The organism is Methanothrix sp., assembly GCF_016706325.1.
Taxonomy (GTDB): domain Archaea; phylum Halobacteriota; class Methanosarcinia; order Methanotrichales; family Methanotrichaceae; genus Methanothrix.
The window spans coordinates 461,374-574,637 of the sequence record NZ_JADJJX010000001.1 but is presented as its reverse complement, the minus strand read 5'-3'; the positions used below and the strand labels follow the sequence as shown (position 1 = coordinate 574,637).

114 protein-coding genes, 2 tRNA genes and 4 pseudogenes (1 of these 120 running past the window's edge) are annotated in these 113,264 nt (G+C 55.2%); 73 read left to right on the top strand and 47 right to left on the bottom strand.

The genetic code is table 11. The annotated features are described in order from the left end of the window. From IPI63_RS02960 to IPI63_RS02945, 4 genes are all read left to right on the top strand, one after another. Positions 1-1,068, top strand: the 3' portion of a protein-coding gene (locus tag IPI63_RS02960) for a DUF1156 domain-containing protein (RefSeq protein WP_292476536.1). Its footprint begins 1,713 nt before the window's first position; only the last 1,068 of its 2,781 coding nucleotides appear in the window; its start codon lies beyond the left edge, outside the window; its stop codon occupies positions 1,066-1,068. 78 nt (positions 1,069-1,146) lie between these two features. Next, on the top strand, positions 1,147-2,292 hold the full coding sequence (locus tag IPI63_RS02955; RefSeq protein WP_292476534.1) for an AAA family ATPase: 1,146 nt from the start codon (positions 1,147-1,149) through the stop codon (positions 2,290-2,292). Between the two features lie 7 nt (positions 2,293-2,299). Next, a complete protein-coding gene (locus IPI63_RS02950; RefSeq protein ID WP_342673262.1) occupies positions 2,300-2,938 on the top strand; it encodes a hypothetical protein in 639 nt (212 codons plus the stop codon). Positions 2,939-2,973: 35 nt separating this feature from the next. Beyond that, the gene (locus tag IPI63_RS02945) at positions 2,974-6,333 is read left to right on the top strand and encodes a DUF499 domain-containing protein (protein WP_292476532.1); all 3,360 of its coding nucleotides are present in this window, start codon (positions 2,974-2,976) and stop codon (positions 6,331-6,333) included. A gap of 120 nt (positions 6,334-6,453) precedes the next feature. Here the strand turns inward: IPI63_RS02945 and trmY are convergent, their stop codons facing one another. Both trmY and IPI63_RS02935 read right to left on the bottom strand, forming a co-directional pair. Beyond that, positions 6,454-7,068 carry a tRNA (pseudouridine(54)-N(1))-methyltransferase TrmY gene (trmY, locus tag IPI63_RS02940; protein WP_214064357.1) on the bottom strand — a complete coding sequence of 205 codons (615 nt, stop codon included), beginning with the start codon at positions 7,066-7,068 and terminating at the stop codon, positions 6,454-6,456. A 44-nt stretch (positions 7,069-7,112) separates the two neighbouring features. Further along, complete coding sequence (locus IPI63_RS02935) at positions 7,113-8,369, bottom strand: hypothetical protein (protein ID WP_292476531.1); 1,257 nt, start codon at positions 8,367-8,369, stop codon at positions 7,113-7,115. 255 nt (positions 8,370-8,624) lie between these two features. On the opposite strand from IPI63_RS02935, the gene IPI63_RS02930 reads away from it, so the two are divergent. Next, positions 8,625-9,263 carry an HAD family hydrolase gene (locus IPI63_RS02930; RefSeq protein ID WP_292476530.1) on the top strand — a complete coding sequence of 213 codons (639 nt, stop codon included), beginning with the start codon at positions 8,625-8,627 and terminating at the stop codon, positions 9,261-9,263. Between the two features lie 65 nt (positions 9,264-9,328). Here IPI63_RS02930 and IPI63_RS02925 read toward each other — a convergent pair whose 3' ends face one another. Next, positions 9,329-9,628, bottom strand: a complete 300-nt coding sequence (locus IPI63_RS02925) for a hypothetical protein (protein WP_214064360.1) — start codon at positions 9,626-9,628, stop codon at positions 9,329-9,331. A 557-nt stretch (positions 9,629-10,185) separates the two neighbouring features. On the opposite strand from IPI63_RS02925, the pseudogene hdrA2 reads away from it, so the two are divergent. The 7 genes and pseudogenes from hdrA2 to IPI63_RS02890 all read left to right on the top strand — a co-directional run. After that, positions 10,186-12,546: pseudogene (gene hdrA2 / locus IPI63_RS02920) on the top strand (CoB-CoM heterodisulfide reductase HdrA2); the annotation flags it as partial. A 136-nt stretch (positions 12,547-12,682) separates the two neighbouring features. After that, a complete protein-coding gene (locus IPI63_RS02915) occupies positions 12,683-13,024 on the top strand; it encodes a 4Fe-4S dicluster domain-containing protein (RefSeq protein WP_214079971.1) in 342 nt (113 codons plus the stop codon). Then, positions 13,021-14,127: a 4Fe-4S binding protein gene (locus IPI63_RS02910; protein WP_292476525.1), complete on the top strand. Its 1,107-nt coding sequence runs from the start codon at positions 13,021-13,023 to the stop codon at positions 14,125-14,127. The genes IPI63_RS02915 and IPI63_RS02910 overlap by 4 nt, the downstream gene beginning before the upstream one ends. After that, positions 14,127-14,657, top strand: a complete 531-nt coding sequence (locus IPI63_RS02905; RefSeq protein WP_214065234.1) for a 4Fe-4S dicluster domain-containing protein — start codon at positions 14,127-14,129, stop codon at positions 14,655-14,657. The genes IPI63_RS02910 and IPI63_RS02905 overlap by 1 nt, the downstream gene beginning before the upstream one ends. Continuing rightward, a complete protein-coding gene (locus IPI63_RS02900; RefSeq protein WP_292476523.1) occupies positions 14,654-15,499 on the top strand; it encodes a CoB--CoM heterodisulfide reductase iron-sulfur subunit B family protein in 846 nt (281 codons plus the stop codon). Before IPI63_RS02905 ends, IPI63_RS02900 begins: the two co-directional genes overlap by 4 nt. A 131-nt stretch (positions 15,500-15,630) precedes the next feature. Beyond that, positions 15,631-15,999, top strand: coding sequence for a hypothetical protein (locus IPI63_RS02895; protein WP_214065232.1), 369 nt, complete (start codon positions 15,631-15,633; stop codon positions 15,997-15,999). Then, a complete protein-coding gene (locus IPI63_RS02890) occupies positions 15,996-16,724 on the top strand; it encodes a thermonuclease family protein (RefSeq protein ID WP_292476522.1) in 729 nt (242 codons plus the stop codon). Before IPI63_RS02895 ends, IPI63_RS02890 begins: the two co-directional genes overlap by 4 nt. Before the next feature lie 55 nt (positions 16,725-16,779). Here the strand turns inward: IPI63_RS02890 and IPI63_RS02885 are convergent, their stop codons facing one another. The 5 genes from IPI63_RS02885 to IPI63_RS02865 form a co-directional block, all read right to left on the bottom strand. Beyond that, the gene (locus IPI63_RS02885) at positions 16,780-18,096 is read right to left on the bottom strand and encodes a TldD/PmbA family protein (RefSeq protein WP_292476521.1); all 1,317 of its coding nucleotides are present in this window, start codon (positions 18,094-18,096) and stop codon (positions 16,780-16,782) included. Positions 18,097-18,103: 7 nt separating this feature from the next. Continuing rightward, positions 18,104-20,071 carry an ATP-dependent protease LonB gene (lonB, locus tag IPI63_RS02880; RefSeq protein ID WP_394357578.1) on the bottom strand — a complete coding sequence of 656 codons (1,968 nt, stop codon included), beginning with the start codon at positions 20,069-20,071 and terminating at the stop codon, positions 18,104-18,106. A gap of 28 nt (positions 20,072-20,099) precedes the next feature. Further along, positions 20,100-22,277: a CDC48 family AAA ATPase gene (locus IPI63_RS02875; protein ID WP_292478186.1), complete on the bottom strand. Its 2,178-nt coding sequence runs from the start codon at positions 22,275-22,277 to the stop codon at positions 20,100-20,102. A gap of 125 nt (positions 22,278-22,402) precedes the next feature. Further along, positions 22,403-23,035, bottom strand: coding sequence for an ArsR family transcriptional regulator (locus tag IPI63_RS02870; RefSeq protein ID WP_292476518.1), 633 nt, complete (start codon positions 23,033-23,035; stop codon positions 22,403-22,405). Positions 23,036-23,156: 121 nt separating this feature from the next. After that, positions 23,157-23,468, bottom strand: coding sequence for a hypothetical protein (locus tag IPI63_RS02865; protein ID WP_214065229.1), 312 nt, complete (start codon positions 23,466-23,468; stop codon positions 23,157-23,159). A 453-nt stretch (positions 23,469-23,921) separates the two neighbouring features. On the opposite strand from IPI63_RS02865, the gene IPI63_RS02860 reads away from it, so the two are divergent. Further along, positions 23,922-25,784: a glycosyltransferase family 2 protein gene (locus IPI63_RS02860; RefSeq protein ID WP_292476517.1), complete on the top strand. Its 1,863-nt coding sequence runs from the start codon at positions 23,922-23,924 to the stop codon at positions 25,782-25,784. Positions 25,785-25,828: 44 nt separating this feature from the next. Here IPI63_RS02860 and IPI63_RS02855 read toward each other — a convergent pair whose 3' ends face one another. Further along, positions 25,829-26,722, bottom strand: a complete 894-nt coding sequence (locus IPI63_RS02855) for a hypothetical protein (protein WP_292476515.1) — start codon at positions 26,720-26,722, stop codon at positions 25,829-25,831. 298 nt (positions 26,723-27,020) lie between these two features. After that, complete coding sequence (locus IPI63_RS02850; RefSeq protein WP_292476513.1) at positions 27,021-28,286, bottom strand: endonuclease Q family protein; 1,266 nt, start codon at positions 28,284-28,286, stop codon at positions 27,021-27,023. 77 nt (positions 28,287-28,363) lie between these two features. Between IPI63_RS02850 and larB the strand changes: the two genes are divergently transcribed. After that, entirely contained in the window at positions 28,364-29,140 is a 777-nt protein-coding gene (gene larB / locus IPI63_RS02845; protein ID WP_292476512.1) for a nickel pincer cofactor biosynthesis protein LarB, read from the top strand. Positions 29,141-29,384: 244 nt separating this feature from the next. On the opposite strand, the gene IPI63_RS02840 is transcribed toward larB, so the two are convergent. From IPI63_RS02840 to IPI63_RS02825, 4 genes are read right to left on the bottom strand one after another with little or no spacing between them, the layout of a single operon-like run. After that, the gene (locus IPI63_RS02840) at positions 29,385-30,620 is read right to left on the bottom strand and encodes an energy-coupling factor ABC transporter ATP-binding protein (protein WP_292476510.1); all 1,236 of its coding nucleotides are present in this window, start codon (positions 30,618-30,620) and stop codon (positions 29,385-29,387) included. A gap of 25 nt (positions 30,621-30,645) precedes the next feature. Then, a complete protein-coding gene (gene cbiQ, locus IPI63_RS02835) occupies positions 30,646-31,428 on the bottom strand; it encodes a cobalt ECF transporter T component CbiQ (protein WP_292476509.1) in 783 nt (260 codons plus the stop codon). Then, positions 31,421-31,744 carry an energy-coupling factor ABC transporter substrate-binding protein gene (locus tag IPI63_RS02830; protein WP_214064555.1) on the bottom strand — a complete coding sequence of 108 codons (324 nt, stop codon included), beginning with the start codon at positions 31,742-31,744 and terminating at the stop codon, positions 31,421-31,423. The genes cbiQ and IPI63_RS02830 overlap by 8 nt, the downstream gene beginning before the upstream one ends. Then, positions 31,741-32,436 (bottom strand): energy-coupling factor ABC transporter permease, encoded by a 696-nt coding sequence (locus IPI63_RS02825; protein WP_292476507.1) that lies wholly within the window; start codon positions 32,434-32,436, stop codon positions 31,741-31,743. The genes IPI63_RS02830 and IPI63_RS02825 overlap by 4 nt, the downstream gene beginning before the upstream one ends. A 118-nt stretch (positions 32,437-32,554) precedes the next feature. Here IPI63_RS02825 and xseA (IPI63_RS02820) point away from each other — a divergent pair, with 118 nt between their 5' ends. From xseA (IPI63_RS02820) to IPI63_RS02790, 7 genes are all read left to right on the top strand, one after another. Then, complete coding sequence (gene xseA / locus IPI63_RS02820; RefSeq protein WP_292476506.1) at positions 32,555-33,079, top strand: exodeoxyribonuclease VII large subunit; 525 nt, start codon at positions 32,555-32,557, stop codon at positions 33,077-33,079. Next, positions 33,069-33,761, top strand: coding sequence for an exodeoxyribonuclease VII large subunit (gene xseA, locus IPI63_RS02815; protein WP_292476505.1), 693 nt, complete (start codon positions 33,069-33,071; stop codon positions 33,759-33,761). The genes xseA (IPI63_RS02820) and xseA (IPI63_RS02815) overlap by 11 nt, the downstream gene beginning before the upstream one ends. A gap of 16 nt (positions 33,762-33,777) precedes the next feature. Next, complete coding sequence (gene xseB / locus IPI63_RS02810) at positions 33,778-33,987, top strand: exodeoxyribonuclease VII small subunit (protein ID WP_214064558.1); 210 nt, start codon at positions 33,778-33,780, stop codon at positions 33,985-33,987. A 172-nt stretch (positions 33,988-34,159) separates the two neighbouring features. Then, positions 34,160-35,341: a tryptophan synthase subunit beta gene (gene trpB, locus IPI63_RS02805; protein WP_366850852.1), complete on the top strand. Its 1,182-nt coding sequence runs from the start codon at positions 34,160-34,162 to the stop codon at positions 35,339-35,341. Next, positions 35,328-36,104 (top strand): tryptophan synthase subunit alpha, encoded by a 777-nt coding sequence (trpA, locus tag IPI63_RS02800; protein WP_292476502.1) that lies wholly within the window; start codon positions 35,328-35,330, stop codon positions 36,102-36,104. Before trpB ends, trpA begins: the two co-directional genes overlap by 14 nt. Further along, positions 36,101-36,748: an SGNH/GDSL hydrolase family protein gene (locus IPI63_RS02795; RefSeq protein ID WP_214064560.1), complete on the top strand. Its 648-nt coding sequence runs from the start codon at positions 36,101-36,103 to the stop codon at positions 36,746-36,748. The genes trpA and IPI63_RS02795 overlap by 4 nt, the downstream gene beginning before the upstream one ends. A 214-nt stretch (positions 36,749-36,962) precedes the next feature. Next, a complete protein-coding gene (locus IPI63_RS02790) occupies positions 36,963-37,580 on the top strand; it encodes an SET domain-containing protein-lysine N-methyltransferase (RefSeq protein WP_292476501.1) in 618 nt (205 codons plus the stop codon). Between the two features lie 67 nt (positions 37,581-37,647). On the opposite strand, the gene IPI63_RS02785 is transcribed toward IPI63_RS02790, so the two are convergent. Genes IPI63_RS02785 through IPI63_RS02775 form a run of 3 tightly spaced genes read right to left on the bottom strand, consistent with a single transcriptional unit; the run spans position 37,648 to position 40,970 of the window. Beyond that, positions 37,648-38,745: a hypothetical protein gene (locus IPI63_RS02785; protein ID WP_214064562.1), complete on the bottom strand. Its 1,098-nt coding sequence runs from the start codon at positions 38,743-38,745 to the stop codon at positions 37,648-37,650. A 12-nt stretch (positions 38,746-38,757) separates the two neighbouring features. Then, positions 38,758-40,518 (bottom strand): ribosome biogenesis/translation initiation ATPase RLI, encoded by a 1,761-nt coding sequence (locus IPI63_RS02780; protein ID WP_292476499.1) that lies wholly within the window; start codon positions 40,516-40,518, stop codon positions 38,758-38,760. Positions 40,519-40,526: 8 nt separating this feature from the next. Next, a complete protein-coding gene (locus IPI63_RS02775; protein WP_292476498.1) occupies positions 40,527-40,970 on the bottom strand; it encodes a hypothetical protein in 444 nt (147 codons plus the stop codon). An 87-nt stretch (positions 40,971-41,057) separates the two neighbouring features. Here IPI63_RS02775 and IPI63_RS02770 point away from each other — a divergent pair, with 87 nt between their 5' ends. The 5 genes from IPI63_RS02770 to IPI63_RS12850 all read left to right on the top strand — a co-directional run bounded on the left by IPI63_RS02770 (position 41,058) and on the right by IPI63_RS12850 (position 45,523). After that, positions 41,058-41,510, top strand: coding sequence for an NOB1 family endonuclease (locus IPI63_RS02770; RefSeq protein WP_292476497.1), 453 nt, complete (start codon positions 41,058-41,060; stop codon positions 41,508-41,510). Next, positions 41,507-42,124 carry an orotate phosphoribosyltransferase-like protein gene (locus IPI63_RS02765; protein WP_214079978.1) on the top strand — a complete coding sequence of 206 codons (618 nt, stop codon included), beginning with the start codon at positions 41,507-41,509 and terminating at the stop codon, positions 42,122-42,124. Before IPI63_RS02770 ends, IPI63_RS02765 begins: the two co-directional genes overlap by 4 nt. Before the next feature lie 110 nt (positions 42,125-42,234). Further along, entirely contained in the window at positions 42,235-44,979 is a 2,745-nt protein-coding gene (gene alaS, locus IPI63_RS02760; RefSeq protein WP_292476495.1) for an alanine--tRNA ligase, read from the top strand. 133 nt (positions 44,980-45,112) lie between these two features. Further along, positions 45,113-45,361: a DUF433 domain-containing protein gene (locus IPI63_RS02755; RefSeq protein WP_292476493.1), complete on the top strand. Its 249-nt coding sequence runs from the start codon at positions 45,113-45,115 to the stop codon at positions 45,359-45,361. Beyond that, complete coding sequence (locus IPI63_RS12850; RefSeq protein ID WP_366850483.1) at positions 45,362-45,523, top strand: DUF5615 family PIN-like protein; 162 nt, start codon at positions 45,362-45,364, stop codon at positions 45,521-45,523. It abuts the gene before it with no gap. A gap of 312 nt (positions 45,524-45,835) precedes the next feature. Here the strand turns inward: IPI63_RS12850 and IPI63_RS02750 are convergent, their stop codons facing one another. Further along, complete coding sequence (locus IPI63_RS02750) at positions 45,836-46,051, bottom strand: hypothetical protein (protein ID WP_292476491.1); 216 nt, start codon at positions 46,049-46,051, stop codon at positions 45,836-45,838. Between the two features lie 299 nt (positions 46,052-46,350). Here IPI63_RS02750 and IPI63_RS12845 point away from each other — a divergent pair, with 299 nt between their 5' ends. After that, positions 46,351-46,521: a protein translocase SEC61 complex subunit gamma gene (locus IPI63_RS12845; protein ID WP_342673263.1), complete on the top strand. Its 171-nt coding sequence runs from the start codon at positions 46,351-46,353 to the stop codon at positions 46,519-46,521. A 68-nt stretch (positions 46,522-46,589) separates the two neighbouring features. On the opposite strand, the gene cfbD is transcribed toward IPI63_RS12845, so the two are convergent. The 6 genes from cfbD to IPI63_RS02715 all read right to left on the bottom strand — a co-directional run bounded on the left by cfbD (position 46,590) and on the right by IPI63_RS02715 (position 50,921). Further along, positions 46,590-47,690 (bottom strand): Ni-sirohydrochlorin a,c-diamide reductive cyclase catalytic subunit, encoded by a 1,101-nt coding sequence (gene cfbD, locus IPI63_RS02740; protein WP_214066009.1) that lies wholly within the window; start codon positions 47,688-47,690, stop codon positions 46,590-46,592. A gap of 7 nt (positions 47,691-47,697) precedes the next feature. Further along, positions 47,698-48,951 (bottom strand): coenzyme F430 synthase, encoded by a 1,254-nt coding sequence (gene cfbE / locus IPI63_RS02735; protein ID WP_292476488.1) that lies wholly within the window; start codon positions 48,949-48,951, stop codon positions 47,698-47,700. Beyond that, on the bottom strand, positions 48,903-49,298 hold the full coding sequence (cfbA, locus tag IPI63_RS02730) for a sirohydrochlorin nickelochelatase (protein WP_214066007.1): 396 nt from the start codon (positions 49,296-49,298) through the stop codon (positions 48,903-48,905). Before cfbA ends, cfbE begins: the two co-directional genes overlap by 49 nt. A gap of 61 nt (positions 49,299-49,359) precedes the next feature. Then, positions 49,360-49,947 (bottom strand): archaeoflavoprotein AfpA, encoded by a 588-nt coding sequence (afpA, locus tag IPI63_RS02725; RefSeq protein ID WP_292476485.1) that lies wholly within the window; start codon positions 49,945-49,947, stop codon positions 49,360-49,362. A gap of 2 nt (positions 49,948-49,949) precedes the next feature. Continuing rightward, a complete protein-coding gene (locus tag IPI63_RS02720; RefSeq protein WP_292476484.1) occupies positions 49,950-50,558 on the bottom strand; it encodes a flavodoxin family protein in 609 nt (202 codons plus the stop codon). Positions 50,559-50,717: 159 nt separating this feature from the next. Next, positions 50,718-50,921, bottom strand: a complete 204-nt coding sequence (locus IPI63_RS02715; RefSeq protein WP_214066005.1) for a hypothetical protein — start codon at positions 50,919-50,921, stop codon at positions 50,718-50,720. A 307-nt stretch (positions 50,922-51,228) separates the two neighbouring features. Between IPI63_RS02715 and IPI63_RS02710 the strand changes: the two genes are divergently transcribed. The 3 genes from IPI63_RS02710 to IPI63_RS02700 are packed head-to-tail and all read left to right on the top strand — an operon-like array spanning position 51,229 to position 53,508. After that, positions 51,229-51,708, top strand: a complete 480-nt coding sequence (locus tag IPI63_RS02710) for a 3-isopropylmalate dehydratase small subunit (protein WP_292478185.1) — start codon at positions 51,229-51,231, stop codon at positions 51,706-51,708. Between the two features lies 1 nt (position 51,709). Then, positions 51,710-52,537, top strand: coding sequence for a hypothetical protein (locus IPI63_RS02705; RefSeq protein WP_292476482.1), 828 nt, complete (start codon positions 51,710-51,712; stop codon positions 52,535-52,537). Next, positions 52,510-53,508: an isocitrate/isopropylmalate dehydrogenase family protein gene (locus IPI63_RS02700; protein WP_292476480.1), complete on the top strand. Its 999-nt coding sequence runs from the start codon at positions 52,510-52,512 to the stop codon at positions 53,506-53,508. Before IPI63_RS02705 ends, IPI63_RS02700 begins: the two co-directional genes overlap by 28 nt. A gap of 274 nt (positions 53,509-53,782) precedes the next feature. On the opposite strand, the gene IPI63_RS02695 is transcribed toward IPI63_RS02700, so the two are convergent. Continuing rightward, complete coding sequence (locus IPI63_RS02695; RefSeq protein ID WP_292476479.1) at positions 53,783-55,036, bottom strand: NADP-dependent malic enzyme; 1,254 nt, start codon at positions 55,034-55,036, stop codon at positions 53,783-53,785. Between the two features lie 71 nt (positions 55,037-55,107). On the opposite strand from IPI63_RS02695, the gene IPI63_RS02690 reads away from it, so the two are divergent. The 5 genes from IPI63_RS02690 (at position 55,108) to map (ending at position 58,356) form a co-directional block, all read left to right on the top strand. Further along, a tRNA-Ser gene (locus IPI63_RS02690) sits at positions 55,108-55,260 on the top strand. 53 nt (positions 55,261-55,313) lie between these two features. Beyond that, positions 55,314-55,463, top strand: a complete 150-nt coding sequence (locus IPI63_RS02685; protein ID WP_013719538.1) for a 50S ribosomal protein L40e — start codon at positions 55,314-55,316, stop codon at positions 55,461-55,463. 19 nt (positions 55,464-55,482) lie between these two features. Then, positions 55,483-56,229, top strand: coding sequence for a geranylgeranylglyceryl/heptaprenylglyceryl phosphate synthase (locus IPI63_RS02680; RefSeq protein ID WP_292476475.1), 747 nt, complete (start codon positions 55,483-55,485; stop codon positions 56,227-56,229). Between the two features lie 6 nt (positions 56,230-56,235). Further along, the gene (locus IPI63_RS02675; RefSeq protein WP_214066099.1) at positions 56,236-57,381 is read left to right on the top strand and encodes a Xaa-Pro peptidase family protein; all 1,146 of its coding nucleotides are present in this window, start codon (positions 56,236-56,238) and stop codon (positions 57,379-57,381) included. A gap of 93 nt (positions 57,382-57,474) precedes the next feature. After that, positions 57,475-58,356 (top strand): type II methionyl aminopeptidase, encoded by an 882-nt coding sequence (gene map, locus IPI63_RS02670; RefSeq protein WP_214066106.1) that lies wholly within the window; start codon positions 57,475-57,477, stop codon positions 58,354-58,356. 55 nt (positions 58,357-58,411) lie between these two features. Here the strand turns inward: map and IPI63_RS02665 are convergent, their stop codons facing one another. The 3 genes from IPI63_RS02665 to IPI63_RS02655 form a co-directional block, all read right to left on the bottom strand. Continuing rightward, positions 58,412-59,011, bottom strand: coding sequence for a DUF2150 family protein (locus IPI63_RS02665; RefSeq protein ID WP_292476471.1), 600 nt, complete (start codon positions 59,009-59,011; stop codon positions 58,412-58,414). A gap of 28 nt (positions 59,012-59,039) precedes the next feature. After that, entirely contained in the window at positions 59,040-59,549 is a 510-nt protein-coding gene (gene cgi121, locus IPI63_RS02660) for a KEOPS complex subunit Cgi121 (protein WP_214066101.1), read from the bottom strand. A 195-nt stretch (positions 59,550-59,744) separates the two neighbouring features. After that, positions 59,745-60,605 carry a coiled-coil protein gene (locus IPI63_RS02655; RefSeq protein ID WP_214066102.1) on the bottom strand — a complete coding sequence of 287 codons (861 nt, stop codon included), beginning with the start codon at positions 60,603-60,605 and terminating at the stop codon, positions 59,745-59,747. A gap of 901 nt (positions 60,606-61,506) precedes the next feature. Between IPI63_RS02655 and IPI63_RS02650 the strand changes: the two genes are divergently transcribed. After that, positions 61,507-62,427, top strand: a complete 921-nt coding sequence (locus IPI63_RS02650) for a hypothetical protein (protein WP_214066103.1) — start codon at positions 61,507-61,509, stop codon at positions 62,425-62,427. A gap of 130 nt (positions 62,428-62,557) precedes the next feature. Then, positions 62,558-63,199, top strand: coding sequence for a 6-hydroxymethylpterin diphosphokinase MptE-like protein (locus IPI63_RS02645; RefSeq protein WP_292476469.1), 642 nt, complete (start codon positions 62,558-62,560; stop codon positions 63,197-63,199). A gap of 120 nt (positions 63,200-63,319) precedes the next feature. Here IPI63_RS02645 and tmk read toward each other — a convergent pair whose 3' ends face one another. Then, a complete protein-coding gene (gene tmk / locus IPI63_RS02640) occupies positions 63,320-63,955 on the bottom strand; it encodes a dTMP kinase (protein ID WP_292476468.1) in 636 nt (211 codons plus the stop codon). A 382-nt stretch (positions 63,956-64,337) separates the two neighbouring features. Here tmk and IPI63_RS02635 point away from each other — a divergent pair, with 382 nt between their 5' ends. Then, positions 64,338-65,306 (top strand): manganese-dependent inorganic pyrophosphatase, encoded by a 969-nt coding sequence (locus IPI63_RS02635; RefSeq protein WP_292476466.1) that lies wholly within the window; start codon positions 64,338-64,340, stop codon positions 65,304-65,306. A 121-nt stretch (positions 65,307-65,427) separates the two neighbouring features. Here the strand turns inward: IPI63_RS02635 and IPI63_RS02630 are convergent, their stop codons facing one another. Continuing rightward, positions 65,428-66,849, bottom strand: a complete 1,422-nt coding sequence (locus IPI63_RS02630) for a tRNA(Ile)(2)-agmatinylcytidine synthase (RefSeq protein ID WP_292478184.1) — start codon at positions 66,847-66,849, stop codon at positions 65,428-65,430. Between the two features lie 39 nt (positions 66,850-66,888). On the opposite strand from IPI63_RS02630, the gene IPI63_RS02625 reads away from it, so the two are divergent. The 31 genes and pseudogenes from IPI63_RS02625 to IPI63_RS02470 all read left to right on the top strand — a co-directional run bounded on the left by IPI63_RS02625 (position 66,889) and on the right by IPI63_RS02470 (position 85,277). Then, positions 66,889-67,827, top strand: a complete 939-nt coding sequence (locus IPI63_RS02625) for a transcriptional regulator (protein ID WP_366850849.1) — start codon at positions 66,889-66,891, stop codon at positions 67,825-67,827. Positions 67,828-67,891: 64 nt separating this feature from the next. Beyond that, positions 67,892-68,866, top strand: coding sequence for a phosphoribulokinase (locus IPI63_RS02620; RefSeq protein ID WP_214064315.1), 975 nt, complete (start codon positions 67,892-67,894; stop codon positions 68,864-68,866). 330 nt (positions 68,867-69,196) lie between these two features. Beyond that, entirely contained in the window at positions 69,197-70,036 is an 840-nt protein-coding gene (locus IPI63_RS02615; protein WP_292476463.1) for a putative RNA uridine N3 methyltransferase, read from the top strand. Continuing rightward, a complete protein-coding gene (locus tag IPI63_RS02610) occupies positions 70,037-71,041 on the top strand; it encodes a 50S ribosomal protein L3 (RefSeq protein ID WP_292476461.1) in 1,005 nt (334 codons plus the stop codon). It abuts the gene before it with no gap. A gap of 3 nt (positions 71,042-71,044) precedes the next feature. After that, complete coding sequence (gene rpl4p / locus IPI63_RS02605) at positions 71,045-71,818, top strand: 50S ribosomal protein L4 (protein WP_292476460.1); 774 nt, start codon at positions 71,045-71,047, stop codon at positions 71,816-71,818. Beyond that, complete coding sequence (locus IPI63_RS02600; protein ID WP_292476459.1) at positions 71,815-72,063, top strand: 50S ribosomal protein L23; 249 nt, start codon at positions 71,815-71,817, stop codon at positions 72,061-72,063. The genes rpl4p and IPI63_RS02600 overlap by 4 nt, the downstream gene beginning before the upstream one ends. 10 nt (positions 72,064-72,073) lie before the next feature. Continuing rightward, positions 72,074-72,787 (top strand): 50S ribosomal protein L2, encoded by a 714-nt coding sequence (locus tag IPI63_RS02595; protein ID WP_214064310.1) that lies wholly within the window; start codon positions 72,074-72,076, stop codon positions 72,785-72,787. Positions 72,788-72,796: 9 nt separating this feature from the next. Continuing rightward, entirely contained in the window at positions 72,797-73,207 is a 411-nt protein-coding gene (locus tag IPI63_RS02590; RefSeq protein WP_366850473.1) for a 30S ribosomal protein S19, read from the top strand. Positions 73,208-73,216: 9 nt separating this feature from the next. Then, positions 73,217-73,678: a 50S ribosomal protein L22 gene (locus tag IPI63_RS02585; protein ID WP_214064308.1), complete on the top strand. Its 462-nt coding sequence runs from the start codon at positions 73,217-73,219 to the stop codon at positions 73,676-73,678. Beyond that, the gene (locus IPI63_RS02580; protein ID WP_292476454.1) at positions 73,678-74,505 is read left to right on the top strand and encodes a 30S ribosomal protein S3; all 828 of its coding nucleotides are present in this window, start codon (positions 73,678-73,680) and stop codon (positions 74,503-74,505) included. Before IPI63_RS02585 ends, IPI63_RS02580 begins: the two co-directional genes overlap by 1 nt. Before the next feature lie 5 nt (positions 74,506-74,510). Continuing rightward, positions 74,511-74,711 carry a 50S ribosomal protein L29 gene (gene rpmC / locus IPI63_RS02575; protein WP_214064306.1) on the top strand — a complete coding sequence of 67 codons (201 nt, stop codon included), beginning with the start codon at positions 74,511-74,513 and terminating at the stop codon, positions 74,709-74,711. Beyond that, positions 74,708-75,001 carry a ribonuclease P protein component 1 gene (locus tag IPI63_RS02570; RefSeq protein ID WP_214064305.1) on the top strand — a complete coding sequence of 98 codons (294 nt, stop codon included), beginning with the start codon at positions 74,708-74,710 and terminating at the stop codon, positions 74,999-75,001. Before rpmC ends, IPI63_RS02570 begins: the two co-directional genes overlap by 4 nt. Then, positions 74,998-75,318 carry a 30S ribosomal protein S17 gene (locus IPI63_RS02565; protein WP_214064304.1) on the top strand — a complete coding sequence of 107 codons (321 nt, stop codon included), beginning with the start codon at positions 74,998-75,000 and terminating at the stop codon, positions 75,316-75,318. The genes IPI63_RS02570 and IPI63_RS02565 overlap by 4 nt, the downstream gene beginning before the upstream one ends. Further along, on the top strand, positions 75,315-75,713 hold the full coding sequence (rpl14p, locus tag IPI63_RS02560; RefSeq protein ID WP_292476451.1) for a 50S ribosomal protein L14: 399 nt from the start codon (positions 75,315-75,317) through the stop codon (positions 75,711-75,713). The genes IPI63_RS02565 and rpl14p overlap by 4 nt, the downstream gene beginning before the upstream one ends. Positions 75,714-75,720: 7 nt before the next feature. After that, positions 75,721-76,080, top strand: coding sequence for a 50S ribosomal protein L24 (gene rplX, locus IPI63_RS02555; RefSeq protein ID WP_214064302.1), 360 nt, complete (start codon positions 75,721-75,723; stop codon positions 76,078-76,080). Further along, on the top strand, positions 76,077-76,781 hold the full coding sequence (locus IPI63_RS02550) for a 30S ribosomal protein S4e (protein ID WP_292476449.1): 705 nt from the start codon (positions 76,077-76,079) through the stop codon (positions 76,779-76,781). The genes rplX and IPI63_RS02550 overlap by 4 nt, the downstream gene beginning before the upstream one ends. 5 nt (positions 76,782-76,786) lie before the next feature. Continuing rightward, positions 76,787-77,293, top strand: coding sequence for a 50S ribosomal protein L5 (locus tag IPI63_RS02545; RefSeq protein ID WP_366850847.1), 507 nt, complete (start codon positions 76,787-76,789; stop codon positions 77,291-77,293). Next, on the top strand, positions 77,290-77,442 hold the full coding sequence (locus IPI63_RS02540; RefSeq protein WP_214064300.1) for a 30S ribosomal protein S14: 153 nt from the start codon (positions 77,290-77,292) through the stop codon (positions 77,440-77,442). The genes IPI63_RS02545 and IPI63_RS02540 overlap by 4 nt, the downstream gene beginning before the upstream one ends. 9 nt (positions 77,443-77,451) lie before the next feature. Next, a complete protein-coding gene (locus tag IPI63_RS02535; RefSeq protein ID WP_013720120.1) occupies positions 77,452-77,841 on the top strand; it encodes a 30S ribosomal protein S8 in 390 nt (129 codons plus the stop codon). An 8-nt stretch (positions 77,842-77,849) separates the two neighbouring features. After that, positions 77,850-78,381: pseudogene (locus IPI63_RS12840) on the top strand (50S ribosomal protein L6). A gap of 6 nt (positions 78,382-78,387) precedes the next feature. Continuing rightward, entirely contained in the window at positions 78,388-78,762 is a 375-nt protein-coding gene (locus tag IPI63_RS02520; RefSeq protein ID WP_214064298.1) for a 50S ribosomal protein L32e, read from the top strand. Positions 78,763-78,764: 2 nt separating this feature from the next. Then, entirely contained in the window at positions 78,765-79,226 is a 462-nt protein-coding gene (locus IPI63_RS02515) for a 50S ribosomal protein L19e (protein ID WP_214064297.1), read from the top strand. A 1-nt stretch (position 79,227) separates the two neighbouring features. Then, positions 79,228-79,737, top strand: a complete 510-nt coding sequence (locus tag IPI63_RS02510) for a 50S ribosomal protein L18 (RefSeq protein WP_348528453.1) — start codon at positions 79,228-79,230, stop codon at positions 79,735-79,737. Positions 79,738-79,741: 4 nt separating this feature from the next. Continuing rightward, a complete protein-coding gene (locus tag IPI63_RS02505; protein ID WP_292476441.1) occupies positions 79,742-80,365 on the top strand; it encodes a 30S ribosomal protein S5 in 624 nt (207 codons plus the stop codon). A 2-nt stretch (positions 80,366-80,367) separates the two neighbouring features. Further along, positions 80,368-80,823 (top strand): 50S ribosomal protein L30, encoded by a 456-nt coding sequence (locus IPI63_RS02500; protein WP_292476440.1) that lies wholly within the window; start codon positions 80,368-80,370, stop codon positions 80,821-80,823. 5 nt (positions 80,824-80,828) lie between these two features. Further along, positions 80,829-81,206 carry an uL15m family ribosomal protein gene (locus IPI63_RS02495; protein WP_292476438.1) on the top strand — a complete coding sequence of 126 codons (378 nt, stop codon included), beginning with the start codon at positions 80,829-80,831 and terminating at the stop codon, positions 81,204-81,206. Continuing rightward, entirely contained in the window at positions 81,203-82,816 is a 1,614-nt protein-coding gene (gene secY / locus IPI63_RS02490) for a preprotein translocase subunit SecY (RefSeq protein WP_292476437.1), read from the top strand. Before IPI63_RS02495 ends, secY begins: the two co-directional genes overlap by 4 nt. Then, entirely contained in the window at positions 82,813-83,421 is a 609-nt protein-coding gene (locus IPI63_RS02485; RefSeq protein ID WP_214064292.1) for a DUF106 domain-containing protein, read from the top strand. The genes secY and IPI63_RS02485 overlap by 4 nt, the downstream gene beginning before the upstream one ends. Before the next feature lie 2 nt (positions 83,422-83,423). Then, positions 83,424-83,948, top strand: coding sequence for a (d)CMP kinase (cmk, locus tag IPI63_RS02480; protein ID WP_214064291.1), 525 nt, complete (start codon positions 83,424-83,426; stop codon positions 83,946-83,948). After that, complete coding sequence (locus IPI63_RS02475) at positions 83,945-85,156, top strand: RNA-guided pseudouridylation complex pseudouridine synthase subunit Cbf5 (RefSeq protein ID WP_292476433.1); 1,212 nt, start codon at positions 83,945-83,947, stop codon at positions 85,154-85,156. The genes cmk and IPI63_RS02475 overlap by 4 nt, the downstream gene beginning before the upstream one ends. A 21-nt stretch (positions 85,157-85,177) precedes the next feature. After that, positions 85,178-85,277, top strand: a tRNA-Ser gene (locus tag IPI63_RS02470). A gap of 171 nt (positions 85,278-85,448) precedes the next feature. On the opposite strand, the gene ilvA is transcribed toward IPI63_RS02470, so the two are convergent. From ilvA to IPI63_RS02455, 3 genes are read right to left on the bottom strand one after another with little or no spacing between them, the layout of a single operon-like run. Beyond that, complete coding sequence (ilvA, locus tag IPI63_RS02465) at positions 85,449-86,666, bottom strand: threonine ammonia-lyase (protein WP_292476431.1); 1,218 nt, start codon at positions 86,664-86,666, stop codon at positions 85,449-85,451. Between the two features lie 16 nt (positions 86,667-86,682). After that, on the bottom strand, positions 86,683-87,249 hold the full coding sequence (locus IPI63_RS02460; RefSeq protein ID WP_292476430.1) for an NYN domain-containing protein: 567 nt from the start codon (positions 87,247-87,249) through the stop codon (positions 86,683-86,685). A gap of 57 nt (positions 87,250-87,306) precedes the next feature. Then, positions 87,307-87,765: a peptidylprolyl isomerase gene (locus IPI63_RS02455; protein ID WP_292476428.1), complete on the bottom strand. Its 459-nt coding sequence runs from the start codon at positions 87,763-87,765 to the stop codon at positions 87,307-87,309. A gap of 143 nt (positions 87,766-87,908) precedes the next feature. Between IPI63_RS02455 and htpX the strand changes: the two genes are divergently transcribed. Both htpX and IPI63_RS02445 read left to right on the top strand, forming a co-directional pair. Beyond that, positions 87,909-88,799 (top strand): zinc metalloprotease HtpX, encoded by an 891-nt coding sequence (gene htpX, locus IPI63_RS02450; RefSeq protein ID WP_292476427.1) that lies wholly within the window; start codon positions 87,909-87,911, stop codon positions 88,797-88,799. A 2-nt stretch (positions 88,800-88,801) separates the two neighbouring features. Next, the gene (locus tag IPI63_RS02445) at positions 88,802-89,365 is read left to right on the top strand and encodes a hypothetical protein (protein ID WP_292476425.1); all 564 of its coding nucleotides are present in this window, start codon (positions 88,802-88,804) and stop codon (positions 89,363-89,365) included. A gap of 71 nt (positions 89,366-89,436) precedes the next feature. Here IPI63_RS02445 and IPI63_RS02440 read toward each other — a convergent pair whose 3' ends face one another. From IPI63_RS02440 to rd, 3 genes are all read right to left on the bottom strand, one after another. Then, positions 89,437-90,270: a sulfite exporter TauE/SafE family protein gene (locus IPI63_RS02440; RefSeq protein WP_292476424.1), complete on the bottom strand. Its 834-nt coding sequence runs from the start codon at positions 90,268-90,270 to the stop codon at positions 89,437-89,439. A gap of 159 nt (positions 90,271-90,429) precedes the next feature. Continuing rightward, on the bottom strand, positions 90,430-91,629 hold the full coding sequence (locus IPI63_RS02435; RefSeq protein WP_292476423.1) for an FprA family A-type flavoprotein: 1,200 nt from the start codon (positions 91,627-91,629) through the stop codon (positions 90,430-90,432). Positions 91,630-91,661: 32 nt separating this feature from the next. Further along, the gene (gene rd, locus IPI63_RS02430; RefSeq protein ID WP_214066021.1) at positions 91,662-91,826 is read right to left on the bottom strand and encodes a rubredoxin; all 165 of its coding nucleotides are present in this window, start codon (positions 91,824-91,826) and stop codon (positions 91,662-91,664) included. Between the two features lie 495 nt (positions 91,827-92,321). Between rd and IPI63_RS02425 the strand changes: the two genes are divergently transcribed. Next, positions 92,322-92,774: a hypothetical protein gene (locus IPI63_RS02425; protein ID WP_214066022.1), complete on the top strand. Its 453-nt coding sequence runs from the start codon at positions 92,322-92,324 to the stop codon at positions 92,772-92,774. A 463-nt stretch (positions 92,775-93,237) separates the two neighbouring features. Then, the gene (locus IPI63_RS02420) at positions 93,238-94,689 is read left to right on the top strand and encodes a beta-ribofuranosylaminobenzene 5'-phosphate synthase (protein ID WP_292476421.1); all 1,452 of its coding nucleotides are present in this window, start codon (positions 93,238-93,240) and stop codon (positions 94,687-94,689) included. Between the two features lie 345 nt (positions 94,690-95,034). Here the strand turns inward: IPI63_RS02420 and IPI63_RS02415 are convergent, their stop codons facing one another. From IPI63_RS02415 to IPI63_RS02365, 11 genes and pseudogenes are all read right to left on the bottom strand, one after another. Then, on the bottom strand, positions 95,035-96,312 hold the full coding sequence (locus tag IPI63_RS02415) for an adenylosuccinate synthase (RefSeq protein ID WP_214066024.1): 1,278 nt from the start codon (positions 96,310-96,312) through the stop codon (positions 95,035-95,037). A 44-nt stretch (positions 96,313-96,356) separates the two neighbouring features. Further along, positions 96,357-97,256: a RimK family alpha-L-glutamate ligase gene (locus IPI63_RS02410; RefSeq protein ID WP_214066025.1), complete on the bottom strand. Its 900-nt coding sequence runs from the start codon at positions 97,254-97,256 to the stop codon at positions 96,357-96,359. Positions 97,257-97,449: 193 nt separating this feature from the next. Further along, entirely contained in the window at positions 97,450-99,420 is a 1,971-nt protein-coding gene (gene acs / locus IPI63_RS02405) for an acetate--CoA ligase (RefSeq protein WP_292476418.1), read from the bottom strand. Between the two features lie 887 nt (positions 99,421-100,307). Beyond that, positions 100,308-102,389: a HEAT repeat domain-containing protein gene (locus tag IPI63_RS02400; RefSeq protein ID WP_292476417.1), complete on the bottom strand. Its 2,082-nt coding sequence runs from the start codon at positions 102,387-102,389 to the stop codon at positions 100,308-100,310. 170 nt (positions 102,390-102,559) lie between these two features. After that, positions 102,560-104,543 (bottom strand): annotated as a pseudogene (gene acs / locus IPI63_RS02395) (acetate--CoA ligase). Between the two features lie 429 nt (positions 104,544-104,972). Next, entirely contained in the window at positions 104,973-105,134 is a 162-nt protein-coding gene (locus tag IPI63_RS02390; protein ID WP_214064826.1) for a hypothetical protein, read from the bottom strand. Positions 105,135-105,239: 105 nt separating this feature from the next. Then, positions 105,240-107,258: an acetate--CoA ligase gene (gene acs, locus IPI63_RS02385; RefSeq protein WP_292476416.1), complete on the bottom strand. Its 2,019-nt coding sequence runs from the start codon at positions 107,256-107,258 to the stop codon at positions 105,240-105,242. Positions 107,259-107,716: 458 nt separating this feature from the next. After that, positions 107,717-109,702: an acetate--CoA ligase gene (gene acs / locus IPI63_RS02380; RefSeq protein WP_292478182.1), complete on the bottom strand. Its 1,986-nt coding sequence runs from the start codon at positions 109,700-109,702 to the stop codon at positions 107,717-107,719. Between the two features lie 315 nt (positions 109,703-110,017). Then, the gene (locus tag IPI63_RS02375; RefSeq protein ID WP_292476415.1) at positions 110,018-111,373 is read right to left on the bottom strand and encodes a tRNA (N(6)-L-threonylcarbamoyladenosine(37)-C(2))-methylthiotransferase; all 1,356 of its coding nucleotides are present in this window, start codon (positions 111,371-111,373) and stop codon (positions 110,018-110,020) included. Continuing rightward, positions 111,370-111,504 carry a hypothetical protein gene (locus IPI63_RS02370; RefSeq protein WP_292476413.1) on the bottom strand — a complete coding sequence of 45 codons (135 nt, stop codon included), beginning with the start codon at positions 111,502-111,504 and terminating at the stop codon, positions 111,370-111,372. The genes IPI63_RS02375 and IPI63_RS02370 overlap by 4 nt, the downstream gene beginning before the upstream one ends. Positions 111,505-111,610: 106 nt before the next feature. Continuing rightward, positions 111,611-112,339, bottom strand: a pseudogene (locus tag IPI63_RS02365) (AI-2E family transporter); the annotation flags it as partial. Positions 112,340-113,264: the final 925 nt, after the last annotated feature.

Genomic DNA, 113,264 nt, shown 5'->3' with positions numbered 1-113,264 from the left:
ATAGCATACCGCTTCAACGGCAGCAAAAAGGAGGCGGGACGCTTCTTCGAGGAGGGACTTGGCAGGACATTCAATCTGACAAGAAAAGTCTGCAGATGGGACTTTCCTCTTACCATTTACTACGCCTTCAAGCAGGCAGAGGAAGATGCTGCAGATTCGGGCCTTGCCTCAACAGGCTGGGAGGTGATGCTGGAAAGCTTGATCACATCTGGCTACGTCATCACTGGCACCTGGCCCATGCGAACAGAACTCTCCAACCGTAGCGGCTCCCTCGGAACCAATGCCCTCGCCTCCTCCATCATCCTGGTCTGTCGCCCCCGCCCTGACGATGCGCCCATCGGCACCCGCAAAGAATTCATCTCCGCTCTCAAGAGGGAGCTCCCCCTGGCCCTGCACCAGCTCCAGAAGAGCAACATCGCCCCCGTGGATTTAGCCCAGGCGGCCATCGGTCCAGGCATGGCCATCTTCTCCCGCTATTCTCAGGTCTTGGAGGCAGACGGCTCGCCCATGCGGGTGAGAACCGCCCTGCAGCTGATCAACCAGCACCTGGACGAGTACCTCTCCGAGCAGGAGGGGGAGTATGATCCCGATACCCGCTGGGCTCTATCCTGGTTTGAGCAGTACGGCATGAACGAGGGGCCATTCGGCGATGCTGAGACATTATCCAAGGCCAAGAACACATCCGTCGAGGGCATGGTCCAGGCGGGCATACTCAAGGCGGGCGCAGGAAAAGCCAGGCTCCTGGGGCGCAACGAGCTGGACCCAGACTGGAACCCGGCGACTGACAGGCGCCTCACCATCTGGGAGGCCACAGAGCACCTGATCCGCGTTCTGGAGAGCCAGGGAGAGGAGGAGGCAGCAATGCTGCAGAGCAGTCTCGGCGGATATGCAGAGAGCGCCAGGGACCTAGCCTACCGGCTCCACTCGATCTGTGAGCGCCGTGGCTGGGCGCAGGAGGCCGTCTCGTACAACTCCCTGGTCACTGTCTGGCCAAGGCTCAAAGAGCTATCTGTCAAAAGGGAGAGGCCGATGGACAGGAAGCTGACTGACAAGGGCACCTTTGAGTGACGAAATGAGATAATAATAATCAAACAGCAGATATTGATATAAAGGCCCGAGGCAAATAAATAAACCGAGGAGGCAAGGATGATCGTCTGCCATCTAATCTTGAAAAACTGGAGGAACTTTCAGGCAGTGGATGTATCCCTGAAAGAGAGGGTGTTCCTTATCGGACCGAACGCATCCGGCAAGTCCAACCTCTTGGATGCCTTCCGGTTCCTCCGGGACATCGCCAAGGATGGCGGCGGCCTTCAGAAGGCTGTCTCAGATAGGGGCCGGCTTCCCAAGATTCGATGCCTCTCCGCCAGGAGAAGCTCCAATGTCGAAATCGAGGTTCATCTGGCCGAGTCATCTCAAGGATCGGTCAAGTGGAGATATGCCATCGGCATCACTCAGGAGAGGGGTGGAAGGCGTCGACCTGTGCTGGTCTACGAAAAGGTCTGGCATGAAGATGATCTTATCCTGAGCAGACCTGATGAGCTGGATAATGAGGACGAGGAACGCCTCACCCAGACCCACCTTGAACAGATCAACTCCAACATGAGCTTCAGAGAGGTCGCAGGTTTCTTGACCTCAATTCAGTATATGCACCTCGTCCCCCAGCTTCTCCGCTATCCGGAGGCATTTCCGGGCCAAGAGATCCCAGGAGATCCTTTCGGCAAGAGGTTCTTAGAGAACATTGCTAAAACCAACGACAGAACCAGAACCGCCCGGCTGAAAAAGATCGAGGGCTTGCTTCACACTGTAGTGCCTCAGCTCAAAGAGCTCTCATTCATCAAGGATGAGACCGGGGCTCCGCATCTTGAGGCAGTCTATAAACACTGGAGACCGAGGGCCGGAAAGCAGAGGGAAGACCAGTTCTCAGATGGCACACTTCGTTTGATCGCCCTCCTATGGTCACTTCAGGAGTCTAAGTCGCTTCTTCTGCTGGAGGAGCCTGAGCTCTCATTGAATGCAGAGATAGTGAGCAAGCTTGCTCCTATGATCTCGAAGCTGCAAAGACAGACCAAAAGACAGGTTGTACTCAGCACCCACAGCCCTGACCTTCTCTCTGATAAAGGAATTGGAGGCGAAGAGGTGTTGATCCTGGAGCCCGGAACCGAGGGCACACAGGTCCATGCTGCATCCTCCGATGAAGAGATTAAAAGACTCCTGGATAGTGGTCTGAGTATCGCAGACGCAGCCCTTCCAACAACTAACCCTCAAATGGTCCTGACGACATGGAGCATCTGATTTGACTGTGGAAATCCCCATCAATCTGGCATATGAGGACGAGCTCAGCCTAGAGGTTCTCCTTCGCCTTCTTAACAGCCCAAATGTGCGCTCATCGGATAGATGTTTTTCTGTGGGGCACTGTTTTCATGGGAGAGGGTATGGCTATTTAAAGAAAAACATCACTCGATTCAATGAAGCCTCTAAGGGGATGCCGTATCTGATTCTTACCGATCTGGATAACAAAGAGCGTGCGCCTCTATTGATCAATGAATGGTTGCCCCAAACCAGAAATCCCAACCTCATCTTTCGCATTGCGGTAAGGGAAGTGGAATCATGGCTGCTGGCGGATGATGCTGGCTTTGCCAGGTTTCTTGGCATAGCCAAACATAAGATGCCAAGAGATCCAGATGATCTGAATGATCCTAAGCAGACCCTGATCGCTTTGGCCCGGGCCTCAAGAAAGAGAGATATTAAAGCGGATATCGTCCCAAGACCAGGGAGTACAGCAAAGCAAGGCCCTGCATACAACAATTGTCTGATCCCATTTATCCGAGACAAATGGAATCTGGAAAAGGCTCGTTGGCATTCTCACAGTCTGGAAAAAGCCCTACGAGCACTGGAGACATTTGAACCCCAATGGCAAGCTCAGCGCTGCCAGGAATAACAGGTTGATTTATTGGTTTTAAGGAGAGGCAAAAGTTGGCAATAAGCAATCACGATCGCGTCGGCAAAGGATTGGAGAATCTCAGGAGAGGCATTCAGCCCTTCGTGGAGAGAGAGCTGAAGGCGTTCTATGGCAACCTCTGGTTCATGGATGGAGTGGAGAAGACACTGGGCGATAGAATCGGTCCCGAAGCCAGAATTGCCGGCCCGGAGGAGGAGCGCTTCTCCAAGCTGGATGCCCTGGCGCTGCTGGTAATCATGTGGGATAACTGGTCTCGAGAGCTCTTCCAGCCAAAGCTCGGACACACCGGCAGGAGCTATATCAGCGAGCTGAGAGAGGTGAGGAACAAATGGGCCCACCAGCAGGCCTTCTCCACTGAGGACGCCTACCGAGCTCTGGATACTATGCAGCGCCTGCTGGAAATGGTCTCAGCTCCCGAGGCGGAGATGGTTCAAGCCAGCGCCAGAGAGATGATGCGCCAGAGATTTGAGGAGGAGACCAGAAGGGAGCTGAAAAAGAGCGCTGAGATCGCCACTGAGACCCGGACTCTCAGCGGCCTGAAGCCCTGGCGGGAGATCGCCACCCCCCATCCAGATGTGGCGGCAGGAAGATATATCAAGGCCGAGTTTATGGCAGACCTCGCAGCCATTCTCTCCGGTGATGCCGAGGACGAATATTTGAATCCCCAAGAGTTTTTCGGACGCACCTACATCACAGAAGGATTAAAGTATCTCATTCAGCTGGCGATCAAGAGGTTATCCGGCCAGGGGGGCGATCCCGTGGTCGAGTTGCAGACCAACTTCGGAGGCGGAAAGACCCACAGCATGATATCTCTCTATCACCTTGTGGGAGGCGAGATAGATCCGAAGACGATACCAGGCTTAGATTCTGTGATCAGCGAATCAGGTACTGACAAGCTTCCCGTCGCCAACAGAGCAGTCTTGGTTGGCCAGAAGCTGAACGTTGCCAAGGGAAAGACGAAGCCGGACGGCATTACCACCAACACCCTCTGGGGAGAGATGGCCTATCAGCTCGGCGGCGCCAAAGGCTATGCCCTAGTGGCAGAGAACGATCTCACAGGTACGAGCCCCGGCTCGGACACCCTCAAAGAGCTATTCGATAGCTTCTCTCCGGCATTGATTCTCATAGATGAGTGGGTGGCCTATGCTCGCCAGCTCTATCATGTCGACGGCCTGCCTGCAGGCTCCTTTGATGCCAACATGACCTTTGCCCAGGCTCTGACCGAGGCAGCAAAGCGGTCCCCGAGGACACTGGTCGTTGCCAGCATACCAGCCTCAGACAGCGAGATCGGAGGCGAGGGAGGACAGGCAGCCTTGGAGCGCATTCGCAATACCTTTGGCCGTGTCGAAGCAGTCTGGAGACCAGCCAATGCCGAGGAGAGCTTCTCCATAGTCCGCAGAAGGCTCTTTGAGCCTATGACAGATTATGCATCCAGGGATGCTACTTGCCGGGCTTTTGCCGACCTATACCGCCAGAACAGAGGCGAGTTTCCCAGGGACTGCTCAGATTCCGATTATGAGCGAAAGCTCAAGGACTGCTATCCCATTCATCCCGAGCTCTTCGACCGTCTTTATCAGGACTGGTCAACCCTTGAGAGATTCCAGCGCACCCGCGGAGTGCTCCGTTTAATGGCTGCTGTCATCCACAACCTCTGGGAGAGGCAGGATAAGTCGCTCCTGATCATGCCGGGAACACTGCCTCTGGACAGCTCTGATGTCAGATTCGAGATCACAAGAAACCTCCCTGACGGCTGGGGACCGATCATAGATGCAGATATAGACGGTCCTACCAGCAAGCCCATAGCCATCGATAGAGAGAATCCCAACCTGGGCCGCTACTCTGCCTGCAGAAGGGTGGCCAGAACGGTCTTCATAGGCAGTGCACCCTCAGTTGCTGCCATGAAGGTCCGAGGTCTGGAGAAGATGAGAATCAAGCTGGGCTGTGTCCAACCGGGCGAGGCTCCTGCCACCTTTGGGGATGCTCTCCAGAGGATGAGCGAGCAATTAACCTATTTATTTGGCAACGAAAGCCGTTACTGGTTCGATACCCATCCCAGCGTGAACCGAGAAGCAAGGGATAGGGCAGAAGATCTTCTGCGTCACCCTGATGAAGTGGAGCTGGAGATAGTCAGTCGCTTGAGGTCCAGACAGAGACCTGGATATTTTTCTGCTCTTCATATAGCTCCTGCTTCCTCTTCCGATGTCAGCGATGAGATGAAGACCCGGCTGGTGGTACTCGGACCCAGATACCCCCATAGCTCTAAGAGAGGAGTGCCAAGTTCCGCTATAGATCAGGCCAGTAAAATCCTGAATGAACGGGGCGCAGGTCCCAGGATCTACAGGAATATGCTGGTCTTTGTGGCTCCAGACAGTGATCGTCTTGAGGAGCTGAAGGATGCTGTTCGCCAGTTTTTAGCCTGGAACTCAATCGAGAGGGATAAGGACATCCTAAACCTGGATACCTTCCAAAGGAGGCTGGTTGAGGACGGAAGGGCGAGGTCTGATGAGGTGGTCGCCTCAAGAATGAATCAGACCTTTATCTGGCTGCTTGTACCAATGCAGGAAAAGCCAGATGAACCTGCTATTGAATGGGATAAATCCAGGATCAATAGCTCTGGTAAGGAATCTCTTCCCGATAAGGTATGCAATAAACTGATCTCTGATGAACATCTCATCATCAAATGGTCTCCAGCACGTCTCAAGATGGAGCTGGATAGGCTGCTTTGGAAGGATCATCCTCATCTCAGCATTCGCAAGCTATGGGAGTACCTATGCACATATCTATATCTCCCACGCCTGTCCGAAGAGGATGTGTTGCTCAATGCCATTGTGGCAGGGCTGCACAGCAAGGATTACTTTGCCTATGCAGACATGATCGACGAGAAAGGCAGATATCACGGCCTGATTTTTGGCAGCGGGCGAAGCTCCGCAGATAACGACGGACAGACCGTCTTAGTCAAACCGGAAATAGCTCAAAAGCAGATAGATGATGAGAAGAAGGCTCGAGAGGCAGGTAAGGTCCAAAGCAATGCTGATGAAGGGGCTGACGGAGCAATCTCAGAAGGTAAAAAAGTACCAATCCCAGGTGAGGGACTGGAAGATGGACCAGATGTTGTGCACACTCCAAAACCACCGAAAAGGATGAAGAGATTTTTTGGTTCTGTTGAGCTTGATCCAAAGAGGGCTGGCCGTGATGCAGGAAGCATAGCTGAAGCAGTGATCCAGCATTTGGAGTTAGAGAGAGGGGCCAATGTCAAAGTAACTATAGAGATCATGGCCGATTTACCAGAGGGTGCTGATGAGAGGACCATAAGAACGGTATCCGAAAATTGCAAAACACTGAAATTTAAGCAGTTTAGCTTCGAAGAGGAGTGAATGAAGAGGGTTGAATGCACAGAGGAAGAGTTTTTCCCCCAAATGCACATCGCATATCTTGCGGTCTTATGAGAATAGCTATGCCGTTCCGAAGCCTTCTGGACTGCCCAATTATGGCCTCTAGAGGCAACCGGACATAAAGGCCTTGCTGTCCAGCAGCCAGTTCGTGACCACTATGCAATGATCGGCATGCAGGCTGGTCGGCCCGAGGGCGACCACCTCTGCCCCTGCTGAGGCGAGGAGCGCCTCCTCCTCTGCAGTCATTCCGCTGTGGTCTCCCAGGACAAATGCCATCTCTTCTTCCAGGGGCTCATCCCTCAGACAGCGGAAGTCCTTTCCATCCTCCTTCAGGTAAACCAGCCGGACAGATCTCTGCCTCAGATCCTCCAGCAGCCTGGGCAGGCCGCCGCTGCGGACGAATATTCCCGGGGTGGACATGCTCCATCCCGGCGCGGCCTCGACCGCCAGGGCCTTCTTGAGGAGAGCTGCTGTGCTCCTCTCATCCGGATTGAGATGACGGAGGCTCTCGCCCACCAGCTGGATGGTCTTGGGATTCTCCCCACCCAGCAGCACCAGATATACCAGCACATCCTTTCTGATGCCATGGGAGAGGACAAAGGCAGAGGTTACAGAGCGGCAGAGGATATCCAGCCGGCCGGAGGTGCCGGGGATATCCTCCAGGGAGAAGCTGGGCTCAGTGGTGGCCTTATGGCCTACGATGATGAATATGCGCATTTATCAATCTCCTCATTGATGCCTCCATTGATGGGCGACATGAATCATGCCACCCTGGCCATCTCATCTCCTGCCATTCCCACCACATTGAAAGCCAGGTCCTGCACCTCTGCCAGAATGATGTACTCACCGCTTCTGGCAGCAGTCTCCTCCAGGCGCAGCCCGTATCCCTCCTGGGCCGAGCCGGCTAAAAGCACTGGGCCGGCGAACTCCACCGCCTCTTCCTCTGTATTTGCCGGCAGTCTCATCTTCAGAAAGCCGATCCTGCTCTCACCGGGAACCAGACTGATGTTCTCCATGGCAAATTGGGAATAATTGCCTCCCGGCATTGTCCTTTCCACCAGATCGCTGGATAGATAGTAAGCCCTTCCGTAAGAATCAATCAGGGCATTGAATCTGCCATCCTGGCCGAAGTAGGCCTGGACAAAGAGGGTCAGATTCTCCCTCCCTTCCAGGATCGCGGGCACAGAGAAGGCGAGAAGGTGGCTCACATTCTCAGGGACCCTCAGCTCATTGGCGGCAAACACCGGCCCGTAATATGAGCCATCCAGGGAGATCTGGCGTACAGCCGCCGGCCAGGAGAACTCAAGATCTGCCCTGCCCCCCTCCAGAGCCTTCATCTCCGACCAGACTATCTCATGGCTCGAATTGTCGATGATATATAATGCAGCTCTAAGGAGGTTATCATCCTCATCCAGAGCCATAACCCGGATCTCTGCCGGGCTGGCCTGGCTTGCCCTCTCCCTCTTCATCTCCAGGCTTATCCTGGGGGCGGGAGAGGAGCCCAGAGCCCTGATCATCCAGTTGGTCTGGTTATAAGAGCGGTTCTCCAGATCCCAGGGCAGGATTCTATTAGGATTGCGGGCGGTGAGGGCCGACCTCTGATAACGGGAGCTGTTATCGACGCCCACATACACACCGGCGAACTCATAGACCGAGATCAGAAAGCTGCCGGAGACAGTGGTATCTGGGATATCCACCACTGACCAGGTGAGGTTATCGGAAAAGTAGGATCGGGCCCTGTCTGTCGCTCTTGAGAGCAGGGAGAGATTGCGATCCCAGATCTCAACAATCAGCATCTCAGATCTTGGCTCAGGGGCCAGCTTTCCCAGTATCTCCACGCCGGAGAGGGTCCAGTTCTCGCATGGTGCATCATAGAGCACTGCATGTCCCCGCAGCCCATCCATCCAGATGGCATCCTCGGCGCTGCCATCATCATAGCCCAGCCTGACCAGCTCGGCGCCCGCAATTCCTGTAGCTGCCGCCATCCCAATCAAGATAAGCACTAAAACTCTAACCATCAGACCATCCCTGCTCTCTTCTGATCTCAGCTCTACTCTTGGCAATGCAATTGATAACAGGTCAGCTTATACCTTTCGACCAAACCCCTCAACCATTCCCCCTCAACCACCCCTCCTCAACCAGCCCCCTCAACCAGCCCCCTCAACCATCCCTCCTCAACCATCCTCCTCAACCACCCCTCCTCAACCATCCACCCTATCCAAAAGAATAATAAACCCATAAAGCGACTCTCTTCTCTTCAACAGGAGCTCAAGATGATTCGCATCATATCCCTGGACATGGATGGCACCCTGGTAAATTCAAGGTTCGTAGACAAGGTCTGGATGGAGGGCGTGCCCAGGCTATTTGCCGAGAAGATGGGGATGGACTTCATCGCCGCCAGAGAATATGTCATCGGCGAGTATACCAAGATCGGCAGCGACCAACTGGAGTGGTATGATCTCAAGTTCTGGATAGATAAGTTCGGCCTCTCTGTGGGCAAAGAGCAGCTCTTAGAGCTTTATGAGGATGAGATAGAGATCTATCCCGAGGTGGAAGAGGTCTTGGAGCTTCTCTCCCGGAATTATGAGCTGGTGGTGACCTCCAATGCCGCCCGCGATTTCATCGATATCGAGCTGGATGGACTTGAGGGCTACTTCCGGGAGATCTTCTCTGCCACCAGTGACTTCCGGGAGGTCAAGAAATCTCCCCTCCTTTATGGCGCCGTCTGTGCTCATATGAATGCCAGGCCCTTCGAGGTGCTGCATATAGGTGACCACTATCGATATGATTATGAGTCGGCATTGGATGCCGGCCTTGATGCCCTCTTCCTGCACCGCAAGGGCGAGCGGCAGGGACCGGAGGTTATTGGCGACCTGAGGGAAGCAGTGGAGCTGATCGGCGGATGCATATGAGGGCTGGCCTTGGAGGGCTAAAATAGTTTTAAAAAAAGAATATCGTCCACTGAAAATATCTACGCTCAGTAGGTTATATCCTCGACTTTATCTCCCTTTGGCATTATGGAATGATCGGGGTTGCCAGAGGGATTCATCTCATTGCGTTTTCCCATCGCCTTGAACTTCGCCATATGCTGCTTTGCCATTTCGATCTTATCATCCAGGACAGTATGGACAACATATGCTTCTTTCCTCAATTCATCATAGTACAGCTCATGCCCTGCCCAACCATTGCTCTTTCTGACCGCCATCCTATCATCGAACTTCTGCTTCCAATCGCTGAAGTCATCTATCTTGTGTCTGACCACACCAATCCTTGTCATATCTTATACCGCCATAACTTTCTGATTCATTCATTGATCCATTCATCACTCCCGCTGGGCAGCATTTCACCGCCAGCATTGGTTTATTCAGGAGAATTTCATCTTGCCAGCTCTGATATCTCTGTATCTGGATTAGGGTGACCGAGCCGACATGATCTGCTCCCGCCACTGTTGGCAACAATGTATTCAGACTTATTTAAGACTGATTATTAGATAATAAGCCTAATAGCCAAGGCTCCGGGAGCTGAGGATCAATATCGATATTTGCAGGCGAAGGGAGGGTGAGAAGTGGCCGGGAAGAGACAATTGCCTTCAGATGTATGGGGCTTTTTATTCCCTTCATGCGCGAACTATGAGCGGGTTCGGCCTCTGGATGATCGGACGACCCCTGGGTTTGCCTTGGAGGCTGCAGTGAAGCTATCCTCGCCCCTGCGCTCCGGTGGCCATAAAAAAAACCATTCCAGGCATCAATAGAGGATGCCCTTATTATTTTTGCCAATTGTCTTCTTCTTTGCATAGGTTTAAGTGAATTAAGTGGATCATACTAACTGAAGTCCATGCCCATTGGTGTTTATGTATGTCACTGCGGCCTGAATATCGCCGGCGTCTTGGATGTGGAGGAGCTGAAGAGCTTTGCCGAGAAGCTGCCCGATGTGGCCGTAGCCAGAGATCTGCAGTTCTCCTGCTCCGATATTGGGCAGGAGCAGATTCAAAAGGATATAGCTGAATTCAATCTCGACAGGATCGTGGTGGCTGCCTGCTCGCCCCGCCTGCATGAGCCCACATTTCGCCGTGCCATTGCCAAGGCCGGTCTGAACCCCTATATGCTGGAGATGGCCAACATCAGAGAGCACTGCTCCTGGGTTCATATGGATCTGCCGGCCATGGCCACAGAGAAGGCCAAGGACCTGATAGCAATGTCCGTGGCCAAGGCCGCTCTCCTGCAGCCCCTGGAGCAGGAGCAGATCCCGGTCAACAAGGATGTGCTGGTGGTGGGGGGAGTAGCCGGGATCGCTGCTGCCCTGGACCTGGCAGACGCGGGCTTCCATGTCTTCTTAGTGGAGCGCCGGCCGACCATCGGCGGGCACATGGCCCTGCTCACTGATGTCTTTCCCACCAATGACTGCTCCATCTGCGTTCTAGGTCCCAAGATGTCTGAGGTCTTCAATCACCCCAATATCACCCTCTACACCTACTCCGAGGTGCTGGGGGTGGAGGGCAGTGTGGGCAACTTCACTGTATCCGGCGTCCACCGGGCGCGCTATGTGGATCCGGTTCTCTGCAAGGGCTGCATAAATGAGTGTGCGGACGTCTGCCCGGTGGAGGTGCCCAATGAGTACGACTTCGGCATCGGCAAGAGGAAGGCCATCTATATTCCCTATCCTCAGGCCGTCCCTCTCTCGGCATGCGTCGACCCAAAGGCCTGCATTGGCTGCTCCCGCTGTGTCGAGTCCTGCCCCACCCAGGCAATCAAGCTGGATCAGGTGGCCGATCACTTCAAGATCAATGTGGGGGCGATAATAGTGGCCACTGGATGGCAGCCCTTTGATGCCGCCCGGAAGGAGGAGTACGGCTTTGGCCGGTTCAGGGATGTCGTCACCACTCTGCAGATAGAGAGGATGCTCAATGCCTCCGGGCCTACAAAGGGGGAGATCGTCCGGCCGAGCACGGGCGAGCTGGCCCGGTCTGTGGCCTTCCTGCAGTGTGTCGGCTCCAGGGACTCCACAGTCGGCAACATCTATTGCTCTCGGATCTGCTGCATGGCCTCCCTGAAGAACGCCCAGTTGATTGCAGAGAAGTACCCCGACGCGGATATCACTATCTACTATATCGATATCAGGGCATGCGGAGAAGGGTATGAGGAGTTCTATGTGCGGGCCCAGATGCTGGGCATAAACTTCGTTCGCGCCCGCGTATCCCGCATCGAGGAGGAGGATGGGGATATCTATCTCATATTCGAGGATACCCAGAACGGAGAGATAAAGAGGGTCCGGCATGATATCGCCGTCCTCTCTGTGGGCCTGGAGCCGGAGAGGAGCGCAGACGTCCTGGGCAACCTTCTGGGCCTCTCCCGCAGGCCGGACAATTTCTTTGAGATCGCCCATCCCAAGATGAGGCCGGTTGAGGCTCATATCGATGGGGTCTTCATCGCCGGCTGCGCCTCCGGGCCCAAGGAGATTCCCATATCCATCGCTCAGGGCAGTGCCGCGGCAGCCAAGGCCATCAGGCTATTGCAGAAGGGATTCTTGGACCTGGAGCCCACATCTGCTTATGTGGATCCCGATCTGTGCATCGGGTGCAAGCTGTGCGTTGATGTCTGTCCGCAGAATGCAATAGCAGTGAAAAGCCCAGCTTATGTGGACGAGGCAGCCTGCAAGGGCTGCGGATCGTGTGCAGCAGCCTGTCCTGTGGATGCCATAAAGATGCGCCTCTTCTCAGATGAGCAGATCCTGGCCCAGATCAGAGCAGCGACCGAGGTGAAGAAGGAGTTTCCCCTCATCATCGCATTCCTGTGCAACTGGTGCAGCTACGGTGCTGCCGATCTCGCCGGGACCTCACGCATCCAGTATCCCACCAACGCCCGCAACATCAGGGTTATGTGTTCAGCCCGGGTGGATCCCAGCTTCGTCCTGGAGGCCCTGCGCCGGGGGGCGGACGGGGTGCTCATCGCCGGCTGCCGCATAGGGGAATGCCACTACCATGATGGGAACTACCAGGCTCTGCAGAGGGTGAATGTATTGAAGGGGGTGCTGGAGAAGATCGGCATAGATCCGGGAAGGGTGAAGATCGTCTGGTGCGCTGCCAGCGAGGGGGAGATCTATGCCCAGGAGCTCAGGGAGTTCATCGGCGAGCTGAAGGCCATCGGTCCCATAGGAACAGAGCTCAAAAGGAGAGGAGAAGGGCCGGGTGAGGAGAAGGGCGATCCGGGCGGGGGAGCGGCGAAAAAAACCATAAAACAGAAGAGAGCAGATACAAAAAAGAGCGAATCGAAGAGAGAAAGGGAGGCGGATCCGGACGCAGTGCTGTCACAGGAGATGATCTCCGCGGGAGGTGATGAGCAGCATGATGGAGATTGAGAAGGAGATGGAGGTGGAAGGAAGCCATATCCTGGCCAGGCAGAGGACCAAGGATAGCGAGAAGACTCTGGATTACGATTATAAGAAATGTGCCGGCTGCTCCATTTGCGTTGCCATCTGCCCGAAGAAGGCCCTGCAAGAGGGGCCGCTGATGGAGATCGCCAAAGGGCTGGATGCCCCTCCTGTATTGATCGATCTTGATCTCTGTGCATTCTGCGGGATGTGTGTGAACTTCTGTCCCATGAAGGCCTTCACAATGAGAGTCGAGGAGAGAAAAGCTGAGCCAGAGGCGGCAGAGGCAGCCGAGACAAATGCATGACCGAAGATAGCTGTGAGAGAGTGGCCCGGCCGGTACCAAAGCCGGTCGACTTCAGAGAGAGGGATGAATATCCCAGGCTGGTGGCAGAGGCTAAGCCCAATGAGAGATGTCTGCCCTGTCTGCTCTGCGAGCCCGTCTGCCCTACAGAAGCAATCAAGGTGACCTTCGACAAGAGCAGAGAGGATTTTGGCGCACTTCGGGAGGGGATCGAGGGGAAGATCACCATCGATCAGGAGAAATGCAACCTCTGCGGCCGGTGTGCCAAGTTCTGCAAGGCCTTCCTGCTGGTGGATAAGGGGGAGAAGGAGAAGGATCCGCGCAATCTGGTCCCCTATGAGCAATTGCTGGTGGATGAGGATCTTTGCGACTACTGCGGCCTGTGCGTCTCTCTCTGTCCGGAGGAGGCGATAACAGTCGAGGGCGAGCCTTTAGAGCGGGATGAGGAGCCGAGGATCGAGGGCAAGATCGAGGTCGATGAGAGCCTGTGCATCGGCTGCGGGAGATGTGCCCAGGTCTGCCCCTATGAGGGGATGGATGTCTCCAGGCCATTTCAGGGGCAGATCAGGATGGTGGAGAAGAACCTCGATCGCTGCGATCCCCTGGGCTGCCTGGCCTGCTTCAATGTCTGCCCCGCTCAGTGTTGGTATGTTGATGAGCGGGGAAAGGCTGCTTCAGTGGAGGATCAGTGCATCCTCTGCGGGGCCTGCGAGAAGGCCTGCCCCGTCTCGGCGATTGAGGTGCAGAGGTCTGATGTCAGCCATACAGAGGTGAAGGAGACCCCCTGGGCAGAGGAGTGGAAGGAAGCGATCAGTACCATACTGACTGGAGAGAGGAAGATACCAGATGTGAGCGGCGCTGTCCAGCCTCCTGAGATAGAGAGGACGCCCCTGCCTGCTCCCGAGATGCCCAGGATAGATCCCGATCTCTTAAAGATGGTGGATGAGGCCATAAAGCCGCTGGTGCCTCTGCTGGCCAAGCCCAAGGTCCGCCAGATCATGGAGAACGAGCCGCCGGACAGGGCGAGCGAGAAGATAATAGAGAGGCTCCGGCAGAACGAGGAGAAGAGGAAGAAGGCAATGGAGACGAACGAGGGGGCGGAGTGATGGCCAAAGCCTTGGATGAGGACTTCAAAGAGGAGGTATTGAGGCTGGCTGGAGATGAGGTCAAAAGCTGCATTCAGTGCGGCACCTGCTCTGCCAGCTGCCCCACTGCCCATCTCATGAATCCGAGCATAAGAAAGCTGGTCAAGCTCTGTCTGGAGGGCAGGAAGAATGAGGCGCTGCACAATGAGACCCTTTGGCTCTGTACCTCCTGCCTCCTGTGCACAGTGCGCTGTCCGCGGGGGATAAGGCCGAAGATGGTGGTCTCCGCTCTGAAGGAGCTGGCGGAGAGGGAGAGGATAGAGAGCCCCGGACGGGAGTACGACCGCCTCTTCAGTGAGCAGATCGCAGATTATGGCCGGATCAGTGAGCTTCCTCTAATTGCTGAGTTTCTGCTCTCCTATCCCCAGGGGAGTGTTCAGTCTATGGAGGTGGGCCTGGAGCTTCTCCCCCGGGGGAAGATCACCCTGGAAAGGGAGCAGGTCAAGAGAAGAGATGAGGTCAGGAGGATTATGGAGGAGCTGGGCAAATGAGGCTGGCTTACTATCCGGGCTGTGTCTCCCTCTCCACAGGAAAGGAGATGGACAAGTCCACCAGAGCAGTCTTTTCCAGACTGGGGGTCGATCTGGAGGAGCTGGAGGACTGGAACTGCTGCGGGGCGACGCACGTCTCCAATGAGATGGTGGCCACAGGGCTTGCCGCCCGGAATATGTCCCAGACGGAGCTGGATATAGTGACCTCCTGCTCCATCTGCCTCAGCAACCTCAGGGCGGCGGCATTGAAGCTGGAGGATGTGGAGATCAGAGGGAGGGTGAACGCCGTCCTGGAAAAGGAGTACAAGGGAGCGAGGGTACGGCATGCTCTGGAAGCGATCCTCGAGGCCCTGGAAGAGGACGAGGAGGGGATTGTGCTGCCTTTAAAGGGTTTGAGGGTGGCCCCCTACTATGGCTGCCTCTTCTCCCGCCCGGTGGGGGTGCACAGCCCAGAGTATCCCGTCATCCTGGAGAAGCTGATCCGGATTTTACAGGCAGAGGCAGTTGACCTCCGCCTGAAGACCTTCTGCTGCGGAGGACCGATCTTCATGCCCAAGGAGGAGGCCGCCAATGAGACCGCCTATCGGATCCTCAAGGATGCCAAAAAAGAGGGAGCAGAGGTCATAATCACCCTCTGTCCCCTGTGCCAGTTGATGCTGGACACCAAACAGAGATCTATAGAGCAGCGATATGGTGAGGATATAGGAATTCCGGTGCTTTATGTGACTCAACTGGTGGGCATCGCCCTCGGCCTGGGGCCGGATGAACTGGGAATGGATATGAATGCCGTATCCCCTATGCCAATGATGGAGCAGATATATGAGAGGATGGCAGAGGGGTGAGAGATCACTGCAATAGAGAGGGATGATGATGGGATCGGTTCGATCGCCGAAAGGCTTAAGGGCCAAACCCTCCCGGGAGGGCGCAGGGAGAGCAGAGTATAATAACCAGAATCATCTCTAACACCCCTACAATGGCTCAAAAGAAGACCTACTGGGAGATGCAAAAGTCCTTCTGGAAAACCCCGCCGGGGGTTATCATCTGGTTTGCAATGCTGTTGGCGATATTTGCCGGTGGGATACTGGCGCTGAACTTTCTGGGATCGCCATTTCCTGTTATTGAGTTCTTCAATGCTGAATCAAGGTTCCTCGAGCCGGGCCAGTCCTCCAACCTCAGCTGGAGCGTAGTGGGCGCAAGCCTGGTCGAGATCGATCAGGGCATCGGCCCGGTTCCCCTCAAGGGATCAATATCCATATCCCCGGCCGAGGATACCGTATACAGACTGACTGCCACAAACGGCAGCATAAACAGAACGATAGAGCTGAAGGTGAGTGTATCATGAGAGCTGAGGGCAGAAGATGCGGCTCTTCCCCGTCCTCTGGGGCCAAGCCTGGGGCCGCCATCTCTCTTTTCTCTTTATGCCTGCCGATCATCCTGCTGCTCTCTCTTCTCCCCGGATCTTCAGCCTCTCTGGATGAGGCCCGCGGGGTGGTGACAGAGGTGATCGATGGCAGTACATTCGATCTCAGGATGGAGAAGGGCAGTTCCGGAACTGAAAAGAGAGTGGAGAGGATCACACTGGCTGATGTCCGTTCGCCGGATATGAAATCGGCCCAGGGCCTGGCAGCCAGGGATTTCACATACGCCGTGCTGATGGGCAAGAGGGTTTACCTGGATGTTGACGATCTCTCCAGACGGAGAGGGGACGCCGAGGATAGGCTGGTCGCAGTCGTCTATCTCACCGGGGCCTACGGCCAGCCCATCCCTTATCCCAACTTCAACCTCCTGCTGGTGGAATCAGGCCATGCTGTGCTGGCCAATCAGACGGACAATGAGTTCGATCCGGAAGATTGGAGAGAGGGCCTGAAAGGCTCAGGCTGGGAGCTGCAGAAATACAAACCAGAAGGCGGCAGCCAGGAGAATCTGTTATCCCGGATCGAGGCAGAGGTGGGGGATAAGCTGGGCAGGGCTGCTCAGGCCGCTTGGGACTGGCTGAGGGCAGAGATGACCAATACCAGCCTGGAGATGATAAACAGCAGCCTGGATCAGGCATTGAACCGAGGCTGAGCCAGAACATTCAATTTTTATAAAACTCGATCTAAAATCAGTTTATATCCTTTCTCTATCCCGTTCCGCCCACTGTGGCCTGCTCCACCAGAAGATGAGGCGAGCCATCGCTCACAGGCACCAGTTGCCCTGACTTTCCGCATCGTCCGCTATTGTACTTCAGGTCGTCTCCCACCGCCTTCACATGCAAGAGCGTCTCCAGGATCTTCCCGGACAGGGATACATCTCGCAGGAGCTGTGTTCTCTCCCCATCCTCGATGATGTAGCCCTTCTTGGCATTGAACTGGAATATCCCCTCGCCGGTGCTGACCTGTCCTCCCCTGCTCCCTGCCAGATAGACTCCGCTCTTCAGCTCCTCTAAGATCTCCTCCAGCTTCCAGTCGCCATTGGCGATGTAGGTATTGCTCATCCGCACCACCGGCCGGCTCACTCCCTCTGCCCGGGCATTGCCCGGCACGCCCCCCAGCCTGGCGGCGGTCTCCCGGGTGTTGAGATAGGAGCGAAGAACACCGTTCTCCACTAAAACAGTCTCCTGGGCCAGGCTTCCCTCATCATCAAAGGGATAGTAGCCGTTCAGCATCAGGCTGGGATCATCCTTGACCGTCACCAGCTCTGATCCAATCCTCTCTCCCAGCCTCCCCTCCAGGCAGGAGTCTCCCTCCAGGATGATATCCCCCTCCGTGGCATGCCCCACAGCCTCATGGACGAATACCCCGGCCAGCTCCTGGTCCAGGACCACAGGATAGCTCCCTCCCCGTGCCGCCTTGGCATCCAGGAGGGCGACAGCCGTCTCTCCCACCTGCCTGGCCAGGGATTGGGGATCCTCCCGGTCGAATAGCTCCAGGCCTCCCACACCGGCTCTGCCCTCGCCATCGGTCTGATAAAGGCCATTCCTGTGGGCGACTGCACTGATGATAAAGCCCATCCTGGTCATCCTCGACTCCAGATCCAGTCCCTCTGAGCTGCTGTAATGGGCCGTCAGATCCATCTCCGAGTAGACCGCCTGGGTCGATGATACCCCTTCGACCTTTGCTGCATCCTCGATCTCCCTTAAAAGGGCCACCTTCTCCTCCAAAGAGAGGTCCCTGGGATCTCTCTTGACGGCCACCACTGCGCTTCTGCCTGACGGAGCCTCAGCCAGACGAAGATCCTCCTGCCGTCCGATCTTCCGGGCGATCCTCTTTGCCAGATCGATCTCCTTTTCCAGGCCGTCCACCCGATCGGTGGTCACAAAGCCCCAGGCACCGCCAAAGAGAGCACGGACTGATGCCCCCTGGAAGGGCACCTGAGCTATCTCCTCCAGCTTTCCATTATCCAGGACGATCCTGGTCCGGCTCCCGCGCAGAACGCGGGTATCAAAAAAATCCACCATCAAGCGATCAGATGCTCCGGATGGGGGTCGGTATCGTCTCAGGGATGTTGATGCCGATCTTCTTCTCCACTGCGAACTTCTTCAGCTTCTCAACCAGCCTGGTCCTCTGGCTGCTCATGGCATACTCGAAGACCTCGCTGATGTTGGAGACCGGTATTATCTCAATTGAGGCCTTTACAGCATCGTCTATCAGGACGTCACCCATATTGGATTTGGGGATGAGGACCGTCTTGATCCCCGCCTGGGCGGCAGCCTCGATCTTCTGGGTGACCCCGCCCACTGGCATGACATCCCCCCGCACAGAGAGCGAGCCGGTCATGGCCACAGTCTGTTTCACGGGCACCCCCTCCATGGCCGATATGACAGCTGTGGCTATGGAGATGGATGCACTGTCGCCCTCCACCCCCTCGTATGTGCCTATGAACTGGATATGCACATCCTTCTTGGTGATATCCTCACCCAGGAACTTCTTGATCAGCACAGAGACGTTCGTCACCGCCTCGCGGGCGATCTCCTGCAGCTTTCCAGTGGCGATGATCTTGCCCTCCTCCCTGGATTGGGCAGGGGTGATCTCGGCCATGATGGGCAGGACAATGCCCGAGTCGCCCATCACCGCCAGGCCATTGACCCGGCCGATCTCATCCCCGGTGGAGTGGAACATGCTGTAGTCCTTGCGCCTCTCCATGTATCTGTCAGCGAGCTGCTGCTCCACCGATCGGGCCATCTTCTTGGCCTGCATGACGTGATTCACCTCGGTGAGGGGGGAGGATTCCGCCCGGGCCACATCGCCAGATACTCTGATCAGGCCGCCCAGGTCGCGGAGCAGGAGAGTGAGATGCCCCTTTCTGCCCGAGCGCCTCTTGGCCTCTCTCATGACCTCAGCCACTGCATCGCGGGTGAAGTGAGGGATCTTTCCATCTCTCACAATCTCCTGAGCCACGAACCTGATGAGCTTATTCCTGTTCTCCAGGGTGTCATCCATAGTGTCCCGCATATAGACCTCATAGCCGTAGCCCTTAATGCGCGACCGGAGAGCGGGATGCATCCCCTGCACAGCATCCAGGTTTCCAGCAGCAATCATGACAAAGCTGCAGGGGACGGGCTCGGTTCTCACCAGAGCGCCAGAACTCCTCTCGCTCTGGCCGGTGATGGGATAGAACCCCTCTTGCAGGGCGGTGAGGAGGCTTTGCTGAGACTCCGGGCGGAGGGTGTTGACCTCGTCGATGAACAGCACCCCTTTGTGGGCTTTATGAATGGAGCCACACTCCACTCTCTCATGGGATGGCGTCTCCAGGCCACCGGACTGAAAAGGATCATGGCGGACGTCTCCCAGCAGTGCCCCAGCATGGGCACCGGTGCCATCAACATAAGGCGCTTTCTTCTTGCCGTTGTTGTCCACCAGAAGCTTGGGGACCATAGCATCCTCTTTGGGCAGCAGATAGCGCAGAGAGATGAATAGCAATGCTGCTGCGATTATTCCGAATAGAAGCTGGCCCATGTAATAGGCATAAACGATCAGGGCCATGACGATGATCATCAAGAACATATTTCGCGTCTGGACCTTCTTTCTCGCCTCCAGTTTCTGGGCATCGACTATCTGTTTGCCCCTGCCTGCGGGAACGGTGCGGATCCTGGGGGTATTGTTATCCTCGGGATTGGCGTAGACCAGGACATCCTGCAGCTCCTCAGCGGGAAGAAGCTCGCTCATGGCCTTGCCAAGCATCGACTTGCCAGTGCCAGGAGAGCCTATGAGCATGACATGCCTTCTCTGGCTTGCCGCCTTCTTGATCACCTCAACCGCCTCGTCCTGGCCGATAACCTGATCTATGAGGTTTTCAGGTACGGTTATGCTGCTCGTATCCTTGAAATCTATATCGCCAAGCAGTTCATTCGACTCATCTTCTGAAGTCAATTTTTCGGTCCTCACAGCAATTATTGGTTGTTCTTGACTATATATTTGATGCTTTATCTGCATGCTCTTCTCTTTCCAAATCATTAAGCTTTCAGGCCTGGAATTCCCGGATCATCCTGGTGTATCCCTGCAGCATATCTTTTGATAGGTGTGGCCGGATATACTCCCTGGCCTCCTGGAAGTGCTTCTCTGTAACAAGGATCTTATCGATTATCAGCTCTTCTCTTCTCATTCCCGGACGGATATGCTCCCGCAAAGCGAGCATTCCCGCCTCTCGACAGAGCATCTCCAGGTCGGCGCCGCTGAAGTCCTCAGTGATCCGGGCCAGCCACTGAGCAGAGACCCCATGAGCGGCCATATTTGAGAGATGGATCTCCAGGATCTTCTGACGAGCCTCTTTATCAGGCATGGGAATATAAACTAAGCGATCGAACCGCCCCGGCCTGAGCAGTGAGCTGTCCATAAGGTCTGGACGGTTGGTGGCTGCCAGAACAACCACCTCCTTCAGCTCCAAGAGGCCGTCCATCTCAGTGAGGAACTGGCTGACCACCCTCTCCGTCACATGTGAGTCCGATCCACTGCCCCGGGCGGGGACGATGGAATCGATCTCATCGAAGAATACCAGGGCGGGAGCAGCCTGGCGGGCTTTGCGAAATACCTCCCTTACCGCCCTCTCTGACTCGCCCACCCATTTGCTCAATAGCTCCGGGCCTTTGATGCTGATGAAGTTGACATTGCTCTCCGTTGCCAGAGCTCTGACCAGGAGGGTCTTGCCCGTGCCGGGAAGGCCGTAGAGCAGAATGCCCCGTGGCGGCCGAACGCCCACCGAGGCGAAAGCCTCCGGATACTTCAAAGGCCACTCCACCGCCTCGATCAGCGACTGCTTGGCCTCATCCAGGCCGCCCACATCATCCCAGTGGACCTCTGCCACCTCCACGAAGACCTCCCTCATCGCTGAGGGCTCGATCTTCTTCAGGGCGGAGAGGAAATCTTCTCTGGTCACCCTGAGATTGTCCAGCACATCCATTGGTATGTCCTCTTTCACATCCAGGTCGGGCAGAGCCCTCTCCAGTGTGCGCCTGGCCGCCTCTTTGCACAGGGCATAAAGGTCCGCTCCCACGCAGCCGTGCGTCGCGTCTGCGATCTCCATCAGGTCCAGTGATTCATCCAGGGGCATGCCGCGGGTGTGGACATAGAGCACCTCCAGCCGCCCGTTTCTGTTCGGTATGCCGATCTCGATCTCCCGGTCAAAGCGCCCCCCCCGGCGAATGGCAGGATCGAGGGCATTGGGGCGGTTGGTGGCCGCTATCACTATCACCTCCTCCCGGGAGGAGAGGCCGTCCATCAAGGAGAGGATCTGGGCCACCACCCGCCTCTCCAGGTCGCCTGAGACCTCCTCCCTCTTGGGGGCGATGGAGTCGATCTCATCGATGAATATTATAGAAGGCGCCGATTTTGTCGCCTCATCGAAGATCTGGCGGAGCCGCTGCTCGCTCTCGCCATAGAACTTGGATACTATCTCCGGCCCGGAGATGGATATGAAGTTGGCCTCAGTCTCGCCTGCCACTGCTCTGGCGATGAGAGTCTTTCCCGTCCCCGGCGGACCGTGCAGGAGGACACCCCGGGGAGGGTTGATTCCCAGGCGGCTGAAGAGCTCAGGATGGCGCAATGGAACCTCGATCATCTCCCTGATCTCCCTGATCTCCCGCGCCAGGCCGCCGATGTCCTCGTAGGATATGTCCCGGGTATGCAAAGAGAGTTCATCCAGGGTCTCCCGGGTAATGCTGATTATGGTCTCCCGGGTAACCAGAACCGGGCCACTGGGCACTGTGCTCACCACAGCCAGATTGAGGCTGCTGTTTATCATCTCCACCCGGAGCATCTCCCCCTTTATCACTGCCCTGCCCTGCAGCATACGCAATAGATACTGCTGTCCTCCCAAGAGCCGTATCTGGCGGGTGGGAGAGACGACGATCTTTCTGGCGGGCCGGGCAGTGGCCCGGCTGACATTGACCCGGTTGTCTATCCCCGTTCCAAGGTTGGAGCGGGTGTTTCCATCGATCCGGATGATATCCTGGGGGTCTTCAGGGGTTCCCGGCCAGGCGATGGCATAGACCTTATCACGGGCATTGATCTCCACCACTCCGCCGTTCTCCACCCCCAGGCGGGCGAGAATAGTGGGATTTATCCTTGCCACACCCTTTCCTGCATCCTTATGATAGGCCTCTGCCACTCGCAGCAATACTGAAGCCTCCTCCGCGGGCTTCATGTCCCCAGGAATGGTATCGCCGGCGTCTGCCTCATTCCCTGAATACGGCCGGGAGTCGTCTGCCGGTGGCTGCGATGCTGATGAAGGGATGGGTGTAGATGATGCGGGATTGTCTGAGGATGATCTCATATGCTCCATTCTTGACCTCTTAAATGCACTATACCGCGCTCTTTGAGCTTATTCAAGCTATCTAAAACCACCGCTCTGGGCACCTCCAACCTGGTGGCGAGATCGGATGAATCTGTGCAGCCGCAGAGCAATGCTGTTATGATCTCCTGCTCAAGCTGGTCCCTGGCGTGAGTTCCAGCAGCAGAAGATGCCTTCTTCCTGATCTCCATCTCCCGCGATTCGATCTGAGCCAGCAGCTCATGCAGCTCATGCCGCTTCTCCTCCAGGAGATGGAGTTCATCCCGGAGAAGCTTCAGATCCGGGGAGGCCTCAGCCTCCTCAAAGCCTGGAGCATTCCTTGAGGCATCCTCAGAGAGATATGCCCGCACACCATAGGAGTAGGGAGAGACTGCCACCTGCAAGACCGTCCTCCTGGCTATGCGGAAGTATTTTCTTCTCCCCTGTTCCTGATAGCACTCCACCAGCCCTGCCCTCTCCAGCATCTCCAGATGATCTATCACCGCCTTCGGCCCCACATCCAGCCTCTTTGCCATCTCATTGAAGTAGAAGGGACGGAAGGAGAGGAGCTGGAGAATGCGTCTTCTATTTTCATTCCCCAAGATGTCTAAAAGCTCAACAGGATCCAACATATCACTCATAATCATTCATTGAACTTGTGGTTAGTAACGTTAGGTTATAAATGTTGTGGTCTCGATTGGGCTCCAGGCGAACCGATTACAGCAACAGCTACCGGAGGGAAGGAGAGCAATCTCAGCCGCTCTGATCTATGGCCAGGATGAACCAGAAGAAGAGAATGCCAATGGCGATGAGGAGCAGATTCACCAGCCTCTCATCTCCTATCCTCCAGCGGGCCAGGGTGAATTTTGTGCTGATCAGGACATGTGCCAGGAAGAAGAAGACCAGATATAGATCCAGATTGGTGTGCATGCGCTCGGCCATGTAAAGGGGCAGCAGGATTTCTTTGTTCCAGGCGTATCCTGATATCAAGAAGATGATCATAAATACGAGCAGTATCCAGGCGGATAGCCTGTTGATCTTGACGAGGAGCCGACCGGTATTCATGGAAGGTCACCGGGTATGCTACTTCCAGTCCAAGGATAAAAAATGATGGTAGATGATCAAAGATCCATCAGCATATACCGATCCATCAGCATATACCGATCCATCAGCATATACCGATCCATCAGCATATACCGATCCATCAGCATATACCAATCCATCAGACCTGAGGGCTGCTTAGAAATTGGAGATCGGTGAGGGGATGCAAGAGCAATAGTCGGAGCCGGAAGGATGCTGCCTGGCGGCCTGCCCCCGAGCGAATTCTCCTTTTTGCCTTGCTATGGAAGTGATACAACTAGATACAGAGGCACAAAGGTACAAAACGAGAGAGATAGTCTCCTGAGGTTCGCTAACAGAAAACAGCGAAGAACTGATCAATCGATGTTGATGCCGTTAACTATTTATTTTGTTCAATTCTCAAATACCAACTGTCATGCCCTTGGGGCAAGGTGTGAGATGGCGGAAAAGGATAGCAGGGCATGCAAGAGAGTAACCCGTTGCCATAATGATCTCATCGACCTTCTGCTTGCATCGGGAACGGATCGCAGAGGCGCATATGAGCTGGTCGTCAGGGGCGGGCAGATAATCGCCCAGGATGGCCTGCGAAGCTTCGCAGAAAGGTCGCAAAGGTATCTGCGCAGAAAATTATTTCCCAGTACGAATCCGCCAGCGCCGCCCTCCCAGAGGGAACTGGAGGATATGCGCTTGCAGTCTGCGAGATTTGAGTGCCGGCCGAAGATCAGCATAGTAACTCCTGTTTTTAACACCCCTGAGGACTGGCTCAGAGCTGCTATAGACTCTGTCTTGCTGCAGGCATATGATAACTGGGAGCTATGCATCGTTGATGATGGATCAGGTCAGCCACATATAAGAGAGTTATTGGATCACTATCAGCGAGAGGATGGCCGGATCAAGGTAAAATATCTGAATGAGAACAAGGGCATATCAAATGCCTCAAATGAGGCCCTCGCTCTGGCCAGCGGGGAATTCGTCGGCTTTCTGGATCATGATGATCAGCTCCTCGCTCATGCACTATATGAAGTTGTACAACTATTGAACTGGAATGCCAACACCGATTTCATATACAGCGACGAGATCATGATCTCTGAAGGGGGAAAGCCCATATACGCCCTTTTCCGGCCAGATTTCTCCCTGGATTATCTGCTCTCTCACTGCTATATCATTCATTTTGCTGTCATAAGGAGGAGCATTCTGAAGGAGATCGGCGGATTCAGGACTGATTTTGCTGTATCCCAGGACTACGATCTGTTTTTAAGAGTCGTCTCCCAGACCAGAAATATCTCTCATATACCAAAAATCCTGTATAAATGGAGGCAGCACCAGGCGAGCGGTGGCCATCAGCTCAAGGAGAGGGTGATGGAGTCGAGTCGAAGGGCGCTGCAGGATTTTGCCGATAGAGAGGGAATCGGCGGTGAGGTCTATTGCACAAAGCATTTTAATTTTTTCAGGCTGAAGAGGGATATCCTCGATCAGCCCAAAATCAGCATCATCATTCCCACCAGGGATCGAATCGATCTGCTCAGCAGGTGTATCGAAAGCATCCAGGCTAAGAGCTCTTATGGCAATTATGAGGTCATTGTAGTGGACAATTTAAGCCAGGAAGAGGAGAGTGCAGCTTATTTTGACTCCTTGCAGAGAAACCATAATGATTATAAAATTTTGAAATTCGATGAGAAATTCAACTATTCTCGACTAAACAATTACGCGGCAAAATTTGCCCTTGGCGATCACCTGCTCTTTTTAAATAACGATGTAGAGGTGTTGAACCCCGATTGGCTGGAGGCGATGCTGGAGCAATCACAGCGGGATGAGATCGGCTGCGTTGGGGCCAAGCTTCTTTATCCTGATAAAAAAATACAGCACGTAGGAGTCATTGTCGGCGGAGGGGGGCGGGCAGAACATATATATAAATGGTCTGATTCAAATCATATCGGCTATATGGGCCATTTCGTCTCCATCAGAAACTACAGTGCAGTGACTGCTGCCTGTCTGATGATCAGAAGATCGATATTCGATGAGGTTGGCGGATTTGATGAGGGCTATGAGGTTGGATTTGGGGATGTCGATCTCTGCCTGCGGGTTCGGGAGCTGGGATATGAAAATCTATTCACTCCTTATGCAGAATTGATTCATCACGAGTCAGCCACAAGGGGAAGATCGCTATCAATTGATCCTCATCCCTCTGACACCAAGAGATTCATGGAAAAATGGAAAAAATATATTGATAAGGGCGATCCCTACTACAATCCCAATCTCCCCCTTGACTGCTTTGACATCTTGCCTTATGTATCCTGGTGATGGCCGATCCCCAGATGGATGCATCCAGATGGATGCACTCTGGGTCAGGTCAGGGATGTGCAATCCTTCTCAGCGAGTCCAATCTTGCAGCCTTCTGCAGAGCAGCATGGCAGCCATTCATCCTGTGGCTCATACCATGGGAAGCTGGACTTCATCCGTATGCTTCTGCTGATATTATAGCTCCCGCTATACCTTTCCTCTCCCATGCTGGCCTGCGGATAGGTGATCTTCTTCGTCTCCGCTTTGAGGCTGGAGAAGCCATGCCTCAGGTCGGCAATGCCAGTGGTGTATGTGCTGATATTATAACGGGTCTCTTTTTCGGGCTTCAATTCTGCATGCAGGATGGCATCATCAGTGGCAAGTACAGTGGCGTTCATCCTGGTGATCAGCATACCGATATCTGAATCTTTGGAGAGCTCGGTGTTGTAGAGCAGACTGGAGCCGGCATAATCGAGATTGTTTCCGGCGTACTCCCGGCTGTTGATGCCCTGGCCGGAGTACCTCATAGATCCTCTGGACCGGAGGATGGCCGGCCACTGCTCTGCAAATTGAAAGGAATATACCCCCTTCTCATGTACAAGGTTGAAGAGACTGGCTTCAGTTGTGTTCGCCTCCAGGGTCAACTGCTTCTCTGAGGCATAGCGGCCCTCCTGGGCAGAGGTCCTCTCTCGCAGGCGGAGGTCATTGATCTCCACCTCTTCATAGCAGGAGTGGTAGGGGGAGAGGGCCCTTCCCCGGTACTCCACCGGGGATATGCTGCCCTCGACATACTGGGAATACTCGAACTTGAGGCTCTCGCTCTCTCGGCTGATCGTCCAGGTGGTGGTGTTGGTGCCAACTGATACTGTGACCCTCTCCGCATGCCCGGCTGAGATCAATGCCAAAATAATCAGCAGTGCAATTATGCCCCCCTGAAATTGATATTTATATCCCTTCACAATCGATGCCTCCCTGACGCCCCACCAAATCTCTTATCTGGATCAGCATCTATCGGCTATGAGATGAGATGCTATTGGGAATGGCCCATCCCGGGGATGTGATCACTCTTGCCATCTTCCCCTTGCCATCTTCCCCTTACCATTTTTCTCTTACCATTTTTCTCTTACCATTTTTCTCTTACCATTTTTCCCTTACCATTTTTCTCTTACCATTTTTCCCTTACCATTTTTCTCTTTCCATCATATGTTTTGTATGTCATATATGTTATTATGTCAAACGTGTTTTATGTAATGTAAATTATTTATCTATATCGTCTGGGACTTTCATGATCACTTCCTCTTCACAAGGCTGGAAATCAAAAAGAGACCTCTGCTTCTTCTCTCTTCTCACCTTCTTCCAAGCCGGAAGGCGGATCTGGCCGTATCTTCCTCCGCCTCCGGGGAGAACCTCCACGCATCCCCTGCGGAAGGCCTCAATGCCTCTGATCACCTCTGCCTCCGCCCCGGCCGACTCCATCGCCTCAAGCTCCTCAATGAGCAGAACCTCTATCTCCGCCATATCCCCGGTCAGGGCCTCGTACTGCTTCTGCACTCCTGCGGTCATGGGACTTTTATGGCCCAGAGCGAGGGCGATTATCTCTGCCAGAGGGATGAGGTGGATATATGGAGGACGGTGAGGGGGGTGGCATGGCAGCTCATAGTCTGCCAAGAGGCCGATCCGGTCAGCCACCCCCAGCTTTATCAGACCCCGGCAATGGGGGCAGCGTCCCATAAATTCATCCTTCTGCACCGGGCTATACTGCTGAAAGCAGCGGGTGCAGGCGGTGCGGTTGTACTTTCCCTCACCGGGAAAAAAGCCTGCATTGAGAGTCGGCCCTCTGCCCTTCTCCCGGCGGATGGCTGAGGCGACCTCCTGGAAGCTGCACCCCTCCACTCTCATCTGATTGAACTCCCGGGCCAGCTTATTAGTGCGGGGGGAATGGGCATCGGAGTTGGAGAGAAAGGTCTTATCAGAGAGCTCTGCGATCCGGTCTGCGTAGTCAGTGTCCGCGCTCAGCCCAAGCTCAATGAAGTCTATCCGATCTGCATTCTCCTGATAGCAGTCGGAGAGGGATCGGTGGTATGCATACATCCCTGTCCAGGGGGTGAAGGCATGGGCGGGCCCGACAAGGCCCCCGGCCTCCAGGGCCAGATCGGCGATCTGGGCGCCATTCAGATGCAGTCGCGGCCTGCCGTCCTGCTGCAGATTGCCTGAATGGGGGGAGAATGCCTCTGCCAGCTCCTCTGCTTTGGAGGCGTCCGGCAGGAGTATGAGGTGATGGACCCTTTCTGCATCCTCCACCTCCACGCTCAAGAGAAAGAGAATATCTCCCAGCCGGCGCAGCCCCTCCTCCTCAGGCAGCTCCCGGATGGACTTCAGCCACAGAGGATGCAGGCAGTCGCCGGTTCCCACTATCTTCACCCCTTTTTTTGCCGCCCCCCGTGCGATCTGTGCCAGTTCCATGTCGGCGGATACAGCCATTGAGTAGCGGGAGTGGATGTGTAGATCGAGATTGACCAGCATATCATCGCCTTCTGATCTGGATCTATTTGCGGGGGGATAAACCCTTTATGCTCATAGCTCCATCACAGGATGCTAAAATGGAGAGCAACAGAGATATCCTGGAGGGCTACCGCCGGGGGGAGATCTCCCTGGAGGAGGCTTTGAAGCGGATCCGGATGATGGATTATTGTGCTGTGGGTGAGGTGGCAAAGCTGGATATTTGCCGGATGAATCGAATCAGTATACCAGAGGCGATTCTGGCGGAGGGAAAGGATAAGACCGATCTTCTGGCCATATCCCTTGCCCATCTGGAAGAGACGGGAAGTGTGATCGTCACCCGGGTCTCATCTGAGCAGTTGGTGGTATTGCAATCGGCCAAGCTCCCCCCCAAGAGCATCTTCGAGCATAACCCCCGCGCCAGGACAGTGGTCATCCGCACTGCTGAGCGGCCGCCCAGGGAGGGCACAGTGGCCATCCTCGCGGCGGGAACAGCGGATATTCCCGTGGCCGAGGAGGCGAGGGTGGTGGCAGAGGAGATGGGCTGCCATGTCCTCGCCGAGTACGATGTGGGGGTGGCCGGCATCCACCGCCTCTTTCCCAGCCTGGAGAGAATGGCGGATGCTGATGCTTTTGTGGTGGCGGCGGGACGGGAGGGCACCCTGCCCGCTGTGGTGGCCGGGTTGGTGGACGCTCCTGTGATCGGTCTTCCTGTATCCACCGGCTATGGCATAGGCGGCGGGGGAAAGGCGGCTCTCTATTCAATGCTCCAATCCTGCTCCGTCCTGACGGTGGTGAATGTGGATGCGGGATTTGTGGCGGGAGCATATGCTGCCAAGATCGCCCGGCAGAAGGTTCATCGAGATAAACAGTTTTAAATTATTTCCCGGAAAGTATTTATACCATCAAAAGGCTGGTTGGGCTTGAGCGGGTATACTCATCTTTTTTACTAACCCCCACTCCCCTACCCGCTCTTATTATCATCAATTCTCAGAGGATAGGGAGATCCAGGGCGGAGCCGACCTTCTTATGTGCCCCGCCATGGCTTTGAATGGACGCATGGAATAGCGGACAGCTCCTTCACACACTATTCCATTACGCTTGATTTTATGAAACTTAATTTTACTTAAAGCTTTTGCTCCTGGAAGAATCATGGGCTACAGGCAGTGAGCGCCTGTTGATGCATGAGGAGAGATCGACGGAATTGATCTTTGTGCCCGACTGCTGTGAATAGGCCTCTATCCTCCTTTGGACCAGCTCCAGCATTCCCCGGGAGACAAAGATCAGACAGCTTCTGCCTGCGAGCGCCTTCAGGATGCACTTGTCTATCGCCCCGTAGGTGAAGTCCAACCGGAGATTGGCCTCTTCTGCCAGCAGCTTGGCCCTGGTGCCCATGGCCGCGGTGCAATCAGCATCCACTCTCCTCGCCAGCTCTGCTGCCCTCTCTGCTGCCCTCTCCGGCTCAAGCTCGTCGGCATTGCAGATGTAGATCTTGCCCCTATCCTCCTCCTGGACAGCATTTCCATCCCCTCTGCCCTGCAAGAGATCGCATAGCTCAAGAATGCTCTTTGGAGTCTTCCTGCCCTCTGCCAGCCTTCTGTTCACCAGCTCATGATAAAGCTCCACCACCATTGGGGGCTTGAGCCTGGCTCCCTGGATCAGCTCCAGATCGCCGAACACCTCCTCTCCTGAGCCCCGGCGGAGGACACCGCCATCCTTCATCAGCACCACCTCATCCGCCCAGCGATAGGCCAGTTCCACATCATGGGTGGAGATGATCAATGTCTTTCCCCCCAGGTTGAGCTCATCGAGCATCTCCATGATCTCCTCTGAGCTGGCGGGATCGAGGTTGGAGGTGGGCTCATCCAGGATCATCACCTCAGGCTCCATGGCCAAAATCCCAGCGATGGCAGCCCTCTTCTTCTCCCCTCCGCTCAGGTGATGGGGGGGACGGCGTTCGTATCCTGAGAGGCCGACATACTGCAGGGCATAGGCCACATGCCTTTTTACCTTCTCCGGGGGAAGTCCCAGGTTCACCGGCCCGAAGGCAACATCCTGATAGAGAGTGGGGGCAAAGAGCTGATCATCGGGGTTCTGAAAGACCATGCCCACCCTCTGCCTCACCTCTCGCAGTGAGCGGGAGTCATAATCCAGCCTCTTATTCCTGAATAATACCTCCCCTGCCACTGGCCTTAGGATGCCATTGAAGATCAGCATGAGGGTGGATTTTCCTGCCCCATTGGGCCCCACCAGGGCGATCTTTCTCCCTTCCTCTATGGCCAGGCTGAGATTGTTGAGGGCATGGGTGCCGTCGGCATAGACGTATTCTACTCCTATTGTCTCCAGAATTGCAGCCACTCTCTTCTCCTCACTCCCGCTCCTCTCAGATGATCCCCTGTCTGCTGCTGGCAATGCTGATCGCCAGTGCCATAGCCAGGTAGGCGGCAGCGGCTACAATCTCCTTCGCCCTTGCTCCTCTCCTCTCCTCCATGAGATCCAGCCGGCCATCATAACAGCGGGCATCCATGGCTATGACAAGCCTCTCCCCCTGCTCCCAGGACCTCAGGAATAGAACGCTGGCGAGCATGGAGAAGGAGGCAAGGGAGCTTCTGATGCTCCGGTTTCCCAGACGCATCACCTGGGCATTATGGATCATTGCTGCCTGATCCAGCAGGACAAATATATATCGATAGATCATCATGGATAGTTCTATCACCGATTTGGGAATTCGCAATGAACTGAGAAGAGCGAATATCTCTATCATGGGGGTGGTGAGGGCGATGAAGAAGAGTGAGCACATGCCCCCGAAGGTCCGGGCGATGAGCAGCAGGGCCAGGGCAGCCCCATCCTCTCTGATCCCCAGCACCCGGCCAAAGAGATCCAGGGCATAGAGCATATCTCCAGAGCCATGCATCAGAGCCACCACCAGAGAGCTGATAAGGGCGAAGGAGAGGGGGAAGAGGAGGAGCCGGGAGTAGATACGAGGGGGGATTTTGGCCAGGATAAGGATGATCAGGCTCATGCTTGCAGCCACAAAGAGGGGGGCGGCTGGTTCAAGAGAGGATATGCAGATCGCAATCGCTCCCAGGCCAAAGAACAGCTTGAGACGGGCACTGGTCTCACGTAATCCATTGCACTGGGCCCAGTCATCCAGAAGGTCATGCATCCGATCCTGCTTCTCCCTTCCTCTCTTTCTGCTCCCCCTCCTTTCTCATCCTCCCCTGGTAGTAGCCCAGAAAGTAGCCTATGGCCAGGCTACCCAAGGCCGCCTGCAGGGCGAAGAGGAGGCTCTCCACCTCGCCGCTGGGCGGCTCCCAAATCGGGCTGGACCAGGGCTCATAGGCGCCATCAGTCAGCTCATCGATGACCCCCTCCGATTGATCGTCTGCTCCCGCCCACTCATGCTCCCCAGTGGTGCTCTGGTAGATGAAGAGGATGGCGAAAAGGGCAACGATCCCCAGGACAGCGATCTCCAGCCTCATGGGCTGGCCTCCTGGAGCAGCCGGATGGCGGAGGCGCTGGCCACTCTGAGCCTCACCAGGATATCGCCCCTGAGCCGGACCAGATATTTGAACATAAGGGCAGTCACCGCCCCCTCCACCACCGCCAGGGGGACCTGAGTGATGGCAAATACGGCCATGAAGGCCTGGAAGGAGGCGATAACGCCGCCCGAGGCGGCGGGAAATGCCAGAGCAAGCTGCATTGATGTCACCAGATATGTGGCCCAATCGGCGAGCATGGCTGCCAGGAAGACGGAGAGGTACATGCCAAGCCCCATCCCGCTGGCCAGCCGGTAGACCAGGTATCCGATCAGGGGGCCGGCGATCCCCATGGAGAATATATTGGCGCCCAGAGTGGTCAGGCCGCCGTGGGCAAGGAAGAGGGCCTGATAGATCAGCACTATTGCCGAGAGGACGGCTGTTATCCCCGGTCCAAAGAGTATCGCCCCCATGCCCGTTCCCGTGGGATGAGAGCAGCTCCCGGTGACTGAGGGCATCTTCAGGGAGGATAGGACGAAGACAAAGGCCCCGGAGACGGCGAGCAGAGGCAATATCTCCCGGCTCTCCTTGATCATCCTGTTCATCTTATAGACGCCCCAAGCCACCACAGGCAGCGAAAGCACAAACCAGATCTCCCACCAGGGATGGGGGAGAAAGCCCTCCATTATATGCATAGCATCACCATTCTGCAGCAGAGATATCCTGGCATATAAAGTTTTCTTGTGTTAGAACCAAATAAATTTAATTGATTGAGAAATGCCCTTAAATAATCCCCCACCAAAATAGGGGTCATTGAGCCAGATATTCACTGTCACCAATCTCAATGAGAGGATAAAGGAGCGGCTGGAGAACGATCCCCGCCTGCACGACCTCTGGGCGCAGGGGGAGGTCTCAAACTTCGTCCATCACCGCTCCGGCCACATGTACTTCACCCTGAAAGACCGGGATTCCCAGATCTCTTGCGTCCTCTTCAAGGGGCAGGCAGGGCGGGTGGAGACGGAGTTGAGGAACGGCATGAATGTTCTCCTTTTTGGGGACGTGGCGGTTTATCGCCCTCAGGGGAGGGTGCAACTGGTGGCCAGGGCCATAAAGAGGGATTCCGGCCTCGGTTTCCGGTTTTTGCAGTTTGAGGCCCTGAAAAAGAGGCTGGAGGAGGAGGGGCTCTTCGAGCTGGAGCAGAAGCGCCCTCTCCCCCCCTATCCGGAGAGGATAGGAGTTGTCACCTCCCTGCAGGGGGCAGCATTGAGAGACGTTCTGCGCAGCATCGGGCCCCTATCCGGCCAGGATCATAATCTCTCCCGCCCAGGTGCAGGGTGAGGGGGCAGAGGAGAGCATAGTCTCTGCTCTTCTTGCCCTGCAGGGCAGGACTGACCTGATAATAGTCTGCCGCGGCGGGGGCTCGGCTGAGGACCTTTGGTGCTTCAACTCCGAGGTGGTGGCCCGGGCTGTCTATGCCTGCGACAGTCCAGTGATCTCCGCTGTGGGCCATGAGACGGATGTCACCATCACCGATTTTGCCGCCGACGTTCGAGCGGCAACTCCGACAGCAGCGGCCAAGATGGCAGTACCGGATGTGGAGGAGCTGAGGATAAGGCTGCGGCAGAGCCGGGTTCGGATAATACGCGCCCTGTGGAGCTGCCTGGAGAGAAAGGAGGAGCGCCTGGAGTATCTCCAGCGCAGCCTCTCTGCTGCGAGGATGTACTCTCTGACCGGCGACTTCAGGCAGCGGCTGGACCACCTGAGCGACAGGCTGGATTTTGCCCTGGCTGAGGAGCTGAGGGATCGCCGGGCCAGGCTGGATGCTGTTTGCGGCCGGCTGGCAGCAGTGGGCCCACGGGCCACATTACAGCGCGGCTATGCCCTGGCCCGCTCAGAGAGGGGCCTGGTCATGGCCTGGGACGATGTCCGTCCGGGGGAGGAGATAGAGCTTATATTGGGCCGGGGTGGGCTGAGATGCCGGGTCTTGGACTGTATTGAGGAGAAGGAGAGTGGAGAATGAAGGAGGATGGCGGAGAATGAAGGAGGAGGAAGTGGGACTGGAGGGAGCACTGGAGGAGCTGGAGAGAATAGTCGAGGAGCTGGAAGAGGGAAAGCTGAGCCTGGAGAGGAGCCTGGAGCTTTATGAGCGGGGGATGAGGCTGGTCCGGCTGTGCAACCTGCGGCTGGACGGCGCCCAGAGGAGGATCGAGTGCCTGACGGGAGAGATGCCCCCTGATCTGCTCTGAGCCTCCTCCCTCAGAGCGATACTGATTCCCCTTGCTCTCATCTCCGGCTCTCTCTCCGGCTCTCATCTTGGCAGGAGGCAAAGCTTAAATATGGCTATGAATGTACTTTTCTATACATCATAGTATTAATTCGTACATTAAAAAGCCCACAGGTGATTTATTGAGGAGTATGATGATCGAGGATTTCGCAGTCAAGTTCGGGAGGTATGGCGGCCTCTTCGTCCCCGAGACCCTGGTGGCTCCCCTGGCCGATCTCTCTTATGCCTATGATCAGCTTAAGGGGAGCGCCCAGTTTCAAGATGAGCTGAAAGCCCTCCAAAAGGACTTCGCCGGCCGGCCCACATCTCTTTACCCTGCCCCCAATCTCAGCCGGAGGCTAGGCTGCCAGGTCTATCTTAAGAGGGAGGACCTGATGCATGGCGGAGCCCATAAGCTAAACAACACCTTAGGCCAGGCCCTGGTGGCAAAGAGGATGGGCAAGAGCAGACTGATCGCCGAGACGGGGGCGGGCCAGCACGGTGTGGCCACGGCCATTGTGGGAGCAAAGCTGGGCTTTGAGACCCAGATCTATATGGGGGAGGTGGATATTGAGAGGCAGAAGATGAACGTCTACCGGATGGAGCTGATGGGGGCAGAGGTGATACCAGTCCGCTCCGGCTCCCGGACACTGAAGGATGCCATAAACGAGGCCCTGAGGGACTGGGCCTCAAGCTTTGAGCATACCCATTATCTCCTGGGGACTGCTGCCGGGGCCCATCCCTTCCCCACGATGGTGAGGGACTTTCAGAGCATTATCGGCCAGGAGACAAAAGAGCAGATCCTGGCAACGGAGGGCCGCCTGCCGGACAGCATCGCTGCCTGCGTGGGAGGGGGGAGCAATGCCATGGGCATCTTCGCCCCCTTCCTGGAGGAGGAGGTGAAGCTGATTGCTGTGGAGGCAGGAGGGCGGGGTCCGGGGATGAGCGAGAGGATGGCGGACAACGGCGCCTCCCTGGGCTACGGCACAGACGGAATACTGCATGGTGCCCTCACCAAGATCCTTCAGGACCCCTACGGCCAGATACTGGAGTCCTACTCTGTGGCTGCAGGCCTGGACTATCCCGGGGTGGGGCCGGAGCTGGCCTATCTGGCGGAGAAGGGCCGGGTCCTTCCCAGGCTGGCGGACGATAGGACCGCCCTGGAGGGATTTCGCGCCCTGTCCCGGCTGGAGGGGATAATCCCTGCTCTGGAGTCGGCTCATGCCATCGGCTATGCCCTGAAGGAGCCAGAATCACTGGGCGATCTGGCGATAATCAACCTCTCCGGACGGGGGGATAAGGATCTGGCCACGGTGATGGAGTATGAGAATCTCTGAGGCCTTCAAGAGCAGCCCCCTGCTGATCGTCTACCTCTGCTCTGGAGATCCCTCACCCGCTGCCACCCCGGAGCTGGTAAGGCGGGTGGTGCGGGCAGGAGCGGATATAATCGAGCTGGGCCTTCCTCACTCCGATCCCATAGCAGACGGGCCGACCATCCAGGCAGCAGCACAGAGGGCCATCGCCGCCGGGATGAACACCGATATCTATTTCCAGGTGGCAGCAGAGGTCAGTGTTCCTGTGCCCAAGGTCTTCATGGGCTACTACAATATGGTCTATGCCCGCGGCCTGGAGAGGTTCGTCCAGGACTGTCTCCTCTCGGGCATAACGGGCATGATCGTCCCCGACCTTCCCCCGGAGGAGGCCGCTCCCCTCAAGGCGGCCTGCAGCAGGCATGGCGTGGACCTGATCTATCTGGTGGCCTCCAATACCCCACCGGAGCGGCAGAGACTCCTCGCTGAAGAGACGGGCGGCTTCCTCTATCTGGTGGCCCGGCCTGGGGTGACGGGGGCGAGAAACGATCTGTTGCCCGATACCGGGGAGCTGATCCACCGGATGGCAGGAGATGTGCCCAAGGCGGTAGGCTTTGGTATCTCCACTCCTGGTCAGGCGGCTGAGGTCATCCGGGCTGGGGCCGATGCCGTTATTGTGGGATCGGTCTGCGTTGACCTGATAGCCCGGGGGAGGATCGAGGAGATGGAATCACTTGTGGCGGAGATGAAAAGGGCAGTGAAAGAGGCGGGACGGGAGAGGTTGTCATGAATGGGGAGCATCCAGGAGATGGGACGGGCGGCGAAGGGGGAAGGGGATGGGTGGAAAGGACACGGCGGGATCTGGAGGACGGGGCCGATGCTATCATCGTCTGCTTTGGCGACTCCATCACTGCCGGCTATGCCGTGCGGAGGGGATTTCCCTCCTTCTGGCAGGAGTTGCTCCGGCAGAGGTTCCCTGACTCAAAGATCGAGATGATCAACTCCGGCCTCTCCGGGGATACCAGCCTGGACGGCCTGGCCCGGCTGGACTGGGCGGTGCTCTCCTATGAGCCCGACCTGGTCACAATAAACTTCGGCATCAATGATTGCGTTTTGGGTCTGGGGCTGGAGGAGTTCGAGATAAACCTGGTGGAGATGGTCCGCCGCATCCGGGCTGGCCCAAACTCGGAGATCCTTCTCCTATCCTCCCAGCCCCTGGAGACCCCTCCCTATGACCGGATGGTGCTGGACTATTATCAGGCGGTGGAGAGGGTGGCTGAAGAGATGGACGCCGGATTTGTGGACGTCTATGCTGCCTGGATGAGAAGGGTGCAGGCCGGCGCTTCCCTGAGCTCTTTTATCCTGCCGGGCCTGGATCATCCCAATGAGGCGGGCTACAGGATCATCGCCGAGGAGCTGATGCGGCTCTTTTGATCCTGCAAGGCATCTTCTTTCTTTTGAAAATAGGGCCGCTTTTCCTCAAGATCGCATCCTATTCCCGGAGAGTGGCTCAGAGGGCGGGCCTTTGGGTTTCAGCACCGGTATCGGGCTGAGCTATATGCTGAAATCAGAAAAGAGCCGCACTCGACGCAGATCTGCAAAGGAGTTCATAAAAAAGTTCAATTACTATTAATGGCAATAGCGATCTATGTATTTAGTTAAAACCCATATACATGAGAGTGGTATAGAGGGGGACGGAGTCTTTGCCGGGGAGGATATCCCCCTGGGGACTATTGTATATTTCTTGAGAAAAAATTGTGCCTTCATCAGCTATGATGACTTTTTATCTATGTCTGAGGAGGAGAAGGATAAGACCATCAGGTATGGAGTGCAGGATGAGTCGGGCAATTGGCTGCTGGGGGATGGAGAAGAGAAGCTCAACCATAGCTGTGATGCCAACACCCTGAGCCTGTTTGTGGATGATGCCTATTGCGATATTGCCGTCAAGGACATATCTGAGGGAGAGGAGATCACAGGGGATTATAGTCTGTTCTACAGCTCTTTTCCCTATAGAATAGAATGCAATTGCAATGCATCAATCTGCCGGGGGGTGGTCACAGGTGGCTTGCAGGTTGACCTCCAGACCTATGATCGGTGGCGCAGGCGCATCTCAGAGGCAGTAGGCTGTATCTTTGCTGTCGAACAGAACCTATTCTCCCTTGAGGATGAGGAAGCCAGGAGGCTGACAGAAGCGATAAGATCTAAGTGCAGGCCAATGGTTTTTCCTTATGTCAAGTTCTCTTTAATCTCAGATGAATGCCCTTGATCTCAGATGGATGCCCTCGATCTCAGATGGATGCCTTCGACCTCATCAATATTCGGGAATGTCAGCATCAGCTGCCGGCTGTAGCCTCTCTTTTTTTGGTGCGGTTCTCCTGGCTCCGGCTGCCATTTGTCTCCTGAAGGATCATGTAGTTGAGAACCAAAAGCACGCAGATATTTCCGATCAGGCCCAGCAGGGCGGGAAGCTCTGCCCAGTAGAAGAGTATGACCTGCACTATGAATATCTGCACCAGGATGGCGCTTTTGAGCATCCGGTAGGCCTCCAGGCGGGAGCTTTTCATCTTCATGATGGCATAGATGACCATGGCGGAGGATAGAGTGGCTGCGCCCAGCCCGGCCAGATCGAAGAACGACAGGTCGGGAAATATGGCATACAAGCCCCTCTCCAGGTTGAGCCGGAGGTAGATGAGCAAGAGGTCGATGCCCAGGGTTAACAGGGACTGAAGGATGAAGAAGGCCATAACCGCTTTCACAAACCAGCTCTTCTTGACGAGCCTGCGGTAGTAACGGCGCAGGCGCTGCTTGGTGGCGGTGTAGATGTCGGCTTTGGGCAAGGGCACACTGTCGGTGCTCTGAAGGAGCTCCTGCAGGGCCCGGGTCATGGGATTGTCCTGGGGGCTCTCTCTCAGCAGAGCCAGGGCCTTTCTCCTCTCCAGGCGGTCCAGATCCTCCAAGACTGCCTCTTTTGCCAGCTCCAGGACATTTATCAGTCTCTCCTGCTCGGTGAGCTTCGGCTTTCTGATCAGGGTCTGAACTGCCAGGTATAATAAGACAAATACAATATAAATCAGAGCCACTGTGGGCTTGAAGAAATAATCGTTATCCCCGGTGATGAACTTGCCCAGCTCATCGATGAAAGCGCCAAATCCCAGGCCTCCGATCACCGCCACCAGGTAGTTTGCTGATTTATTGATGTAACCCAGATTGATGACCAGGGCGATCATCATGAGCACTCCGCCCAGGAGGACATGAGCGATATGGAGATTGCCCGGGCTGAGGCTGGGATATCCTGTCAGGGCGAGAAAGAAGCGTATTCCCAGGACGGAGCATACCGCCATGACCAAGAATATCTCCAGCAGCGTTCCCGCTTCCAGGTTGCGTATGAGATGGCGGTTGAACGGATTTATCCGCCGGAAGAATTCCCGCATCTTCCCGTCACTTCAGGCTTCTTCAATCTGATAGTAGTACTCTCCCTGCTCCTTTTGCATCCGGTCCAGCCTGGACTCAGGTTTATTGACCCTGGGCCTGCGGATCTCTTCGTCCCGCCGGAAGGTTATGCCTATCCCCTTGAGGAAGGCGTTCATCCCCTCGCGCATCTCCAGGGGGGTATGAGCCACGCCGAGGACTCCCGGAACGCCCTCGAAGACCATCAGACGCTCGGACATCAGGTCGATCAGATAGATGTCATGGTCCACCACCAGGACGGTCTTCTCAGAGGACTCAGCAAACCGGCGCATGACCTTGGCCGCTAGCATCCTCTGCTCTACATCCAGGTGAGCGGAGGGCTCATCCAGGAGATAGAGGTCTGCATCCCGGCTGAGGCAGGCGGTTATGGCCACCCTCTGCAGCTCTCCGCCGGAGAGCTCAGGGAGGGCCTTCTCCAAGAGGGGCCCGATGCCCATGGGCCCGAGGATCTCTGCCTGATAGTAGCTGCTATCAAATCCCTCTGTCACTCCCCGCAGCATCCCCTCCACAGTCATCTCTGTCTCTGCCTTCAGGTATTGGGGCTTATAGGATATCTTCAGCTGGCTCTCGAAGCTCCCGGTGGTGGGCTTTTCCACCCCTGCCAGGATCTTGATATAAGTTGTCTTTCCAATGCCATTGGGGCCCAAGATCCCCACCACCTCCCCCCGGCGAATGATCCCCGGCTCTGCCTCCAGGCGGAAGGAGGAGTACTGCATAGCAAAGGCATCATAGGCGATGAGGGAGGGGATATCCTTCTCTATCCGGGGGGCATGTACCTCGAAGTTGATGGCTGTATCGCGAAAGCGAACATTCTCCTCGGGCAGGTTGCCGCGAAGGTACTGGTTTATGCCCACCCGCACCCCTTTGGGCCTGGTTATCACTCCGTAGGCGCCGGGGGTGCCATAGATGAGATGGACGTTATCCGCCAGCAGGTCGAGGAGGGCTAGGTCGTGTTCTACCACCATCACCGCCTTATCCCGGGCCAGTCTCTGCAGTATGCGGGCGGAGTTGATTCGCTGATAGATATCAAGGTACGGGCTGATCTCATCGAAGAAATAAAAGTCTGCGTCCCTGGCGGCGGCAGCAGCAATGGCCACCCTCTGCAGCTCGCCGCCGCTGAGGCTGGAGATATCTCTTTCCATCAGCTTTGATATCCCCAAGCTCTCCATCAGCTCAGGGAGGGCTCCCCTCTCATCCGTCCTCTCCAGGAGGCCTGAGACAATGCCTGAATAGCTCTTCGGGATGCGATCAATGTACTGGGGTTTGTAGGAGGTCTTGATCCCTTTAGCGGCCACCTTCTTCAGATAATCTCCCAGGATGGAGCCGGAGAAGCGCTGGAAGACCTCCTCCCAGGAGGCAGCTTTGCCCAGGTTCGGCCGGAGGATGCCGGAGAGGATGGACACCGCTGTGCTCTTCCCTATGCCATTGGGGCCCAAGAGGCCGGTGACCCTTCCCTCGATCGGCACGGGCAGGCCGTAAAGGGCAAAGCCGTTCTGGCCGTATCTGTGAATTGGATCCTCCATCTCCTCTGGCAGGTTGATGATGGTGATCGCTCCAAAGGGGCATTTGTGCACGCATATGCCGCAGCCCACGCAGAGATTCTCAGTGATCTGGGGTTTGCCGTCCACAAAGACGATGGTCTCATCGCCCGTGCGGACGGGCGGGCAGAAGTATTCACACTCTTTGGAGCACTTTCTCGGTTGGCATCGATCGCGATTGATGATAGCTATCCTCATCTTCTACCTCAATTGAGAAGTATCGTCCAGGTGACCAGCCAGAGATCGACTGCAATGAACCCCACATAGAGCCAGTCCTTGGTCTTGAATCTGGCTGCATCTATCCCCATCAGGGGGTAGATGGCTCTCTGCACCAAAAAGGTGGCCAGAAGCACTGATAACAGTATAAAATGCCAGGGGTATTCGCCTATCTGCCAGGGGTATTCGCCCGTGCTGCTGGCCAGGTGATAGCATCCAAAGCCTGCCAGAACCCCCAGTGCGGCGGCGAAGACGGTCTTGACTATCCCATCATGCCGATCCTTTTTTCTCTCGGCAGCGCTCTTGGGCACGGGCCTTGGCGACTCCTTTCTCTCTTTAGGTTCCCTCTCCTTTTCTGTCACATTCTTTTCCCGCTGTGCCGCTGCCAGCCCTTGCTCATCCTTCCTGCGAGACTTCTTCTCCTTCTTGGCCATCGAAGTCTCTGACCGCATTATATGATAATAGCGTTTTGGTCCGGGAAAAGTCCAAGTACTATAACCTAGAATTGCAATTGCATGTGTATGACCGTAGCGGACGCTTCGGTGTTCATCTGGGGCAAGAGGCCCCAGGGGGAGTTGATAACCGTCCCCGCAGTAGAGGCGGAGCTCAAGGATATAAGAGCCAGGTCCAGGCTCCACATATATGATGCCCGGGTGGAGAGCCCCAGCTCAATGGCCTTGAAGGCAGCTCGGGGTGCAGCAGAAGAGACCGGGGACATTCGCTCACTCTCTGCTGCCGATCTGGAGGTCCTGGCCAAGGCGCTGGAGTTGAGGGCCACTCTCGCTACCGATGACTATGCTCTGCAAAATGTCGCCCTTCACCTCGGCCTGAAGATCGAGCCCATCGGCCAGCCCCGGATAAAGAAAAAGCGTAAATATATTCAAAGGTGCCAGGGCTGTGGTCGGAGATTTGAGGGGGAAGAATGTCCTGATTGCGGAACTCCTGCCGGAAAGAGGAAAAGGTGTATGAAATGAAAAACATTGAGACTTTGATGAAGAAGGCAGCTGAACTGAAGGCAGAAGGGCTGGTAGAAGGTCAGATCTCAGAGGAGCTGAACGTCTCCGAGGAGACAGTGACCTGGCTTTTGACCCATGCTGAGAAGGCGAGCACCGCACCCGGCCCCAAGGATATCTCTGTGGACTGGTCGGCCATTGGCCGGAGCGCCTTCAGGCTCAATCATATATCCGAGGCTATAGCCGATATCATCTATGAGACCCTGGAGGCGAATGAGAGCAGTGTGGATGTGGTGGTGGGAATCGCCCTCAGCGGCCTGCCCATAGCCAGCATGGTGGCCAATGACCTGTCAGCAGAGCTTGCAGTCTACACTCCCAGCAAGCAGATGATCGCCCAGGAGAACAAGAGGGCCAAGGGCAACCTTAGCTCCAACTTCTCCGATGTCCAGGAGAAGAACTGCATCATCATCGATGATGTGATCACCTCCGGCCACACTCTGGAGGAGGCGGTGGGGTATTTGGATGAGCATGGGGCCAAGATCAATGCCATCGCCGTCCTGATCGATAAGAAGGGCATTGACGAGGTGGCCGGAGTGCCTGTGGTCTCTCTTCTGAAGGTCATAAGAGTGAACTAGGAGCCAGGTGAGTCAGATGACTGAGTCTGTTCTGATGGCCAGCTAACCCTGGCCATTTGGAAAACCTTTTAGCAATCCTCGCCCTTCTTCCCGATAAAAGCTGATGCGCCATGTTCACAGAGGACGAATACCGATTGGACTTCTTCATCGAGGAAGGATTCCATCATAAGAACTGCAAAAGATGCGGCAAATTCTTCTGGACCAGGGATGAGAGCAGGGATACCTGTGGTGATCCTCCCTGCGATCCCTATACCTTTATCGGCTCACCCATATTCGAGCGCCAGTACAGTCTGGACGAGATGCGCGAGCATTATCTGGCCTTCTTCGAGGCCCGGGGACACACCCGCATCAAGAGATATCCTGTGGCGGCCCGCTGGCGGGATGACATCTATCTGACCATCGCTTCCATTGCCGATTTTCAGCCTTTTGTCACCTCAGGTCTGGTGCCACCTCCGGCCAACCCCCTGACCATCAGCCAGCCCTGCATCCGCCTGGACGACCTGGACTCTGTGGGGCGGAGCGGGAGGCATCTTACCACCTTTGAGATGATGGCCCATCATGCATTCAACACCCTGGAGAAGGAGATCTACTGGAAGGACCAGACGGTGCGACTCTGCGATCAACTTCTCATTGGCCTGGGGATGGATCCCTTGGCTGTGACCTATAAGGAGAACCCCTGGGCAGGCGGGGGCAATGCCGGTCCGAGTGTGGAGGTGATGGTGGGGGGCCTGGAGCTGGCCACACTGGTGTTCATGGATCTGGTGGCCACGCCCAATGGCCCTGTGGAGATCAAGGGCGAGCGCTATGAGAAGATGAAAAACTACATTGTCGATACCGGCTATGGCCTGGAGAGGTTTGTCTGGGCCTCCAATGGCGCTCCCACCATCTATGATGCCATATTCCCGGATCTGGTCAGGCAGGTGGCAGACCTGGCGGGCGTCGAGCACAACCTGGCCGATCCGGAGTATGCAGAGATCTTCGCTCAGAATGCCCGTCTGGCGGGGATGGTGGACCTGGACGAGCACTCGATGAGCGATCTGCGGGCGAAGATCGCCGCCACCATCGGCATCGATCCCCAGCGGCTGGAGAAGGCCATTTTACCCATGGAGAGGGTCTATGCGGTGGTCGATCACACCCGCTGCCTGGCCTATATGCTGGGCGACGGGATCATACCCTCCAATGTCAAGGGCGGCTACCTCTCCCGGCTGGTCATCCGGCGCACCCTCCGGCAGATGAGGGAGCTGGGACTGCATCTGCCCCTGGCGGATCTGGTGGAGCTGCAGATCTCCCGGCTGGATTATCCTGACTGGCGGGAGTCTTTCCCTACCATCAGGGAGATCTTAGATCAGGAGGAGCAGAAGTATGCTGAGACCCTGGAGAAGGGGATGAGGCTGGTCCGGAAGACGGCAGAGAGCTATCTGAAGAAAAAGGAGCCCGTGCCCCTGAGGGAGATGATAGCTCTTTATGATAGCCATGGCATCCCGCCGGAGATCGCTCGCGAGGCAGCAGTGCAGGCGGGGGCTGAGGTGGAGCTGCCGGACAACTTCTACTCTCTGGTCGCAAAAAAGCACATCCGGGCAGAGCCGGAGGAGGAGAAAAAGCCCCCCATACCGGGCAAGACGGAGCTGCTCTTCTATGAGAATCCCTTCGAGGAGGAGTTCGAGGCCCGGGTTTTGGATGTAGTGGAGGGGGCAGAGGGCGAGGGGGCGGTCATACTGGACAGGACCCTCCTTTATCCCGAGGGGGGAGGGCAGCCTGCCGATCACGGCACCCTGGAGAGGGATGGGCAGGTCTACAGGGTTGTGGATGTGCAGAAGTCGGGAGATGTGGTCCTGCATAAGCTGGCTCAGCCCGGCGGCCTGGCCAGGGGGGACCTGGTTCGGGGAAGGGTGGATATGCTCCGCCGGCTGGCTCATGCCCGCCATCATACAGCGACGCACCTGGTCCACGACTCGGCCAAACGCATCCTGGGCAAGCACATCTGGCAGGCGGGGGCGCAGAAGAGCGAGGAGCGGGCCCGGCTGGATATATCCCATTTCAAGAGGATCAGTGATGCCGAGCTTAAGGCCATAGAGCTGGAGGCCAATCGCAGGGTGATGGAGCTCACTCCTGTTGATACCCAGTTCCTCCCCCGCACTGAGGCGGAGAAGCTCTTCGGATTCGAGCTCTATCAGGGGGGGGTGCCCCCAGGCAAGCTCATCCGGGTGGTCAGGGTGGGAAGCGATATTGAGGCCTGCGCCGGGACTCACGTCACCAATACCGGCATGATCGGTATGATCAAGATCCTGCGGACGGAGAGGATTCAGGACGGGGTGGAGAGGATAGAGTTCGCTGCCGGCGAGGCGGCGGTGCGGGCTTGTCAGGCCAGGGATGACCTTCTGGCCAGAGCTGCAGGCATCCTGAGGGTGCCAAATGAGCAGCTCCCCAGGACTGCGGAGAGGTTCTTTGAGGAGTGGAAGAGCCAGCAGAAGGAGATCGAGCGGCTGAAGGAGGATCTGGCCACAGTGCGGCTGAAGACGCTGACGGCTGAGGCCGAAACAATCGACGGCCTGCGGGTTGTTGTGCAGAAGATGGGCAATGCGGATATCGATGAGCTGCTCAAGGCCGCGGCCCTGCTGGCGGAGGAGGACTGCGTGGCCCTGCTGGGCTCGAAGAGCGGAAAGCTGGTGGCGGCCGTTGGTCAGTCGGGCCTGGCCAAAGGCATCAAGGCGGGGAGCATAATCAAGGCCGCAGCCAGAGCCCTGGGCGGAGGCGGAGGCGGCAGGCCGGAGCTGGCTCAGGGCGGAGGGCCGGATACAGAGAGGCTGAAGGAGGCCCTGGCGGCGGGGAGGGAGGCGATCCGGGCCGGGGCCTGAATTTTTCTCTCTATCTCTTAAATTTTTTATCCCTCTCTGAATGCTCGCTGACCTTTCAGAGTTCTATGGCGGGCTTTCCGCCTCTTTCCCTTATCCTCATATTTATATCAAAAGAGCATCAAATAGCTTGTTTGTGAATAACGAAGATCTACTGGAAAGGATAACCATAAACTCCAAGATAATGGTGGGCAAACCAGTCATCAGAGGCACCAGGCTCACCGTGGAGTACATCCTGGGGCTTCTGGCTCATGGCATCAGCATGGAGGCAATTATGGAAGAATATCCCGGCCTGGTGAAGGACGATATCTTTGCCTGTCTCCTCTTTGCCTCCAAGACCCTCCAGGATGCATCCTTTGTTCCCCTCGGCGCTGAGGCCGTTTAGATGCGATTTCTGGTTGATGAGTGTGTGGGCCCTTCCGTCGTCCGCTGGCTGCGCGAAAATAATCATGATGCCTCTTCTGCTTACGAGGATTGCCGGGGTGGGAAGACGAACGCATCCTTGAAAAAGCCTGCACAGAAGGGGTATAGTAGTAACCATGGATAAGGATTTTGAACTAGATGGATTTTGCCATGATTTTATCTGCCTCTCCTATTCTCGATATTTTCATCTTTGGATCCATAAGATTCCAATAATCATACTTAGACGAGCATCAAGGATGAATTGGGTGAAAATTTTATCGGGAAAATTACGCCGTTTGCTACCTGTTATTTAATAAATTAAAGTTATAATACAATTTGATGTAAAAATTGGAAAGTGGAGAGGATATTCAATTATCGGAACTCTCCCAGCAAAAAAAGAAATACTTCTACCATTTTCCCCGTTCTCTAATTGTGACCTTAACCGATGGCCAACGAACTATATTATCCCTAAGAACGATAATATAATATAAATAACTACACAGAAAGCTATAAGGTTGGCAATTGTTTCAAAAGCCCCACTATTATAACTAGTGTTATTGGTCTCATGTTTTCCATACTTCTGCGCCCAGTGGCCAGGGTCATAGGCTTCTCTATATTCATCATATTCTTCTTCAGTCATTTCTTCTTCAGTCATTTCTCTCAACCTTGGCATATCAATCAAAATGGGTTTTTAGATTTCGAAAAGGCTTTGGCTTTTCCGATTGTTAGATGTCTATAATGTACATTCATTAAACAATCCTTCTATCCTTTAAATCTCTTATGCTCTTGCCTGGACTCCCCATTATCTCTGATCGAAAGCTTTTTTATACTCCAACTCATTCCATCTGGGGAATGAGCGAGGGAAATATCGAAAAAGAGAAGAAGAGCGCGGCTAAGCAGAAGCCCGATCTCAAGAATAAGCTGGACCTTAAAAGCAAGCTGGACCTGGATGATGTGGACCTGGGCATCAGTATGCCCTCCACCAACATAAATGAATACATCCGCGTCCTCAAGCTGGCTCGTAAGCCCACCCGGGAGGAGTTCAATATGATCGCCAAGGTATCCATGGCCGGCATTGGCATCATCGGCTCCATTGGCTTTGTCATATATGCATTGCTCACTGAACTGCCAAAAATGTTTTAGAAAAGGCTGCTCAATCCAGAGCAGCCCCTGAATAGATCTGCTTTGAGCCTCTGATCGTTCTGCCCAGTCTATTCAGCCCGAGCCTTGCTCATGGCCCGCAGGGTGGCTCCAAACTCCGATTCCACAATTGAGCTCACCCCCATGGTCTTGGGATGCAGATCGATCTCCACCATGACATGCTGGTGGCCCAGATCGCGCAGTGGTTTGACCTGCCGGGGGCCATTGGTGATGGAGAAGACCTCCAGGCCCTGGAGGGCAGATGCTGTCACGGCATGGGGCACCCCCGATACCACAGCGAAGTCATATCCCCCCTCCTGCACCTTCTGGGCGATTATATCTCCCGTGACCGGATACTCGTCAAGGCCTCCGATGAGGCTGAACTGGACCCCTCTGGCCCGAAGGTCGCGAGCGACATTGGCTGCATCCCTCCTCACCTTGGGCAGGCCGAGCCGATCGTCCAGATTGGCCAGGGTCTCAACCTGCTCTCCCCCCACCTCGGCCACCGCGGCGGTGATGTCCGCAAACATATAGGCGGTCTCCTTCTTGGCATTGAGGATATTCAGACCCCGCTTCCCCTGCCTGATCAGCTCCAGTAGCCTTTCCGCCCCCTGATATTTCAGGTCGCCCCTCTCCGGAGGCAGGTACTCAGCGCTGGCCGCGCCCCGCAGCCGTTCCACCTCGGTCGCCTTCTCCAGAAGGTCCTTTTGGCGGGTGAACTCCTGCTCATCTATTATCCCCAGGTCCCTCGCCGCCTCCAGGGTGATGATCACCCCTTTGGTGTTATCCCTGTAGCCGGCATGAACCTCCACCTCCAGAACGGGGATGTCAAGCTCCGCCTCAAGAACTGCCTGGTGCAGGTCATCGCCTATGATCATACTGCTGCAGGTCCCGGATATGGCCATCAGCTGGGGATTGAACAGCTCCACAGCCTTCTTGAGAAGGGCTGTCAAAGCCCCATGGCCTCCGAAGACGAATCCTGCCTCATCCAGTGCAGTGGTCAGCACCCTCACACCATCCTCCTCCAGCAGGCGGGCATGCTTGAAGCAGCACCCGCTGGGGCCGTGAAGGATGACCACCTCCGCCCCCAGGTCCCTCAGGGTGTACAGAGCAGCCACAATGGAGCTCGGCCTGGGATGAATCACATTCAGATTTTGTATTTCGCTTGCCATTTATCTATCACCTGAAACATTTGACTGCACTAAGCAGCCTCCTGGGGCGGGTGGATTGGGCCTTCTGCAGCCCCGTCTCCCGGTTTTCCGCTGTCCCCGCCCCCAGCTCCTCGGCCAGGGGCCTGAGCCTCTCTCCCACCAGGATCAGCTCGCCGATCTCCGAGCGCCTCTCCCTGAGAAGATCCGCCAGGAGGGGGATATCCAGCCCCTCGCAGACCGTCTGGGCATCCTCTCCCACCACCACTGTCAGATCGGGGCCCTGAAGCTTATCCAGGGCTCGCCTCACATCGGCCACCTTCAGCCCGGAGTTGGAGCTGTCGAATACCGTCTGTCCGCCCAGTCGCTCGATCTTCATCCGGCCGGAGAAGCCGCCAAACCCCTCCAGCGCCCGGGCAGCCTCCACCCTCTCCACGCCCAGGAGATCGGCAGCCGCAGCCGCTGCGGATATTGCCGTCTGGTAGCTGGGGAGATCCAGATCTGCGCTCAGATTCAGCTCAAGCCTATCTTCTCCATAGAGCAGCCCGCCGGGCAGGGCCTGGACCAGGCCTCCCTGGGCAAAGGAGATATCAGGCGAGATCCTGCAATCGGCATTGGCCACCAGCCTCGAGCCTCTGCGGGCCAGGGAGAGCATCTGCAGCTTGGCGCTGCTCGCCCATCTGCTGCCGCCGGCGATGCGGTAGTCATTGGCAAAGCTGGTCAGAATTCCCAGCTCCCCTATGCCCGTCCCTCCCAAAGAGATCTCGCAGATCAGAGCCTCTGCTCCCTGGGCCAGTGCCTCCTGGGCCGCCAGAATCACATTGGCCGGGGTGATGCTCAGCCCCTCCCTCAGCAGCCGGGCTCTGCCCTCTGACCATATCTCCAGGCCGCGGGTGGTATGGGATAAGACCCTCTTTTGGCCGGAGAGGATCATGGCCAGTAAAAGAGCAGTGGTGGTCTTGCTATGCGTTCCTGTGACCTCGATTCTCAATAGATCCTCAGGGATCAAGGCCAATAGCTCGCCCACCGCCTGATGATGAGTGATGACCCTCTTTCCCAGGCCCCTTGCCTGAAGCAGATGGGGGTTGGCCGGGGAGAGGTGTACCGGGGCCACCACCATCTCGAAGTCCTCCAGGCTGGCAGAATGATGGTACACCTCTAAAGGCTCAGCCTGGATGCCGCACTCGACCATCCTCCGGGCGATCGTCTCTGCACCATGGATGGTGTCCAGGACGGCTACTTTAGAGACTCTTTTGCTCGCCTTGCCGCCAGTGATGCAATGCATTCGTCCACGCCCAGGGGTTCGGCGCAGATTATCTCCACCTCATCTCCCCAGATGTTCAAGACGCCTCTGCGCTTCTCCGGGTCCACCCCCAGTTCATGCGGTATATCCTGGCGGGTGTGGACACCATGTGCTAAGAAGATGGGCAGGGCGATGATCTTCTTCACCCCCGTTCCCTGAAAGCTCTTCAGGCCGGCAGGGATGTCCGGCTGGTCCATGTTGAGATAAGCGGTTCTGATCGAGCCAAAGTCGTTGTTATTGCCGATCATCTGGGCGAGGGTCTCCACCAGCTCCTTGTTGAAAGGCAGGCTGGATCCATGCCCCATTACGAGTATGCCTACGTCCTTCATTGGAACACCAGTATTACTTTTTACTGTTCTTGTGTTAATTGGGGGATTGTATTTGTGAGTACTAAACCCTTTCGAGAGGACGGGCAAAATACCTCTCAAAGACCCCCGCTATCTCATCCGGCGTCTCCAGCACATAGACATCCTCAGTGCGGCGGAGCTTGTCCACATTTTCTGCATCCTCTTTTCTGATGCGCAATCTCATCTCGCTGCCATCGGGAAGGATGGTGGTCAATATCCCCGGAGCATAGTCGCAGGGCATGATGTAGGTGGGCACAAATGCCTTCTGAGACATGATGGCGGCATTGGAGAGGAGGGAGTCCGCGAGGCCAAGGGCGATCTTGGTCACAGTGTTCGAGGTGGTGGGGGCTAAGAGAAGAAATTCATAGCGCCTCACCTGCAACTGCCCGGCGAGGAAGGGGGAGTTGGAGTTGATCTCCACCCAGACCTTATCGAAGTGCTTCTCCAGGGTATTAAAGAGCTTGTAGTACTTTATCACCTGCTCTCCCGCCTTGGAGACGAAGACCCTCACATCCACCACATCCTCATACTGCTTTTGCAGCTCTATCATCCTCTCGACTGTCTCTACGATGCGGTCGCCGCTGCCCGTAATTCCCCAAGCGATCTTTCTTCTTGCCCCACTAACTGCCATAGCTATTCACCAGAATCCTTTGTCTTATTGCTCCTCAACCACTCCAGGGTCTCAGCAAACCGGCGGACGGTCTTTCTCAGAGAGCGGAACCCCTCATCATCCTTCTTCGCCTCCTCCAATGTATCATGAGACCAGAAGGTGGCGCCGAGGTTGGCACCGAAGAATCCCCCGCTCACCGGGATCATGCCGTTGAGAACGTAGAAGGCGTGGATCTGCTGCAACGCCAGCTCCTGGCCGCCCATGCGGTCCCCCCCGACGGCTATCGCCATGCCCGGCTTGCGCCTCAATGATCTGGGATCGGCGGCCAGGGTGGCCCGGGTCCTATCGATGGCGATCTTCATCTGGGCGCTCATGCTGCCATTATAGACCGGGGTGGCCAGGACATAGCCCTCTGCCTCCCGGATGAGGGGATAGAGCTTATACATATCGTCCTTGACGATGCATTCCTTGTTCTTCAGGCAGTAGTCGCAATGCCTGCAGGGGCTGATGCTCTTGCCCCGCATAGTGAAAAGCTGGGTCTCGTAGCCCCTCTCCTCCAGCATACTGAGGGCCACACCCAGGATATGCTCCGTGGCCATCTTGCGGGGGCTGCCGGATATACCGAGAATCATGGCCAATTGTTGGCGCTGATGATATTTCAGACTTGCCGGAGGGCCGGGCTCGCCTGATGGATCCTGCGAAATGGGTCGGGCTGAGGATGTTGAGCTGAGGATGTTGAGCTGAGGATGTTGGGCAGAGGATGTTGAGTTGAGAGGAAGGGGCTGAGAGGCTCAGAGCAGGCCGCGATCCTCCAGGCGCAGGCGGATCATCTCATCCACCTCTGCGGCGCTGGTGGCGAAGACCTCCCGCAGGATCTCCTTTGCCGTCTCCAGCTCCTGGGCTCTCCTGTCCAGACCGATTCCGAAGACTGCCTTGGGCTCTGCCCCCTGCCTCTTGAGCCTGGGCCAGATCATCTGTTCGATAACGCCTGCCATGATCTCTCATTTAGTACGTGTAAAGATAAATAGGTTACTGTAAAAAATGATATCGATAAATCTTTTTATTGATTTATAGAAGTACGTGTAAGATACGAAATTCTCCCAAAAAATCCTCCCATAAAATCCTCCCATAAACACTCTCTCATAATCGCTGGGAGAAAAAGGATGGGCGTGCGGGATGAAAGTGATCTGCCTGTGCATCTGGTGAGAATTCTCTGCAGCATGCCGCCAATATGATTCAGCGAAGAGCATATATGATGCCGTCTATGACAGGTGGCATGTTCAAGAGGATGTGGGCAGGACAATGATCAAGGGCAGAGTATGGATCTTTGGCGATGACGTGGACACGGATGTGATCATCCCGGGAAGGTATCTGCGAACGCGGGACCGCCATCTCTGGGCGGAGCATGTCATGGAGGGAATAGACCCCCAGTTTGCATCGCGCGTCGGCAAGGGGGATATAATCGTTGCTGGCGAGAACTTCGGCAGCGGCTCGTCCCGCGAGCAGGCCCCCGTGGCACTAAAGGAGGCGGGGGTGGCTGCTGTGGTGGCCCGCTCCTTCGCCCGCATATTCTACCGCAATGCAATCAATGTCGGCCTTCCTCTCATTGAGGCGGCTCCCCTGTGCCGGGAGGGGGATCTGGTGGAGGTGGACCTTCAGGCAGGCACAGTGCGGGTGGGGGAGAGGGTCTACCAGGGAGGTCGCCTTCCCCGCTTTCTGATGGAGATCCTGGAGGACGGGGGGCTGGTGGCCCACAGGAGACGGCAGAGGGGCCTGGACTGAGATGATCTTTCCGGATAACTACAAATTCGTGGGCATAAAGGACCGGGAGGAGCGGGGGGCACCAATCTACTTTTCCACCCAGTATCTGATCAGCCGGGACGGCCCCCGCCTCTATGCAGTTAAAAGCAATGGCTCAGGCTTCATGAGAGAGGCGGAGGAGACGGAGCTTATCGCTTCAGGCGAGGAGATCGTCTTCTATCCCCAGAGGGTGGACACCAGGAACAGGACCCTGCTGATCGATCTGGCATCTGAGATCACCAGAATGGGGAAGGCGAACACAGTGGTCTTCCAGGGTCCGGACGAGCACATCACCTTCGTCAAGGATCCCGATCCCGGTCAGGTGCTGAAGATCGAGGTCCTGGATGTCTCACCTCCTGATCCGCCCTGGCTGGTATCCGCCCTGCGGGGGCTGGAGGAGTGTGGTGTCCTGGGGGATCTGATGGTGAGGTTTGTGCCCCGGATACTGGATCTGAAGAGCTTCGACTGCCCAACTGTCTATTATCCCTGCCGGGCAGGAGGGCTGGGCAGGTCCCTGGACTGTGACCCTGTGGTCCATCACCGGCCGAGGATTGTGGGCTGCGAGGTATCGCGGGAGATCTTCCTGGCCAGCAATCCGGGAAAGGAGTATGAGTTCATCAATGTCTGTCCCCTGCACTGCCGGGAGGAGGAGCTTCAGACTCAAGGGCCCTTCATCACCCGCTGCTGCCGCTCCGAGCGGCGGGGGAGGGCGGAGAGGTGCGGCCAGCCGGGCGTCGTCGTCCACTGGGGGGACGGGCCCTGGGAGATAGCGGAGGCGGTGAGGTGTCTGGTCAGAGATCTAAGAGGGTAGCAGTGGTCGCCGGGGACGGCATCGGACCGGAAGTGGTGGAAAGCGCCCTGGAGGTGCTCACTGCCGCGGGAGTACATCTCGATCTGGTCCGGCTGGAGGTGGGCCTGGGCCGCTGGAAGAGAACGGGGGAGGCCCTGGGGGATGAGGATCTGGATACAATCAAGCAGTGTGACTGCATTCTTCTCGGGGCGATCACCACCCCCCCCGACCCCGGCTACCGGAGCGTCCTATTGCGGCTGCGCCGGGCCCTGGACCTTTATGCCAACATCCGGCCCTTCCAGTCTTCGGATCTTGATCTCATCATCGTTCGCGAGAACACCGAGGGGCTCTACTCCGGACGGGAGGAGGTGGGGGAGGAGGAGTCGCGCACCACCAGGGTGATAACCCGCCGCGGCTCGGAGAGGATCGCCGAGGCGGCCTGCGATCTGGCGGCGAAACGGCGCCTTCTGACCATCATCCACAAGTCCAATGTGCTGAAGAGCGACTGGCTCTTCTTGCAGACCTGCAGGGAGGTGGCGGAGCGGCAGGGCGTCCCTTATGAGGATATGCTGGTGGATGCTGCTGCCTACAACCTGGTGGTAAATCCCAAAAGGTTCGATGTAATGGTCACCACCAATCTCTTCGGTGACATCCTCAGCGACGAGGCGGCGGGGGTTATCGGCAGCCTGGGGCTTTGTGCCAGTGCCAACATCGGCGAGTCCCATGCTCTATTCGAGCCCATTCACGGCAGCGCTCCGGATATCGCCGGAAAGGGCATCGCCAACCCCATCGGCGCCATACGCAGCGCAGCCATGATGATGAGCTGGCTTGGTGAATCCCGCGCCGCGGGCCGGATCGAGGCGGCAGTCCGTCGGGCATTGGCCACGGGGGTGAGGACGCCGGACCTGGGCGGAAGCGGCAGGACTGAGGATGTAACCGGGGCGGTGGTGGGCTGCCTGATGGCAGAACAGTCTGAAGAGCCCCCTATGTAAGAGAAGTAGATTCAAAAGAGGGAAATGCAATTTGGCTGAGGGATGCCAAGACTACTTCTTTCGCTTCATGATGCGGGCAAACCAGCGGGAGAGAGACCAGGGAAGGCTGTTCTCCAGCCTTTTCCTGATCACCTCCGGGCTGTCTCTTCTCTTCTTTGACTTCCTGCTCATATGATCCCTTTCTCTATTGATTGCCAAGCTCTGGTTAATACCTGCTGGTCGATCCCTGCTGCTTGATGCCAGCTGGACAATGCCCATCGGTCAATGCCCGCTCTCAAGGGATGAGGGGAAAGGATGGCTCTTCATCCTCCCTCCGCCTGATCCTCGCCTCCGCCCCCCTTCTCACCTCCGCGGGATCGAGGGGCATTCGGGCCACGCCGCTCTCTATGGCCGCCCGGGCCACCGCCTCAGCCACAGCAGGAACGACCCTCATATCGAAGGGGGAGGGGATGATGCACTGGGGGGTGCGGTCCTCCACCAGTCCGGCTATGGCGCGGGAGGCGGCCATCTTCATGGGTTCATTGATCTCGCTGGCCCGCACGTCCAGTGCACCGCGGAATATTCCCGGAAAACCCAGGGCATTGTTCACCTGATTGGGATAGTCGGAGCGGCCGGTGGCCACCACACGCGCCCCTGCCTCCTCTGCCTGCTCGGGCATTATCTCAGGAACGGGGTTGGCCAGGGCAAAGACCACAGGATCCTCTGCCATGCTCCTTACCATCTCCTGGGTGAGGATGCCGGCTACAGAGAGGCCTAAGAAGACATCAGCGCCCCGGATGGCATCTTTCAGGGTGCCGGTGAGGTTGCGGGGATTGGTGATACGGGCGATCTTCTCCTTGAAGGGGTTCAGGTCTTGCCGGCCCTTATGAATCGCCCCCCGGCTGTCACAGAGGATGACATCCTCTGCACCGAAGCTCAAAAGGAAGCTGGTGACGGCAACCCCAGCCGCCCCTGCCCCGCTCACAGCCACCCTCAGATTCTGAAAATCCTTTCCCACCAGGTGGAGAGCATTGATCAGGGCGGCCAGGGCGACTACAGCCGTCCCATGCTGGTCATCATGAAATACCGGGATATTCAGGGCATCCTTCAGCCTCTTCTCCACCTCAAAACAACGGGGGGCGCTGATATCCTCCAGGTTTATCCCCCCGAAGATCGGCTCGATCATGGCCACGGTCTTCACTATATCCTCAGGATCCTTGGAAGAGATCGCTATGGGAAAGGCATCTATCCCGGCGAAGTTCTTGAAGAGTATTGCCTTGCCCTCCATCACTGGAATGGAGGCTGATGCTCCTATGTCTCCCAGGCCGAGGACTGCACTACCATCCGTCACCACTGCCACCAGATTTCCCTTGGCAGTATAGCGGTAGACATCATCTGGATTCTTCTCGATCTCGCGACAGGGTTCGGCGACGCCCGGGGTATAGGCCAGGCTGAGATCCTGGCTGGTGGCACAGGGCACCTTGCTGTGAACGGCAATCTTTCCCCTGAAGGCCTCATGAAAGGCCAATGCTTCTTCTCGAAGGGACATAACATACTCCTGAGGGAGGCATTGAAGAGAGCAACAGATATAAAGCATGGGCAAGAGGGAGTTTAAGCTGGGCCGGGGTGGCAGAGCGGACAAATTCCAGGCGGCTGCAGGCCGCGGGAGTCCAAACGCGGCAGGCTCGAGACCTGTTGTCCCTTTCAGGGACACTTGGGTTCAAAATGGCGGGGCGCAATAGACCCGCCAGGAAAATCCCAATCCCGGCGCCAAAGAATATCCAAAATCTCACATCAGAGCAGTTGAGAGCAAGAGCTGATTTATCATGGCTAGATTTCCAGAAGCAGAAAACAGGATCCTTAACCTGAAGATATGCATGCGCTGTAATGCGCGAAACCCGGTAAAAGCGACCCGCTGCCGCAAATGTGGCTATGAGGGCCTGAGGATGAAGTCCAAGGAGAACAAGACCGCATAGATCTGAGATGAGCTATAAGATGGGCAGGGTCGAGCTGCACCTGAGGGATGCCATAAAAGAGCGTGGGGCAGGCCATCTAACCCTTATCGATCCCGATTCCCAGAGCCCCCAGGAGGCAGGAGGAATGGCCCTGGCCGCCAGCCAGGGGGGGACGGATGCCATCATGGTGGGCGGCTCCATGGGGGCGACGGGCTCCCTCCTGCATGATACTGTGGCCGAGATCAAGAGGGTGACAGATCTCCCGGTCATTCTCTTCCCGGCAAGCGCAGCCGGGCTGTGCGAGAATGCCGATGCCGTCTTCTTCATGAGCCTGCTCAACAGCCGTTCGCCCAGCTATTTAATTGAGAACCAGGTCCTGGGAGCGCCCCTGGTTCTGCGCTACCGCCTGGAGGCCCTGCCTATGGCCTACATCATCATCGAGCCCGGAGGGACAGTGGGCTATGTGGGCGATGCCCGCCTGATACCCAGAGAGAAGCCGGAGCTGGCCCTCGCCTACGCCCTGGCAGGAAAATACCTGGGCATGAGGCTGGTCTACCTGGAGGCTGGCTCCGGGGCCGACTCACCTGTGCCCGCGAGCATAGTAGCCCAGGTCAAGAGGCTTTTAGGCGATGCTCTGGTCATAGTGGGCGGGGGGATTCGCAGCGGCAGAGCAGCCGCAGAGCTGGTGGCCGCGGGAGCGGATCTGATCGTGACGGGCACAGCAGTGGAGAAGAGCCAGGATGTGGCCTCTTTTATCTTTGAGCTGACCTCATCCATTCGCAGGTAGCTTTGAATGTCACCGGATCCCTTGAGGTCTCCAGGATCGCCGGACATTGACGGCTTTCTCTTTGTGGGAGATAGCATATGCAACTCGGATATGTTTTACCTCTCCCGCTTTCTTGCCGGGGATAGATTCGCCATCCTCCTGCAGGAGAGGACAGCTATCCTCGTCTCCTCCATGGAGAAGGGCAGAGCGAAGAAGGAGTCCTGTGCAGATGAGGTTGTCAGCACCCAGGACTACCATATCACTGAGAGGCTGAAAAGCTCAGGGAAGTTGGAGCTGGCTTATGCTGAGGTATTGAAGGATTTTTTGAGGGATCACGATATAATGCGCCTGGGAGTGGCATACAGCTTCCCAGCAGGGATATTTCAGCATCTGTCCCCGCATTTCGACCTTCAGATCCTGGAGAGTCCAGCCAGGAGGGCAAGAGCAAAGAAGAGCCCCCGGGAGATCGAGATGATCACCTCCGCCCAGAGGGCCTGCGAGAGGGCGATGCGCCGGGCAGCAGATCTGATCGCCAGCTCCGAGCCCCAAGCAGATATCCTCATCCGCCAGGGCCAGCCCCTCACTGCAGAGCAGGTGCGATCGATCATTGATATCTCCCTTCTGGAGGATGGCTGCGAGGCGGCAGACAGCATCGTCGCCGGCGGGGTGCAGGCTGTCGATCCTCATGCGCGAGGGACGGGACCGCTGCCTGCCAACTCTCCCATAGTCATCGATATCTTCCCCCGCTCCAAGTCTCACCGCTACCATGCCGATATGACTCGCACCCTCCTCCGGGGGGAGGCCCCCCGGGAGGTGAGAGAGCTCTATGATGCCGTCCTCGCTGCCCAGGAGGCGGGCATAAGGGCCATTCGGGCTGGCGTCTCGGGAGAGGAGGTCCATCTTGCCGTCTCTGCCGTCTTCCTGGATATGGGCTATCCAGAGAGGGATGGCTGCGGTTTCACCCACTCCACCGGGCATGGCGTGGGCCTGGATGTGCACGAACCCCCCTCCCTGGGAGAGGGCGGGGAGATCTTGGAGGCCTCCCAGGTGGTGACAGTGGAGCCGGGCCTGTACTATCCGGATATCGGCGGGGTGCGGCTGGAGGACCTGGTGGTGGTGAGGGGCGCGGGCTGTGACAATCTCACCCGCTTCGAGAAGGATCTGGTCCTTTGAAAGAGTCTTCCTGCGGGATTGGACACTATCAGTCATCTGGATCGAGAGAGGATTTATAGCTGATCTGCCACTTGCTGATGATTGCTGATGATGATGGACGCAGAAATTCTGGAAAATTACCGCAAGGCCGGGCGTATTTTGGCCCAGGTGCTGGAAGAGACGAGGCCGAGGGTGGATGTGGGGGTGCCCCTGCTGGAGGTGGCCGAGTTCGTTGAGGAGGCGATACGGTCAAAGGGCGGCCAGCCCGCATTTCCCTGCAATATATCCCTTGATCGCTGTGCAGCTCATTATACCCCCTCCCCAAAGGATGAGAGCCTCTTTGCCGAGAATATGGTGAAGCTGGATGTGGGCGTGCATGTGGACGGCTACATAGCCGATGCCGCCATCACCATCGACCTTAGCGGCCATGAGGAGCTGGTCCTCGCCTCCCGGGCGGGCCTTGATGCCGCCTTGGAGCTGGTCGGGCCGGGGGTGAGCACTGCCGATATTGGCAGGGTGATCGAGGAGGCCATAACTGGATACGGCTACCGGCCGGTCTACAATCTGACCGGGCACGGGCTCTCCCGCTATATCGCTCATGATCAGCCAGCAGTGCCTAACAGGAGGGTGGACAAGGGGGTGACGCTCAAGGAGGGGGATGTGATCGCCATCGAGCCCTTCGCCACCAATGGCTCAGGCAGAGTCAGCGAGGCTCCCGTCACTGAGATATATGGTTTCTCCAGCCCCCGGCCCCAGAGGCTTCCTGCGGCCAGAGCTCTGATGAAGGAGATAATGGAGAGCTACAAGACACTTCCCTTCGCCAGACGGTGGCTGAAAGGGGAGAGGGCGGAATATGCATTGATGCAGCTTCTGCGCAGCGGCGCAGTACATGGATACCCCGTCCTGTGGGAGGTCGAAGGGGCACTGGTATCCCAGGCGGAGCACACAGTTATAATTCAGGAGGATGGGTCTGAGGTCACAACCAGACCACTCTAAAGAGGGTTTTTAAAGGAGAGGCTGAGCAGAAGATGGATGAGTTGCGTCCTGGGGCCTAGTCGTTCTCCTCGCTATCCTCCGATCCATCCTCGTTCTTATAGCTATCCTCACCGATCATGGCTGCGGATATGGCATCAATGCCGTCCATCAGCTCAGCAGTCATGCAGTAGGGCAGCTCGCCTATCTCCGGGATGCTCTCCCCGCCGATCACCCTCGCCCCAACCTGGCTGAGCAGATTGAAGGCCTCATCCAGATCTCCCTCATCCTCCGCCGCCATTGCCATTGCCACCAACCTCTCAATCGGGCTCTCCCGGTCGAAGCTTCCAGTGATATAGCGCTGGCTGGAGACGAAGACCGCCTCCAGGGAGGTTTTCAAGGACTCTATCATCAGATCGGCATCCTCCCCCAGGGATTCGTGATCATTGAAGACTATGGAACGGATGGCTTCGATCTCAGCCAGGGCCTCTTCAGTGCTTATGATCTCCCTTTCCGAGCGGGCTATCACCTTCAGACAGGCCAAGACAACGTCATCCATTATGTAGATGAAGACCGCCCCCGAGCTCTTGTCATCCGACTCTGTGAGCTTGAAGTTGCTCTCCTTCACCTTGTTCATCCAGTTTAGCCATCGCTTCTGGGTGTAGAACTCTTCTTTCATTGTGGAACTCATCCTTTCTCTTGACAGTTCAGCGGTATGTATCCGCCAGGGCCACTCTCTCGATAACCAGATCCTCTAACCTGTCCTCGCCCACGGCCTCAATCTCTGCAGAGGAGATATTAAAAGTCTCTTTCACTGCTTCATATCGGCAGGAGCAGCCAAGTTCATCCGGCCTCAAGAGCCGGGCCAGCTCCCCTTCATCCGGCCAGGAGCACTCTTTGCCCCAGCGGGCAAGGATCAGGGCTATGCGCTCCGTCCTATCTGATACCCCCATACCAAAGGCCTTTTCAATCTGCCTCTCGCCGGAGGCATATCTCAATATCTCCAGGCCGGCATCCTTAGCGATGTTCCTCTTCTGGGAGAAGGCTGACAATGCCTTTTCTGTGGCAAAGAGAAGATGTCTGGTGCTTACCACCTTATCCGCATCCAGGGCCTGAATAATACAGCCGTATTGAAGTTGCAGATCCCTTATCGCCGAAATGAGTCCACTCTTATCGGTGATGGCAGGCCGTCCGAAGAGAAGCCGGATTTCATTCATCCGTGGCAAAATCAGATCAGATGCTCTAAAAGCTTACGGTCCTGCAAATCGGTTACCTGTGGAAAAGAGAAGAGCTCCACACTGAAGTGAGACTGAATATGCTAAAATCTGAGAAGGGCAGTTCTCTCTGCCCAGTTAGTTGGAAATTCGAGCGTATCAGACCAGGCTTCTAGATCAGGCTTCCAGACCAGTTTTTCAGACCAGGCCGGCGCGCTGCAGCCTCAGCAGATCTGCTGTGTTCAGCTTCTCGCCCTGCCGGAAGTGAGTGAGGATCTCCTCTGCTTCGCGCTTGGCAACCTCTTTGGCGCGATCCTCTTTGATATCCTTATTCTTCTTCTTCAAGCCCATGATGACCTTCTCGAAGTCGCGAACCTCGCGCTGAGTGCGGATGAACTCCTTGTGCTGCTCGTCTGCGGCCTCCTGAGCCTTTACAAACTCCTTGTGGGCAGCATCAGCCTCCGCACGGGTCTGATCAGCCTCCTTGAAGGTGGTGATCATCTGATCATGGTATTCCTGGGCCAGCTCTGCATACCTTGTGACTTCATCATGGTGGTTTGATGCCTCGTCCCTCAATGCCTGAGCCTCGTCCAGCAGCTTTCTCAGCTCCTCGTTCTTCTCTAGCTGCTCCTTGCGGCCCTTGAACTCTGCATGCAGGGAGGCGATCTTATCAACCAACTGTTTCTCTTTATCCGGGCTCAAGACCTCAGTCTGCTGCCGAAACTCAAGGTGATCTATCTCCCGGCGCAAGTCTCTGATGGAACGATCGCCGGTAAGGTTGTACTTCTTGCGGATATCATCTATCCTGGCATAGAGCTGATTGGTCTTCTCGTTGAACTCATCCCTCAGCCTTTTGGATTCAGCCACATTCTTATTGTTCTCATCCCGCAGCTTCTTGAGCTCTTGTGCTTTGTCGATCAGCTCTTTTGTGGCGTGGTTGAGCTCATTTCTCTTGGCGGCCCACTTGCTCGCCTCAGCGTTCAGTTGGCTGCGTCTGTCCTTAAAGGCAAGGGACTCCTGCCTGAGTTTGCCTCTCTTATCTTCTAGTTCTGCCAGCATCCCCCGTTTATCCTCCTGTTCCAGCCCTCGGCTGGGGTTTGGCCCCGCTCCGGAGCCACAAAACCCGGGAATTCTTCGCCAGGGTGGCGAAGCACTTCTATGTGACGCGGTACGTATGGGTTTTTTATATGCTCATTTCACTGACCAAATGGACTGCCAGATCTGTTGCTTAGTTCTCATTTGAGCTGCATTCCAGCGCTCAATTGATTAAGGCAAGCGGTCTTGTCAAAAAATGGCCCTTCCATAAGATCAATAGGAGCAAGCATACTGTTACTATCGAGAAATCCTTTACGTATTAACCTTTTGGTATGTCTGTGGGGCGGGAAGGATTCAGTAGAATGCCTGGTCGCTCGCAGGCCAAGATCAGCGAGGGAAATGCTTTCTAATTGACTACATGAGAATGGATTAACAAGTTATTTGATCGACGGGCCAATTGATCGACGGGCCAATTGATCGACGGGCCGATTGATTAATTCGCTAATTGATTAATTAAAGAATTGATTAATAGGCGAATTGATTAGTTGTCTAATGGATTATTGGCTAATTACATGGTTATGGGCGGGTCACAGAGGATCATCATGAAAAACGAATGCATGGGGTCCATTTTTACAGTAATGATCGATGATATCACTTGTTAGTGCTTTCTAGTATGTCATGTATGCGGCCTGACTGCATGGATTGCTGAAAGTGCGCTCGAAGAATTTCATAAAAACCTTGCAAATATAATGATAATATGCTCGCCGTAAAGGGAAAATCCATATCGTATTTGTATAAAGCGATCAACAGATTAAAATAGGTGAGTTGACCTAAAGAAAAAAAGGATCACTTTAAAGAAAATAGCGATATTCGCTTAGATGGAGGGATTGATCTGAATAAGGCTATATTAGCATCGTCGGCAGCAATGATTTTGATCATTTTTACCGGGATTTCGCTATCCTTAGAGACAGAAGATGATATAGCGACACTCAAATACCCCAATGCATATGTGGAGAAGAACACCACCTTTAACTTCGAGCAGAGTGTGCAGGGCAATGGTTATTTCATGACCTATATCTATGCCCGGGCAGGAAATTCCGCCGTCAAGAACTATGCTCATGGCAGTGGTTCATTGAACAGCGAGGCTCTCTTGACCCTGCAGGATCTGGACAAGATGACCCACAATACATACTCCGACTACAATGACTACACCATGAACTGCATCGAGTTCAAGGAGGATGTCTCCATGGTCTATGCACCCATGAGGATCGCTGTCGGGAACGGGTACTATGCAGCGAACCCCCTGGACTACAGCTCCCTGCTCAAGGAGAAGACCTGGGTAAAGAACCATCTCTCAGGCACCAGCATGCATCATGAGGTCGAGTATGCCCACGCCCTGGATAAAGAATTGAATGTAGTCGCCAAGGATCTGTACAACTACACCTACGATCCTGAGACGGTAGGCAATGCCTATACTCAGATGACCATAAATGAGGATGTAACCGATGGCAAGGCCCACATTGGAGTGCTGCAAGCCGCAGATACTTATGTCGGCGATAATTATGTGGACGTGACCTTTGGAATCTCCAACATGAAATCAGCCTGGAGGAACCCGGCCATAGAGATCGATGAGGACTACTGGGGAACCTACCACATCGAGAAGAATATGACCCTTGAGGTGCCCTACCATCTGGTTCAGAAGTCTGAAGACTGGCTGCCATGCTGCTTTGGCGGCTTTGAGTCCATGAATGCCATGGACAAGAAGGCACTAAAGTCTGCGACTGGCGTATTCGATTGCACCTGCTTCAAGGCGCCAACCCAGGCCCAGTTCCCAAGAGTCTACTGAATAAGGGAGCCTGCCTCCCATTCTTTCTCCTTTTTTTGGACAGTTAATCTGCGCCCAAGGATGCTCTCCTCTGGCTCCAGGTGGCCTGTCAGCAGAAGGCATTATAATCCTGTCATGAATAGCTCTCTTTATGCAGTTCGCGGCATGGGAGCCAATCTATCATCAGCTTTTAGAGGACTTCGGCTTCTCCTCAGCCAGGGATGAAGAGGGGGCTTTGCTCTTGGCAGGCCTACTGCAAGGCCGGATCGATTGCCTGGCCAGGGCAGAGCGGCGGGTGCGGGGAAGAGATGCAGTGATCTATGGCAATGCGCCCTCTTTGGATCTTGAGCTGGATGTGCTTCCCGAGAAGGATGCCGCCCGGATCGCAGCCGACGGTGCGGCAGAGGTCCTCTTGAGAAGAGGGATAGTCCCTGATATCCTGGTCTCGGATCTGGACGGACCCTTTCCTGCCATTCAGGAGGCCTGCCAGAAGGGGGCGATCATCGTGGTTCATGCTCATGGAGACAATCTGGATGCCCTCTGCAGATATGTCCCCCAGTTGGAGAATGTCATTGGCACCTGCCAATGCCGCCCTCCGGAGGGGCTGTACAACTTCGGAGGATTCACAGATGGAGATAGATCTGTATTTCTGGCCTCAGAGCTTGGGGCCCTCTCAATTGAGCTGGTAGGCTTTGACTTTGAGGACCAGAGCGTAACTCCCCGCAAGAGAAAGAAGCTGGCCTGGGCTGAGAGGCTGATCAAGATCGCCCTGGCCAGCCGGGGGGGCAGGTGAGGGCTTGCAGATGACCTTCCCCGGTTTCGTTCTCCTTGTGCAAGGGTGTGCAAGGGGCGGAGCAGCGTTTGTGCAGTGCCGGGCAGTATTTGAGCAGTGATGGGGCATTGCAGAGCAGCACTAGGACAGTATATCCAGAATGGAGGATAAAGCCCTCTCTGCTACTTCCTCTTCCCTAAGGCTGGCATCTATGCTCACAAAACGCTCCGGCTCCAGGTCTGCCAGGCGGCGAAAGTTCCTGTCCACCTGGCGCAGAAACTCCAGCCTCTCGAACTTCTCTCTCTCCGAACGGGTGCTGATTCTCTGCACAGATAGCTGGGGATCTAAAAGAAGAAGAAGTGTCCTGTTCGGGCAGAGGTTCCATGGCCGGTAGATCTCTCTGATCCAGGCCACGGGGTCGGGGACAATTCCGATCAGAGTCACCCCCTGATAGGCGGCAGTGGAGTCAGCATAACGATCGCATAAGACTATGGCTCCCTCCTCCAAGGAGGGTATTATGGTATCGGCCAGATGGCGGGCATGGTCTGCCATGAAGAGGAATAGCTCCTCCATATGCCTGGCGGAAGAGAGCCCCTCAGCCGGCTCTTTCAATATCTCTGAGCGCAGTGCCTTCCCAGCGGCGCTGTCAGAAGGCTCGGCGGTGATGAGCAGCCTTCTATTGGGCAGAAGCTCCCTCAGCCTGGCAGCGATATGGCTGATTGCTGTGCTCTTTCCCGAGCCATCGATCCCCTCCAGGGTGATGAGTTGACCGTTCACGATCTCTGTACAGATCAGAATGATAATTAAATTGTCGCCCGATACTAACTCTGGCACCTCATCCGCTGGGTATCCGCAGTCAGGCCAGCAACCCTCGCAACGGGCGTCTGTACCGCATTTGGGTTGTCTCATGGTCACAGGTAGACAGTAGTCAGTATCCTACCATAAGGACCTATCAACGCGGCCTGTAGTCCCCATCCTGCGCCGGCAATCACAGCAGAACAACATTCTAAGCTCATGCCTGCTCTTCAGGGGACAAGGATAGAATGCATTCCTGATTAATAAAGCTGTCTATATATGATACATTGATCGCAATCGCGTCTATATACTGTATATTAATCGGTTGAGGGGGTCTCTTATGTTGCCAGTAAGCTTTAAGTTGATGTTGAACATCAATAATGCTGAGGTGCTTCGTTTGACCGACAAGATCTATGTGATCGGACACAAGAGTCCCGATACCGATTCTGTGACATCTGCCATAACCTATGCCAATCTGAAGAATGCCCTGGGAATTAAAGAGGCTGTGCCTGCTGCCGCAGGGGACATCAATGCCGAGACCAAGTTCCTGCTGGACTACTTCAAGGTTCCCTATCCGGAAAAGCTCACCGATGCCACAGACAAAAAGGTTATCCTGGTGGATCATAATGAGATGGATCAGGCTGTGGATGGTCTGAATCCAGAGAACATCGTAGAGATCGTGGACCACCATAAGATAGGCGGCATTGCCACCGGAAAGCCCATATTCTTCCTCAATGAGCCTGTGGGCGCGACAGGTGGCATCATCGCGAGCCTGTACGAGAAGAACAATGTGCCGATCAGCAAGGAGATGGCCGGTCTGATGATGTCCGCTATCCTCTCTGACACCGTCCTCTTCAAGTCGCCCACCTGCACCCCTCGCGACAAGGAGACTGTAGAGAAGCTGTCTAAGATTGCCGGTGTCGATCCGATGGAGTTTGGCATGGAGCTTTTAAAGGCCAAGAGCGATGTCTCCTCCAAGTCGGCCAAGGATATCCTCATGGGCGACTTCAAGAAGTTCGACTTCTCGGGCATAAAGTCCGGCGTGGGCCAGATCGAGGTCATGGACCTGAAAGACCTGGAGCCGAAGAGGGCGGCAATCCTGGATGAGATGAACAAGATGAAGGATGCCGAGGGACTGGATATGATCGTTCTGATGCTCACCGATGTGATGAAAGAAGCCAGCGACCTTCTCTTCGTGGGAAGTGCCCAGGCTGCGGCAGGCTTTGAGAAGGCCTTCGATGGCAAGATCCAGAACAACTCCATCTACAAGGAGAAGGTTCTCTCCAGGAAAAAGCAGGTCGTCCCACCCCTGGAAGGCGCCTTCAAGAAATAGAGCATCCCGCTTTGATGCTTTGGTGATCTCTGGGCCAGCCAGCAGGCCTGCCTTTCTGGCCGGTCTGCAGGCCACCATCAATTCTTTTTTCCTCCAATAGATCTCAAGCCAGCTATCGAATCTAGCGGCTGGGGTGAAGGCATATATCCGTTCGGTTCAGGCGAATCAATGGCAGGGATAGATGCCGGCGAGCGCAGGGGGGCACCTCATAGTAACCCCTCTCCAGATCACGGGGCCGATCCTCTATTGCAGGGGAGGATGATCTGCTCTTGCAGAGGCGGCAGCGATAGCCCTGATCCTTGCCTGCTGACTTCATCCTCCTGTGGCATTGGGGGCATAATGGGGCTGCTTTCACCCTATCCGGAGCAAGGTGGAGGATGTTGATCTTCTCCAGGTTCATTGTCCCGTCCCGCACCGAGCCGTAGACCTCCAGCTCGTCTCCTCTCCTGAGCTTTTTTATAATGTCGCGAAAGTTCTTGGTGGGCTCGAAGGCGGCGCACTCTATCCTTCTTCCTCTCTTCACCCCTCCGCCATCCAGCCTTTCTCCATTGTGCCTTTCTTCATTGCGCCTTTCTCCATCCAGCCATTTCTCATTCAATTCTTCTCCATTTGGCCCTTTTTCATTATGCCATTTTCCATCCGGAGATTCTCCCTCCAGCCCTTCTTCACTCAATCCTCCTCCCCCCTTCTCAAGGGTGAAGAACAGATGCCCTCCAGGGATCACCCTGGCCGGCCCGGCGACAAATCCATGCAGCCGATAGCTCTGGTTCTCTGAAATCCTGCCTATCTCTCCGGGGAGGATATGAGCATCTGTCCCCTGGTTGGTCTGGTAGAGCACATATCTATCCACAGGCTCTGATCTTATGGCCTCAAATGCCCTTTTGATGGCAGTGGGATCTGAGCCCCTTATGCCGAAGAGGACGGGATCGGCGGAATGAGGGGCGAAGACCACTCTCCCGTTGTGATGGTCCACAGTATCCCAGGTCAGGGGATAGGTGAGCCTGTCCGCCTCCCACACTGTGGAATGATCTATGAACCGGGGCGTGCCCCATCTGCTGGGCTGGCGGTAGGCGATCAGCTCATAGGTCCAGTCGGGCAGCTCCGCCCCCACGGCAGCCAGAGCACCGATAAGGCCCCTTCCCTTCTTGAAGCCCCGGTACCATATCCCCTCTTCATCCAGAAGGGAGCGGGCGGCGTCTATGCTGAGTATCTCCCTGACTGCAGAGCAGTAGAAGGCCTTCATCCTCTCCGTCACCTCCTCCGCTATCACCAGGCCGGGATTGGTATTGGCTCCGGAGAGGTCGGAGAGCTCAAGAAGCGTCTGTAATGCTACTCTCTTCACCATATCCGGCTGCTCGCTGTCCAGTGAGAAGGTGAGGGCGGCATTGCCCCGTGTCTTATAACGGACACAGGGGTTGAGGCGGATGAGCCTGGGCAGTCCACATATCTCTCCCCAAGGAGCGAGCCTCTCCATGAGCACTGCAGCCAGATAGGTGGTGCACAGGCCCCTCTCAGAATCGGTATCATCTATTCCAATGAACATGGTCAAGCTTAAATAGCGGTCAAACGGACATATATAATGATGGATAAGGAGCTTCTCGCTGCGCATGTGGAGGAGGTCTTGAGAGAGGCAGGGTTCTCCACCTCTGAGCGCTGCTATCTCCGTCCCAGGAGCTTCGATCTGGCAGCCAGAAGAGGAGATCAGTTCCTGTTCTTGAAGATCCTCTCCAATATCGATGGCCTGAATGAGCGCACAGCCTTGGAGATCAGGCGTCTGGCCAGGCACCTCTTAGCCAGCCCCATACTGGTGGGGGAGAAGACCCGCGATCAGTACCTGGAGAAGGGGGCGGTCTACTTCCGCTACGGCATTCCCACCCTCAGCCTCTTCACCCTGGCGGACTGCCTTCTGGAGGGGGTCTTGCCCCTGGTCTATGCGGCGCATGGGGGGCTTTATGTGCGCATCGATGGGGAGCGCATGAGGCAGATCCGGCTGGCGCGAGGGATATCCCTGGGAGCTCTGGCTGCAGAGCTTGGCGTCTCCCGCCGTACCATCAGCAAGTACGAGGTAGAGGATATGGACACCTCAGTGGATGTGGCTCTGAGGCTGGAGGAGATCTTCAATGAGGAGCTTATCGAGCCGGTGGACCCCTTCCAGACGGAAGCGGTGGGAGCAGAGAAGATAGAGGTGAGGGGTCCGGTGACGGACAACATCCTCCGGCTGCTCCTGGAGATCGGCTTTGAGGTGGTTCCCACCACCCAGGCGCCATTCAATGCCATAACCAGGGAAGGAAAACTGGTGGTCCTGACCGGGGTGGGCAAGTTCTCTCAGAGCATAGTCAAGAAGGCCCGGCTGATGAGCAGCCTCTCCTCCGTCGCCCGCACCAAGTCGGTGGTGATAGTGGATGGGGAGACCAAGCTGGAGTGCGTAGAGGAGACCGCCCTCATCGAGAAGAGGGAGCTTGAGGATATCGATGAAACGCGGGACTTTGAGGATCTGGTGGCGGAGAAGCAGAGCAAGTGAGCTTTTTTGAGGCATACATTCTTCTATTCCCGTCTTGATTGCATTCTGGAGGATTGCAGCTCTCATGAGATCGCTCAAGGACAGAATCAGGGAATCGGGACGGGTATTCGTTTTTGGCATAGCAGGTGACAGCGGCTCGGGCAAGACCACCATCTCTCGAGGCATCAGAAGGATCCTGGGGGAGGATATGGTGGCCACCTTCTCCATGGACGATTATCATTCCCTGGACAGAAGGCAGAGAAAGGAGAGGGGCATCACCCCCCTCCATCCGGAGGCCAATCAGTTCGACCTCCTGGCAGAGCATCTGGAGGCCCTGCGGGGCAATGAGAGGATAGACAAACCAGTCTACGACCACCGCACAGGGGAGATCGCAGGGACGGTGCCCTTCGGCCCGGCGCCGGTGATCATCGTAGAAGGCCTCCATCCCCTCTATACTGAGCGGCTGAGAAGGCAGATCGACTTCAAGATATTCGTGGACCCTTCCCGGTCGGTGAAAAGGCTCTGGAAGATCAGGAGGGATGTGGGGGAGCGGGGCTATGAGGCGGCTGCAGTGATGGCAGAGATTCTGCAGCGCGAGCCGGACTACAAGCTCTATGTGGACATTCAGAAGATCTATGCCGAGATTGTGATCAAGATTCAGGAAACCCGCTTTCATCCCTCGCTCCTTGATTCAGAGTCCACCGCCCCCGACTGCTATTCAGTGAGGCTGATCATGAAGATCCTGGAGCATCCCGTCCCGGAGGTGGGAATGAACATAGATCTCTCCAAGATACTGCGCCGCTCAGAGCATGAGTTCTCCATTGAGTTCCAGAGGGACGACTACTACGGAAAGAGGGTGGGGATCATGACCATGGATGGGGAGATTCATCAGTCCATGATATCTGAGCTGGAGAGAAGGCTGGGCGAGGCGCTGGGGACGGATGGCATGATAAGCGACAGAAGGGAGGAGTATGTCAATGCCATTGGCCTGGCTCAGCTCATCTTAACCTGGAACTGCACAGAGAAGCTGGATCATCTCCTTCGGGAGGAGGGATATTAGAGAGTCCAAGGGATATTAGAGAGTCCATGAGTGCGAAGGCCCAAGTCCCAGCCAGGGTGAAGGCGATGGGAGATGGTCTCCTTGTGCCTTTCCCACGGGAGGCAGATGCTTTATTATGAGATCTGCAGGCTTGGGCCTCATCACAATGATACAGAACACATGACTCTTTTTTTAAGAGGCCTTCGAGAAATCGGGATTGACCTTTGCCAGTCTTTTCTGCTCTTTGTCCTCTTTGTGGTTAAAATCCGTTATCTGTAGTCGACTCCCCGCCAGTTCTCTCCCTTCCAAACCTTTTTATATACCTACTCTCTTGTGAGGAAGGAAAACCCGATGACTGGACGCTGCGAGAGAGCCATCCTTATCCCGTCCTCTCTCACTATGGAGAGCAGGGATATGCGTGTCAACACCCTCAAAGTTGGCCAGATCGCAAGGGCAGCAGCAGTCTTCCGCGTGAGCAGGATAGTGATCTACCGGGACCCTGAGTTCAATGATTCCCGGTTCATATCCCTTGTTCTGCGCTACATGGAAACCCCTCAATATCTGAGAAAGATGCTCATCCCCCGCCGGGAGGAGCTCCGTCATGTGGGAATGCTGCCCCCGCTGCGCACAGCCCATCACCCCATCAACTCAAGATCAGAATCGCTCAAGATTGGCGAGTATCGAGTCGGAGCAGTCGTTGAAAGCGTCGGATCTGATGGTGGCGCCTGGGTGGAAATAGGAATCAATCGCCCAATTCCCCTACGCACCGGAGAAGAGTTACCGGTAGGGCAGCGCCTGAGCGTCAGAATCTTTTCGCAGGAACCGCTCGCCGCTGAGCCTGTGGAACAGAAGGATATTCCCCATTACTGGGGTTATGAGATCGAGGTAGTGGATAGCCTGGAGAGCTACCTGGCATCACTGAAAGATGCCCGAATCGTTCTCGCCTCCAGAGATGGCCAGCCGGCGACGCCCCAGGTACTCTTGAATCTGGGCCGGTCGGGCCAAAAGCGCGACCTTGTGGTGGCCTTCGGCTCACCGGCACGAGGCGTAGATGCGTTCTTGAGTGAAGAGTCAATGAAAAGGTATGAAATGTTCAACACCATCCCTCATCAGGGAACTGAGACCGTCCGAGTGGAGGAAGCAATCTTCGCCACCCTCGCCCTTCTCAACCTGGTGAGTTTGGAGGACTAAATGGCAAAAATACACCGACCTAGAAGAGGTTCGCTGGCCTACAGCCCGAGAAAGAGGGCCAAGAGCGAGGTCCCCAGGATCAGAAGCTGGCCTGAGAAGGAGAAGGCCAGGATAGCAGGCTTCGCCGGCTATAAAGCAGGCATGACCCATGTCATGATGATAGATGACCAACCACGCAGCCTCACCGAGGGCATGGAGATCAGCACGCCCGTTACCGTTCTTGAGGTTCCTCCCATGAATGTGGTGGCCGTGCGCGCCTACGAGAGCTATAATGGCGGCCTGAGACCAGCAGGCGAGCTCTGGGCAGAGAACCTGGGCCCTGAGCTCTCCCGGACGATGACCATTCCCAAGAAGACCCGCGGGACTGCTCCTGGAGATCTGGCCGCTCTGGGCGAGGAGATCGCCGATGTCCGCGTTCTGGTGCACACCAATCCCTCACTTGTATCCGGGATTCCCAAGAAGGCTCCTGAGATCATGGAGATGCCAATCAATGGCGGCTCAATGAGCGACAGGCTCTCTTATGCCCAGTCTCTTCTCGGCCAGCAGATCCCGGTCTCCAGCGTCTTTGAGCTGGGGGACCTGGTGGACACCTCTGCCATCACCAAGGGCAAGGGCACCCAGGGACCGGTCAAGCGCTGGGGAATCGCCCTGGCCAAGAGAAAGCACGCCAGGACGGGCAAGCTCCGCCATGTGGGCAACCTGGGTCCCTGGAATCCATCCCATATAAGCTGGCGCGTTCCCCAGCTTGGTCAGATGGGCTACCAGCAGAGGACAGAATATAACAAGAGGCTGATGTTCATTGGAGCCGACGGATCGAAGATCACCCCGGAGGGAGGATTCCCCGGCTATGGTGTGGTCAGAAATCAGTACATCCTGATCAAGGGGAGCGTCCCCGGCCCAGTCAAGAGGCTGGTGCGGATGAGACATGCTATAAGGCCAGGAAAGAACTTCGTGAAAGCTCCCGAGCTGCTCCATGTGAGCCAGCAATCCCAACAGGGGGTCTAGAGAATGAAGGCCAATGTAATTGATCTATCGGGAAATGCAGCAGGCGAGGTCGAGCTGCCAGCGGTCTTCCAGGAGGAGTACCGCCCGGACATCATCAAGAGGACTGTCCTCGCAGCCCAGGCCAACAGACTTCAGGCTTACGGACCTCACTTTTATGCTGGCATGAACACCTCTGCTGTATCCTGGGGCACGGGGCATGGCACCTCCAGGGTTCCCAGGCTTAAGAATAGCAGGAGAGCTGCAGGTATTCCCATGGCCGTGGGTGGCCGGCGGTCGCATGCACCACAGCCAAATGCCGTCTACAAAGAGAAGGTCAACCGAAAGGAGAGAAGAAAAGCCATCCGCTCGGCCATTGCCGCTACGGCATCTGCCGCTCTGGTCGAGGCCCGGGGCCACAGGTTCTCCCGCGAGCTGCCGGTGGTGGCCAAGAATGATCTTGAGTCCCTCAACAAGACCTCTGATATCATCAAGTTCCTGGTGGCAGCAGGCCTTTGGGATGATGTCCTCAGGGCCAAAGCCGGAAGACATATCCGCGCCGGCAAGGGAAAGCTGCGAGGAAGGAAGTATAAAGGCAGAAAGAGCCTGCTCATCGTCGCTGGAAACGATGCAGGTCTGGGAAAGGCAGCCCGTAATCTTCCCGGTGTCGACTTCGTCACTGTGGATAGGCTGAACGCTGAGCTGCTCGCCCCTGGAACCAAAGCCGGCAGACTCACCATCTGGACGGAGTCGTCCCTGGAGAGGCTGGCTGAGAGAGGCTCCCCGGAGGCAAATCAATGATTATCAAGAGCCCTTATGTTACTGAAAAGGTCACCAGCATGATCGATGCCGACGACACCCTGGAGTTCCTGGTGAACATCGATGCCACCAAGCCTCAGATCAAGAAGGCCCTGGAGGATCTTTATGATATCAATGTCCTGGCAGTCAGGACCATGATCACCTCCCGGGGAGAGAAGAAGGCAGTAGTTAAGCTGGCCAAAGAGGGCAGCGCGAACGAATTGGCCACTAGACTAGGGCTGCTGTAGGTGGAATACAATGGGACATCGAATCATATCGCAGAATAGAGGCGCAGGAGGTCCCAGGTACAGGGCACCTTCTCACCGGTATAGAGCAGAAATCAAACACCTGAAAAGAGACCATGACGAGACCGTCAAGGGCATCGTGCAGGATATTATGAGAGATCCAGCTCGAACTGCTCCCGTGGCCCTGGTGGCCTTGAACAGCGGCGAGATGAGATATATCCTGGTGCCCGAGGGGGTCTATATCGGCCAGGAGATAGCCTGCGGCATATCTGCACCGATCGAGCCTGGAAATACCCTCCCCCTGTCGGAGATACCTGAAGGCATACCGATCTGCAATGTCGAGTCGCAGCCCGGGCATGGAGGCCAGTTCGCCCGTTCCTCTGGGGTCTGTGCCATCCTCGTGGCTCATGATGTGGGCAAGACAGTGGTCCAGCTCCCCAGCGGGGAGATGAAGTGGCTCAACCCGAAGTGCATGGCAACCATTGGTGTGGTGGCCGGGGGCGGCCGCCTGGACAAACCCCTGGTCAAGGCAGGCAAGAGCTTCTATAAGTTCCAATCCAAGCCCAAGAAATGGCCTGTGGTCAGGGGCGTGGCAATGAATGCAGTCGACCATCCCTTCGGCGGCGGCGGATGGCAGCATCCTGGCAGGCCAAAGACGGTGAGCAGGAACACATCCCCTGGCAGAAAGGTGGGATCAATCGCTGCACGGAGAACCGGTAAGCGCTAGGTGATTATTTTGGCTAAGAAAGCAGGATCCAAGCTTCCAAAAAGGAAGGAAGAGTTCTTGTATCGGGGTCGGAAGATGGCCGACCTCGCCAAGTTGAGCATAGAGGAGCTTGCCGGGCTGTTTCCAGCGCGGCAGCGCAGATCGATCAAGAGAGGAATTGCCAAGGAGAACAAGAAGCTCCTGGCTAACCTGAAGAATAAAGACTCAGTCCGAACCCATATCCGGAATATGATTATCCTCCCTGATATGGTGGGCAAGAGGATCGAGATCTATAACGGCAAGAGCTTTGAGAGGGTAGAGGTCATTCCCGAGATGGTCGGGCACTTCTTCGGTGAGTTCTCTATGACGCGCGGTCGCGTCCAGCACGGAGCCGCAGGGGTGGGCGCTACCAGATCAAGCAAGTATGTGCCGCTGAAGTGAGGTGTGAGATTGGGCAGATTGAACTATTCGCTTACGCCTGCAGGACGCTCATCAAGGGCCATGGGGATGGAGCTTCACATCTCACCTAAGCATGCCCGCGAGATCTGCAGAGCGCTAAGAGGCATGAGGGCCAACCTGGCCCGTGCCTATCTGGAGGATGTGATCGCATTGAGAAGGCCTGTTCCCTTCAGAAGATACAATAAGAATGTGGCCCATAAGCGCGGCTTAGTGGGCTGGGATGCAGGCCGGTACCCTGAGAAGGCAGCGAGAGAGGTGCTGAAGGTTCTGGATAATGCCATCGCCAATGGCGAGTACAAGGGCATGGAGCCTGATAAATTGAGGATCTACCATGCCGGCACCCTCAAGGGCAGAACCATTCAGGGCTGGATGCCCCGGGCTATGGGAAGAGCCACTCCCAAGAACACTCAGACGGTGAGCGTGGAGATGGTCTTGACCGAGGTGAAGAGCTGATGTCCGTTGAGAAGAAGTTCGTGGCCGAGGGCATAACCAAGGCCCTGGTCAATGAGTTTCTGGCAAAAGAGCTGGAGAGGGCGGGATATGGCGGCATGCAGATGAACCGCACCCCCATGGGGACTCAGATCACCGTCTATGCAGAGAAGCCGGGGATGGTAATAGGCAAAGGAGGCAAACTTATCCGCAAGATAACCCGGGACCTGGACCGCAGATTCCGCCTGGACAATCCTCAGATTGATGTGCAGGATGTGGGCCGGGGCGATCTGAACGGCAGAGTGGTGGCCAACCGCCTGGCTTCATCCCTGGAGCGGGGCTGGTATTTCCGCAAGGCGGGCCAGTCCATGATGCGAAGGGTTATGGATGCCGGGGCTCTTGGCTGCGAGATCGTTATCAGCGGCAAGCTGACCGGTCCCCGTTCCAGAACAGAGAAGTTCATCGCCGGCTACATCAAGCACTCCGGCAAACCGGCCATTGAGCTCGTGGATAGTGGCTACTCTGTGGCGGTGAAGAAGCTGGGAGTTATAGGCTGCCAGGTGAGGATCATCCCGCCTGATGTCCGGCTGCCAGACGACTTCCAGATTGAGGCTCCTCCATCAGTAACAGAGCCGGCACCACCGTCTGTCCCGGCCCCTTCCCCGGCGCCAGCACCAGCGCCCGTAGAAGAGAAGAAGAGCGAGCTGGATCAGCTCCTGGAGCCGGAGCCTGAAGCGGCCAATGTCATGCCTGAACCCCTGGAGGAGCAACCCCTGCCCCAGGATGCAGCAGAGGAGGCTCCCATTATAGAAGAGGGGGACGGCAGCGCGCCTGACACCAGAGAAGAGTGATTCAAATGGCGATATTCAAGATCGATGAGATCAGAAACATGAATGCGGAAGAGATATCCGAGGAGCTCAATAAGCTCAAAAATGAGCTCATCCGCGAGAGAGGAGTCGTCACTGCCGGTGGTGCTCCAGAGAAGCCGGGGAGGATCAAAGATATCCGCCGGACGATAGCCCGGATCGAGACGGTCAAGGCGGAGCGAAGAGAGTGAGACTCATCCCCTCGAACCTGGCGAGGCACGAGCTTATCGGCCTGGATGTTCTGGTCGAGTCGAGCAGCGAGCCAGGTATCGTTGGGCTCAGAGGAAGGATTGTGGACGAGACCAGGAACACATTCCTTTTGGAGGCGGAGAGCAAGGTCTTGCGCATTCCAAAAAAGAATGCCAGCCTGACCTTCACCCTGCCTGACGGACAGAGGGTGAGGGTCGCGGGCTCGGTTTTGATCTCGCAGCCTGAGAACAGAATAATCAAGAGAATGCAGAGGACGAGGTGGAAGTTATGAGGGATATCGGACTGGACGTAGTACCACCGGAAAAAGAGTGCGACGATCCCAAGTGTCCCTTCCACGGTACCCTTCCCGTTCGCGGCCAGGTCTTCAGCTGCACTGTGGTCAGCGATAAGATGGATAACACCGTGGTAGTTATGCGCAAGTTTGAGAAGAAAGCAGCGAAGTATGAACGATTTGAGAAGAGGCAGTCCAAGATCCATGCGCACAATCCTCCATGCCTTGAAGCCAAGGCAGGAGATCGTGTCAAAATAGCTGAGTGTCGGCCCCTCTCCAAGACAAAATCCTATGTGGTAGTGGAGGTCTTGAAATGAGAGGACAGAAGGCCAAGATCCCAAGGACGATCAACGCTGGCGCATACCTGGATTGTGTAGACAATACAGGTGCGCGGATGCTACGCGTTATCTCGGTAAAGAATTACCGGGGCGTGAAAAATAGACAGCCCTGCGCAGGAATCGGGGACATGGTGATAGTCTCTGTCAAGAAGGGAACTCCTGAGATGAGAAAACAGATACTCAAGGCTGTCATCATCCGCCAGAGAAAGGAGTATCGCAGGCCCGATGGCCTCAGGGTGAAGTTCGAGGATAATGCCGCCGTCATAGTGGACGATGATGGCGTACCCAAGGGCTCAGAGGTCAAGGGACCTGTAGCCCGAGAGGTGGCGGAGAGGTTCAGCAAGATCGCCTCTGCAGCATCCATAATTGTGTGATGATTCTATGATTACAAAACAGCCCAGAAAGCAGCGGAAAGAGAGGTACACTGCACCGCTGCACAGGCGGCAAAAGTACATGCACGCCCCCCTGAGCCGGGCCCTGCGGGAGGAGCTGAAAAAGCGCAATGCTCAGATACGCAAGGGCGATACAGTCAGGGTGGTGCGTGGAGATCATGCCGGAACAGAGGGTGCAGTCGAGGATGTGGACATCAAGAGATGTACCATCAAGGTGGCGGGAGTGAGCAACTACCGTGCTGATGGAACAGAGGTACCCAGAACCATTCATCCCTCTAATGTGATAATCGTCAAGCTGGAGCTTGAGGATGCTGAGAGGGAGAAGATATTCGAGAGGCGATCTGCTTGAGCCTGCATACGAAAAGATTGACCATCCCCGTCAGCTGGCCAGTAGCCAGAAAGACAAGCGTATGGGCCCCCAAGAGCAGACCAGGCCCTCATTCATCTACAGAGAGCATGCCTCTCTTGATGGTGGTCAGAGATATGCTGAAGCTGGTGGACAATGCCCGCGAGGCCAAGACGGTTCTTTATGAGGGCAAGGTCCTGGTGGACGGCAAAGCCCAGAAGGACCACAAGCTCCCCGTAGGGATATTCGATGTCATAGGCCTGCCCCTCCTCGGTCAGCAGTACAGGATGCTGAAGGATGAGAAGGGGATGTTCTATCTGAGCCTTCTTGAGCCGGGAGAGGCGAGAAAGCTGGCCCGGATCGAGAACAAGACCATCCTGAAGGGCAGCAAGCAGCAGCTCAACCTCTCCGATGGCTCGAATAAGCTGGCGGAAGGCGAGTATAAGGTGGGCGACTCCCTGGTTTTATCCATACCGGAAAAGGATATCGATGAGAGGATCGAGTTCAAGGTCGGCAACCTGGCCATGGTCGTGGGCGGGAAGCACAGCGGCCAGATGGGGAAGATCAAGGATATAATCAAGGTGAGGAGCTCTCAGCCCAACCGAGTTATAATATCGGGCGATGAGGAGTTTGAGACCATCGAGAGGTATGTCTACATGATCGGAACAGAAAGCCCGGTCATCAAGCTGGGGGCAACCAGATGAATGCGATGCTCGAACCCCATATCGACAAGGTGGTCGTGCATGTGGGGGTAGGAGAGAGCGGTCAGAGGCTGGTGAACGCCGAGACGATCATGAAGGCGATCACCAATCAGCAGCCCGTCCGGTCAATGGCCAAGAAGACTCTGCCCACGTTCAATATAAAGAAGAAGGAGCCCATTGGCGCCAAGCTGACCCTGAGGGGCAAAGCAGCAGAGGACTTTCTGCTCCTTGCCCTCAAAGCGGCAGGCAATAGCCTGAGGAAGAGCCAGTTCGATCAGCAGGGCAACTTCTCCTTTGGCATCGAGGAGCACACCGACTTTCCTGGCATGAGATACGACCCGGAGATTGGGATATTCGGCATGGACATCTCCGTGGCCCTGAAGAGGGCCGGCTACAGGATAGCCCGGAGAAGGGTAGCCAAAAAGAAGCTACCGGCCAGACAGAGGCTGAGCCAGGATGATACAGTGGAGTTCGTCAAGAAGAAGTTTGGCGTTGAGGTCTTGGAGGCAGCATGAAGAAAGGCAAGAAGGTCTATGGAAGGGGAGCAAACGTTTGCAAGCGTTGCCGCCGCAAGAACGGCCTGGTGAGAAAGTACGGGATTTACCTGTGCCGTCAGTGCTTCCGAGAGATCGCCCCTGAAATGGGATTTGAAAAGTATTCGTAGGTGGTTGCAGTGTTATTGGATCCACTGGCCGATGCGATGTCCGTAATAAAGAATGCGGAGAGCGTAGGCAAGCCGGAATGCATCATCCATCCCGCCTCCAAGGTCATAGGAAGGGCTCTGAAGGTCATGGCGGATAGGGGATACATCGGCGAGTTTGAGTTTATTGATGATGGAAAGTCAGGAATGTTCCGGGTGAAGCTCCTGGGGAGAATCAACCGCTGTGGTGTCATCAAGCCGCGGTTCTCCACCAAGGCTACAGAGATGGAGAAGTGGGAGAAGAGGTTCCTCCCCGCCAAGAACTTCGGGGTGCTGATACTGAGCACCAACAAAGGGGTCATGGCCCACTCAGATGCCAGAGCTCAGTCCCTGGGCGGGCAGCTCCTGGCATATGTATATTAGGTGGTCTGATGGTCAAAGAGATTGCGCGACAGGTAGAGATCCCGGAAGGAGTTACAGTCTCTGTGGACAGGAATGTCGTCACAGTGAAGGGGCCGAAGGGCGAGCTGTCCCGGAGACTCTCTTATCCCGACCTGGAGATCAGCAAAGAGGATCTTCAGGTGGTTGTGAATTCCAGGGTCGATCGCAAGCGCCACAGGGCAATGGTGGGAACGCTGGCCTCTCACATAAACAATATGATTGTCGGCGTCACAAATGGATTTGAGTACAGGATGAAGGTCGTGTACTCCCACTTTCCCATCCAGCTCAAGGTAGCTTCCGATGAGCTGATCATAAACAACTTCCTCGGCGAGAGAAAGCCCCGATCTGCTCGGGTTCTGCCAGGAACCCGGGTCGAGGTAGGAAAAAGACGAAGTCGTGATTACAGGCATCGACAAAGAGAATGTTGGCCAGACCATGGCCAATATCGAACAGGCGACCCGGGTGCATGGCTTCGATGTCAGGGTATTCCAGGATGGGATATATCTGACAGACAAGAGGTGAATTCGGATGGCAGAGAGATTGCTAAGAGTCAGAACCAGGCAGAAGTCCAAGAAGCCCGAGTTCAACTTTCATGATTCACATAAAAAGAAGAAGCTTGGCACAAGCTGGCGAAAGCCCCGCGGCCTGCACAATAAGCTCAGAAAGCATATTGCTGCCAAGGGAAAGCTGGTCAAACCCGGGTTCGGAAGCCCGAAGGCCGTTCGAGGGCATCATCCCTGCGGGCTGGCTGAGGTTCTGGTCAACAACGTGGCAGAACTGGCAGCCGCTCAGGGCTGTGCAGTGCGCATTGCCTCCTCTGTGGGGATGAAAAAGCGCCTGGACATCCAGGCAGAGGCGGAGAGGATGGGGCTTAAGGTCCTCAATCCCAAAGGAGGGGCCTGAATATGTCAGGATTTACCACCCAGCGAAGGCTGGCAGCATCCGAGCTGAATATTGGCGAGAGCCGGGTCTGGATCAACCCCGATCCCGAGGTAGCCGGTCTCCTGGGCGATGCCATCACCCGGGAGGATATCCGCGCCCAGATCCAAGAGGGTAATATAAAGGCCAAGCCCAAGAAGGGCAACAGCCGGGGAAGGATCAGGGCCAAGAATGCCAAGAGAGCCTACGGCCACTGCAAGGGGGTTGGACGCAGAAGAGGCGCCAAGGGCGCTCGCAGCCCACGCAAGGAGCAGTGGATGACCAAGATCAGGGCTCTGCGAAAGAGGCTCAGGGAGCTGCGTGATTCCGGCCAGATTGACCGACATTCTTACCGCCTGCTCTATCGTAAATCCAAGGGCGGAGAGTACAGGAGTATAGCGCATATGAACTCTTACATAAAGGCCAAAGGCCTTGCCCGGAGTGAGTGACTTGGCGACCGGACCGCGGTATAAAGTCCCTCTACGCAGAAGAAAAGAGGGCAAGACCGACTATCACATCAGATATAAGCTGCTGTTATCCAAGAGACCGAGAGTTGTAGTCAGGAAGAGCAATGCCAGCACCACCCTTCAGCTGGTGGTAGCGGAGCTGGAGGGGGACAAGACCTTGCTGACGGTGAACTCCCGCGAGCTGAGGGATTTCGGCTTCTCCTCTGCTGTTGGCAATCTGCCTGCAGCATACTTGACGGGACTGCTCTTCGGAAAGAGGATGCTGGCCCTGGGAGCAGAGGGGGGAATAGCAGACATCGGACTGCATGCCTCAACCAAAGGAAACCGGATCTACGCCGCCATCAAAGGGGTAGTAGATGCGGGAGTAGATGTGCCTCACAGCCCCGAGATCTTCCCCGATGAGGAGAGGATACGGGGCGAGCACATAAAGAGCCACACCGGGAATGAGATTGTAGCCCAGTTCGAGGCTGCAAAGGAGAAGATACTGGGGTGAGTGTATGGAGCAGAGGAGAAGACGGGATTACTACCAAGAGGAGTGGATCCCCAAGACCAGGCTGGGAAAGCTGGTCTATGAGGGGCAGGTAACCACTTTCGATGAGGCCATTGCATCCGGTCTGCCCATAAAAGAGGCGGGACTGATAGATGCACTCATACCAGGGCTCGAGGATGAGGTTCTGGATATCAACATGGTTCAGAGGATGACCGATTCGGGAAGAAGGGTCAAGTTCAGAACCACAGTCATTGTGGGCAATAGAGATGGCTATATCGGCCTGGGCGAGGGAAAGGATGTCCAGGTGGGAAGGGCCATCAAGAAGGGCATCGATGATGCCAAGAGAAACGTCATGAAGGTGAACCGGGGCTGCGGAAGCTGGGAATGTGGCTGTGGCCAGCCTCATACTGTGCCCTATCAGGTGGTGGGCGAGTCCGGAAGCGTCCGGGTAGTGCTCATTCCTGCGCCGCGCGGCCTGGGTATTGCAGCCGGAGATACCAGCAAGAAGGTCATGGATATGGCTGGGATCAAGGATGTCTGGACCAGGACTGCGGGCTCCACCAGAACCACCATCAACTTCGCTAAAGCGACATACAATGCACTCGTCAATACCATAACTGTGAGGGCCTGAAGATGTTTGCCATAGTGAGATTGAGAGGGGAGGTGAACCTCAGGCCGGAGATCAAGGACACCCTGGCGATGCTCCATATCCATCGGGTCAATCACTGCGTAGTGGTCAAAGAAGACCCCCATTACCGGGGCATGATCCAGAAGGTCAAGGATTATGTGGCCTGGGGGAAGATAGATGATAGTACTCTGGCCATGCTCTTAGAGAGAAGGGGCAGACTGAGCGCTAACCGGCGCCTGACAGAGCAGTATTTAAAGGAGAATACACCTTACTCATCTTTTATGGAACTGGCTAAAGCCATCAACTCCGGATCAGCCAGTCTGAAAGATCTGCAAATCAAGCCCATATTCAGGCTGCATCCTGCTCGGAAGGGCCTTAGAACCACCAAGAAGACCGTTCAACAGGGCGGAGATCTGGGATTTCATCCGGATTTGACGGATCTTATCAAGAGGATGAGGTAGAGAAAATGGTTAGACCAAAGACCAAAAAAAAGAGAGGTCATAGAACCTACCACGGCAAGCACAAGAACATGCGCGGGGGAGGGAGCCGTGGCGGCCGTGGAGATGCAGGCAAGTGCAAGCATCACTTCATGCGATCCATCCTTCTCGGCACCGATATGGGCAAGCATGGATTCGTCCGCCTGCCTCTGGCTGAGAGGGTGGACACGGTCAATGTCGATGAGCTGGACCAGCTCGCCGGCCCGGACGGCAGGGTTGAGATCAATGAATTTAAGGTTCTCGGTCGGGGCAGGATATCCCGGAGGCTGGAGGTTAAGGCTCTGGGATTCTCCGCCAAGGCCAAGAGCAAGATCGAGGCTGCTGGTGGTCAGGCAGTAGTTGTATGAACCAGCAAAGTTTCTTTTATGCGATAGAGCCCTTTGTGCGCCGGCTCCCCTCTGTGGAGCGGCCCACAGGGCACGTCCATTTTAAGAAAAAGCTGAGCTGGACACTGGCTATATTGCTCCTGTACTTCATACTCGGAAATATACCCCTCTTTGGGCTTTCAGCAGCATCCATAGACCTTTTCAGCTCTTATCGTGCCTTCTTCGCCGGATCCTTCGGGTCGATGATGCTCTTGGGCATCGGTCCCATCGTTACTGCATCCATTGTGCTCCAGCTTCTGGTGGGCTCTGATATCATCAAACTCAATCTGAGCGATCCCCGCGATCAGGCCATCTATCAGGGCACTCAGAAGGCTCTGGTCTTTGTGATGGTTGCAGTGGAGGGGCTGCCTCAGGTCTTGGGCGGCTATCTTCTGCCCGATGCAGGGGTAGCGAATGCTCTGGGCGTCTCCTTAGGCGTTATATCTTTCTTGATATTTATTCAGGTCTTTATTGGTGGATCTCTTATCGTCTATATGGATGAGGTCGTCTCCAAATGGGGTGTGGGATCGGGTGTGGGCCTCTTCATCGTGGCGGGAATAAGCCAGCAATTGGTCACTGGTCTGATCAATCCGGCCCGAGGCGATGCTGGGTTGGCAGTGGGCATCATCCCCAAGTGGATTGATATCATCAGGCTGCAGCTTATCAGCTTTGATACCCTCTTCACCTCTGAGGGGCTGAGATTCATCATGATCACCGGCGGGATCCTGGCCCTGATATCCACCATTCTGATCATATTGCTGGTCGTCTTGGTGGAGTCAACCAGAATCGAGATTCCTCTGGCCCACAGCCGGGTGCGGGGTGCAAGAGGCCGCTTCCCGGTTAAGCTGGTCTATGCATCAGTCCTTCCCATGATCCTGGTGAGGGCTATTCAGGCCAATATCGAGATGCTGGGGGCATTGCTGGCATCAAGGCTTGGGGTGGTCTCCACAGCCACTGTGACTGGCGAGGGAGTGACCACGGTCTATACCGGCTACTCCAGCCTCCTGGGCAATTTCATATCTCAGTCCCAGTTTGATGCCGCCACCGGCGCTGCCATCAGCGGACAATCACCCCAGCCGGTATCAGGGCTCATGTATTACCTCTCGCCCATAGGAGGGCCGGGCGACTGGATTCCCAGCATGGTGACAACATCCACAGCCGGGATGACTGAGCTTGGCTTCTCGCCCATTGCCGGCTGGCAGATCCTCTTGCATGTGCTCACAGATTCCGTCTTCCTGATCCTCGGCGGCATTCTGTTCGCCATATTCTGGATTGAGACCACTGGAATGGGGCCCAAGAGCGTCGCTGCCAAGATCCATAACTCTGGACTGCAGGTCCCCGGCTACAGAAGGAACCCGGCATCAATCGAGAGGCTGATGGAGCGGTATATTCCAAAGGTGACTGTGATCGGCGGCGTGATCATTGGGGTCTTGACACTGGTTGCCAGCCTTCTGGGAACCCTGGGCGGGGCAGGCGGTACCGGCCTGTTGCTTGCAGTGAGCATCGTCTATCGGCTCTACGAGCAGATAGCCAGCGAGCAGATCCAGGAGATGTACCCGATGATGCAGAAGTTCTTTGGAGCTTCCGCATGAAGCAATCCATGTCCAGTTCGCTGGATCGAGCGGCCCTGATCGCGGGCATACTCCTTTTTTTTGGAGTGATGGTAGAGGATTACAGAAGCCTGTTGGGACAGGTCATGAACCATCTTTTGGGATGGCTGCCCCAGACGGGGCTCTCATTCCCTGTGATCCTCTTCATCCTGGCGGCCATAACCGGCCTTTATGCCAGCCTGGTTCAGAAGTATACCATGGACTGGGAGTTCATGCGCCGCCAGCAGGAGAAGATGAGGGCTCTGCAGAGCAATATGAGAGCGGCTCAGCTGGCGGGGGATCAGGCCAAGATCCAGTCCTTGCAGACTGAGCAGATGAAGATGGTCTCAGAGCAGGGGAAGATGATGCAGATGCAGTTCAAGCCCATGCTCTACATCGGCATCATATCCATCCCCCTCTTCATGTGGATATATTTCTACATAAAAAGCTCCGGGGGGATCATGATGACCTTTCCCTTCTGGGGGCCGCATAACATTCAGGAGACGGTTTTGGGGCCGATCCTCTACTGGTTCTACTGGTATTTTGTCTGCTCACTGCCGGTATCGCAGATCATCAGAAAGGCTCTGGACATAGGGAGCATGAGCTGAAGATGATAATCACCATCAGCGGCTCTCCGGGCACGGGGACCTCCACCCTGGCCCGGGCCCTATCCCTCCAGCTCGGCCTGCCCTGGGTCAATTCCGGGGAGCTGTTCCGGAAGATCGCCAGCGAGAAGAACATATCAGTCAAGGATATGAACCGCATGGCGGAGAAGGGGCCAGAGGTCGATTATATGATCGATGATGCCCAAAGAGCCCTGGCCAAAGGGGGGGCGGGGGTCTTCGAAGGAAGGCTTTCAGGCCACCTTCTGGACGCCGAGCTCAAGGTCCTCTTGAAGTCCGATCTGAGGATCCGGGCGGAACGGATATCCAAGCGGGAGTCAAAGCTCCTGGAGGATGCCTGTCGGGAGACCAGACTGCGAGAGGAGAGCGAGGCCCGCAGGTATAAGAAATACTATAACATAGATATCAATGACCTTAACGTCTACGATCTGGTGGTGGATACGGGGAGGTTCAATGAGGCGGGCACCTTGGCCATCGTTCTTGCGGCGGCGAGGGCCTTGCAGTCTCCATGATTCACAGGCCGAGAAAGGATAAGGGCGAGCTGTCAGGAGATCGGGCCACCCGGCAGCCCTCAAGATATTCCAGACAATCGAAGAAGTCCGGGCGGAGATCATCCACAGCTTCGGCCCGCTCATCATTCCAGCCTCTGACCGGCGAGGGAAAGGGGAGAGATTCTCAGTCCGGCCTCAAGATCCTTCCAGTGGATAGAACGAGGTCGGTCCTGATGAAGAGAAGAGGCAAGACCGATCCTGCTTATGGCACCTCCCCCCGGGAGAGGGGCCTGGAGATGCATCTTCGTTTAGGGGCCATCAATCTGGACAAGACCTCCGGGCCGACGAGCCATGAGATCGTGGCCTGGGTGAAGAGGATTTTAGAGGTGGATAAGGCCGGCCACAGCGGCACCCTCGATCCCAAGGTAACAGGCATCCTGCCCGTTCTCCTAGGGGATGCGACCCGGGTCATGGAGACTCTGCTCATGGCAGGAAAGGAGTACATCTGCCTGATGCATGTTCACAAGCCAGTGCCCAAAAGGCGCATCATCGAGGTCTGCGGGCAGTTTGTGGGCCCCATACTGCAAAAGCCCCCTCTGAAGTCCTCCGTAGTCAAGGAGTTGCGTACCAGGACCATCTATTATCTGGAGGTGCTGGAGATCGAGGAGCAGCATGTTCTGATGAGGGTGGGCTGCCAGGCGGGGACCTACATCAGGAAGCTCTGCTACGATATGGGCCTCGCCCTGGGGACGGGGGCTAACATGGAGGAGCTGCGCCGGACCCGGGCCGGCCCCTTTCGCGAGGATGATACCCTGGCTACCTTACACCAGCTCATGGATGCCTATATGGCCTATAAAGAGAGAGGGGATGAGAGCCTGCTTCGCCGGGTGATACAGCCGGTGGAGGCAGCCCTGGCGCATCTGCCCCGGCTGGAGATAGCGGACAATGCTGTGGATGCCATATGCCACGGCGCGCCCCTGGCCGCCCCAGGCCTTCTGAGCCTGGAGACGGGGATCAGCCGGGGGGATGATGTGGTCCTCTTCACACTGAAAGGAGAAGCTGTAGCCATTGCCAGAGCGGAGCTGAGCAGTGAGGAGATGCTGGCCTCAAGTTCGGGAATCGTGGCAGCGACCGAAAGGGTAATAATGGAGCCCGGCACCTATCCGAAGGCGTGGAAGCTGGCCGAGAGGGACGGCTCCACTGAGATAAGGGCAGAAGCAAAGCGATGAAATCCCAAGTTCATAACCTGTGCCGAGGTCGTCTAGCGGTAGGGCGCCAGCCTGGAGTGAGCATCTCCTGGATAGCTGGTGACTCGCAAGGGTCACGTGAGTTCGAATCTCACCCTCGGCGCTGTTTTTTTTACATCCATCCCCGCATCTCGCCGCCCAATATCCCCTCGTTCAGCTCTCTGCCGGAGTGCTCTCAGCGGGCTATTCATTTAAGATAAATCGCCTTCGGGAGGTGATTTGTGCTCCTCATATTGAATCCTCTCCCAAACCATCTCTTATATCTGATCTCTTCTTATATCTGATCTTTTTTATATCTGTATCCCGCTCCTTCCAGAGCCCTCTCGATCTCCTTTATATGCTCGAAACCCCTTGTCTCCAGCTCCAGGTCCACCCGGGTGTAGCTGAATGCCACTCCGCTCTCATTTCGGGCATGGTGGATGTGCACCACATTTGCCTCCTGACCGGCCAGCAGGCTCAGGAGGCGGGCCAATGATCCGGGAGCATCCCTCAGGCAAAGGGAAAGATGCATCAGTCTCCCATCCCGGCGTAAGCCAGTAGCGATGATCCTCTCCAAGAGCAGGCTGTCCAGATTGCCGCCGCTCACCACCAGCACTATACGGCTTCCCTCTTCGATCTGCAGCGATCCGCCGACGAGCGCCGCCAGAGGGGTAGCAGCCGCCCCCTCCGCTAAAGTGCGCTTGCGTTCCAAAAGCCTGAGCACTGCAGAGGCGATCTGATCATCGTCCACCAGAATGATATCGTCCACCAGCTTCTGCAGCAGCGGGAATGGGGCCTCGCCCACCTGGGTGACCATGATGGCATCGGCGATCGAGCCCTGCTCCTCGGCCTGGATCTCCACCGGCCTTCCAAGCTCCAGAGCCGTTTTTGCTGAGGGGCAGGATGCCGCCTGCACCCCCACCACCCTCGCCTCCGGCCGGATGGCCTTGGCTGCCAGGGCAACGCCCGCTATCAGTCCCCCTCCACCCACTGGCACTATGATGAGATCCGTGTTGGGCAGGTCCTCCAGGATCTCCAGGCCTACAGTCCCCTGGCCGGCTATGATCTCCTCATCGTCATAAGGATGAATGAAGATCCTGTCCGTCTCCTGAGCCATTCGCCGGCCGATATCTATGCTCTCCACCAGGCTGCTGCCCTGCAGCCTCACCTCTGCCCCATAAGCGCGTGTGGCCTCCTGCTTGGAGATCGAGGCCCAGACGGGCATGATGATCGTGGCCGGGACACCAGCAGAACAGGCGGCCAAGGCCACCCCCTGAGCATGGTTTCCCACTGAGGCTGCTACGACCCCGGTCTGGATCTCAGTCGGATGGGACAGGAGTTTGTATGTGGCCCCCCTGACCTTGAACGAGCCGCACATCTGCAGGTTCTCCAGCTTCAGATAGACCTCGGCATTGGCCATTCTGCTGAAGGTGGGGGAGTAGACCAGTGGGGTGCGAATGACCTCATCCTTAAGGAGATCGGCCGCCTTCAGGACATCAAAGAAACCGATCATGATATCTTCTGTCTCTTTATCTTGCCACCAGGTCAATCAGATCCTGATCGATTGGAGTTCTCTCGTCCACTGCAGACAGGAGTTCATCGTGAATGGAGCTCTCTGAGTAGAAGAGGGTCACCAGGACCCCTGCCTCCTTTGCTGCCTCGATGGCAGGGAGAAAGTCGCTGTCCCCTGTGACTATAACTGCTTTTCCTATCATCCGGCCACAGCTCAGCCGGACCAGATCGGCAGCCAGAGCTATATCCACCCTCTTTTGCACAAATTCTCCTCCCACCAAGCCCAGCCGGCCCAGCTTGACCTCGAATCTGGGGAGCTTTCGCAGGGTATAGACGAACTTGTCCATGGAGGCAAACCTGCGGCTCTCTTCCTCTGTGGAGGGGTTGCTCTGGTAGGGCATACAATTATAATAATAAGTACGAAGACGCTCGTACTCGCCGCAGAGAATGTCCGAAAAACGGGCAAGGTCGATCTTCGGTTTCCCGAAATCGACATCTAAAATCTTGGTCAAATAGGCACCATCGATGAAGACTGCTGCACGATCAGCCAAACTGTTCACATCCAGGTCCATAATTACTGCCATCCACCAGGAACGGCAGTGAATTATTATCTTTACCTACTTTCTCATCCTAACATATATCTAATTTGCGTTCCCCGATGGCTCCTTGCTCCGGGTTATCTCTATCAGCTTGATATCGAAGTAAAGCGTCTGCTCGACCAGGGGATGATTTGCATCCAGGGTGACTGTGGTCTCTGTCACATCGGTAACCTGTGCGGGGACATAGCTGCCATCGGAGATACAGATCTCAAGGTTCATTCCTTCCACAGGCACCAGATCTGATGGAAAGTCCTTTTTATCCATGGTTATGGCCCGATCTTCCCGGTAATGGCCATAGCCCTTTTCCGGAGGTATCTGAACCGTCTTGGACTCTCCCGGACTCATCCCAATCACCGCCTCTTCAAAGCCGGGGATAAATGCGCCTGATCCGATCTCAAATTCCAGTGGATCACATCCTTCTGATGTATCGAATATTACGCCCGTGCTCAGCTTTCCTGTGTAGTGCACCTTTACAGTGTCGCCTATTTTAGCCTGTGCCATTAGAGATCCTCCTCTGCTATTCGCAACTCAATTCCAATAACTTGCATATAGCTTCATCTATATGAGAAGATCCATATCTAGGTAGCGACAAATTAATAGCTGATCGGTTTAGCATTATTTCAAGGTCAAAGGTGGGATTGGAGATGATTAGATGGAAGGCTGATCGAGGGCTTGAAGCCAGAATGCTGCTTACTATGTTCCTTTTAGCGATCCTCTACCTGGCGTTTCTGGCAGTTCTCGTCTCCCAGGGCGTCAGCAATATGGTGATCATAATCATCATGGGCGGATTCATGCTCCTTCAGTATTATTATTCCGATAGGATGATCCTGACGAGCATGGGTGCGAGAATAGTCTCGGAGAGCGAGGCCCCCGAGCTTCATCAAATCGTCTCCCGGCTCTGCGCCATCGCCGATCTGCCCATGCCCAAAATCGCCGTGGTGAACAGCTCAATGCCGAATGCCTTCGCCACGGGCAGAAACCAGAAGAATGCAGTGGTGGCTGTGACCACGGGCATAGTGCAGAGGCTGAATCATAGCGAGCTGGAGGCGGTCCTGGCCCATGAGCTGACTCATGTGAAGAACAGGGATATGATGGTCATGACCATAGCCACATTCCTCTCCTCCATCGCCCAGCTCCTGGTAAGGTATCTGCCTTTCATGGGTGGTGGGGGTGGAGGCAGAGGACGCGATCGCGACTCTGGGGGCAGCTTTGTAGTGGTATTCATAGTCTCCCTGCTGGTGTGGGTCCTGAGCTTCATTCTCATCCAGGCCCTATCCAGATATCGGGAGTTTGCTGCCGACCGCGGTGCGGCGATCATCACCGGCCAGCCATCCAACCTGGTGAGTGCCCTGATGAAGATAAGCGGTTTTAAGGTGCCCACAGAGGATCTGAGAAGGGTGGAGGGACCGGTCAGCGCCCTGTTCATAGTCCCTGCCCTCACCCGTTCATCCCTCATGAACCTCTTCTCCACCCATCCCACTCTGGAGGCCAGGATAGAGGCTCTGCAGAGGATCGAGCAGAGCGGAGCGATCTGAATATGGGATTTTTGGACTCTATCCTGGGAAAGACCCGCCTTCCCGATGCCAAGATCGACCGGCTCTTTGCCATCTCCACCGCCTGTGTGACAATGGAGGCCAACCTCGACCTTGTGCCGGATGGGCAGGCAGGGGTATGCATCAAGCCTATGGAGTCCTCTTATTATGAATCTGCCCGAAAGGAGATCGAGGGTCTTCTCGGTCTGAGCTTCAAGGAGACTGGAACATCGTTCAGCTTCCAGAAGGATGAGTACGGCTACGCCTGGGTGGTCCTTACTGATCCGGGCTTTGAAGACCTGGTGACCAATATCCAGATGATCTGCCAGATCCTTATGGAGCAGGGATTTGGAACCCAGCTTCTGGCAGCAGTCTACAGATTCAAGGGAGAGGTTACTGCATACTGGATCTACAGCTTCAAGCTGGGATTATACTATCCCTTTGTGCCCAAGCCCGGCAAGCAACGCGATACGGCAATGGAGTTCCGGCTGAAGGCGGTGATGCAAAAGGAGCTGCCCATCGAGAAGGATATGGCTAAGTGGTATCCCATGTGGGGAATGCCCTTATAGGGTCTGCTCTTATAGGGTCTATTCTTATAGGGTCTACTCTTATAGGGTCTGCTCTTATAATTTCCAAAAACCTAAAATCCTATCCAATTGAACAGCCCCATCATCTTCAGGCCGATGATGATCATCAGGGCGACAAAGACCCTCTTCAGCTTCTGCTCTGAGATCTTATGGGTGGCATTTGCACCCCAATGGGCAGTCAGCATGCTCGCTCCAGCCAGAAGGATGAATTGAAGCAGATCGATATAGCCCACACAGTGAGCGGGAAGCCTTGCCACCCCCCAGCCGTTGATGGCATAGGAGATGGTCCCTCCCATGGCGTTGAAGGCAATGGCCACAGTCGACGTCCCCACTGCCTGATACATGGTGAAGCCCATAGCAATCACCATAGCGGGGACGAGTATCACCCCTCCCCCTATTCCCGTCAGGCCGGAGATCAGCCCGATTGCCACCCCCCATAGAACATAGGGCACGAGGCCCTCGACCACCTGGGGCCTGCTGCGCCTCAGCTCCCGAGCGAAGATCATTCGCAATGCTCCTGCCAGGATCACAAGGCCGAAGATCATTCTGAGAAGCTCTCCTGGGGCATGGGCGGCGATGGTTCCGCCCAGTAAGGCTCCCACCAGGCCAGAGAGGCCCAATGTCACACCCTGGCGCCAGAGCACAACCCCCTGGCAGATATGGCCATGGCATCCGCAGAGCGATGTGGGCAGTATGACGGCCAGAGAGGTGCCAAAGGCCACCCTGGTGGAGAGGGTCGGATCCACCCCCATAGATGTGAGAGCCCAGATCTGCACTGGGACCATTATAAAGCCACCTCCCACTCCCAGCATGCCACAGGCAAATCCCACCACCATGCCCGTCAGCAGGAGAATGAGAATATAGATGAGCATCGATTCTGCTATCATAGCCAAAGCCAATTGCAAATGAATCCCTTCGTGTCATCCCATCTTATCTCATTTTATCTGACCATATCTAATTTTATCAGATCATATCTAATTTTATCTGATCATATCTCATATTGACGGGGGATTAGGTGGGATTTGCTATTTCGTTATTTCTGATCTTCACTTGGCCGCATTCTGAGACTGGATCAGCTCCCGGTGTTTGGCCAAAATCTCATCTGCCAGCTGGTCCAGACGGCGAAAATCAGCCTCCTTGGGATATCCCTTGGCTATCACGGGATCGAAGAGCTGCAGCTTCAGGTTGGGCATAGTCTGGGTGATCTGCTCCAGCATCCGCCCTCCCCAGCCGAATGAGCCAATTATGGATGCATACCTGGTCTTCGGCCGGAGGGCATTGGCCAGGATGGCGGCGTAAAGGGCGAGGGGATGGGCACCGGAGAGAACTGTTGGCGTGCCTATGACCACAGTTGCAGCGTCCACCAGGGACTCGGCTAAAGATCCAATATCGCTATTGGTGAGATCGAACCGTTTGACCTCGATGCCCCTGGTGATCAGGGAGTCTGCGAAGTAGTCGATCATGGCCTTTGTCGACCCATGCATGGAGACGAAAGGCAGGACCACCTGGTTTTTGACCTCATCCGAGGACCATGTGCGATAGGCATTCAATATGAACTCCGGTCGAGCATAGATGGGGCCGTGGCTGGGGGCGATGAGATCGATATCAAGGCTCGATATCCTCTCCAGATGCTTTTTGATGTGCTGGCGGAAGGGCATCATGATCTCTGCATAATACCTCTTTGCTGCCCTGTAGACCACTGCCTCATCAGCATAAAGATCGCTGGTAGCCAGATGCGAGCCCAAGAAATCACAACTGAAGAGCATTCGGTCTGCGGCAAGATAGGTCAGTATGGTATCAGGCCAGTGGACCCAGGGGGCAGAGATGATCTGCAGGCTCTTGCCTCCCAGGTCGATTGTATCGCCATCCTTAAGCTCCTGTGTTCTCTCTTTATCCACCAGGCCGAACTCAACCAGAAGCTCCAGACATCTTGCCGAGCCGGCAACTTTTGAGTCTGGGTATTGCTCCGCCAGCCGACCCAGGCTTCCGCTGTGATCCTGCTCTGCATGCTGGGCGATTATGTAGTCGATCTTCTCTATGCCCAGGGCATTCAGGTTATCGATGAGCGCATCGGCCTTGGTCGAATCCACAGCATCGATGAGCGCGATCTTCTCCTTTCCCTGGATCAGGTATGAGTTATAGCTGGTTCCATCGGGGAGGGGAATCAGGGCATCAAAGAGCCTGCGGTCCCAATCTATTGCTCCGATGGAGAGTATTCCCGGTTTTATCTCTCTTATGAGTGTCATCTCTCTTCTCCTGCTAGCTTCCTGGTTGCTGTTCATTTGAGTTCTACGAAGTCGCTCTTTGGTGCGCCGCATTGGGGACAGGTCCAACTCTCCGGTAACTCCTCAAAGGGGGTGTTGGGGGCGATGCCGGAGTCCGGATCTCCTTTCTCGGGATCGTAGATGTATCCACAGATAGTGCACTGGTACCTTTTTGCCATGAAAACCACCTTCTTGTATTGCCAATCATCCTTGTTTGAGTATAAGCATTTGCTTTGCATAAGAGCAGCCATAGGAAAAAGCTGAAATAACAATGATTTCAATAAGTACCTCGATTCGAGGTGTTTAAATGGAAGGCACCGGATCAAAGAGAGAAGGCAAGTTCAAATGCAAGATCTGTCGCATGATATTTGAGTCGAAGGAAGAGCTGAAGTTTCATATGATGGAGGAGCACAACAAAAGGTGATTTGTCTTACAGCTGAGGAGTTGAGAGATAACCGGCGGCTGGCTGCACAAGTCAAAATCTATTCTCATTGATGGGGCTGGCCTGCTCTCTTGTTCCCTTTTTCAGCTTTTTTCCGTCTCTTCTGGCCAGTCCGGGCCACATTGCAGAGGGCGGGTTTATATATCAAGCGGTATATCTCATATCATATCACATCATATCATATCCTGATCTTAAGAGGAATATGACGGCGATATCCGAGGAGGCGATCGTGATGAGGAGAGTTTCGATCATTCTTTTAGTTCTCATTCTCATGCTCCTTGCACTGGCAGTGGCGGCAGCTGCTGGCAGCAAAGATAGGATTCAAAGCGTCGGCGGCGAGTTTGGGCGGAATTGGCTGGAGGGCAACCTGGCAATCAAGAGCAATAAGACTGCTCCTGATAATCGCAGCAATCTAAGTCGAGCAGATCCCTTCAGCGAAGACTGGCTGGGCATAACCTCGATCCTGAAGGCCAGCAATACGACAGAGAAGAAGCCTCAAGTGAGCAGCAAACAAGAGCTTCCCTACTCCTTCAGTCGGATGATCACGCCCGTTCACCAAATAGATGCCAGTTGGAACCAGAGCAATATGGTCATGGCATTGCCTGAACCTGATAAGAGCGGACTTATAAATGGCATTCCGGCAGAGATTTACTATGCGATAGGACCTGCGTATTATAATTTCTGAGTATGAAGGAGGGGTCGAACTTCTATTAAGATGGCTCTTGAAGATGGGACAAAGCTGCTGCAATTGATTCAAGAACTGGAAGACCGAGGCTTTTTGAATCCACTGAAGAATGGCTTACAACTGAGAAGTATTTATCTATGGATATAGAGTGGTGAGTGGGTTAACAGGGCTGTATAAATTACAGAAAATCGGCATACTGCCTTCATTCCGTTCACGCGCCGTCTGAGATCGATATATTAAATCTTCGCTGCACATAAATCTCTACTGAGGATTGCGAATCTGCACTGGGAGATAGGCTATCTGCAGTCTCAGCAGCAGATCGAGAATATCCCTTTTAGCGGGAAAAAGGCTTTATCCGATCAGAGGGATCTGTTCTTCTGTGGCAAAACAGGACTCGCTCTCTGTTATCCAAAAGATAAACGAGCTGGAAAGCATTATAGGCAGGCTAAGTCCAGTACAGAAGATGCTTTTAGGGACTGATGGCTCAGTGACCAGCCTCCTGGAGATTCTCACCGGCAGCCCAGTTGAGATCGAGACTTTGACACAGGAGATCGTCCCTGCAAATCAGGTAGTGGCGAAAGAGCTTAACCTGAATCCCGGAGAAGATGTCAATTACCGGGTGGTGAAGCTGAAGAAAGCTGAGACCGGCGAGACACTCATTTATGCCGTCTCTCACACCCCCTTAAAAAGGCTGGAAGAGAGCTTCCGGGACGACCTGACCAGAGCCGATATACCAATTGGAGTTATTCTGAAAAAGCATAAGATGGAATCCAGAAGAGAGATAAATAGTGCCGGATTCCTGCAGGCCGGCAGAGAGCTTAGCCAAATCTTCAATATCTTTCCAAAAGAGCTCGTCCTCCAGCGTAACTATAAAATCATCCGGCATGGAGAACCACTGATAACCATCGAGGAGACATTTCCATACAACAGCTTTCAGGATGGCAATAGAGTGGTGATAGAGACCCCTGCCAGGATCCATTTGACTCTGACTGACCTCACAGGTACGTCCGCCCGTGTGGATGGTGGAGTAGGAATCACACTGGACGAGCCAGTGATCTTGCTTGAAGCAGAGAGAGGGAATGAGCTTTCAGTCGAGGGTGAGAATGCTGATCGAGCCGAAGCTGCTGCCCAGGCAGTAATGAGGCGCTTCGGCCTGGGAGGAGCGCGGCTGACTGTAAGAGAGGATTATAAGATGCACGTGGGCCTTGGCAGGGGAACGCAACTGGGCATTGCAGCGGCGAAGGCACTCTGCGAACTTTATCATAAGGAGGTCAGCGTGCGGGAGATCGCCAGGACCATCAACCGCGGCGGGACAAGCGGGATCGGGACGGCGGCTTTCGATATGGGCGGCTTTATCATCGATGGAGGGCACACCTTTGGACCGGGCAGAGAGAAAACGGATTTCAGGCCTTCTTCTGTATCTTCAGGCATTCGCCCGGCGAGAGTGATAGCCAATCACGATTTCCCCCAGGACTGGAGGATCCTGCTTGCCATACCCAAGGTCCCCAGGGGCGCCCATGGCCAGCAAGAGGTTGATATTTTCAAGAAGTACTGCCCGGTGCCTCCAGCCGAGGTTCATGAGCTCTGCTACCAGATACTTGTTAGGATATTGCCTTCCGTAGTGGAGGAGGATCTGGATGAGTTCGGAGCGGCGATAAACCGGGTCCAAGAGATTGGGTTCAAGAGGATCGAGGTGATGCTTCAGCACCCCTTGGTGCGGACCCTGATGGAAGAGATGAGAGCGGCAGGAGCTGCCTGTGCCGGCCTCAGCTCCTTCGGGCCGACGGTCTTTGCCGTTACCGATACTCAGGCAAGAGATATTGAGTCTGCAGCCTATGATGCAATGGGATCTGAGGGTGGGGAGGTCATGATCACAAGAGCCCGAAATGAAGGGGCTCGGATCAGGGCATTCTAGTTGGACAGGCCGACGACATCTGCCTCTCTTATCCTCTCAATATCCGCCATCCAGCCCACTATTCAGCCCACTATTCAGCCCGGAGTCACACGGCTCGTCCCATTGGTACACCAGTGACAAGAACGGGCAGTGCCAGGAACAGGTCCTCTACACCATCGTCTTTTTCAGCGGATCTCCCTCCAGATTTCCTCCCCCAGCCGGCTCGTTTTCAGCTGCCCAGCCTGCTAGGGAATGGAAATCAACTCCATGCTCCTCCCATCCAGAGCAGAGTTCTCTCTGATGGCGTTATTGTACAATATATTTTTTGCGATTATGAGTCTATGAGCCTGTGCGCTGCAGCTCTTCTCAATCCTCATCCAGATCTCGGAAGATGGTCTGCTCCCTTCCCGGTCCCACAGAGACTGCTCTGATCTCCACTCCCAGCAGATCCTCCAGCTTCTCCACATAATCGCGGGCATTCCCGGGCAGATCATCATACTCCTCAACCTCGGTTATATCCTCCGTCCAGCCGGCTGACTCCTCGTAGACCGGCTTGCACCGGCCGAGGTCTGCTGTGCTCTCCGGCGGATAGCCGATGATCTGGCCGTCCAGATCATAGCTCACACAGACCTTTATGGGATCGATTCCCGTGAGCACATCCAGCTTGGTGAGGGCCAGCTCAGTGTAGCTGTTCAGATAAATGGACTTCAGGCCCAAGACGGCATCAAACCAGCCGCATCTGCGTGCTCTCCCTGTGGTGGTGCCGTACTCTGCGCCCTTCTCTCTCATCTGCTCTCCCATGGAATCGAGAAGCTCCGTAGGCATGGGGCCCTCTCCCACCCTTGTGATGTAGGCCTTGACCACCCCTACCACATTGTCAACCATTGTCGGGCCCACGCCCAGGTTGGTGCAGGCGCTTCCGGCAATGGTAGAGCTGGAGGTGACGAACTTCTGGGTGCCGTGGATGACGTCCAAGAATGCCCCTTGTGCTCCCTCGGCAAGGACGCTCTTCTCCTCCAGGAGGGCGATGTTTATCTCTCGGGAGACATCGCTGATCCTGTCCTTCAGCTTCTTTCCAATCTCCAGATATTCATCGATGTAGGGAGCATATCTGACCACATTGGGGTCGCCGCCCATATCCGTAATGGCCTTCTCTTTGGCGGGGGCGATCTCATCGAGCTTGGCCTCCAGAAGAGCGGGATCGGTCAGATCTCCCACCTGGACCTCCTCGCGAGCGATCTTGTCCACATAGGCGAATCCAATGCCGCGGTTTGTGGTGCCGATCTTCTCCACCCTTGCCTTCTCACGCAGGCTGTCCAGCTCGATGTGATAAGGCATGATAACCGTCGTCTTGGGGTCAATTCCCAGATCGACCCTGATCCCCTCTGACTCCAGGGTCTGAATCTCATTCCAAAGAACGCGGGGGTTTAGCACCACGCCAGGACCGATCAGAAGCCTGCGGCCGAAGATCGCCCCGCTGGGAACCAGATGGAGCTTGTACTTCTTCCCTGCCACGACCACTGTGTGGCCAGCATTGTCCCCGCCCTGGAAGCGAGCAATGATATCGTAGTTCTCTGCCAGCAGATCTATTATCTTGCCTTTTCCCTCATCACCAAACTGCGCACCGGTGAGTATCGTAAACATACTCCGTGAGATGGCCGGTCACGTAGATAACTATTTTGATGAGATCATCCCCCTCTCTCGCCCAGGATGCTGCAGACATGCTCTGCTATTGCTTCTGTCACATCTACCCCCCAGGCATCATGGATCCCTTTGCCGGATGGCGTCCCGTTCACCTCGATCACCAGCAGGCCATCCCTGCTCTCCAGGAGGTCAACGCCGCAGTACACAGCACCAACAGCACGGGCAGATCTTACAGCCAGCTCTTCCAGCTCCCGGGTCTCAGGGCAGGGGGTGGGCTTGCCGCCCTGTGCCAGGTTGCTGATCCATTCTCCTGGTGGAGCATTGCGATATATTGCTCTTTGAAGCTTGCCGCCCACCACAAAGGCCCTGATGTCGCGCGGGGTGTCGGAGGTTACGGCGATGAACTCCTGCAGGTAGACCAGGCCGCAGGCCTCCACTATCCCTCTCAGCCTCTCGATATCCTGCTGCTCGCTGCTCTTCAAGAGGATGATGTCCCGGCCTTTGTAGCCGAAAAGGGGCTTGGATACAGCCACCTTAAAGGAATGGAGGGCCTCCTCGGCGATATCCGGGCTGGTGGTGACCACAGTTCTGGGGGTGGGGACTGATGCCTCATGCAGCCTTCTGGAGGTGGCATACTTGTTTGCTGCCCCGGATATGGCCTCCGGGGGGTTGATGATCGGAATTCCCTTCTCAGCCAGAGCAGTCAGGGCCTCGAAGCGAAAGGAGACATCGACCGCCCCCCGCCTCCCCAGATCGCGGACCACCAATGCATCCAGACTAAATAGATCTGCCCCGCCACATCTGAGATCCAGGCCACTGTTGATGCTGCTTTCAAGCCATGAGAAATCAAGAAAGACTGCTTTCGCGTGCCTCCGGGAGAAGGAGGCCATCAGGGCTTTGGCTGTCCAGTCGCTACGGTCGGAGACCACGATTCCAACTCTCATGGCCAGAAGTTGGCGGGCAGATATAATATCCTGATTGCTCGGGAGATTTGCTCGGGAGATTTGATCGAGAGATTTGATCGGGAGAATTGGCCCTCATCACGAAGGCGCCGGGGCACAGAGGAGGATTTCTACAGTATACCCGCCCGCACAATTTTATGCTAAAAAAATGGAAAGCCAAAAGAGACGATTCCGCTCAACTGAGGAGCGGAATCAGGTCCAGAGCCTGAGGGTTGACCACAGAGGATGTATCGAGGATCTTCTCTCCTAGGGCTCGAGCCTTGATCAAGGGTCGCACAGGCTTTCCAGCCTTGTTCCTGGGGATATCAGCTATGAATATCACATCTGAGGGTATGGCAATGGGGCCGAGGGTCTTGCGCACGAAGGTCTTGATATCCTTCTGCAGATAGTCATCTCCCTCAACACCGGGCTTTAGTACGACATAGGCCACTATGCTCTCTCCTTTAACCCTGTCTGGCTTGCCCACCACAGCCGCCGCCTCCACTGCGGAGTGCTTCTCTGCTGAGGCCTCCACCTCTGCATTGGAGATGCGGTGGCCCGCCACTTTGAGAACATCATCCCCCCGTCCCAGGGCCCAGATATAGCCATCCTCATCCACCCGTGCCTTGTCTCCGGAGTGATACTTGCCTGGGAAAGCAGTCCAATAGGTCTCATTATACTGGACTGGATCCTTATAGATCTCTCTGAACATAGAGGGCCAGGGTTGGGTGATGATGATATCTCCTGTAGCCCCGGCAGCAGAAGGCTGGCCGTCCTCGTCCACCACCTGAACATTATATCCGGGCAGGGGGAATGATGGCGAGCCGGGCTTGAGCGGGGTTATGGGCAGGGGGGCGATGACCTGAGAGCAGGTCTCACTCTGGAACCAGGTGTCCATAATGGGTGCAGATCCGCCGCCCACATACTCTCTCCACCAGATGAAGGCGTCTGGGTTCATCGCCTCGCCCACCGATCCCATCAGCCGGACGGTGGAGAGGTCGTACTTTTGCGGCCATCCAGGCCCCTCATTCATGAACATCCTGATGGCAGTGGGGGCGGTATAGATCACAGATACTCCGTACTCCTCGATGATGGAGAACCAGCGGCCAAAGTCTGGATAATCCGGCGACCCCTCGTACATGACACTGGTCGCACCCAGACAGAGCGGCCCGTAGGCGATGTAGCTGTGCCCGGTGATCCATCCGATATCTGCTGTGCACCAATAGACATCGGTGTCCTTGATGTCGAAGACCCAGGAGGTGGTGAAGGCGGGCCCAACACTGGCTCCGGCATGGGTATGGACGATCCCTCTGGGCTTTCCTGCAGCACCGGCGGTGTAGAGGATGAATAAAGGATCGGCAGAGTCCATGGGCTGGGTTTTGAATGTTGCTGGCTGGCCGGCAACAAAGTCATCCCACCAGAGATCCCTTCCCTCCTGCATGGCGATCTCCTGGCCATTCCTCTTTGCCACCACCACTCTCTCTATGCACCCCAGGCCGGAGATGGCCTCATCGGCCTGCGGCTTGGTGGCGATGGGCTTTCCCCGGCGGTAAGAGCCGTCGCAGGTGATCAGGAGCCTTGGCTGGCAGTCCTCCAGGCGGTCGCGGACGGCAGTGGCTGAGAATCCAGAGAAGATCACCACATGGATGGCGCCGATCTTGGCGCAGGCCAGCATGGCGATGGGCAGCTCGGGGATCATGGGCAGATAGATTCCCACCCGATCTCCCTTCTTGATCCCCATCTTCTGCAGGGCATTGGCAAATCGATTGACATCTCTATAGAGCTCATAGTAGGTTATCTTGCGCACATCTCCCACTGGCTCGCCCACAAAGATATAGGCCAGCTTGTTCCGCCGCCAGGATTTAGCATGTCTGTCCAGGGCATTGTGGGCGATATTGATCCTGCCGCCGGTGAACCATTTCGCAAAGGGGGCCTTCCAGTGCAGAACATCGCTATAGGGCTCGAACCAGTCGGCATAGCCTCTGGCCATCTCATCCCAGAACTGGACATAATTCTCTGAGCACCAGGCTCTAAGCTCTCTCTCCGACTTCATGCCCTTCTCCTTCATCCAGGCCAGGACATTGGAGTTCTCAACCAGGTCCTTGGGCGGATGGAACAGGCCTTTATCTGAGGTCTTAACAGAATTTTCCGTTTTATTATCAACCATTTTAAATCGCCTTACTATTTTATATCTTTAAAAGACATTCTATATCGTTACACAATTTATCAGCTTATTTGTAATTGCATATGACATTGAAATGCCTTTTAAACAATTAATTTTTGTTGTATTACAAGGATATAAGTTTGTTGAATCTTATTTATGATGATATATTCTCTTTTGGGCTGTTTTATTTTTAATGATCTTTCTGTTTGGCTTTCTGTCATTTTCCCCCTTAAAAAATTCTTTTTAGCTGGAAAGCATAATGTGTGATGGGAAATCGGATTCAATAGCCTCGAAATGGCGTTGATGCTGCTCCGGCTGAACATCTGGAGATAAGAGTTGGATTTTCATCACTATTCCTCATCTCCAGGCATTCAAGTCAGCATGATAATTGAAATCATTCATTCATGTCGATGAATATGCAAAAGATGGACGATGCAACCATCGATTAAATATTATTAATAATATTTATAATATTAATGATATTAATGTTATAAATATATCTTACATCAAGCGGTATTGGCAGAAGAATATATCCAATCCAAAACGGGTTTTGCTGCTTTCTGTGGTCAAGCCTAAGGATATCGTTTCTCTTCTCTGTGTGCCCTTATCTTTTGCAATGGCATATGAAAAGGCTGGATCGGATCGATTGATCAACTGCTCGATTTCTGCTGGACTTCCATGCTCTTCGATGCTGCAAAGACCCATTGCCCGCTCATATTCAGCTGCTTTTGGGCAATTCTCAGGCGGAGGGCGGCCGGGGCAATCCGTCGGCAATCCATCCCATTACGAAGGCTGCAGCCACATCGGATGCATAAGCCTTCCAGGCATCTCGCTCTTCTCTGCCTTTATTCTTCCCTTGGGCACGGGCAGATCTGAGATCCCCCGGATCATCATGGAAGCTCGCAGAAATTCCAGAGCTTTTGGCCGGCTCTATGGGCAGCTGCCGCCCCTGCTCCTTCCATCTCCACAGCATTTATCTTTGGCCACATTTCAAGAGCCTGGGCGAAGAAGTCGTTAGTGGGATCGTCCACCACCTGGTCGCCCGATGCAATCTCGCCCCTGACGACCTGGGGCGTGCATTCCCCAGGAGGCTCTGCCTTGATAAGCCCCCGCCAGCCGCCGGAGGAGGCATAGGCCATGGCGCTATTGAACAGCGCCTGGTCAGTTCTGTAGGTCCAGTTCGCCCGAGGCTTGAACTCTCGTTCCAGTTTGCCATATTCATAGCCGTAAATGATATCTGCAACAACGACATCTCCCAGCCTGGGGCGAGAATCTATCTCTTTGGGGTCGGGCAGACCGCCGGCAATTCCAGAAACGAGAACATATTTTGGCCTCCAGAGCCGCACCGCCTCTCCGGCCGCCAGAGCGCCTTCTGTGGTCCCGGCCCGTCCGATCATGCCCACTGCTATTTTGTAATCCGCATTGAGATTTTTGCAGAAGGTCTTCCCGAACTTCCAGGCATAGCGGTTTGGTACATCTCCCATATCCGGCGGCGGGCTTGGTTCGGACAATCGATCCCGGATGCTGCCATATTCCTCAGGCAGGACAGTCAGGATGACCACATCTGCCAATGATGGAGATTTATCCTCGAAGACTGGGCTAAGACACAATAATGCTGTCACAATTCTATCGAGCTTCTCTGGAAACTCTGGCTCATGTTCGATCTCTTCCAAAATTTCACAGAATTGTTTTTTATCTTCTTCTGGCAGCAGCTTGCAGAATTTCTTTAATTGCCAAACAACTCTTGAGCTATTTTTTGATATGCTGGAGAGGCTATTTAAGGAAAGAGCCATTGCTGCTTTTTGAAGCTCATTGCCTGGGGCCTCATATACAGTGCCAGAACCACGAGTGATCTCACAGATCTGTCTGGCCTTCTTCTGGATCTCAGCGATTGTGTCCTGTATATTTTCCTCAATAATTGGACTGCCTTTCCGCAACAGCTTGACGGCACCGGGGGCTCCTTTTTCGGCAGCTTCCATATGACTTGCTGCTTTATCACAGTACCAGCGATAGGTATTGAGTTCGCTGGCAATCTCTTCCAGAGATCTGCCCTTCAGCCTTTGAGACTCCTGAAGGGCTTGGGCCAGGCTCTCGACTGCTTTTAGGAGTTCATCCCTGCTCTTGGAGCCTCCAACTGCCTCCTTCGCTTCTATTAGATACCTTTGGATCTCGTCCTCCTCACCGCCTTGGAAAGTTATAGTGTAATAAGTGCGATAAAAAGGAAGACAGAATCTTGCCGGACTATATTCTGACTCTTGAGACGATTTTTCGAAATAAGCAACAGCATCCATTAACTCATCTTTTAGTGTGTCGTTATCTTTAGCCTCAGTGGCTTTGGATATTGCGGCTCTTCCCAAAGAGTGATAGGCATGCATTCGCACAAAGCTGTCTTCATCCTGGGTCAGCCTGTGAAGATCCTTCCAGGCCATTGTTTTGTCGGGAACATGGACGAAAGCCCTTCCCAGAGCTCCTGCCGCTAACATTCGCACGTAGCTGTCATCATCCTGGGTCAGCCTTTGAAGGTCCTGCCAGGCCGATGGCCTGTCGGGAACATGGATGAAAGCCCTTCCCAGAGCTTCTGCCGCTAGCATTCGCACAAAGCTGTCATCATCCTGGGTCAGCCTGTGAAGGTCCTGCCAGGCCGATGGCCTGTCGGGAACCTGGGCGAAAGCCTCTCCCAGAACTCCTGCAGCTTGTGATCGCACAAAGCTATCATCATCCTGGGTCAGCCTTTGAAGGTCCTGCCAGGCCGATGGCCTGTCGGGAACCTGGGCGAAAGCCTCTCCCAGAGCTTCTGCCGCTAGCATTCGCACAAAGCTGTCTTTATCCTGGGTCAGCCTGTGAAGATCCTGCCAGGCCATTGTTTTGTCGGGAACCTGGGCGAAAGCCCTTCCCAGAGCTACTGCGGCTTTCCGTCGCACGTTGCTGCTTTCATCCTGGGTCAGCCTGTGGATCTCAGCTTGATCTAGCAAAGAGACTACACCAGGCACTAATTGCAGTCGAATGATAAAAATTTATTCCTCAACGATGCAATAGACTGATTTCATTCCGTCCTGGAAAGAGCGATGCCTCTCAGCCAAAGGCAGAACAGGATAAAACAGCTCGAATAACCAGAGCAATAAAAAAAAAGGTGATATCCCGCTTACAGATCAATGCGCGGGATGTTGTCCACGGACTCGGGGTTGGCCAGAGCAGAAAGGTCTCCGGTCTCCTTGCCCAGGGCCTTGGCCTTGATGACACGGCGCATGATCTTGCCGGACCTGGTCTTGGGGACATCCTTCACGAAGAAGACCTTGTCCGGGTATGCCACCGGGCCTAGGACCTTGCGGACGTGAACAGAGATCTCCTTCTTGAGATCATCAGACTCGGCAACTCCATCCCTGAGAATGATGAAGGCGACTATCTTCTCTCCCTTGACCTCATCGGGCTGGCCGACCACGGCTGCCTCAGCGACCTTGGGGTGGCTGACAGCGGCGGACTCGACCTCTGCATTGGAGATTCTGTGCCCTGCAACCTTCAGTACGTCATCGATTCTGCCCTGGATCCACCAGTAGCCATCCTTATCGCGGGTGGCCTTGTCTCCAGCCAGGTATGTGCCGGGCTTGATATCCCAGTACATATCCCAGTACTCCTTCTTGTACCTGACTTCATCTCTGAAGAAGGCACGGAGCATGCTTGGCCAGGAGTTGTCTGAACGATGTTGCCGCCGTATCCGAGTGGCACGGAGTTGGCATCCTCATCATAGATATCGACATTGAATCCAGGCAGGGGAATGTGACCGAGCCGGGCTTCTCTGGAGTCATGGGCAGAGGAGCGATGATATGACATCCAGTCTCAGTCTGCCACCAGGTGTCGATGATCGGGGCCCTGTCAGAGCCTATGTTCTTTCTGAACCACATGTAGGCTTCTGGGTTGAGGGGCTCGCCCACAGAGGCCAGGATCCTCACTCTGGACAGATCGTATTTCTTCACGAACTCCTCGCCGGACTTCATGAACATCCTGATTGCAGTGGGTGCAGTGTAGAATACAGTGACATTGTACTTGTCGACGATCGACCACCAGCGGCCAAGATCAGGGAAGTCGGGCGATCCTTCGTACAGAATGGTGGTAGCACCCAGGCAGAGCGGGCCGTAAACCACGTAGCTGTGGCCGGTGATCCATCCGCAGTCTGCAGTGCACCAGAAGACATCATCATCATGAACGTCCATGGCCCAGGAGGTTGTCTGAGCGGGGGTGACAGCATATCCGCCATGAGCATGCTCAATGCCCTTGGGCTTGCCGGTTGTGCCTGAGGTGTAGAGGATGAACAGCCTGTCTTCTGGGTCGAGCTTTGCGGTCTCGCACTCCTCGGACTGGTCCTTCACGAAATCATCATAGAATACATCGCGCCCCTCGGTCATGGACACATCCATCTTGGTCCTCTTGACCACGACTACCTTCTGGACAGAGGGTGCAGTCTTCAGGGCCTCATCCACATTGGGCTTGAGAGGCAGTGGCTTGCCGCGCCTGTAGAAGCCATCGGCAGTGACGACAACCTTGGCCTCGGCATCATTGACCCTGCTGTTCAGGCCGCCAGAGGAGAATCCGGAGAAGACGATGGTGTGAATGGCGCCGATCTTGGCGCAGGCCAGCATGGTGATGGGCAGTTCGGGGATCATGGGAAGGTATGCAACCACTCTATCTCCCTTGACCACGCCAACGCTCTTGAGGGCATTGGCCATCTTGTTGACCTCTTTGTAGAGCTGGCCGTAGGTGATATCCCTGGTATCTCCCAGTGGCTCGCCGATGAAGTGGTAGGCTATCTTATCCTTCTTGGCGCCCAGGGCATGTCTGTCCACAGCATTGTAGGCCACATTGATCTTGCCGCCGGTGAACCACTTGAAGTAGGGCTTGCCGGAGTCGTCCATGACCTTGGTGTAGGGCTCAAACCAATCGGCAAAGGTCTTGGCCATCTCATCCCAAAACTCAATATAATTATCAGAGCACCACTTGCGCATCTCCGCCTCAGTCTTGAAGCCCTTCTTCTTCATCCACTGATAGGAATTGGAGTGCTCAATTATGTCCTGGGGGGTGTTGAAAATCCTTGTCTCTTCCTGCAGAGCAGCTGTTTTTGCTGTTTCAGCCAATTTAGTACCTCCTTCTAATCTAGATCTGGCGTTCCCCGCTCCCGATTCTGTCAGGCTCGATGGCTGAAGGGATCCGATCAGGAGATGGGATCCGATCAGGATGCGAAATCCAACCAGGATTTCTATTCAGCCCGACCCTCCTCTTAATTGCATATCTTGCACACCGGTGGGAGTTGGTAACCATCGAAGCGAAACCTACGTGATCATTTATAAAGCTATCGAGATAAAAATCATCATGATCTTTAATAATAATTATTTTTCACTATAATCTCGTTTGCCCGCCCTGATTCCTCCCGGCTGCAGATCGATCAGAGGTCTGGGTCTGCAACCATGGATCCTGCCATCTCTTCTATAGAGCAATTCCTTGATCTCCGCCCAATGCTCTGGACTGTCCAGATGGCAGCACAGCTCCACCGGGGCCGGCTCTCCTCATGTCTGATGATGGAATCTGGCCGCGAAATACATCTCTAATGCTCTATTGTACTCCAGGGTGGGAAAGCAGCCCCCCATGGCGAAATGGCAGCCGATCCGGTCCTCATGCAAAGATGCAATCAGCTCCTTGAAGTCAGAGAGCATCCTTTGATAGATCATGGAAAAGCCCACAATCCTGAGCCCGGCCTTCTTTATTGCCTCTTTTCTGTCTGAGCTGCAAAAGCAATCTCAGGGGACTATATCTGCAAAGATCTCGCTCTCTGCTCACTTGATGATGGGAATGGCATCGACCGACTCCGGGTTAGCCAGAGCGGATATATCCCCCACTGGATTGCCCAGGGCCTTGGCCTTGATGACCTGGCGCATGATCTCGCCAGATCTGGCCTTGGGCAGATCATTGGCGAAGTAAACCACCTCTGGATAGGCCACAGGACCAAGAACAGAACGAACATGCTTGGCCAGTACGGGCTTGAGATCATCGGCCGGTTCCACGCCCGTCTTGAGGATCACAAAGGCCACTATGACCTCACCTTTCACCTCATCCGGCTTGCCTATCACAGCAGCCTCCGCCACCTTGGGGTGGGAGACCAGTGCGGACTCGACCTCGGCATTGGATATCTTGTGTCCGGCCACCTTCAGCACATCATCGATTCTTCCCTGGATGGTGAAGTATCCATCCTTGTCCTTGGTGGCCTTGTCGCCTGCCAGATAGGTGCCGGGCCTGATATCCCAATAGGCCGACCAGTACTCCCTGTTGTATCTCTCAGGATCTCTATAGAAGGCCCTGAGCATTGACGGCCAGGGGGTCATGCTGATGATCTTGCCTCCAGAGCCGGGGGATACAGGATTGGCATCTTCGTCATAGATGTCGATGTTGAATCCGGGCAAGGGGAAGGTCGGGGAGCCGGGCTTCAGAGGGGTGATGGGCAGAGGAGAGATCAGGAAACAGCCCGCCTCAGTCTGCCACCAGGTGTCCATAATCTGGCACTTATCGTTGCCAAAGAACTTCCGGTACCAGATCCAGGCCTGGGGGTTAATGGGCTCGCCCACAGTTCCCAGCAGCCTCAGGCTGGATAGATCGTACTTCTCGGGCCACTCCTCTCCCGCCTTCATGAACATCCTGATGGCTGTGGGTGTGGTGTAAAAGACGCTGACCTCGTTCTCCTCTACGATCTTGAACCAGCGGCCAAAGTCCGGGTAATCGGGCGATCCCTCGTACAGGATGCTGGTTGCGCCCAAGCAGAGGGGTCCGTAGATCACATAGCTATGGCCGGTGATCCATCCGACATCTGCAGTGCACCACCATATATCATCTTCCTTGATATCGAAGACCCAGGCGAGGGTTTGGGCTGGGGTGACGCAGTATCCTCCATGGACATGCTCGATGCCCTTGGGTTTGCTGGTTGTTCCCGAGGTGTAGAGGATGAACAGTCTATCCTCTGAGTCCATGGGCTCAGCCTCAAGCGCCGGGATGTCGGGAGGATCTGTAATCCAGTCGTCGGGCTTCTTCAGGCCGATGAGCTCATGGTACCAGATATCCCTTCCCTCCCTCATGGGGACATCCATGCCCGTCCTCTTCACCACCACCACATTCTGCACACTGGGGGTATCGGAGGTTGCTTCATCCACATTGGGTTTGAGTGGCAGAGGCTTGCCGCGACTGAAGAAGCCATCAGTGGTGACCACTACCTTGGACTCGGCATCGAGAATCCTGCTGTTCAGGCCGCCAGCAGAGAAGCCGGAGAATATTACGCTATGAATGGCACCGATCTTGGCGCAGGCCAGCATGGCTACTGCAGTCTCGGGGATCATGGGCATGTATATAGAGACCCTGTCACCCTTGATCACACCCAGGCTCTTGAGTCCAGCCGCGAACCTGTTTACCCGATCGTAGAGCTTGCTATAAGTGATCTTTATTGTGGGCTGGTCGACGGGCTCAGGCACGAATATATAGGCTGCCTTGTCCTTCCTGGCGCCCTTGGCATGTCTATCCACAGCATTATAGGCCACATTGCACTTGGCACCCACATACCAGCGAGCATAAGGCGGCTTCCACTCCAATACCTGTGCCCAGGGCTCAAACCAATCGGCATAGGTTTTGGCCATCTCCGCCCAGAACTGGATATAATGCTGGCCTGTCCAGGCACGCATCTCGCGCTCGCTCTTGAATCCTCTCTTCTTCATCCACTGCATGACATTGGAATTCTCAACCAGATCCCTGGACGGCTCGAATATCTGGGTCTCTTCATATAGAACAGATGTTGTTGCTTTTTGTTCAGCCAAATTTATAACCTCCTTCAGTCCCTTTTCCTCCCAACCCCCTGCCCGATCTGTCCTGATTCCCACGGCCAATTCAATACAGCCATCGGGCTTTATTTGTTGTCATATCGGCCTGGATCCTGGCCAGCAGGGCCCATTGTAAATATCAATGATTGATAATTAGCCTGTTCTTTCATTCACAAATTTGCCGGGGCGAATTAACATTATGGTTGATGATTATCATTATTTACTATTATTAAGTATGGCTCTCCATTCGAGATCTCTATGTATCATTCCATGCAGCATTTACATGTACGTTCCATTCAGCATTTACATGTACGTTCCATGCAACATCTCTATGCAGCATTTCCATGTGGCATTTTCATGTAGTATTGATGAGGGCAGAGCAGCTGGCAAACAGATGAATAATGATCAATGATCGATAACAGGTACTGGTTAAAAAAAAGAGGCGGAGATCCCCATCAGACGACCTTGGGGATGCCATCTACTGCTTCTGGGTTCATTAGGGTAGATGTGTCTCCGACTGGATTGCCGAGGGCCTTTGCCTTGACGACACGGCGCATGATCTTGCCGCTTCTCGTCTTCGGGAGATCATTAACAAAATGAATCTCTGAAGGCGCCGCCACCGGGCCGAGGGTCTTTCTGACGAAGGTGATTGCATCCTTTGCCAGCTCAGGAGATGGCTCATTGCCAACTCTCAAGATAACGAAGGCTATGATCGATTCACCCTTGACCTCATCGGGCTTCCCAACAACAGCCGCCTCGGCGATCTTGGGATGGGCCACCAGGGCTGATTCGACCTCGGCATTGGCTATTCTATGGCCAGCCACGCTGAGGACATCATCGATCCTTCCCTGGATGAAGAAGTAGCCGTCCTTGTCCCTCGTCGCCTTGTCTCCAGCCAGATAGACGCCGCGGCGGCCGGGGACATCCCAGTAGAACTGCCAGTACTCCTTCATGAACCTCTCTTTATCGCCCCAGAATGCCCTCAGCATCGATGGATAGGGCTTTAAGGAGACGATATTTCCTCCAGACACCAGTGGAACCTCGTGCCCATTCTCATCCAGCACTGATATGTCGTACCCGGGGAGCGAGAATGTACACGACCCGGGCTTCAGGGGGGTGATGGGGAGGGGGGAGGTAAGGAATGTTCCGGTCTCCGTCTGCCACCAGGTGTCCATGATCTGGAGCTCGCCCCGTCCGATGTGCTCACGGTACCACATCCATGCCTCTGGATTGATCGGCTCTCCCACTGAACCCAGCAGCCTCAGGCTTGAGATATCATATTTTGCAGGCCACTCCGGGCCCTGCTTCATGAACATCCTTATCGCAGTGGGAGCAGTGTAAAGGACAGTGACCTTATGGTCCTGTATGATCTTCCACCATCTTCCAATGTCTGGATAATCCGCAGCACCCTCGTATATGAGGCTGGTCATGCCCAGGATAAGCGGTCCGTAGACGACGTAGGAATGGCCGGTGACCCATCCGATATCGGCAGTGCACCACCACACATCGTCTTCCTTCAGATCGAATACCCAATGAAGCGTCTGAGGCGTTCCAACGGCATTTCCGCCTGTGGCATGCTCGATGCCCTTGGGCTTGCCGGTTGTGCCTGAGGTGTAGAGGATATACAGTCTGTGCTCGGGGTCAAGCCATACCGGGTCACACTCCTCGGGTTGGTCTTTGACCAGATCATGCCACCAGACATCCCTTCCCTCTTGCATCGTTACATCAACGCCGGAGCGCTTGAATACGATTATCTTCTCGACAGAGGGGGCACCAGCAGCGGCCTCGTCTGCATTGGGCTTCAAGGGCAATGGCTTTCCACGCCTGTAGAAGCCGTCAACGGTGATGATCGCTCTGGAGCCACAGTCAGCAGCCCTATCCATCAGGCCTTTGGAGCTGAATCCCGAGAAGACTATGCTATGGATGATGCCGAGCTTGACGCAGGCGAGCATGGCGATGGGAAGCTGGGGTATCATCGGCATATAGATGCTAACCCTGTCTCCCTTTCCCAGGCCAAGGCTCTTGAGACCGTTAGCGAATTTATTGATCTCTTTGTAAAGCTCGCCATAGGTGATCTTCTGGGTCGGCTGATCGGTCGGCTCAGGAATCCAGATATATGCTATCTTGTCCTTCTTTGCGCCCTTGGCATGCCTGTCCACGGCGTTGTATGTGATATTGATCTCACCGCCGGTGAACCAGTGGAAGTAGGGCATCTCAGAGTCGTCCATTATCGTGGTGTAGGGCTTATGCCAATCGACATAAGTCTTCGCCATCTCATCCCAGAACTCCAGGTAATGCTCATCAGAGGAACACCAGGCTCGCATCTCCTTCTCAGTCTTGAACCCCTTCTTCTTCATCCATTGCATTACGTTTGAATTCTCTACCAGATCCTTTGGCGGATTGAAGATTCTGGTCTCTTCTTGGAATACCGCCGTTTTCATCTTTTTTTCTTCTCCAGCCACTTTTAACACCTCCTAGATCATAATCAAATATTTTGTGCACTTTCCTCCTCGATATCAGAGCAGATCTGGCGCGAAGAATCTGCCCGCTGTCCACTCTAATTCAACACAGAGAACAGCATTTGTTTTCCGAATTCTGATAGGCCTTTCAGATAAATAAGGTTTTTGCTTGTTAATAATTATAAATAATAACGTCTATGGATACCCCGCTTCAAAAAGCGGCAAAACCACAAAGAGCCTGGAGGAAGTCATCCCGGGGCAGCTGGAAGAATACTGGCAATGCCGGCCCAGCCGTCATTATTGCAGAATTCCACTCAAATAGTATGGATTGGTTTCTGTGATCTTTATCCTGCACCAGCTTCCCAGATCCAGTGCGCCCGGGATTACAATGCCAGCATAATTAGAAGATCTGGCCTTCACTGTCTTGCCTCTCCCGCACTCGGTGACAAGGGCAGGCAATGATCTTCCCAAATAGCGGCTGTTCCTCCTCTCAGCGATCCTCAGCCATAGCCTGGTCATCCTCCTTGAGCGCTCCTTCTTGATCCTGTCCGGCATATCGTAGAGGCTGGCGGCTGGAGTTCCCGGCCGGGAGGAGAATCTGGTGATATTCACCTTATCCGGCTGCAGCCGCTCAATGAGGTTCATGCTCTCCTGGAAGTCCTCCTCCGTCTCACCTGGAAAGCCGGCGATGATGTCGGTGATTATGGAGATCTCAGGATAGGCAGAGCGAAAGGCGCCCACAATCTCCAGGAACTCATCTGAGGAGTATCTTCGTCCCATATCTCTCAGGACGTCATCCGAGCCGGACTGGACAGGGATGTGCAGGAAGCGATAGATCTTGGGGCTCTGAAATGCCTCAATCAACCTATCCTGAATGGGCTTGACGCTATCGGGGTTCATCATACCCACTCTGAGCCTGAAATCCCCGGGAATCTCAGCCAGCGCCTCCAGCAGCCCGGCCAGGTCTGATCCGATATCGGATCCAAATGCAGCAGTATCCTGGGCAGAGATCTGAATCTCTGCTGTGCCAAGCTGCACCAGCCTCTCTGTGGCAAGGAGCACATCCTCGACCGGCCGGCTCTTCAGCCTGCCCCTGGCCCTTGAGACTATGCAATAGCTGCATGAGCCGGCACAACCTTCCGCCACATTGACTATGCCGCAGCTATCTTCTCTGGAGGAGGATTCGCGAAGAGGTGCACCAATGCGCCTATTGAATGGCATCTGCTCGAGAAGGGCGCCCTGGGGCGGCAATTGCCTTGATTGCTGATTCCAGAATTGCTGATGCTGCGATTGCTGATGCCTTGATTGCTGATGCCGCGAAGGCATGGCCCGGCCAGCATAGAGCTGAGAGATCCAGGTGGCATCCCCTCTCTTTAGGGGCCCCAACCTCCCCTGGCAGCGCAGGGATTGAATTGATTGGGGCATTGCCGCTGCCAGGCACCCGCCTATGAGCAGCCGATCGCCCTCCAGTTGCCGCAGCCTGCGGAGGACCTTTCTCTCCGTCCTCTCTGTGACGGCACAGGTATTCACTATCACCATATCTGCCTCCTCCAGGCGGGAGGGGATATGGCCCATCTCCTGCAGGGCTTCTGCCAGCTCCCGGGAATCTCCGAAGTTGGATGTGCAGCCGAAGGTCTCGATATAAAACCTCATTCTATAGCCTCACTCAAGGCCATATCCTCCCTTTGCACCTGATAGATGCCATTGATCGCCCCCATCACTGCAGGGGCGAGGAAGAAGCCGCCGATGCCGGCCACCAGGGCCCCCCCAAAGAAGGAGAGCATTACCAGCAGAGGATGCATTGAGGACCGGGTGGAGACTATGTAGGGGCCTTATGAACAGCTCTGAGGGAAGGTAGATGAGGGCGGAGCTGATGACCAGAAAGAATAGTGCCCCCTCCAGGCCCACATTGAAGTAGCGGTAGACGGCCAGGGGAAGTATGACCACCCAGGAGGTGAGAACCGGGACCATGCCCGCGATAAAAACGATGCTCGCCAGGGCTATGGGCCTGGGGATGCCGAAGAGATAGAATGTGAGTGCTGCAATCAGGCTTCCCACAATTGAGGTATAGACGGTGCCGATGTATATGCCGCCGAGAATTCTGTCGATTCTCTCGATGTACCTTTCCAGTATCCTCATCTCGCCATCTGGCAGAAGGGATATCACAGACCCCACAAAGGCCTCGCCATCCAGGAGGATGAAGTAGCAGATGGGAAATGAGATGAGAAAGTTGATTATCCCCAGGGAGGCCAGCCGGCCGATCTGGAGGATGGGGACGGATGTCGCCAGGGGGCCGATCAGGCCGAAGGCATTCTCCAGGGCGGAGATCAGCCCCTCCCTGATCCAGAGGGGGAGGTCATCTGCTGTCTGCTGCAGGAGGAAGCCTATCCATGATCTGAGAGCCTCCTGGTTTTTCGCCAGGGCTATTATCTGGCCGGCCACCTCCAGGCTTCCCAGGCCCAGCATGAGGAAGATGGGCACAACGACGCATATGGCGGCGACAAGCGAGCCCAGCCTCCTTCGCCTGCCGAACCTGTTCCGGATGGGCCGGCCCACATAAGCGAAGACGCTGCCCAGGATTATGCCGTCTAAGAATGGAAAGGCATAGTAGGCTGTCATGCAGACTGCAGCCAGGGCTAGGATCAAAATGCTCTTATGCTCTCCAGACCATCTGCCAGGGTCGTAGTCCATGAATCACACCGGAGAATTTGGCGGTTTTGTGGATGGTTGATTTTTTATGCTAAATATGAGTGACGCTTTAGCAATGTTTTAAGGGTATGATGAGTGGGGTGGGAAGAGGCTTGCCGGGTTGGGGGCGGAGGAGATCAGGGCCTCATGTGTAGCTGATCGTTCTCCAATCTCAGCAGATGAACTCTTCCCGAGAGCTTGCCTTCCCTTTTCTCTGCCCCTTTTCTGCTTTGATCGTTTCTATCAGTCTCTGTGATTTTGTGCGCTTTGTGGAAGGTTATATAATTTGGTTTTTGATTGCACAGCTAATTATTTAACCATAAAGAAAACCAAGCGCGCAAGGGCCTATAATGGCTCGATCCTGAACCCCTATTGTTCTCTCAGCGAAGCATAACGCGGCTGCACATCTCCCAAGGCCCATGAAAAGAGGCTGCTAAAGGCCCCTGAGGCCAAAGCCGGCCCGTCCGCGGATCTGACCCTGGAGGATTGCTGAGCCAATGTAAGCTCATGCCTCCCCCGAAGGAAGCCCTAGGGCTCAAGCCCTGTATCGATCTGCCTTTCGGGAAGCTTCTCATCAAGCCGTCTGCCAGGTAATTATCAAATCTTTCCTGAGCAGCTCCATACAGGAATCTGTCTATGATGATCTCTATTGCTTCTTGAGGGAATTCATACTCGTGGATAACTCCATACAATAACTGCTTATAGAGGTCGCTGTAAAGCACAACTTTGAGAAATAGCAAGGGAACTGCTATTCACGAGCTGATCATGGCGGCGCTGACAACATGGGGACGGAGAGGATTGGATTGCCTCCAAATGCTAACCATAAGACTGGCCAGCTAAACACGCACATTTCTTT

Excerpts from the sequence above, each read along its gene's own strand:
- IPI63_RS02705 (WP_292476482.1), top strand. The coding sequence starts at position 51,710 with ATGATCTTTCCGGATAACTACAAATTCGTGGGCATAAAGGACCGGGAG.
- IPI63_RS02955 (WP_292476534.1), top strand. The coding sequence starts at position 1,147 with ATGATCGTCTGCCATCTAATCTTGAAAAACTGGAGGAACTTTCAGGCA.
- cfbD (WP_214066009.1), bottom strand. The coding sequence starts at position 47,690 with ATGGCAAGCGAAATACAAAATCTGAATGTGATTCATCCCAGGCCGAGC.
- IPI63_RS02435 (WP_292476423.1), bottom strand. The coding sequence starts at position 91,629 with ATGACACTCATAAGAGAGATAAAACCGGGAATACTCTCCATCGGAGCA.
- htpX (WP_292476427.1), top strand. The coding sequence starts at position 87,909 with ATGATTAGATGGAAGGCTGATCGAGGGCTTGAAGCCAGAATGCTGCTT.
- IPI63_RS02425 (WP_214066022.1), top strand. The coding sequence starts at position 92,322 with ATGAGGAGAGTTTCGATCATTCTTTTAGTTCTCATTCTCATGCTCCTT.
- IPI63_RS02440 (WP_292476424.1), bottom strand. The coding sequence starts at position 90,270 with ATGATAGCAGAATCGATGCTCATCTATATTCTCATTCTCCTGCTGACG.
- IPI63_RS02635 (WP_292476466.1), top strand. The coding sequence starts at position 64,338 with ATGTTGAACATCAATAATGCTGAGGTGCTTCGTTTGACCGACAAGATC.
- rpl14p (WP_292476451.1), top strand. The coding sequence starts at position 75,315 with ATGAGAGGACAGAAGGCCAAGATCCCAAGGACGATCAACGCTGGCGCA.
- IPI63_RS02655 (WP_214066102.1), bottom strand. The coding sequence starts at position 60,605 with ATGCTGGCAGAACTAGAAGATAAGAGAGGCAAACTCAGGCAGGAGTCC.
- IPI63_RS02460 (WP_292476430.1), bottom strand. The coding sequence starts at position 87,249 with ATGGCAGTAATTATGGACCTGGATGTGAACAGTTTGGCTGATCGTGCA.
- IPI63_RS02895 (WP_214065232.1), top strand. The coding sequence starts at position 15,631 with ATGGCTCAAAAGAAGACCTACTGGGAGATGCAAAAGTCCTTCTGGAAA.
- IPI63_RS02615 (WP_292476463.1), top strand. The coding sequence starts at position 69,197 with ATGACTGGACGCTGCGAGAGAGCCATCCTTATCCCGTCCTCTCTCACT.
- alaS (WP_292476495.1), top strand. The coding sequence starts at position 42,235 with ATGTTCACAGAGGACGAATACCGATTGGACTTCTTCATCGAGGAAGGA.
- acs (WP_292476418.1), bottom strand. The coding sequence starts at position 99,420 with ATGGTTGATAATAAAACGGAAAATTCTGTTAAGACCTCAGATAAAGGC.
- IPI63_RS12845 (WP_342673263.1), top strand. The coding sequence starts at position 46,351 with ATGCCCTCCACCAACATAAATGAATACATCCGCGTCCTCAAGCTGGCT.
- IPI63_RS02770 (WP_292476497.1), top strand. The coding sequence starts at position 41,058 with ATGACCGTAGCGGACGCTTCGGTGTTCATCTGGGGCAAGAGGCCCCAG.
- IPI63_RS02595 (WP_214064310.1), top strand. The coding sequence starts at position 72,074 with ATGGGACATCGAATCATATCGCAGAATAGAGGCGCAGGAGGTCCCAGG.
- IPI63_RS02870 (WP_292476518.1), bottom strand. The coding sequence starts at position 23,035 with ATGTTGGATCCTGTTGAGCTTTTAGACATCTTGGGGAATGAAAATAGA.
- IPI63_RS02495 (WP_292476438.1), top strand. The coding sequence starts at position 80,829 with ATGGTTAGACCAAAGACCAAAAAAAAGAGAGGTCATAGAACCTACCAC.
- IPI63_RS02375 (WP_292476415.1), bottom strand. The coding sequence starts at position 111,373 with ATGAGGTTTTATATCGAGACCTTCGGCTGCACATCCAACTTCGGAGAT.
- IPI63_RS02905 (WP_214065234.1), top strand. The coding sequence starts at position 14,127 with ATGGCCAAAGCCTTGGATGAGGACTTCAAAGAGGAGGTATTGAGGCTG.
- cfbA (WP_214066007.1), bottom strand. The coding sequence starts at position 49,298 with ATGAAGGACGTAGGCATACTCGTAATGGGGCATGGATCCAGCCTGCCT.
- IPI63_RS02675 (WP_214066099.1), top strand. The coding sequence starts at position 56,236 with ATGTCACCGGATCCCTTGAGGTCTCCAGGATCGCCGGACATTGACGGC.
- IPI63_RS02790 (WP_292476501.1), top strand. The coding sequence starts at position 36,963 with ATGTATTTAGTTAAAACCCATATACATGAGAGTGGTATAGAGGGGGAC.
- acs (WP_292478182.1), bottom strand. The coding sequence starts at position 109,702 with ATGAAAACGGCGGTATTCCAAGAAGAGACCAGAATCTTCAATCCGCCA.
- IPI63_RS02900 (WP_292476523.1), top strand. The coding sequence starts at position 14,654 with ATGAGGCTGGCTTACTATCCGGGCTGTGTCTCCCTCTCCACAGGAAAG.
- IPI63_RS02415 (WP_214066024.1), bottom strand. The coding sequence starts at position 96,312 with ATGTTTACGATACTCACCGGTGCGCAGTTTGGTGATGAGGGAAAAGGC.
- rd (WP_214066021.1), bottom strand. The coding sequence starts at position 91,826 with ATGGCAAAAAGGTACCAGTGCACTATCTGTGGATACATCTACGATCCC.
- IPI63_RS02860 (WP_292476517.1), top strand. The coding sequence starts at position 23,922 with ATGGCGGAAAAGGATAGCAGGGCATGCAAGAGAGTAACCCGTTGCCAT.
- IPI63_RS12850 (WP_366850483.1), top strand. The coding sequence starts at position 45,362 with ATGCGATTTCTGGTTGATGAGTGTGTGGGCCCTTCCGTCGTCCGCTGG.
- IPI63_RS02445 (WP_292476425.1), top strand. The coding sequence starts at position 88,802 with ATGGGATTTTTGGACTCTATCCTGGGAAAGACCCGCCTTCCCGATGCC.
- afpA (WP_292476485.1), bottom strand. The coding sequence starts at position 49,947 with ATGGCAGTTAGTGGGGCAAGAAGAAAGATCGCTTGGGGAATTACGGGC.
- IPI63_RS02915 (WP_214079971.1), top strand. The coding sequence starts at position 12,683 with ATGAGCAGCATGATGGAGATTGAGAAGGAGATGGAGGTGGAAGGAAGC.
- rpmC (WP_214064306.1), top strand. The coding sequence starts at position 74,511 with ATGGCGATATTCAAGATCGATGAGATCAGAAACATGAATGCGGAAGAG.
- IPI63_RS02665 (WP_292476471.1), bottom strand. The coding sequence starts at position 59,011 with ATGAAAGAAGAGTTCTACACCCAGAAGCGATGGCTAAACTGGATGAAC.
- IPI63_RS02850 (WP_292476513.1), bottom strand. The coding sequence starts at position 28,286 with ATGCTGGTCAATCTCGATCTACACATCCACTCCCGCTACTCAATGGCT.
- IPI63_RS02505 (WP_292476441.1), top strand. The coding sequence starts at position 79,742 with ATGGAGCAGAGGAGAAGACGGGATTACTACCAAGAGGAGTGGATCCCC.
- IPI63_RS02825 (WP_292476507.1), bottom strand. The coding sequence starts at position 32,436 with ATGCATATAATGGAGGGCTTTCTCCCCCATCCCTGGTGGGAGATCTGG.
- rplX (WP_214064302.1), top strand. The coding sequence starts at position 75,721 with ATGATTACAAAACAGCCCAGAAAGCAGCGGAAAGAGAGGTACACTGCA.
- larB (WP_292476512.1), top strand. The coding sequence starts at position 28,364 with ATGGAGAGCAACAGAGATATCCTGGAGGGCTACCGCCGGGGGGAGATC.
- IPI63_RS02540 (WP_214064300.1), top strand. The coding sequence starts at position 77,290 with ATGAAGAAAGGCAAGAAGGTCTATGGAAGGGGAGCAAACGTTTGCAAG.
- cgi121 (WP_214066101.1), bottom strand. The coding sequence starts at position 59,549 with ATGAATGAAATCCGGCTTCTCTTCGGACGGCCTGCCATCACCGATAAG.
- rpl4p (WP_292476460.1), top strand. The coding sequence starts at position 71,045 with ATGAAGGCCAATGTAATTGATCTATCGGGAAATGCAGCAGGCGAGGTC.
- IPI63_RS02610 (WP_292476461.1), top strand. The coding sequence starts at position 70,037 with ATGGCAAAAATACACCGACCTAGAAGAGGTTCGCTGGCCTACAGCCCG.
- cfbE (WP_292476488.1), bottom strand. The coding sequence starts at position 48,951 with ATGCATTGCATCACTGGCGGCAAGGCGAGCAAAAGAGTCTCTAAAGTA.
- IPI63_RS02720 (WP_292476484.1), bottom strand. The coding sequence starts at position 50,558 with ATGATTCTCGGTATATCCGGCAGCCCCCGCAAGATGGCCACGGAGCAT.
- IPI63_RS02390 (WP_214064826.1), bottom strand. The coding sequence starts at position 105,134 with ATGATCTATCAAAGGATGCTCTCTGACTTCAAGGAGCTGATTGCATCT.
- map (WP_214066106.1), top strand. The coding sequence starts at position 57,475 with ATGGACGCAGAAATTCTGGAAAATTACCGCAAGGCCGGGCGTATTTTG.
- IPI63_RS02925 (WP_214064360.1), bottom strand. The coding sequence starts at position 9,628 with ATGACAAGGATTGGTGTGGTCAGACACAAGATAGATGACTTCAGCGAT.
- IPI63_RS02715 (WP_214066005.1), bottom strand. The coding sequence starts at position 50,921 with ATGGCAGGCGTTATCGAACAGATGATCTGGCCCAGGCTCAAGAGGCAG.
- IPI63_RS02620 (WP_214064315.1), top strand. The coding sequence starts at position 67,892 with ATGAGATCGCTCAAGGACAGAATCAGGGAATCGGGACGGGTATTCGTT.
- IPI63_RS02875 (WP_292478186.1), bottom strand. The coding sequence starts at position 22,277 with ATGAAGCCCGCGGAGGAGGCTTCAGTATTGCTGCGAGTGGCAGAGGCC.
- IPI63_RS02930 (WP_292476530.1), top strand. The coding sequence starts at position 8,625 with ATGATTCGCATCATATCCCTGGACATGGATGGCACCCTGGTAAATTCA.
- IPI63_RS02645 (WP_292476469.1), top strand. The coding sequence starts at position 62,558 with ATGCAGTTCGCGGCATGGGAGCCAATCTATCATCAGCTTTTAGAGGAC.
- trpA (WP_292476502.1), top strand. The coding sequence starts at position 35,328 with ATGAGAATCTCTGAGGCCTTCAAGAGCAGCCCCCTGCTGATCGTCTAC.
- IPI63_RS02545 (WP_366850847.1), top strand. The coding sequence starts at position 76,787 with ATGCTCGAACCCCATATCGACAAGGTGGTCGTGCATGTGGGGGTAGGA.
- IPI63_RS02890 (WP_292476522.1), top strand. The coding sequence starts at position 15,996 with ATGAGAGCTGAGGGCAGAAGATGCGGCTCTTCCCCGTCCTCTGGGGCC.
- IPI63_RS02410 (WP_214066025.1), bottom strand. The coding sequence starts at position 97,256 with ATGAGAGTTGGAATCGTGGTCTCCGACCGTAGCGACTGGACAGCCAAA.
- IPI63_RS02710 (WP_292478185.1), top strand. The coding sequence starts at position 51,229 with ATGATCAAGGGCAGAGTATGGATCTTTGGCGATGACGTGGACACGGAT.
- IPI63_RS02865 (WP_214065229.1), bottom strand. The coding sequence starts at position 23,468 with ATGAATACCGGTCGGCTCCTCGTCAAGATCAACAGGCTATCCGCCTGG.
- IPI63_RS02630 (WP_292478184.1), bottom strand. The coding sequence starts at position 66,849 with ATGTTCATTGGAATAGATGATACCGATTCTGAGAGGGGCCTGTGCACC.
- xseB (WP_214064558.1), top strand. The coding sequence starts at position 33,778 with ATGAAGGAGGAGGAAGTGGGACTGGAGGGAGCACTGGAGGAGCTGGAG.
- IPI63_RS02475 (WP_292476433.1), top strand. The coding sequence starts at position 83,945 with ATGATTCACAGGCCGAGAAAGGATAAGGGCGAGCTGTCAGGAGATCGG.
- IPI63_RS02650 (WP_214066103.1), top strand. The coding sequence starts at position 61,507 with ATGATTTTGATCATTTTTACCGGGATTTCGCTATCCTTAGAGACAGAA.
- IPI63_RS02625 (WP_366850849.1), top strand. The coding sequence starts at position 66,889 with ATGGATAAGGAGCTTCTCGCTGCGCATGTGGAGGAGGTCTTGAGAGAG.
- IPI63_RS02565 (WP_214064304.1), top strand. The coding sequence starts at position 74,998 with ATGAGGGATATCGGACTGGACGTAGTACCACCGGAAAAAGAGTGCGAC.
- cbiQ (WP_292476509.1), bottom strand. The coding sequence starts at position 31,428 with ATGCATGACCTTCTGGATGACTGGGCCCAGTGCAATGGATTACGTGAG.
- secY (WP_292476437.1), top strand. The coding sequence starts at position 81,203 with ATGAACCAGCAAAGTTTCTTTTATGCGATAGAGCCCTTTGTGCGCCGG.
- IPI63_RS02780 (WP_292476499.1), bottom strand. The coding sequence starts at position 40,518 with ATGAGGATAGCTATCATCAATCGCGATCGATGCCAACCGAGAAAGTGC.
- IPI63_RS02750 (WP_292476491.1), bottom strand. The coding sequence starts at position 46,051 with ATGCCAAGGTTGAGAGAAATGACTGAAGAAGAAATGACTGAAGAAGAA.
- IPI63_RS02785 (WP_214064562.1), bottom strand. The coding sequence starts at position 38,745 with ATGCGGGAATTCTTCCGGCGGATAAATCCGTTCAACCGCCATCTCATA.
- IPI63_RS02455 (WP_292476428.1), bottom strand. The coding sequence starts at position 87,765 with ATGGCACAGGCTAAAATAGGCGACACTGTAAAGGTGCACTACACAGGA.
- lonB (WP_394357578.1), bottom strand. The coding sequence starts at position 20,071 with ATGCAGATAAAGCATCAAATATATAGTCAAGAACAACCAATAATTGCT.
- IPI63_RS02580 (WP_292476454.1), top strand. The coding sequence starts at position 73,678 with ATGTCCGTTGAGAAGAAGTTCGTGGCCGAGGGCATAACCAAGGCCCTG.
- trmY (WP_214064357.1), bottom strand. The coding sequence starts at position 7,068 with ATGCGCATATTCATCATCGTAGGCCATAAGGCCACCACTGAGCCCAGC.
- IPI63_RS02515 (WP_214064297.1), top strand. The coding sequence starts at position 78,765 with ATGTCAGGATTTACCACCCAGCGAAGGCTGGCAGCATCCGAGCTGAAT.
- IPI63_RS02370 (WP_292476413.1), bottom strand. The coding sequence starts at position 111,504 with ATGCTCTCCTTCTTTGGGGGGGCCCTGGTGGCCGGCATCGGCGGCTTC.
- IPI63_RS02775 (WP_292476498.1), bottom strand. The coding sequence starts at position 40,970 with ATGGCCAAGAAGGAGAAGAAGTCTCGCAGGAAGGATGAGCAAGGGCTG.
- IPI63_RS02910 (WP_292476525.1), top strand. The coding sequence starts at position 13,021 with ATGACCGAAGATAGCTGTGAGAGAGTGGCCCGGCCGGTACCAAAGCCG.
- IPI63_RS02520 (WP_214064298.1), top strand. The coding sequence starts at position 78,388 with ATGGCAGAGAGATTGCTAAGAGTCAGAACCAGGCAGAAGTCCAAGAAG.
- IPI63_RS02685 (WP_013719538.1), top strand. The coding sequence starts at position 55,314 with ATGGCTAGATTTCCAGAAGCAGAAAACAGGATCCTTAACCTGAAGATA.
- cmk (WP_214064291.1), top strand. The coding sequence starts at position 83,424 with ATGATAATCACCATCAGCGGCTCTCCGGGCACGGGGACCTCCACCCTG.
- ilvA (WP_292476431.1), bottom strand. The coding sequence starts at position 86,666 with ATGATCGGTTTCTTTGATGTCCTGAAGGCGGCCGATCTCCTTAAGGAT.
- IPI63_RS02680 (WP_292476475.1), top strand. The coding sequence starts at position 55,483 with ATGGGCAGGGTCGAGCTGCACCTGAGGGATGCCATAAAAGAGCGTGGG.
- IPI63_RS02600 (WP_292476459.1), top strand. The coding sequence starts at position 71,815 with ATGATTATCAAGAGCCCTTATGTTACTGAAAAGGTCACCAGCATGATC.
- IPI63_RS02500 (WP_292476440.1), top strand. The coding sequence starts at position 80,368 with ATGTTTGCCATAGTGAGATTGAGAGGGGAGGTGAACCTCAGGCCGGAG.
- IPI63_RS02420 (WP_292476421.1), top strand. The coding sequence starts at position 93,238 with ATGCTTTTAGGGACTGATGGCTCAGTGACCAGCCTCCTGGAGATTCTC.
- IPI63_RS02695 (WP_292476479.1), bottom strand. The coding sequence starts at position 55,036 with ATGTCCCTTCGAGAAGAAGCATTGGCCTTTCATGAGGCCTTCAGGGGA.
- IPI63_RS02885 (WP_292476521.1), bottom strand. The coding sequence starts at position 18,096 with ATGGTGGATTTTTTTGATACCCGCGTTCTGCGCGGGAGCCGGACCAGG.
- IPI63_RS02795 (WP_214064560.1), top strand. The coding sequence starts at position 36,101 with ATGAATGGGGAGCATCCAGGAGATGGGACGGGCGGCGAAGGGGGAAGG.
- IPI63_RS02935 (WP_292476531.1), bottom strand. The coding sequence starts at position 8,369 with ATGGTTAGAGTTTTAGTGCTTATCTTGATTGGGATGGCGGCAGCTACA.
- IPI63_RS02765 (WP_214079978.1), top strand. The coding sequence starts at position 41,507 with ATGAAAAACATTGAGACTTTGATGAAGAAGGCAGCTGAACTGAAGGCA.
- trpB (WP_366850852.1), top strand. The coding sequence starts at position 34,160 with ATGATCGAGGATTTCGCAGTCAAGTTCGGGAGGTATGGCGGCCTCTTC.
- IPI63_RS02830 (WP_214064555.1), bottom strand. The coding sequence starts at position 31,744 with ATGAGGCTGGAGATCGCTGTCCTGGGGATCGTTGCCCTTTTCGCCATC.
- IPI63_RS02485 (WP_214064292.1), top strand. The coding sequence starts at position 82,813 with ATGAAGCAATCCATGTCCAGTTCGCTGGATCGAGCGGCCCTGATCGCG.